This is a genomic window from Acidobacterium sp. S8, assembly GCF_009765985.1.
Classification (GTDB): Bacteria; Acidobacteriota; Terriglobia; order Terriglobales; family Acidobacteriaceae; genus Alloacidobacterium.
Map to the genome: position 1 here is coordinate 81,059 of NZ_LMUM01000027.1, position 115,343 is coordinate 196,401.

At 54.4% G+C, this 115,343-nt stretch carries 93 protein-coding genes, 1 tRNA gene and 2 pseudogenes (1 of these 96 cut by a window edge); 61 read left to right on the forward strand and 35 right to left on the reverse strand.

Annotated features, from left to right (window positions below):
* Positions 1–680: 680 nt before the first annotated feature.
* The 3 genes from GSQ86_RS10720 to GSQ86_RS10730 all read left to right on the forward strand — a co-directional run bounded on the left by GSQ86_RS10720 (position 681) and on the right by GSQ86_RS10730 (position 3,643).
* A complete protein-coding gene (locus tag GSQ86_RS10720) occupies positions 681–2,015 on the forward strand; it encodes an epoxide hydrolase family protein (RefSeq protein WP_158749937.1) in 1,335 nt (444 codons plus the stop codon).
* Positions 2,016–2,099: 84 nt separating this feature from the next.
* Complete coding sequence (locus tag GSQ86_RS10725) at positions 2,100–2,957, forward strand: SDR family oxidoreductase (protein ID WP_216841107.1); 858 nt, start codon at positions 2,100–2,102, stop codon at positions 2,955–2,957.
* Positions 2,958–2,965: 8 nt separating this feature from the next.
* On the forward strand, positions 2,966–3,643 hold the full coding sequence (locus GSQ86_RS10730) for a response regulator (protein ID WP_158749938.1): 678 nt from the start codon (positions 2,966–2,968) through the stop codon (positions 3,641–3,643).
* Between the two features lie 158 nt (positions 3,644–3,801).
* Here the strand turns inward: GSQ86_RS10730 and GSQ86_RS10735 are convergent, their stop codons facing one another.
* From GSQ86_RS10735 to GSQ86_RS10745, 3 genes are all read right to left on the reverse strand, one after another.
* Entirely contained in the window at positions 3,802–4,431 is a 630-nt protein-coding gene (locus GSQ86_RS10735; protein ID WP_158749939.1) for a response regulator transcription factor, read from the reverse strand.
* A 71-nt stretch (positions 4,432–4,502) separates the two neighbouring features.
* A complete protein-coding gene (locus tag GSQ86_RS10740) occupies positions 4,503–4,874 on the reverse strand; it encodes a response regulator (RefSeq protein ID WP_158749940.1) in 372 nt (123 codons plus the stop codon).
* Positions 4,874–7,903 carry a PAS domain-containing protein gene (locus GSQ86_RS10745; protein WP_158749941.1) on the reverse strand — a complete coding sequence of 1,010 codons (3,030 nt, stop codon included), beginning with the start codon at positions 7,901–7,903 and terminating at the stop codon, positions 4,874–4,876. The genes GSQ86_RS10740 and GSQ86_RS10745 overlap by 1 nt, the downstream gene beginning before the upstream one ends.
* A 423-nt stretch (positions 7,904–8,326) precedes the next feature.
* Here GSQ86_RS10745 and GSQ86_RS10750 point away from each other — a divergent pair, with 423 nt between their 5' ends.
* The 4 genes from GSQ86_RS10750 (at position 8,327) to GSQ86_RS10765 (ending at position 11,998) form a co-directional block, all read left to right on the forward strand.
* On the forward strand, positions 8,327–9,277 hold the full coding sequence (locus GSQ86_RS10750) for a redoxin domain-containing protein (protein WP_216841108.1): 951 nt from the start codon (positions 8,327–8,329) through the stop codon (positions 9,275–9,277).
* A gap of 56 nt (positions 9,278–9,333) precedes the next feature.
* Positions 9,334–10,362 carry a D-cysteine desulfhydrase family protein gene (locus tag GSQ86_RS10755; protein WP_158749943.1) on the forward strand — a complete coding sequence of 343 codons (1,029 nt, stop codon included), beginning with the start codon at positions 9,334–9,336 and terminating at the stop codon, positions 10,360–10,362.
* 332 nt (positions 10,363–10,694) lie between these two features.
* Positions 10,695–11,378: a VOC family protein gene (locus tag GSQ86_RS10760; RefSeq protein WP_158749944.1), complete on the forward strand. Its 684-nt coding sequence runs from the start codon at positions 10,695–10,697 to the stop codon at positions 11,376–11,378.
* 98 nt (positions 11,379–11,476) lie between these two features.
* Positions 11,477–11,998 carry a cytochrome P460 family protein gene (locus GSQ86_RS10765; RefSeq protein ID WP_158749945.1) on the forward strand — a complete coding sequence of 174 codons (522 nt, stop codon included), beginning with the start codon at positions 11,477–11,479 and terminating at the stop codon, positions 11,996–11,998.
* Positions 11,999–12,361: 363 nt separating this feature from the next.
* On the opposite strand, the gene GSQ86_RS10770 is transcribed toward GSQ86_RS10765, so the two are convergent.
* Together GSQ86_RS10770 and GSQ86_RS10775 are read right to left on the reverse strand one after the other, a co-directional pair.
* Positions 12,362–13,684 carry a hypothetical protein gene (locus tag GSQ86_RS10770; RefSeq protein WP_158749946.1) on the reverse strand — a complete coding sequence of 441 codons (1,323 nt, stop codon included), beginning with the start codon at positions 13,682–13,684 and terminating at the stop codon, positions 12,362–12,364.
* Positions 13,681–13,941: a helix-turn-helix domain-containing protein gene (locus tag GSQ86_RS10775; RefSeq protein WP_158749947.1), complete on the reverse strand. Its 261-nt coding sequence runs from the start codon at positions 13,939–13,941 to the stop codon at positions 13,681–13,683. Before GSQ86_RS10775 ends, GSQ86_RS10770 begins: the two co-directional genes overlap by 4 nt.
* 267 nt (positions 13,942–14,208) lie before the next feature.
* Here GSQ86_RS10775 and GSQ86_RS10780 point away from each other — a divergent pair, with 267 nt between their 5' ends.
* Positions 14,209–15,144 carry a LysR family transcriptional regulator gene (locus tag GSQ86_RS10780; RefSeq protein ID WP_158749948.1) on the forward strand — a complete coding sequence of 312 codons (936 nt, stop codon included), beginning with the start codon at positions 14,209–14,211 and terminating at the stop codon, positions 15,142–15,144.
* 488 nt (positions 15,145–15,632) lie between these two features.
* Here GSQ86_RS10780 and GSQ86_RS10785 read toward each other — a convergent pair whose 3' ends face one another.
* Positions 15,633–16,127 (reverse strand): NAD(P)-dependent oxidoreductase, encoded by a 495-nt coding sequence (locus GSQ86_RS10785; RefSeq protein WP_158750125.1) that lies wholly within the window; start codon positions 16,125–16,127, stop codon positions 15,633–15,635.
* On the opposite strand from GSQ86_RS10785, the gene GSQ86_RS10790 reads away from it, so the two are divergent.
* Positions 16,090–16,689 (forward strand): sigma factor-like helix-turn-helix DNA-binding protein, encoded by a 600-nt coding sequence (locus GSQ86_RS10790; protein ID WP_158749949.1) that lies wholly within the window; start codon positions 16,090–16,092, stop codon positions 16,687–16,689. The two genes, GSQ86_RS10785 and GSQ86_RS10790, sit on opposite strands and share 38 nt — an antisense overlap.
* A gap of 172 nt (positions 16,690–16,861) precedes the next feature.
* On the opposite strand, the gene hxlB is transcribed toward GSQ86_RS10790, so the two are convergent.
* From hxlB to GSQ86_RS10805, 3 genes are all read right to left on the reverse strand, one after another.
* Positions 16,862–17,452 (reverse strand): 6-phospho-3-hexuloisomerase, encoded by a 591-nt coding sequence (gene hxlB, locus GSQ86_RS10795; protein WP_158749950.1) that lies wholly within the window; start codon positions 17,450–17,452, stop codon positions 16,862–16,864.
* A 1,231-nt stretch (positions 17,453–18,683) separates the two neighbouring features.
* Entirely contained in the window at positions 18,684–19,298 is a 615-nt protein-coding gene (locus GSQ86_RS10800) for a DUF1349 domain-containing protein (RefSeq protein WP_216841110.1), read from the reverse strand.
* Between the two features lie 424 nt (positions 19,299–19,722).
* Entirely contained in the window at positions 19,723–20,493 is a 771-nt protein-coding gene (locus GSQ86_RS10805; RefSeq protein WP_254062302.1) for a helix-turn-helix transcriptional regulator, read from the reverse strand.
* 16 nt (positions 20,494–20,509) lie between these two features.
* Here GSQ86_RS10805 and GSQ86_RS10810 point away from each other — a divergent pair, with 16 nt between their 5' ends.
* The 5 genes from GSQ86_RS10810 to GSQ86_RS10825 all read left to right on the forward strand — a co-directional run bounded on the left by GSQ86_RS10810 (position 20,510) and on the right by GSQ86_RS10825 (position 24,937).
* Positions 20,510–20,953, forward strand: coding sequence for an NIPSNAP family protein (locus tag GSQ86_RS10810; RefSeq protein WP_216841111.1), 444 nt, complete (start codon positions 20,510–20,512; stop codon positions 20,951–20,953).
* Positions 20,954–20,957: 4 nt separating this feature from the next.
* Positions 20,958–21,176, forward strand: coding sequence for an isocitrate lyase/phosphoenolpyruvate mutase family protein (locus tag GSQ86_RS23905; RefSeq protein ID WP_371720644.1), 219 nt, complete (start codon positions 20,958–20,960; stop codon positions 21,174–21,176).
* Positions 21,076–21,312: an isocitrate lyase/phosphoenolpyruvate mutase family protein gene (locus GSQ86_RS23910; RefSeq protein ID WP_371720645.1), complete on the forward strand. Its 237-nt coding sequence runs from the start codon at positions 21,076–21,078 to the stop codon at positions 21,310–21,312. The genes GSQ86_RS23905 and GSQ86_RS23910 overlap by 101 nt, the downstream gene beginning before the upstream one ends.
* A gap of 215 nt (positions 21,313–21,527) precedes the next feature.
* Complete coding sequence (locus GSQ86_RS10820; protein ID WP_158749951.1) at positions 21,528–24,185, forward strand: ABC transporter permease; 2,658 nt, start codon at positions 21,528–21,530, stop codon at positions 24,183–24,185.
* The gene (locus GSQ86_RS10825) at positions 24,125–24,937 is read left to right on the forward strand and encodes a LysE family translocator (RefSeq protein WP_216841112.1); all 813 of its coding nucleotides are present in this window, start codon (positions 24,125–24,127) and stop codon (positions 24,935–24,937) included. The genes GSQ86_RS10820 and GSQ86_RS10825 overlap by 61 nt, the downstream gene beginning before the upstream one ends.
* A gap of 749 nt (positions 24,938–25,686) precedes the next feature.
* On the opposite strand, the gene GSQ86_RS10830 is transcribed toward GSQ86_RS10825, so the two are convergent.
* The 3 genes from GSQ86_RS10830 to GSQ86_RS10840 form a co-directional block, all read right to left on the reverse strand.
* On the reverse strand, positions 25,687–26,310 hold the full coding sequence (locus tag GSQ86_RS10830; RefSeq protein ID WP_158749952.1) for an NAD(P)-dependent oxidoreductase: 624 nt from the start codon (positions 26,308–26,310) through the stop codon (positions 25,687–25,689).
* An 11-nt stretch (positions 26,311–26,321) separates the two neighbouring features.
* Complete coding sequence (locus GSQ86_RS10835; RefSeq protein WP_158749953.1) at positions 26,322–27,038, reverse strand: isoprenylcysteine carboxylmethyltransferase family protein; 717 nt, start codon at positions 27,036–27,038, stop codon at positions 26,322–26,324.
* Positions 27,039–27,113: 75 nt separating this feature from the next.
* Entirely contained in the window at positions 27,114–27,746 is a 633-nt protein-coding gene (locus tag GSQ86_RS10840; RefSeq protein ID WP_158749954.1) for a hypothetical protein, read from the reverse strand.
* Positions 27,747–27,918: 172 nt separating this feature from the next.
* Here GSQ86_RS10840 and GSQ86_RS10845 point away from each other — a divergent pair, with 172 nt between their 5' ends.
* Positions 27,919–28,374, forward strand: coding sequence for a MarR family winged helix-turn-helix transcriptional regulator (locus GSQ86_RS10845; RefSeq protein WP_158749955.1), 456 nt, complete (start codon positions 27,919–27,921; stop codon positions 28,372–28,374).
* A 76-nt stretch (positions 28,375–28,450) separates the two neighbouring features.
* Here GSQ86_RS10845 and GSQ86_RS10850 read toward each other — a convergent pair whose 3' ends face one another.
* Positions 28,451–29,329, reverse strand: coding sequence for an SDR family oxidoreductase (locus GSQ86_RS10850; RefSeq protein WP_158749956.1), 879 nt, complete (start codon positions 29,327–29,329; stop codon positions 28,451–28,453).
* A gap of 95 nt (positions 29,330–29,424) precedes the next feature.
* On the opposite strand from GSQ86_RS10850, the gene GSQ86_RS10855 reads away from it, so the two are divergent.
* Positions 29,425–30,003, forward strand: coding sequence for a TetR/AcrR family transcriptional regulator (locus GSQ86_RS10855; protein ID WP_158749957.1), 579 nt, complete (start codon positions 29,425–29,427; stop codon positions 30,001–30,003).
* A 223-nt stretch (positions 30,004–30,226) separates the two neighbouring features.
* The gene (locus tag GSQ86_RS10860; RefSeq protein WP_158749958.1) at positions 30,227–30,691 is read left to right on the forward strand and encodes a DUF4440 domain-containing protein; all 465 of its coding nucleotides are present in this window, start codon (positions 30,227–30,229) and stop codon (positions 30,689–30,691) included.
* 99 nt (positions 30,692–30,790) lie between these two features.
* Here GSQ86_RS10860 and GSQ86_RS10865 read toward each other — a convergent pair whose 3' ends face one another.
* A complete protein-coding gene (locus tag GSQ86_RS10865) occupies positions 30,791–31,663 on the reverse strand; it encodes an AraC family transcriptional regulator (RefSeq protein ID WP_216841113.1) in 873 nt (290 codons plus the stop codon).
* Positions 31,664–31,752: 89 nt separating this feature from the next.
* Between GSQ86_RS10865 and GSQ86_RS10870 the strand changes: the two genes are divergently transcribed.
* Positions 31,753–32,157, forward strand: a complete 405-nt coding sequence (locus GSQ86_RS10870; RefSeq protein WP_158749960.1) for an SRPBCC family protein — start codon at positions 31,753–31,755, stop codon at positions 32,155–32,157.
* Positions 32,158–32,497: 340 nt separating this feature from the next.
* On the opposite strand, the gene GSQ86_RS10875 is transcribed toward GSQ86_RS10870, so the two are convergent.
* The 4 genes from GSQ86_RS10875 to GSQ86_RS10890 form a co-directional block, all read right to left on the reverse strand.
* Entirely contained in the window at positions 32,498–34,213 is a 1,716-nt protein-coding gene (locus GSQ86_RS10875; RefSeq protein ID WP_158749961.1) for a ParB/RepB/Spo0J family partition protein, read from the reverse strand.
* 86 nt (positions 34,214–34,299) lie between these two features.
* Positions 34,300–34,716 carry a hypothetical protein gene (locus GSQ86_RS10880; protein WP_158749962.1) on the reverse strand — a complete coding sequence of 139 codons (417 nt, stop codon included), beginning with the start codon at positions 34,714–34,716 and terminating at the stop codon, positions 34,300–34,302.
* Entirely contained in the window at positions 34,713–35,669 is a 957-nt protein-coding gene (locus GSQ86_RS10885; RefSeq protein WP_158749963.1) for an ArdC family protein, read from the reverse strand. The genes GSQ86_RS10880 and GSQ86_RS10885 overlap by 4 nt, the downstream gene beginning before the upstream one ends.
* A gap of 503 nt (positions 35,670–36,172) precedes the next feature.
* Complete coding sequence (locus GSQ86_RS10890) at positions 36,173–37,261, reverse strand: IS110 family transposase (RefSeq protein ID WP_158749964.1); 1,089 nt, start codon at positions 37,259–37,261, stop codon at positions 36,173–36,175.
* A 227-nt stretch (positions 37,262–37,488) separates the two neighbouring features.
* Here GSQ86_RS10890 and GSQ86_RS10895 point away from each other — a divergent pair, with 227 nt between their 5' ends.
* From GSQ86_RS10895 to GSQ86_RS10940, 11 genes and pseudogenes are all read left to right on the forward strand, one after another.
* Complete coding sequence (locus tag GSQ86_RS10895) at positions 37,489–37,893, forward strand: avidin/streptavidin family protein (protein ID WP_158749965.1); 405 nt, start codon at positions 37,489–37,491, stop codon at positions 37,891–37,893.
* 345 nt (positions 37,894–38,238) lie between these two features.
* Positions 38,239–39,417, forward strand: a complete 1,179-nt coding sequence (locus tag GSQ86_RS10900) for a peptidoglycan-binding protein (RefSeq protein WP_158749966.1) — start codon at positions 38,239–38,241, stop codon at positions 39,415–39,417.
* A complete protein-coding gene (locus GSQ86_RS10905) occupies positions 39,414–40,028 on the forward strand; it encodes a hypothetical protein (RefSeq protein WP_158749967.1) in 615 nt (204 codons plus the stop codon). Before GSQ86_RS10900 ends, GSQ86_RS10905 begins: the two co-directional genes overlap by 4 nt.
* Positions 40,025–40,495 carry a hypothetical protein gene (locus GSQ86_RS10910; protein WP_158749968.1) on the forward strand — a complete coding sequence of 157 codons (471 nt, stop codon included), beginning with the start codon at positions 40,025–40,027 and terminating at the stop codon, positions 40,493–40,495. The genes GSQ86_RS10905 and GSQ86_RS10910 overlap by 4 nt, the downstream gene beginning before the upstream one ends.
* A 340-nt stretch (positions 40,496–40,835) precedes the next feature.
* Positions 40,836–41,711 carry a DUF5677 domain-containing protein gene (locus GSQ86_RS10915; protein ID WP_158749969.1) on the forward strand — a complete coding sequence of 292 codons (876 nt, stop codon included), beginning with the start codon at positions 40,836–40,838 and terminating at the stop codon, positions 41,709–41,711.
* Positions 41,712–41,785: 74 nt separating this feature from the next.
* A complete protein-coding gene (locus tag GSQ86_RS10920; RefSeq protein ID WP_158749970.1) occupies positions 41,786–42,133 on the forward strand; it encodes a hypothetical protein in 348 nt (115 codons plus the stop codon).
* An 80-nt stretch (positions 42,134–42,213) separates the two neighbouring features.
* Positions 42,214–42,624, forward strand: coding sequence for a very short patch repair endonuclease (locus GSQ86_RS10925; RefSeq protein WP_158749971.1), 411 nt, complete (start codon positions 42,214–42,216; stop codon positions 42,622–42,624).
* Between the two features lie 267 nt (positions 42,625–42,891).
* Positions 42,892–44,061: a DNA cytosine methyltransferase gene (locus tag GSQ86_RS10930; RefSeq protein ID WP_158749972.1), complete on the forward strand. Its 1,170-nt coding sequence runs from the start codon at positions 42,892–42,894 to the stop codon at positions 44,059–44,061.
* Positions 44,058–44,435: pseudogene (locus tag GSQ86_RS23915) on the forward strand (ATP-binding protein); the annotation flags it as partial. The gene GSQ86_RS10930 and the pseudogene GSQ86_RS23915, both read left to right, overlap by 4 nt.
* Positions 44,436–44,492: 57 nt before the next feature.
* Positions 44,493–46,979 carry a HAMP domain-containing sensor histidine kinase gene (locus tag GSQ86_RS10935; RefSeq protein WP_254062304.1) on the forward strand — a complete coding sequence of 829 codons (2,487 nt, stop codon included), beginning with the start codon at positions 44,493–44,495 and terminating at the stop codon, positions 46,977–46,979.
* A complete protein-coding gene (locus GSQ86_RS10940; protein ID WP_158749974.1) occupies positions 46,969–48,762 on the forward strand; it encodes a response regulator receiver domain in 1,794 nt (597 codons plus the stop codon). The genes GSQ86_RS10935 and GSQ86_RS10940 overlap by 11 nt, the downstream gene beginning before the upstream one ends.
* A 72-nt stretch (positions 48,763–48,834) precedes the next feature.
* Here the strand turns inward: GSQ86_RS10940 and GSQ86_RS10945 are convergent, their stop codons facing one another.
* From GSQ86_RS10945 to GSQ86_RS10970, 7 genes are all read right to left on the reverse strand, one after another.
* Positions 48,835–50,550, reverse strand: a complete 1,716-nt coding sequence (locus GSQ86_RS10945) for an ATP-dependent RecD-like DNA helicase (protein WP_254062305.1) — start codon at positions 50,548–50,550, stop codon at positions 48,835–48,837.
* Entirely contained in the window at positions 50,531–51,064 is a 534-nt protein-coding gene (locus GSQ86_RS23470) for a relaxase domain-containing protein (RefSeq protein WP_254062306.1), read from the reverse strand. Before GSQ86_RS23470 ends, GSQ86_RS10945 begins: the two co-directional genes overlap by 20 nt.
* Positions 51,065–51,070: 6 nt before the next feature.
* A complete protein-coding gene (locus tag GSQ86_RS10950; RefSeq protein WP_158749975.1) occupies positions 51,071–52,984 on the reverse strand; it encodes a type IV secretion system DNA-binding domain-containing protein in 1,914 nt (637 codons plus the stop codon).
* Positions 52,985–52,986: 2 nt separating this feature from the next.
* Complete coding sequence (locus GSQ86_RS10955; RefSeq protein WP_216841114.1) at positions 52,987–53,376, reverse strand: hypothetical protein; 390 nt, start codon at positions 53,374–53,376, stop codon at positions 52,987–52,989.
* 192 nt (positions 53,377–53,568) lie between these two features.
* The gene (locus GSQ86_RS10960) at positions 53,569–53,883 is read right to left on the reverse strand and encodes a hypothetical protein (RefSeq protein WP_158749977.1); all 315 of its coding nucleotides are present in this window, start codon (positions 53,881–53,883) and stop codon (positions 53,569–53,571) included.
* Position 53,884: 1 nt separating this feature from the next.
* Positions 53,885–54,160 (reverse strand): hypothetical protein, encoded by a 276-nt coding sequence (locus GSQ86_RS10965; protein WP_158749978.1) that lies wholly within the window; start codon positions 54,158–54,160, stop codon positions 53,885–53,887.
* Entirely contained in the window at positions 54,160–56,403 is a 2,244-nt protein-coding gene (locus GSQ86_RS10970) for a CHAT domain-containing protein (protein WP_158749979.1), read from the reverse strand. Before GSQ86_RS10970 ends, GSQ86_RS10965 begins: the two co-directional genes overlap by 1 nt.
* A gap of 311 nt (positions 56,404–56,714) precedes the next feature.
* On the opposite strand from GSQ86_RS10970, the gene GSQ86_RS10975 reads away from it, so the two are divergent.
* From GSQ86_RS10975 to GSQ86_RS10985, 3 genes are all read left to right on the forward strand, one after another.
* Positions 56,715–57,629: a hypothetical protein gene (locus GSQ86_RS10975; protein WP_216841115.1), complete on the forward strand. Its 915-nt coding sequence runs from the start codon at positions 56,715–56,717 to the stop codon at positions 57,627–57,629.
* A 145-nt stretch (positions 57,630–57,774) separates the two neighbouring features.
* On the forward strand, positions 57,775–58,014 hold the full coding sequence (locus GSQ86_RS10980) for a helix-turn-helix domain-containing protein (protein ID WP_158749981.1): 240 nt from the start codon (positions 57,775–57,777) through the stop codon (positions 58,012–58,014).
* 184 nt (positions 58,015–58,198) lie between these two features.
* Positions 58,199–59,389, forward strand: coding sequence for a site-specific integrase (locus tag GSQ86_RS10985; protein WP_158749982.1), 1,191 nt, complete (start codon positions 58,199–58,201; stop codon positions 59,387–59,389).
* 79 nt (positions 59,390–59,468) lie between these two features.
* On the opposite strand, the gene GSQ86_RS10990 is transcribed toward GSQ86_RS10985, so the two are convergent.
* Positions 59,469–59,545 (reverse strand) — tRNA-Asp (locus GSQ86_RS10990).
* Between the two features lie 486 nt (positions 59,546–60,031).
* Here GSQ86_RS10990 and thrC point away from each other — a divergent pair.
* The 3 genes from thrC (at position 60,032) to trxA (ending at position 62,754) form a co-directional block, all read left to right on the forward strand.
* The gene (gene thrC / locus GSQ86_RS10995; protein WP_254062307.1) at positions 60,032–61,258 is read left to right on the forward strand and encodes a threonine synthase; all 1,227 of its coding nucleotides are present in this window, start codon (positions 60,032–60,034) and stop codon (positions 61,256–61,258) included.
* Positions 61,255–62,181, forward strand: coding sequence for a homoserine kinase (gene thrB, locus GSQ86_RS11000; protein WP_158749984.1), 927 nt, complete (start codon positions 61,255–61,257; stop codon positions 62,179–62,181). The genes thrC and thrB overlap by 4 nt, the downstream gene beginning before the upstream one ends.
* A 240-nt stretch (positions 62,182–62,421) precedes the next feature.
* Entirely contained in the window at positions 62,422–62,754 is a 333-nt protein-coding gene (gene trxA / locus GSQ86_RS11005) for a thioredoxin (RefSeq protein WP_158749985.1), read from the forward strand.
* Positions 62,755–62,799: 45 nt separating this feature from the next.
* Here the strand turns inward: trxA and lexA are convergent, their stop codons facing one another.
* Positions 62,800–63,405 (reverse strand): transcriptional repressor LexA, encoded by a 606-nt coding sequence (gene lexA, locus GSQ86_RS11010; RefSeq protein WP_158749986.1) that lies wholly within the window; start codon positions 63,403–63,405, stop codon positions 62,800–62,802.
* Between the two features lie 272 nt (positions 63,406–63,677).
* Here lexA and GSQ86_RS11015 point away from each other — a divergent pair, with 272 nt between their 5' ends.
* The 10 genes and pseudogenes from GSQ86_RS11015 (at position 63,678) to GSQ86_RS11060 (ending at position 70,887) form a co-directional block, all read left to right on the forward strand.
* Positions 63,678–64,349, forward strand: coding sequence for a response regulator transcription factor (locus GSQ86_RS11015; protein ID WP_158749987.1), 672 nt, complete (start codon positions 63,678–63,680; stop codon positions 64,347–64,349).
* A 19-nt stretch (positions 64,350–64,368) separates the two neighbouring features.
* Positions 64,369–65,637, forward strand: coding sequence for a sigma-54 dependent transcriptional regulator (locus GSQ86_RS11020; protein ID WP_158749988.1), 1,269 nt, complete (start codon positions 64,369–64,371; stop codon positions 65,635–65,637).
* Between the two features lie 108 nt (positions 65,638–65,745).
* Entirely contained in the window at positions 65,746–66,138 is a 393-nt protein-coding gene (flgB, locus tag GSQ86_RS11025) for a flagellar basal body rod protein FlgB (RefSeq protein WP_158749989.1), read from the forward strand.
* A gap of 84 nt (positions 66,139–66,222) precedes the next feature.
* Positions 66,223–66,744 (forward strand): annotated as a pseudogene (locus GSQ86_RS11030) (flagellar M-ring protein FliF C-terminal domain-containing protein); the annotation flags it as partial.
* A gap of 12 nt (positions 66,745–66,756) precedes the next feature.
* Positions 66,757–67,677: a flagellar motor switch protein FliG gene (gene fliG / locus GSQ86_RS11035; RefSeq protein WP_158749991.1), complete on the forward strand. Its 921-nt coding sequence runs from the start codon at positions 66,757–66,759 to the stop codon at positions 67,675–67,677.
* Positions 67,643–67,879 (forward strand): hypothetical protein, encoded by a 237-nt coding sequence (locus tag GSQ86_RS11040; RefSeq protein WP_158749992.1) that lies wholly within the window; start codon positions 67,643–67,645, stop codon positions 67,877–67,879. Before fliG ends, GSQ86_RS11040 begins: the two co-directional genes overlap by 35 nt.
* Positions 67,880–67,961: 82 nt before the next feature.
* On the forward strand, positions 67,962–68,240 hold the full coding sequence (flgM, locus tag GSQ86_RS11045) for a flagellar biosynthesis anti-sigma factor FlgM (RefSeq protein ID WP_158749993.1): 279 nt from the start codon (positions 67,962–67,964) through the stop codon (positions 68,238–68,240).
* A complete protein-coding gene (locus GSQ86_RS11050) occupies positions 68,233–68,499 on the forward strand; it encodes a hypothetical protein (protein WP_158749994.1) in 267 nt (88 codons plus the stop codon). The genes flgM and GSQ86_RS11050 overlap by 8 nt, the downstream gene beginning before the upstream one ends.
* A 41-nt stretch (positions 68,500–68,540) precedes the next feature.
* A complete protein-coding gene (flgK, locus tag GSQ86_RS11055; protein ID WP_158749995.1) occupies positions 68,541–69,947 on the forward strand; it encodes a flagellar hook-associated protein FlgK in 1,407 nt (468 codons plus the stop codon).
* A 10-nt stretch (positions 69,948–69,957) separates the two neighbouring features.
* Positions 69,958–70,887 carry a flagellar hook-associated protein 3 gene (locus GSQ86_RS11060; RefSeq protein WP_158749996.1) on the forward strand — a complete coding sequence of 310 codons (930 nt, stop codon included), beginning with the start codon at positions 69,958–69,960 and terminating at the stop codon, positions 70,885–70,887.
* Positions 70,888–71,281: 394 nt separating this feature from the next.
* On the opposite strand, the gene GSQ86_RS11065 is transcribed toward GSQ86_RS11060, so the two are convergent.
* Complete coding sequence (locus tag GSQ86_RS11065; protein WP_158750130.1) at positions 71,282–71,665, reverse strand: response regulator; 384 nt, start codon at positions 71,663–71,665, stop codon at positions 71,282–71,284.
* 94 nt (positions 71,666–71,759) lie between these two features.
* Positions 71,760–72,713 (reverse strand): UDP-glucuronic acid decarboxylase family protein, encoded by a 954-nt coding sequence (locus GSQ86_RS11070; protein ID WP_158749997.1) that lies wholly within the window; start codon positions 72,711–72,713, stop codon positions 71,760–71,762.
* Positions 72,714–72,970: 257 nt separating this feature from the next.
* Here GSQ86_RS11070 and hrcA point away from each other — a divergent pair, with 257 nt between their 5' ends.
* The 3 genes from hrcA (at position 72,971) to dnaJ (ending at position 75,831) form a co-directional block, all read left to right on the forward strand.
* Complete coding sequence (gene hrcA / locus GSQ86_RS11075; RefSeq protein ID WP_158749998.1) at positions 72,971–74,032, forward strand: heat-inducible transcriptional repressor HrcA; 1,062 nt, start codon at positions 72,971–72,973, stop codon at positions 74,030–74,032.
* Between the two features lie 90 nt (positions 74,033–74,122).
* Positions 74,123–74,692 (forward strand): nucleotide exchange factor GrpE, encoded by a 570-nt coding sequence (locus GSQ86_RS11080; protein WP_254062308.1) that lies wholly within the window; start codon positions 74,123–74,125, stop codon positions 74,690–74,692.
* 14 nt (positions 74,693–74,706) lie between these two features.
* Complete coding sequence (gene dnaJ, locus GSQ86_RS11085) at positions 74,707–75,831, forward strand: molecular chaperone DnaJ (protein ID WP_216841124.1); 1,125 nt, start codon at positions 74,707–74,709, stop codon at positions 75,829–75,831.
* Between the two features lie 129 nt (positions 75,832–75,960).
* Here dnaJ and GSQ86_RS11090 read toward each other — a convergent pair whose 3' ends face one another.
* Positions 75,961–76,692 carry a 16S rRNA (uracil(1498)-N(3))-methyltransferase gene (locus tag GSQ86_RS11090; protein WP_158749999.1) on the reverse strand — a complete coding sequence of 244 codons (732 nt, stop codon included), beginning with the start codon at positions 76,690–76,692 and terminating at the stop codon, positions 75,961–75,963.
* Positions 76,693–76,990: 298 nt separating this feature from the next.
* Positions 76,991–77,719, reverse strand: a complete 729-nt coding sequence (locus GSQ86_RS11095) for a CPBP family intramembrane glutamic endopeptidase (protein ID WP_158750000.1) — start codon at positions 77,717–77,719, stop codon at positions 76,991–76,993.
* 82 nt (positions 77,720–77,801) lie between these two features.
* Between GSQ86_RS11095 and GSQ86_RS11100 the strand changes: the two genes are divergently transcribed.
* Both GSQ86_RS11100 and GSQ86_RS11105 read left to right on the forward strand, forming a co-directional pair.
* Positions 77,802–78,986, forward strand: coding sequence for an acetyl-CoA C-acetyltransferase (locus GSQ86_RS11100; RefSeq protein WP_158750133.1), 1,185 nt, complete (start codon positions 77,802–77,804; stop codon positions 78,984–78,986).
* Positions 78,983–79,750: a class I SAM-dependent methyltransferase gene (locus tag GSQ86_RS11105; RefSeq protein WP_158750001.1), complete on the forward strand. Its 768-nt coding sequence runs from the start codon at positions 78,983–78,985 to the stop codon at positions 79,748–79,750. The genes GSQ86_RS11100 and GSQ86_RS11105 overlap by 4 nt, the downstream gene beginning before the upstream one ends.
* A 6-nt stretch (positions 79,751–79,756) precedes the next feature.
* On the opposite strand, the gene GSQ86_RS11110 is transcribed toward GSQ86_RS11105, so the two are convergent.
* Positions 79,757–81,142: an L-serine ammonia-lyase gene (locus GSQ86_RS11110; RefSeq protein WP_158750002.1), complete on the reverse strand. Its 1,386-nt coding sequence runs from the start codon at positions 81,140–81,142 to the stop codon at positions 79,757–79,759.
* Positions 81,143–81,351: 209 nt separating this feature from the next.
* Here GSQ86_RS11110 and GSQ86_RS11115 point away from each other — a divergent pair, with 209 nt between their 5' ends.
* From GSQ86_RS11115 to pnp, 3 genes are all read left to right on the forward strand, one after another.
* A complete protein-coding gene (locus tag GSQ86_RS11115; protein ID WP_158750003.1) occupies positions 81,352–82,911 on the forward strand; it encodes a YifB family Mg chelatase-like AAA ATPase in 1,560 nt (519 codons plus the stop codon).
* Positions 82,912–83,008: 97 nt separating this feature from the next.
* Positions 83,009–83,275 carry a 30S ribosomal protein S15 gene (gene rpsO, locus GSQ86_RS11120; RefSeq protein WP_158750004.1) on the forward strand — a complete coding sequence of 89 codons (267 nt, stop codon included), beginning with the start codon at positions 83,009–83,011 and terminating at the stop codon, positions 83,273–83,275.
* A gap of 210 nt (positions 83,276–83,485) precedes the next feature.
* Positions 83,486–85,951: a polyribonucleotide nucleotidyltransferase gene (gene pnp, locus GSQ86_RS11125; protein ID WP_158750005.1), complete on the forward strand. Its 2,466-nt coding sequence runs from the start codon at positions 83,486–83,488 to the stop codon at positions 85,949–85,951.
* An 81-nt stretch (positions 85,952–86,032) separates the two neighbouring features.
* On the opposite strand, the gene GSQ86_RS11130 is transcribed toward pnp, so the two are convergent.
* Positions 86,033–89,470, reverse strand: a complete 3,438-nt coding sequence (locus GSQ86_RS11130; protein ID WP_158750006.1) for a TonB-dependent receptor — start codon at positions 89,468–89,470, stop codon at positions 86,033–86,035.
* A 591-nt stretch (positions 89,471–90,061) separates the two neighbouring features.
* Here GSQ86_RS11130 and GSQ86_RS11135 point away from each other — a divergent pair.
* A complete protein-coding gene (locus tag GSQ86_RS11135) occupies positions 90,062–91,882 on the forward strand; it encodes a cytochrome c3 family protein (RefSeq protein WP_158750007.1) in 1,821 nt (606 codons plus the stop codon).
* Between the two features lie 34 nt (positions 91,883–91,916).
* Positions 91,917–94,613, forward strand: a complete 2,697-nt coding sequence (locus GSQ86_RS11140) for a tetratricopeptide repeat protein (protein WP_158750008.1) — start codon at positions 91,917–91,919, stop codon at positions 94,611–94,613.
* Between the two features lie 31 nt (positions 94,614–94,644).
* Here GSQ86_RS11140 and GSQ86_RS11145 read toward each other — a convergent pair whose 3' ends face one another.
* Positions 94,645–95,541, reverse strand: a complete 897-nt coding sequence (locus tag GSQ86_RS11145) for a TIM barrel protein (protein ID WP_158750009.1) — start codon at positions 95,539–95,541, stop codon at positions 94,645–94,647.
* 239 nt (positions 95,542–95,780) lie between these two features.
* Between GSQ86_RS11145 and GSQ86_RS11150 the strand changes: the two genes are divergently transcribed.
* Complete coding sequence (locus GSQ86_RS11150; RefSeq protein ID WP_158750010.1) at positions 95,781–97,040, forward strand: lactonase family protein; 1,260 nt, start codon at positions 95,781–95,783, stop codon at positions 97,038–97,040.
* A gap of 355 nt (positions 97,041–97,395) precedes the next feature.
* Here the strand turns inward: GSQ86_RS11150 and GSQ86_RS11155 are convergent, their stop codons facing one another.
* The gene (locus GSQ86_RS11155; protein ID WP_256366831.1) at positions 97,396–98,157 is read right to left on the reverse strand and encodes a thioesterase II family protein; all 762 of its coding nucleotides are present in this window, start codon (positions 98,155–98,157) and stop codon (positions 97,396–97,398) included.
* A gap of 515 nt (positions 98,158–98,672) precedes the next feature.
* Between GSQ86_RS11155 and GSQ86_RS11160 the strand changes: the two genes are divergently transcribed.
* The 5 genes in view from GSQ86_RS11160 to GSQ86_RS11180 are tightly spaced (at most 11 nt apart) and all read left to right on the forward strand, a layout consistent with a single transcriptional unit that may run on beyond the window.
* Complete coding sequence (locus GSQ86_RS11160) at positions 98,673–101,858, forward strand: type I polyketide synthase (RefSeq protein ID WP_216841116.1); 3,186 nt, start codon at positions 98,673–98,675, stop codon at positions 101,856–101,858.
* An 11-nt stretch (positions 101,859–101,869) separates the two neighbouring features.
* Complete coding sequence (locus GSQ86_RS11165) at positions 101,870–104,236, forward strand: beta-ketoacyl synthase N-terminal-like domain-containing protein (RefSeq protein ID WP_158750013.1); 2,367 nt, start codon at positions 101,870–101,872, stop codon at positions 104,234–104,236.
* 4 nt (positions 104,237–104,240) lie between these two features.
* Positions 104,241–109,994, forward strand: a complete 5,754-nt coding sequence (locus tag GSQ86_RS11170) for an SDR family NAD(P)-dependent oxidoreductase (protein WP_158750014.1) — start codon at positions 104,241–104,243, stop codon at positions 109,992–109,994.
* Positions 109,978–113,574: a beta-ketoacyl synthase N-terminal-like domain-containing protein gene (locus GSQ86_RS11175; RefSeq protein ID WP_158750015.1), complete on the forward strand. Its 3,597-nt coding sequence runs from the start codon at positions 109,978–109,980 to the stop codon at positions 113,572–113,574. Before GSQ86_RS11170 ends, GSQ86_RS11175 begins: the two co-directional genes overlap by 17 nt.
* Positions 113,571–115,343 carry the beginning of an SDR family NAD(P)-dependent oxidoreductase gene (locus GSQ86_RS11180; RefSeq protein ID WP_158750016.1) on the forward strand. Its footprint extends 3,768 nt past the window's final position, so the window shows 1,773 of its 5,541 coding nt (coding positions 1–1,773); the start codon lies at positions 113,571–113,573; its stop codon lies beyond the right edge, outside the window. Before GSQ86_RS11175 ends, GSQ86_RS11180 begins: the two co-directional genes overlap by 4 nt.

Sequence of the window (115,343 nt, forward strand, 5' to 3'; positions counted from 1 at the left end):
TGCATATTCACTTGGAACAGAATTGAATGGATGTGCCTGCTCGAAGGCTCGTTTGGATTGCAATGTGGGACCGAGAAGACCGTTCTGCAGACCGGCGATAGCTTCATGGCCCCCAAAGGAATACCTCACTCCTATGTGGTGCTCGGGATGCGCCTGCTCGACATCTGAATATCTACGATCCGGCGGGTGAAATTGAAGCGTTCTTTCGGGACTATGAGTAGAACCATCCGCTAGGAGCAAAGCCCGATCCTGCAAAGGCTGCGGAGAGCGAGAAGATGTACCGCGTTCGGGTCGTCGGGCCGCCATTGAAACCCTCAGCGTTCTCCAAATCTTGATAAGTCGCCTTTTCGGAAGCTAGCGACCACTGATGGGAATCGCGTCTATCAGGATCGATATTTGGAATCTATTTGGCCCCCAAAGGTTTGAGAGCGTCTGTGGCTGCTGGCAGCGATCAGATAGTCGTTCAATTGGGCGTCAGATGTTACCAGATTGGCGATAGCCGCGCGCGCAATTCTCTTCGAACTTTGCTGATTTGAGCGACTTTGGAGAGCTCATGCCAAGGTATCAGTCAATACCTTTGTCCCATAGATTCGCCCCAACCGGTCTGGTTTGATCACAACTGTTCAACGGATCTAGTTCAACTGATGCGTGGAACGGGCAGTTTCTCAAGGAGAAGGATCATGACAGAATTCGAAACAATCGTATCGACTCGGCGAAGCTTTCTCGCCACTTCAGCAGCCGCAGGTGCAATCAGCCTTCTCGGACTCGCCGAACCTACCGATGCTCGCGCTGCAATCAGCCATCCGGCACACACGGGATCGATTAGGGCGAATGGGGACTTATCCATCCGCCCCTACCGTATCAACGTTCCGCAAGCGGACCTGATGGATTTGCGCAAGCGCATCGCCACGACGCGTTGGCCAGAAAGGGAGACAGTGAGCGACGTAACCCAAGGCGTCCAACTCGCGACCATGCAAAAGCTCGCGAAATATTGGGAAAAGGACTATGACTGGCGGAAAGTTGAGGCGAGGCTTAACGCTCTTCCGCAATTCGTGACGACCATCGACGGGCTGGATATCCATTTCATTCACGTCCGATCAAAATATGCTAACGCGTTGCCGATCATCATCACTCATGGTTGGCCTGGATCTATCATTGAGCAGCTAAAGATTATTGGCCCGCTGACCGATCCAACGGCTTTTGGTGGAACTGCAGAGGACGCTTTCGACGTAGTCATTCCTTCACTGCCGGGTTATGGTTTTTCGGCAAAGCCGACTGCAACTGGCTGGGATCCGAAGCGAATTGCGAGCGCCTGGACTGTGCTGATGAAGCGCCTCGGGTACACACGATTTGTGGCCCAGGGAGGCGACTGGGGTAACTCGGTCACGGAAATGATGGCTCTGCAGACCCCTCCTGAACTGATTGGGATACACACCAACATGGCGGCTACCGTTCCAGCAGATATTGAGCAGGCGCTCCAGCTACGGCAACTTCCGCCATACGCGCTTTCCGCCGACGAGGATCGCGCTTGGGAGCAGCTCGACTTTTTCTATAAGCACGGCCTTGGATACGCGCAAGAAATGTCCGGCCGTCCGCAAACGCTCTACGCGCTTGAGGATTCACCTGTCGGATTGGCTGCTTGGATCCTTGATCACGATGCGAGTAGTCAAGCTCTCATCGCCCGGGTGTTCGACGGTCGGACGGAAGGGCTGACACGGGACGATGTTCTTGAAAACATCACACTCTACTGGTTAACCAAGACAGCAGTCTCGTCGGCCCGCCTCTATTGGGAATATAAGGGAGGCTTTTTTGATCCGAGGGGCGTCTCCATCCCGGTTGCCGTAAGCGCCTTTCCGGACGAGATCTATCAGGCCCCGAAGAGTTGGACGGAGAAAGCGTATCCCAACCTGATCTATTACAACCGACCCGCAAAGGGTGGGCACTTCGCAGCATGGGAGCAGCCAGCGCTCTTCTCTCAAGAAATGCGAGCAGCGTTCCGTTCACTACGCGGTTAGCCGATGGCGGGAGTGAATGTCACGTGCGCAGGCGCTCCCACATCATCACGATGAAAGCGATTTGAACCACATAGGAGAAAGACAATGTCCGCAACAGGCAATCAGGCGCGCCGCCGCTTCTTGAGCAAGGCCCTCATCGATTCGAGTTCAAAAGGCTCAGCGGTGATCACGGGAGCTTCTTCCGGCATAGGTGCCATCTACGCCGATCAGTTGGCGAGCTGGGGATACGATCTGATCCTAGTCGCCCGCAATCGAGAGCGCCTTAGCACGGTAGCAAAGCGAGTCCGCGAAGATACAGGCCGTTCCGTTGAGATCATTGTTGCGGACCTGAGCGACCGAGGTGATCTCGCTCATGTCGAGGAGACTTTGCGGACGAACGCAAGCATCACTCTTCTGGTCAACAATGCAGGCGTAGGTGTACCAACACCATTTCTGGCTGCCGATATCGGCAAGATTGATCAGATGATCGAACTCAACGTGACCGCACTTGTGAGGCTGACCTATGCCGTCATGCCAGCATTTGTGGCGAGGTCTAAAGGAGCCGTTATCAACATCTCTTCGGCGCTCGGTATTGCTCCTGAATTGCTAAACGGCGTCTATGGTGGCACCAAAGCTTTTGTTCTGGCCTTTGGTCTTTCACTCCACAAGGAATTCAGCGGGCGCGGTATCCGTATTCAGACCGTCGTGCCAGGCGCGACTGCTACCGACTTCTGGGACATCTCCGCGACTCCACTCAATGGACTCCCGGCAGAAGTTGTGATGGATGCCGATGAGATGGTCGAAGCAGCAATTGCTGGCTTCGAATTGGGCGAAACAATCACCATCCCCTCACTGCCGGACGTCGCTGATTGGGAGACATACGAGGCAGCTCGACAGAATCTGATACCGAAGTTATCCCTGAGTTGTCCTGCCGGGCGATACATGTCGGCCCATCAACGCTAGGAGAAACGATGCGGAAAGAGATGAATGATATTGTCGTTGTAGATGACAATCCGGCAATCCGTTATGGGCTTTCAGAGATATTCAAAAGACGAGGCTACATCGTTCGTACAGCCTCAGATGGATTCTCGGCCCTAGCGCTGATACGAGAACGAATTCCCGGAATTCTCCTATCCGATCTCGATATGCCCGGCATGTCCGGATTCGAACTCCTGTCGGTCGTGCGACGTCGATTTCCAGCAATCGCAGTCATCGCCATGAGTGGAGCGTACTCGGGAGTGTTCGTCCCTCCAGATGTTGCGGCAGATGCGTTTTATGCCAAAGGTTCAAATGGTGCAGCTCGACTATTTGAGATCTTATGGTCGATCGAAGAAAGAGACTCACGTGAATCGTTGCGCCAGGCGGCGCCGATTTGGATACCTGACCTGCCGGCTCGTGAATGTGTTGACGCGGGCGTGTTCGTATCCTGCCCTGAATGTCTGCGATCCTTTTTCCATCCGGTTGGGCGGGTGAAGGGCTCAACTCACTTAACATCTTGCTCACACTGCTTCCATCCCGTACAACTGGCAATCGTCACGCAACCCGATGAGATGGATACAACGTCTCCCGGATTGGACAGCAGTATGAGCCACGCTGCAGTCTCGATAGATCTCGATACTGAGTCCATATCAGAACTGGTCGGCCAATGATCAGCACGTTTTGCAGCATCCTCGTGATCGCCGTTCTAAAGGGAACCTTCCTAAAACTGTTCGTGTCTGGAGAAGACCGTGGCCTCGAAGCGCCCAGGTCAATGAATGGGCGATTCGAGAAGGTTCAGCAAGCTGAACGGGTTCGGCGCGTCTAAGTTTTAGGCCTTTGGAGCAACAGTGAGGCGAAGCCGCACGGCCATTTTGACTAGGTCTGCGAGGGAGTCTGCTTTCATCTTCCGCATAACATTGCCTCGATGAGTCTTCACGGTGATCACGCTGATACCGAGTTCTCCGCCGATCTGTTTGTTCAAGCGACCAGTCACGACGAACGCCATAACCTGCTGTTCCCGACGCGTGAGCGACGCATAACTATCGCGGATCGCCCGTATTTTTTCTTGGTGGCCCAGGGTGACTTGGCTTCGTTCTATGGCATTCCCGATAACGCCTAATAGAACATCTTCGCTCACTGGCTTTTCTAGAAACTCGACGGCACCCGCTTTCATGGCCTGAACGGACATTGGGATATCGCCTGCTCCAGTGATGAAGATAATGGGTATGTCCATGCGGTCCAGGGCAATACGCTTCTGCAAGTCGAGGCCATTGAGATCAGGAAGACCGACGTCTAATACCAGACAACTTGGAGTTGGGGTCCGAGGATAGGAAAGGAACTCCTCTGCGGACGCGAACACCTCGGGACGCCAACCTGCGCAACGAATCAACAATTCCAACGACTCGCGTACCGAGATGTCATCGTCTACAACAAACACGGTAGGGGTCGTTTGGGGCATAAGGAAGGGTCTCGAAGCACGCTGAACTACTGTTGCTAGGTTCATAAGTCCTCGTCAAGTAAATTCGTGAGTCAGTTTACGCAGAGGGCCCTATCAAGTGCCTTGAGAAGAGTGGCTTCACTGACGGGCTTGAAAAGGCACTCTACCGCGCCCTGTTCGAGCATGCGCGGCCGGATGGTCTCATCTTCATCTGCGGTAATAAAAACGATAGGAATGTTTTGCCGCCGGAGGGTCAACTCCCGTTGAAGGTCAGGTCCAGTCATGCCGGGCAGGGCGATATCGAGGATAAGGCATTTAGTTGCATTGACGCTATCGGACGCGAGGAACTCTTCAGCAGATGAGAATGCTTTGACCGCAAAGCCGAACTCCTTCAGCAAGTCAGGAAGTGACTCAAGTACAGACTCGTCATCATCTACAAGTGATACGAGTGAAGAAATATCCATTACGGGTTCCCCATGACGCGGGCCGCTTCTGTCACAGCGACGGGCGTCTGAATGGTGTCGAGACTGTCGACACCAGTTACAGCCCCAGGTCCTCGAGGAATTGAGAAAGAAAATGTAGCTCCGGGACCACTATTCGGCGCTGCCCATAGACGTCCGCGATGTTTCTCGATGATGGAGCGGCTTATTGAAAGCCCGATTCCCATACCATTGCTCTTCGTTGTGTAAAAAGCTTGAAAAAGCTTGTCGATCGTCTGAGAATCCAGTCCCACGCCTGTATCTTGTACGGCCAAACGCACACGATCTCCTTCCTCTTCCTCGGTCTTAATCACCAGCTGTCTAGGCCGATCCGTGACGGAACTCATCGCGTCGGACGCGTTTCGCAGGAGGTTGAGGATCACCTGCTGAAGTTGGACACGATCGCCGATAACGAGTGGGAGGCTGCTGGCGAGTTCCGACCGCAAGATGATGCGGTTTCGTTGCAGGTCACTCAGCGACAATGCCACTACCTCGCGCGCAGCTTCGTTTAGGTCTACAGATTCGGTAATGGCTTCCGTCTTTCTGAAGAGCGCGCGCAAGCGCTTAATAACGTCGGAGGCACGATTTCCATCACGAAGCGTGCGTCGCGCGGTCTCGAGTGCTCCCTCGATATTGGGAGGATCGGCCGCCAACATGCGCAGACAAGTGCTCGCATTGTTCACGATGCCGAACAACGGCTGGTTCACTTCGTGGGCGATGGATGCTGTCATGGCTCCCAGGCTTGTGACCCGGGCCACATGAGCGAGCTCCGAGCGAACTTTACTCAGCGCCTGGTCCGCGAGCCGGCGTTCTGTTACGTCCTGGACGGCGCCGATGTACTCCATTTGGCCTGCTTCGTCCACAATTCCATGAGCGATCATATGGAGGTGTTTAGTCGAGCCGTCTTGCATCTGGAGCCGATGCTCGTACTCGAAGTCTTGACCGGCTTGCGCGCGAGCTACCATGTCGCGCATTAGTGGGATGTCGTCAGGGTGCACACGTGAGCCGATGAGTTCGAGCGTTACGGTCAACGCCGGATCGAACTCGAAGATGCGGTAGGCCTGCTCCGACCAGGTTATTTCGCCGGTCGCCACACGCCATGAAAAACTTCCTGTCAGGCTAAGTTGCTGAGCTTTCGCAAGAAATGCTTCGCTGCGTGTCAACGCCGCTTCACCTTGCGCACGCTCGATTGCAATGCTTGCAATATGGGTGAACTGGCCAATTAGGGCTTGGTCTCTAGGCGTGGGCGTTTTGGGTTCTTTGTAGTAGATCGCGAAGATCCCGATGACTGTTCCATTGGTGGACGATATGGGGGTCGACCAACAGGCCTTCAGCCCATTCGCCAAAGCCATAGGGCACCATGCGTATTCTGCCCATCGAGTATCGAGCGTAATGTCAGCAGCGATCACCTGTTCATTCAGACATACCGCCGTCGCGCAGGGTCCCGAACTGACGACTAGCGGAAGGCCATCAACCGACGCATTGAAATTGGTCGGGAGGCTCGGCCCAGCTGCGTGCTGAAGGTGAGTGCGCGTTGGGTCGACCAATAGGATGCTGCAATAACTGTTAGTAACAGTGGTTTCAACAAAATGACAGAGGTCCTCGAGAATCGATCCCAACGGAGTACCACTGGCGACCCTCTCTAATAAACGCTTCTCGCCGGCAAGCAGAGAATCGGCCTGTTTGCGATCTTCAATATCCGTGCTCAGGCCGTACCACTTGATGATTCGGCCGGTCTCATCTCGTAACGGAACGGCTCGAATTAAAAACCAGCGGCAGCTGCCATCGAAACGACGAAATCGCGCTTCAAACTCGCCGGGTTCCCCAGACGCCAGCAAAGATGCCCAATAGCCTGTCAAGCCTGCCGCGTCATTCGGGTGAAGAGTCTTTGCCCAGCCGGACCCGCCCGCGTCCTCAAGTCCGACGCCTGTATAGTCGCACCACGCTTGATTTAGAAAGTCCACGTTTCCGTCGGGATCGGCGCTCCAAACAAGCCCGGGAATAGCGTCGATGGTTGTGCGAAGCCGGCCTTCCGATGCCTTAAGTTCATCAAGTGCCCTTGAGAGTGACATCTGTGACTGTTGACGTTCGATGGCGATGCTCGCGATGTGAGTGAACTGGGCGATTAACACTTGGTCTTCGGTGGTGGGTGTTCTCGGTTCTTTGTAATAGATCGCGAAGGCGCCGAGCACCTTTCCGATCGTGGAAGAAATGGGGGTCGACCAGCATGATCGCAGTCCGTGCGCCAAGGCCATCGGACACCACTGATATTCCTCCCAGCGCGTTTCCAAGGCGAGATCGACGGAGATAACTTGTTCGTTGAGGTAAGCGGCCATCGCACACGGGCCAGAGTCAGTGTTTACGGGGCGCCCTTCAATAGCGGCGGTGAAGGTAGAGGGGAGGCTCGGCGCGGCCCCGTGCTCAAGATGAGTCCCGGAACTGTTCACCAGTACAACACTGCAGTATGAAGCGGTAGCCGTGGCTTCGACAAGACGGCAAAGCTCACCGAGTATCTCCGATATCGAGTTGCTGCCCGCAACCATTTCGAGTAACCGGTTTTCGCTTGCCAACAGGGTTTCCGCTCGTCGGCGATCTTCAACGTCATTAAGTAGGAAGTACCAGTTGAGAATGTGGCCCTCCGAGTCTCGGACTGGAAGCGCGCGACCATGAAACCACCGGTAGACGCCGTCGAAACGCCGCAGACGGTACTCGAGATCGTAGGGGCAGCCAGTGGTCATCGAAAGCCTGAAGGCTTCGACCAGACGGGGAAGGTCATCAGGATAAACGATGCCGCCTGCCGTCCAGTTTCTTAGCTCATCGGGCGTCTTGCCGAAAAATTCCAAAACCGGAAGGTTAAAGAGCTCAAGCTCACCTGTAGCGGCGGCTGTAATCACCAGCCCTGGGATTCCATCTAAAATGTCGCAAAATCGAGCCTCACCGACAGACGAGGTGTGAAGGCCAGTGGCACAACCTGGATCGCCTGGTTTTCCGATATTCCGCGGCTCGTACCCCATCTGATAAGGATGCGCCTCTTTTGGGGTGCGCGTCCATCATCCTTTGGTCTCGGTTTTTACCCGGAGTCGTATCGGCCTCGGAGTAAAACCATAAGGTCGATACCTTTGTCCCATAGATTCTCGCCAATGTTTATGGTGTGATCGCAAGTGTCCGAATGACCGAATTCTACTGAATTAACCTGCCATGACAAAGGTATGGTGGTCGTCGTGCATCACCTGCCAGGAAGAGCAATAAAGAGGTTCTGAACAATGAGGTCTAAGCCGCTACCGACGCAGCAGCAAATTCCGGCGGACATCGATCATAACCGTCGTCGCTTTCTAGGAACCTCGACCATGGCGATTGTCGCGGCCCAATTTGGCTTAATCGGTTGCGCAAATGCCCAATCAAACAAGGGGGCAGTTCGACTAGCTTCTGAAGGTTCGATGCCGTCTCTAGCCGGCGCGACCGAGTGGCTAAATTCGCCTCCGTTGACTCCAGCAAACCTGCGCGGGAAGGTCGTTCTCATTAACTTCTGGACCTTCTCTTGCATCAACTCACTTCGTCAACTTCCTTATCTCAGGGCATGGGCGGCAAAGTATAAGAATCAGGGATTGGTAGTCGTTGGTGTACAGGCGCCGGAGTTCGAATTCGAAAGGAGCCTCGATGACGTTCGCTGGGCCAGGAAGACCATGAAGCTCGACTATCCGATCGCGATCGATAACGATCATGCGATATGGCGCGCCTTCAACAACAACGCATGGCCGGCGCTTTACTTCGTCGATGCAACCGGACGCGTTCGCCATCATCAACTCGGTGAAGGCAACTATGATCGAGCCGAACTGATCATTCAACAATTGCTCGCGGAAATCGGGGATTCGAGTGTCGCTAGTGGCTTTGTTTCGGTCGACGCACGTGGTGCGGAAGCTCCTGCGAATTGGAGCAGCTTGCAATCTCCTGAAACCTATCTTGGCTACGAGCGCTCAGAGAACTTTGCATCACCCGGCGGGGTGGCAACAAATAAGAGCCACAACTATGCTGCCCCGGGGCCCTTGAAACTCAATCAATGGGCTCTCTCAGGCGATTGGACAATACATGAACAAGGTGCTGTCCTCAACAAGATGAATGGGGGCATCTCATATCGTTTCCATGCCCGTGATCTTCACCTGGTTATGGGACCGGCGAGCCGAGGAGCATCGATGCGATTCCGCGTGCTCATCGATCAACAGCCGCCGCTCGCTGCTCACGGAGGCGATGTTGATCCTCACGGTAACGGCACAATCGTCGAACAGCGACTCTATCAACTCATTCGACAACAAGAGCCTATTGCTGACCGGCAGTTCGACATCGAATTTCTCGACCCCGGAACTGAAGCTTTTGTGTTCACGTTCGGCTGATCCAAGGTTTGTCACCGATGTCGACGGCTAACTATTTCAAAATGAAGGCGTGAAGCATGAACTCCCGAAACTTACCTCTTTTTGAGCAATTCTCCCGTAAGAAACTTTTCGATAGTCCCACACCGATTCAACGATTGGACCGTCTTGAGCGCGAGTTGGAGACCAAGGTACGGATCTATGTGAAACGGGACGATCTAATGGGTCTCGGTGGGGGCGGCAACAAGCTGCGGAAACTCGAATTCCTGTTGGGTGATGCGATTTCGCAAGGCGCTGATACTTTCATCACGATCGGCGGCTTGCAGTCGAACCACGCACGCCTCAGTGCAGCGGCCGCAGCGCACACTGGGATGTCATGCGAACTCGTTCTGACTCAGGTTGTACCACGGGATGATGAAGCGTATCGGCGCAATGGCAATGTACTCCTTGACGAAATTTTGGGAGCGAAAATTCACCTGCTTGCTGGCACGGAGAACGCCCTGGATTTTGCGGCGGATCGGGCCAAAGTTTTGAAGAGAGAAGGCCGACGATCGTATCTGGTTGGGTCTGGCGGTAGTTCTCCGGCTGGATGTCTTGGCTACGCCAATTGTGCAGTAGAAATTCTGGAGCAGCAGCGGGAAATCGAAGGCGGCTTCACCCAAATCATCGCTCCCAACGGGAGTTCGGGAACACACGCCGGTCTTGCGGCCGGATTTGCTTCGGTTGGGATCAATCCTGAGAAGATCAGTTCGTATGCAGTTCTTAATCCGGGTAAGGAAACACAATTTAGTACTCACGAGCTTGCCAAAGCGACGCTAGCTCTCCTTGCCCCAACGAAATCTATCGATTTAGATGCGATTCGCGTAAGCGACGATCAACTCGGTGATGGTTATGGCATTCCGACCTCAGCGATGTTGGAGGCTGTACGCACAATGGCTCGCACACAAGGACTGCTGCTAGATCCGGTCTATACGGGTAAAGCGTTCGCGGGTGTTCTGGCGGCCGTTCGCAGCGGTGCCTACAAACCAGGTGAGGCCATTCTGTTCCTGATGACTGGCGGTCTACCGGGTCTTTTTGCGTATCAACCAGCCTTTGAAGAGGCTTCTTAAAAAGAAATCTGTGATCTGCAATGGAAGGAGAAGTCGGCATGAAAGAGAGATCGCAAGATCAACCTGCCTCCGACTCGTCAATCGCTTCGTTAGAAGAGTCGCGAGCGAGATTGAGGAGTTTGCAACAACTGGTCTGCTATTTGCTCTCTAGGAACCAACAACTGCGAATGGAATTATCTGATTCGAGTAAAGCAAAAACTTGATCGATGGCCAACACTAAAAATGCAATTACATGTACCGGACGCTGTTTCATCTGCGCCACACACGACCGCGTATTGCTCGCATTTATCAAATCTGACTGTGAACCTATCTAGACCTAAAGGAGAAAGAACATGGCAAGTACGTATGAAGTTCGCGGCAACAGTGCGAACAGCGACAAGAGCTTAGCAAGAATCGATCTGAAACTAGAGGCGATCGTCATTCCTGTCTCGGATGTCGACCGAGCAAAGGAATTCTACGGGAACCTTGGATGGAGGCTCGACGCCGACTTCGCCTTCGATAACGGATTTCGAGTGGTCCAATTTACTCCGCCTGGCTCAGGATGCTCGGTCCAATTCGGCACGAAGATGACGTCGGCCACGTCCGGTTCAGCCCAAGGCCTCTACCTGATCGTCTCCAACATCGAAGCTGCGCGTGACCAACTCATCGCTTACGGCGCCAGGGTCAGCGGCGTCTTTCATGCCGGGACACCGGGTGCTCAATTCGAGCCCGTAGGCGCGAACGGTCGCATCGATGGGGCCGCCCCCGATCGCGCCAGCTATAGCTCCTTCGTCACGTTTAGCGACCCTGACGGCAATGGTTGGCTATTGCAGGAGGTTACCACTCGATTACCCGGTCGCATCGATCAGGTGGGGACGGCATTTGCATCGGTAGCCGATTTGGCGACAGCGCTCCGCCGAGCAGCAGCCGCTGATGGTCAACATGAGGAGCGAATTGGCCATGCAGATATGAATTGGCCCGACTGGTATGCCGAATACATGGTGCGTGAGCAGTCTGGTGCCGAGCCGCCCAAGTGAGTCAAGCGAGGGCTTTAATTGACACTCAGTCTAGCCAAATTTCGGCCTGTTCGGCGGGAGGGCACTAAGAATTTGCCCAATCTCAAGGAGATATTTCTATGAAGTGGACCGCACTCTTATCGGTTGCAGCAGCAGTTGTGGGAAGTTTCCTCGCGTTCACACAGCACGCATCCGGACACACCGACGAAAAAGTTCCCCCGAACTACGAGGTACAGATTCCTGCTGGATACCGGGACTGGAAATTGATCTCCGTAGCCCACGAGGCAGGCAATCTTAACGATATTCGCGCCATCTTGGGGAACGATGAGGCGATCAAGGCTTATCGGGAAGAAAAGTTTCCATTTCCAGATGGCACAATTATTGCCCGTCTGGCCTGGAAATACGTTCCGTCCGAGGAAAACAATAAAGTCTTTGGGAGTGAGCAATCGTTCGTCGCCGGGTCTCCAACTAACGTGCAGTTCATGGTCAAGGATTCCAGACGATATTCCGCAACCGGAGGCTGGGGATTTGCTCAATTCACAAACGGTAAACCTCTAAACGAAGCGGAACCCAAGCCCTGTTTTTCTTGCCATGAGCCTGCGAAAGCTCGGGACTTTATCTTCACCCATTACGCACCCTGAAAAAAAGGAATCAAACCCTATTGTTTTTGGCTGGTAGGGAGGTAACGAGACGTCGGCATCGTCAGCCGAAGATGAGACCAATCCTGTGACCGTTGGGTGAAAAACCCAACATCTGAAACGCGCTCCCAATAGACTCCCAATAAGCTGTCCGATGCGTACTTTTCCATACTTCCGAGTCGCCATTTGTACCAGGAAATTCAACAACATACGCGAGTGCTCGGTCACTCATAACCCAAAGGTCGTAGGTTCAAATCCTACCCCCGCAACCACTTAGCGAAACTTCCAACCCGGAATAACCCGGTGTAAGAGCAGCAACATTTGCTCCGCCGGGTTTTCGCACGTTTGGACGCCTCCCATCATGGGTTATGCGCTCCTCAAAATCCTGCTAACGACTGCTGCGTTTGCCTCGCGCTTTGCTTCCATCAGCGCGTTGCCGTACACGTTCATCGTGGTCGAGATTTGGGCGTGCCGCATCAATTTCTGCTGCACTCCCATGGGTGCTCCGGTGTCGTCCAGCCAGGACCGGTAGGTATGGCGGAAGGTGTGCCACCCGATGCTGCCGTACTTACCGGCAGCATCCCACCGCTCGTCGTGAAGCGGAAGGCGCTTCCCGTTAGGAACGGGAAAGTCGGTCTTGCACCACTCACCTGCGACGGCCCCACAGTTCAGGCAATCCACGAGACAGCAACCCGCAGGGCGGAGGTAATCCTGTCCGATTGGCGACGCGTGGAAATGCCGCCCCGTCATGGGGCTGACGAAAAGCAGATCCGACTCAATGATTCCGGCGTCCTCGTCTCCCAACTTGGCGAGCGCCTCCTTTTCGGCTTCGCGAATGAAGTCGAGCAGGATGGCAGCGAGGTCCGGGTCAAGGGGCAGTTCGTCCTCCGAGTATTCCGTCTTGACCAGCTTCAGCCGACCGTGAACGACTGCTCGAACGATCTGCATACTGAGCTTCCCGAAGTGGATGTCCGGCTTTTCGATAGCCAAGACTTCCTCAACGCGAAGACCCGAGCATTGCGCGAGTAGCGCCATCATGCGGTACGGCTGCGGAATCAGCGGAAGGATCAAAAAGAACTGCTCAACGGTGAGGATCACCGGGCGTTTCCGGCGTTTGCTGATGCCCTTGATTTCGACAAACTCCATCGGATTCCGTTGCCACTCGACCATCTCCCACAGCATGGCTTTCTCATACAGGCGATGTATGACGGCCTTGATGTGACCTTTGGTTTTGGGCGCGGCTTCCAGATTTCGTAACCACTCCTGAACGTTCATCGGCTTCAGACGAGTAATACGAGTGGTTCCCCACTTCGCACGCACTCGCCTGATGACGCTGAGGTAGGAACTGGCTGTCGAAAAGCTCAGCTCGCCTACGTTGTCGCAGGATTCACCGGGTCGAACCTTCTTGATTTCAAGCAGGCGTTCTTCCTCAATGAAGCGATCCAATAACGTATCGAAGGTGGGCTCAAGGACGGCTAACGTCGGGTTGTCAGTGTTGAGTTTGAGCACAAAGGTTTCCAAGTGCCGCTCGACCGCGGTCTGCGTTGGAAACTGTTCTGTGCTGAAGTACATGGACTTTTCCTTGCCGGTCTGAGGGTCCGCGTAACGATACTCCCAGGCCGACTTGTTGTTGGCTCGCGGCACCCGCCGCAAATAGCCACGTTGATAGCGTTGCCGGGTGAATTTCAAGGATGTTGCTCCTGTCTAGTCACGTCGGCCCGATCGGTTGTATTCAATTTTAGGCCAGCTTCAAGCCAGTTATTCAGCGAACTCAGCCGAAATCTCCAGCGTTTCCCAACCTTGAAGGCGGGGACTTCGCGCTGCCGTGCCTTGCCCTCAAGGGTCTTCCAGTGCATCCCCAGCACGTTGGCCGCCTCGTGTAGATCAAGAAGCGGCTCGAAGGCCGGCGTAAGGGTTCGTGAACTTGCTTTTGCGGCTGAGAGCATACAACCTCACTTTTGAAAAACCCCAAAAAGGAGCGGAGATAACGTACGTATTCTGACGATGGCCGAAGATGCCTGTAGAGTCCAATTCAGCAGAAGGGGTTCCTTATCAATGACGCTGATAAGCACATATCGGCCTACCTTTTCCACAGCCCGGTCATCTAAGTGATACAACCCGACGGTAGGACGCATCTGCGCCGACAAATTGAAAGAACCGACTGCCCAGTCCACGTCCTATCCCCATTTCCGCGGAGTTCATGGGGGAGCGGCATGTTAAAGAACGACACGAAACTGATGGAGTCGGTAATTGCCCTAGCTGAGGAATTGCACTTTGGGCGGGCGGCCCGCAGGTTGCGGATCAGTCAGCCCATGCTGACCAAAAACATCCAAGATGTAGAAGCCCTGATTGGCGGTCCTCTGTTTCTCCGTGACCGTAAGCACGTCGTGCTGAGCGATGCGGGTCGATCCTACGTTCAATACGCGCGATTGTCTCTTCAGTACAGCGAGCGCGCCGCTCAGGCAGCCCGCGCAATACTCCAAAACGCCGACGTACCTCTGTATATAGGCAGGTCACCATATACGGACCCGTTTTTGATTTCGACTTTGCTCTCGATTGAACTACCCTTGTATCCGCGGCTAAAAATCGAACTGAGAAGTCAATATTCGTTCGATATGGTGCACGATCTTCTGGCAGGGACACTGGATTTCGCTATCGCGACAGAGCCGCCGGAATCTCCACTGCTGACGATGCTCCGGCTTGCCGAGGCACCCTTTTATATTGCCATGTCGAAAAAAGATGAATTGGCGAACAATCCTTCGGTCACATTGGAGATGATGGCAGAACGCCGCTGGATATTATTTGAGCGTCGTCTACATCCGCCGCTGTACGATTCGATTCTTCATGTTGCGGAACAAAAACACGTTAGCGCGTGCAATATTCAACACGTAACAACTCCTGAAGAGGCGTTTCCATTCGTTGTAGATGGTCTGGCGATAGCTCTGATCACTAAATCGAGTGCGCTGCTCATGGCTCGTAACGGCGTCACAGTTCGGCCACTCCTGGAGACGGGTTTGCTCCTGCGAACCTACTTGATTTCTCGGGTGGACGACGATTCCAAAGTAGCAGGTGAACTCGTGCGAGCCTTCGCCCGCAAACTCTCAGATGTAAACAAGTACAAACAAATCCCATTGCCGCTGTCCGCCTGATTGGCGAATTTGCACCAATGGGATTTCTCTCTAATCTCGTGCCCCCTCTCCATCAACAATCTGAATCTCAATCGGGCCCGCGCGATCGCAATCGGGGCACGAGACTATCCCGGTGGTGATTGCCTTTACATCGATGTCCGAGAGGTTCAGCTTATATCCACACTTCGGGCAGACATGTACTGACTCCCAGTGCTTGTTGCCGTGGGAACCTGGGTGATCTGACTGCGTTGACAGAGGCGGTTTTTTGCGCGTGGACTCAGAGGGAGACATTGTTTTCAGTTGCGCCTTCCCTGTTCCACGCCTGGCGTATCGCAACTTCCTGATTCTTCATGATTGGCGATCCTCCCTTATTGTTCTTGCGATTCCACCTGACGCGAGATCGCCGACGAGTTCGATCCACCCTGACAGTTCGACCCGATGAATCAGGGTTTTAGCTGTCGGAAGGTTGAGTTAGGACGTTGATCTTTATAAGTTCCGGGCTTTTATTACTAGTGAAGAAGGCGGAAGCCACTTCGCCAGGACCGATGCGCCGGTTGCCAGTTCAGGTCACGCTTGGCTTTCTGATTGCTCGCTCCGCGAGCTTCCGTCATTAGGCAAACGCCACTTTCGCCTGCGGCGAGTCTTCCGAGCCACCTCGGGATACGGATTGGGGGTTTAGCGGAAAGAATCGCAGCGAATTCCGGCAGCCATACAGATACTTCCGCCGGTTCATCGTCGACGATATTGTAGAGACCGCTATATCCATGGTCGAGCGAGAGACAGGTGGCCTCCGCAGCGTCATCGACGTGAACGAATGACCAGATACCCGATCCGTTACCGATGATTGGGAAACTGCGCTTTTGCACAAGTTTCGTGACGTGGCCGTCCTTATCAAACGTAGTCCCTGGTCCGTAAAAGCTTCCGTATCGCAATACAAGCCCCTCTAGACCCGCGCAGTCGGTCTCTATGGCATTTTTGGTGCTCTTGGAGTCTCTCTCGGCGATCGAGCGAGCCGTGTTCTTATTGAGACAAGTATTTGATTATGACTATGCTGAGATAGCGCCGATCGTGGGTAAAAGGGAAGAAAACTGCCGACAAATCTTCGTTAGGGCAAAACGTCACATTTCTGCCGGAAAACCCCGGTTCAATCCGTCTTCTCGGGATAAAGCAGTACTTGCGGAACGCTTTTTCGCAGCTTGCAACGCGGGCAGCGAAGCGGAACTCATGAGCATACTTGCGCAAGATGCGGTCTTCTTTGGAGATGGCGGAGGCAAAGTTTCGGCCGTAACTCGGCCAGTGCTCGGTGCTGGTCGTGTGAGCCGACTGCTTCTTGGGTTGTTTGCTCAGGCTCGTAAGGCTGAAGCTAAGTTTGAAAGAGCTGAAGTCAATGGTCAACCCGGCGCGATGTTTTTCGACGCCACTCACCGACTCATCAGTGTTCTGGGCCTGGAGATCCAAGACAGAAAAATTGTTGCCGTTCAAGTCGTTATAAATCCGGAGAAATTATCGCACCTAGGTCCTCTCTCGCACCTGCCGCAGTCGAAAAGCCCGCCGCCCATCGCATGAAGATCCATCTTCTTGCCCTGCTGCGTGTATAACGTTTGCCGGTGGCGAGTTTCCAATTCCGCGTCCCCTAAAAGGGGCGCTCTCAAAGAAATAATGAAAATGACATTCACGAGTGTGTCAGGCACCTCAAGCAGAACTTTTTGAATTCCGCAATTCAGGACGCTGGTTGGTCTCATTCAAGGTTTGCATGTCGTTTCCACAGCTTTTCTGCGGATTCGCCTAGCTGGTGCCACATCTTGTGAAAGAGTATGTCCATGAGTATAAGAACCGTTTGCTCAAAGAGTGTTCCACCATACTGAATGGAAATTGTGGCTTGGTTTCCCTGCTTCACGGCCGCTGGAATAATGACCACGAAACTTGATAAAGTCGCGAGTTCTGAGGCTGACGCCGTTGTGATCGCTAAGATTTTCGCGCCTACCTTCTTAGCCACTTGTGCGGCGTGCACGGGGCCCGCTGTGGTCCCTGATCCCGAAGCCACGACGAGAAGGTCCCCTCGCTCAATCGCCGGCGTAATCACTTCACCAGCGACGAAAACCGTCAATCCGAGGTGCATCATCCGCATCGCTGCCATTTCAAGCGCAAGACGACTCCGGCCTGCTCCAACGAAGAAGACGCGGCGGGCAATTTGCAGACTCTGCACTGCTGAATCGATCTGAGCGGTGGGTAAAGCGAGTAACGTACGTTTCAATTCGTCGAGGATCTCGGAGGCATCGGTGGAGAAGGGTGCCTCCTGCTGAGTCCTCGCATTGCTCCGATTCGACATAGATATTCCTCCGTAAACGGTTGCTGCTCAGCGGGCGCAAACGAAGTGAATGTTTCCCTGGTCAATTTGAGACCAGGCAACTCGTTTCCAACCTCTTTGCCGCGACTTACCGTTTGGAATTGTCCCTTCTGCATCAGGCACGTGAATGCCTCAAGTTTTCTGACAATTTGCCTCTTTTATCCAAGAGCATCTCCCGGCAGCTGTCCTTTGTTTAAGCTCTTCCATGTATATTTCCGGAAAGTCCAAGAAATTGGGAGGCCAGCCGACACGATGTGTCCTACGAACTCAATCCACCAGCTTTTTCCGAATACAGGAAGATGGTGAACAAGTGGTGTGATCACTAAAAGCGACATTGCGGTCCAAATGAGAGGGCCATATACGATGCCGAGAAGAACGGTACCAGAGCTCGATTTTAGTAATTGGCGCACCCAACGCGAATATCCCATCAGAATGGAGAAGAGAGCAGCCCAACATAAGGCTACGACTACATGCGAAGCAAGACCCAACAAAACTGCCTGAACGCCACCGTGGTCCGGACGCTTCCCCATGATCACGAAAGCAATGCCCTGGAAGAAGCGGGCGACAGGCCGCGGTACTCCAGCGATCCAACCTTGGACAATTCCGAAAGCTCCGTCCGCTAATGCCGTCAGTGATCCCGCGATGAAGATGCGATATATCATTGGGCTTTTGACCTCTCGTGCCCTGCTAAATCTGACTGACATAATGAACTTTCCTTTCCGCCCAAGAAGATGGGATTCGTGTGGAATCTGTTGAGCCCAAATTTCAGCATGCTATTTGTGTTGGACCGAAGGTTGTACAAGACAAAATAACGGCTAATGCGTTGAATCAATTCATGGTTTCTCGCCTTCGTTTATTGGTCAGTACATCAAACCTCGGTTACACTCGCTTCGTTCGTGGCCGAATGGTCACCGCTCGACGAACAAACCTCTATATCAGGAGTCAATCTCCGCGACCGAAACTCTCTGAACTTCGCATTTCTCTGACTCTTCTTGATTCAGCGAGATTGTTGGCTTCTCCGAACGATCCGATCAACATACTGGGCCTATGGCCGTGTTTATCCCGAGAAGCTGTCCTCCTGGGACAGTTAAAAGGCCGCAGATGTAAGGCCCAACAAATCACATTTGACGGACAAGCGATGAGACATAGAACGTTGGCTTTGTAACCCACGAAGACCCGCGTAATAAAAAACTGCTCACGGTCTTTCACGCGTTCATTCCTTCAATGTCTTAATTGAAAAATGATCGAAGCTCACCGAAAAATTTTGTTTTCCCGGAGCTGCCGCCACCATGCCGATTTGGACTTTTACTTTGGGAGGAAAGTACGCCAACCGCAGCATTTCGAAGGTAGTGCCATTGAAGGAATATTCGATCTGAACGAAATCGTCCTTCCGCGTCAGACGTAGCCAGACCGCTTCGGGACTGTCTGTACGAGGAACCACAGACCAGTCCGAAACATCGCGGGTCACGACAGCACTCACATTCTGGACACCGTCGACATACTCGATTCCCGTCTTGATCCAGTTTTTCTCATCGATCCGGATCATTAAGCCAGCCTGGTGAAATAACTCACGGTAGTGGCCTCTGATGTGAACTGTGGCGATGAAGTCGCCTGTTTGCTCCTGAGAGTAGAACGGTCCGTTGTCACGGATAAATCCGTAGTGCGTAACGCGCCAGAAATCCGTACCTGGTTCAACCGTCGCAGTCATGACGTCGCCATGCTCCGACCACTGTTTCGGCTCATTCATCCAGGACATATGGGGCGTTTGTGCGACAAGAGCGCTGGCTAGTAAAAAGTGAACAACTCCGGTGAATGACTTCGACGACATAGAATCTCCTCCATAAACGTTCGCCTATGCTTGGTGCCTTAGAAAGACTGGTAGTAATGACCGTTGCTGACTTTCAAGAAAACTGTACCGGCGTTTCTCGCTGTTCAGGCTTTCAACGCCAGCTCCGATGACAGCGTGGCGCGACCTGCGTGAGCATTGCTTACCGGCTGTCGAGTTCGGCAAGTTTTGTGGCTATGATGTGCTGGGCTACGGGGAGGTGCCCCAGAAGCCCCATGGCCGCGTTACGGAGCATTGCCGTGAGCGTACGATCTCCTGTAAACGAGTGTTTGCAAACATTCGTTTTCATAGTCTAACCTATTATTGGAGGAACGCTACGGACAGAGAATGAGCGAGGATTCGCAGGAGCGGCGCTTTTTCTCGTACGGACGCTTTGAAGGCGGTCCCGTTCGGATATTCAGGTTCGTTAGACTTGCAGATCGAAACGAGAGCGAAACTCCCGCTGTCCGAGGCGAGTTATGCTCAACACGCGACTGTCTAAATCTCGAGTGGCCCATTCTCGTCTGAGCAGCATTTTCAGGATCGCCCCGCCAAGTGCGCCGCCAATGTGGGGCTTGCGCTCACTCCAGTCAAGACAGCCAAAAGCGAATCGTCTTCGTAGCTTTCGTGTTTCTTCGACGTCAACTCCGAGTGATTCCAAACCCTTGGCGCCGACGGCCGTTAGATTGTAATCGTTATTCACAACCCGATCGTCGGCATAAATCCAGTCGATCTTCTTGAGGTGGTCATGGAGCAGGACGCTAACTGTTCCTGCCATGTGATCGTAGCAAGTCCGAGCACTGCGAAAACGGAGGGGCGTACTCGGTCGAAACGTCGGCCGTGGAGTTCCTGCTACTACCGCTAAAGCTTCAAGGGCGCTCGCGACATTTAGATCGTAGAGGCTGTAATAGCGGTGTTTCCCCTGCACCAGAACGCTGACTAAGCTTTCTTTCTTCAATCTGGCGAGGTGGACGCTAGCCGTTGAAGGATTCACTCCTGCGATGATGGCCAGTTCGGTTCCGGTGCGCGCGTGACCGTCCATTAAGCTGAAAAGCATCCGAGAGCGAGCTTGTTCACCGATGGCGGATGCGACCTTGGCCACTGCCAGGTCGGTGGAATCACCTACATTCATAGTTTGAGTATAAGCGAAGTGTTGATGTGATCTTTGCGAAATACTCAGCCTTATGCGAACTTCCAATCTTTCGGAATTCTTGATGAACCGACGGGAGCTGCTCAAGGGTATGACTGCCGCATACGCGGCGGTCGCCCTGGAAACCGAGGACCGAAGCACCAATAAAGAAAGAGGAACATTCGTGACAATCACCTGCGTGATCCGATATCAGATAGATCCCTACCAACGGGATGCATTCAAAACATACGCACAAGCGTGGGGGCGAATCATTCCTCGCTGTGGCGGACATCTCGTGGGTTACTTCATGCCCTACGAGGGTACGAACGATGTCGCCTGGGGATTGATTGCCTTCGATAGTCTTACTTCATACGAAAAATATCGAGAGCGGCTGAAAGCAGACCCTGAGGCACGTGCTAACTTTGCGATGGCACAATCGAATAAGGTCATAATTCGCGAAGAAAGAAACTTCGTCGAAGTGGTCGAGGACACCTTCGAACTTGAAGCGAAGCCTTCGGGAAGGACATAAGAAGGTGAGTACTCAGGCCGCTAAAGGACAAGCCTTTCACGCTCTCCATGAGCGTGACCATCCGTTCATCATCCCGAATCCGTGGGATACGGGCACCGCTCGGTTGCTAGCTTACTTGGGTTATGAGGCACTGGCCACCACGAGTGCCGGATACCCTCAAGCGACTTCAAGCGTATCAACGTGCCGGCGCCGATGTCCTCTATGCTCCGGGCCTCACTTCTGAGGCGGAGATTACTACTGTCGTCAATTCGATCGATCGACCATTGAATGTCCTTATGGGTTTACAAGGTGCGCAGCTCGACTTGGCGTCATTGTCGGCAATTGGAGTGAAACGAATGCTTTCGAGAACTGGCAGGTAGTACGTGTCTGTTTGCATACGGACGTACGGAACGAGCGTTCGAGGGAAGCAATCGAACGGATCGGCGGGAGATACGAAGGCACATTGCGAGCGCATCGCCTCGCCGCAGACTTCACACCCAGAAACTCCATGCGTTACTCCATCATCGCTTCAGAATGGCTGGCACCGCTTGGCTGTAGCCATGTCTACTGCGCTCGCCGCGACACCAGAAGAGCTATGAAACTCATCGCATATTTCCGCTCACTCGCATCGACGTTTTTTCAACCTACCCGGATCAGCACCGAGATGGAAGAGGAACTCCGTTCCCACATTCAACATCGGGCTGACGATCTCGAACGTTCCGGCATTTCCCGCGCGGAAGCCGAACGCCGAGCGCGTGTCGAGTTCGGCAGTTACCAGCGTTTTAAAGAGGAGAGCCACGAAGCGATGGCGGGACAATTTATCGAAAACCTTCTGCAGGACATTCGCTTCGGTCTCCGCATGTTTTATCGGTCGCGGAATTTTACCGCCGTTGCTGTCCTAACCCTGGCGCTGGGAATCGGGACGAACGCTGTTGTCTTCAGCGTATTGAATGGACTCATTCTGCGTCCTCTGAATGTCCCGCAGGCGCACAACCTCTATACCGTGGAGCATGGAAAGGACAATTCGCCCATGCAGTCTTATCCCGATTACCTCGACCTGCGTGATCGAAACCGGAGCTTGAGCGGGATCGCGGCGTATAGCGTAACGAGGGCCGGATTGAACGTTGGCGACGGCCACGCCGCAACTGCATGGCTTTATGAAGCAAGTGGTAACTATTTCGATGTGCTGGGCATCCGGCCCTACATTGGCCAGTTCTTTCACAGTTCCGATGAGCATGGCCTCGATAGCGCGCCCTACGTCGTACTTAACTACGCTTTCTGGCGTAGCCGCTTTCTAAGTGATACCGGTGTAGTCGGGAGAACGATTCAGGTAAATAAGCATCCATTCACAATTCTGGGAGTAGCCCCTCCAGATTTCGGCGGCACTGAGCTATATTTTGTTCCCGATTTCTGGGTGCCGATGGTAAACGATAGGCAGGTTGGGGGCGGAAACGATCTGACTGCGCACGGCGCGCGAGGCATTCAATTAGTAGCTCGATTAAAAACCGGAGTCACTCCTGCGCAGTCAATGGCCGATCTAAATTTCGTCGCAGCCTATTTAGCGAAAACCTATCCAAAAGATGACGACCAAATGAGCTTCTCGTTGGTACGTCCCGGGTTGATGGGAGATATGCTGGGCCGTCCGACACGGGCTTTCCTTACAATGTTGATGCTGCTAGCGAGCCTCATCCTCTTGGCTGCTTGCGCGAACCTGGGAAGTTTATTCGCGGCCCGAGCCGCGGATCGGACGAAAGAGATAGCAATGCGACTGTCGCTTGGATCGAGCCGCAAACGGATTCTGCGGCAGTTTCTGACTGAGGCAGTCATCATCTCATTGGTCGGTGGCGGTGCGGGACTGGCGGGCGGCATTGTACTTTTGCGCTGGTTGAGTGCATGGCAATCTTTGCCAACGTTCCCCATTCACATCCCCGTTAATCCCGATGCAAAGGTATATGGCGTAACCTTGCTGCTCTCTTTAGCAAGCGGACTTATCTTCGGAATGGTTCCGGTTCGACAGGTGCTTCGGGTGAATCCCTATGAAGCCATCAAGGCGGGATCGACCGGCACAATCGGACGAAGAGTCACGACTCGAGATATAGCGCTCATCGTTCAGATCGCGGTTTGTGCCGTCCTGGTCTCAGCTTCGCTACTTGCCGTTCGAGGCTTAGCCCGCTCCCTTCATAGCAGCTTCGGCTTTCTACCGCAGAACGCGATGGTAGTTGACACAGATCTGGACATGGCGGGATACGCGGGAGACGCTGCTTCTGTAATGCAAAAGCGCATGCTGAATGCGGTGATGGATATTCCGGGAGTCACGGTTGCGGGATTTTCAGACATGCTGCCATTGAGTAGGGAAAATCCGGACAACGTTCCGGTATTTCGAGACGGGGAGCCGGACCGGCGCCTATCAAACGAGGCTGCCGAGGCGGTAGCCCAGAATGTATCTCCTGGATATTTCGAAGCGGCTGGGACAACACTAATGGCAGGAAGAAGCTTTACTTGGCATGATGACAAGAATGCACCCCGCGTAGCGGTCATCAATGAAGAGTTTGCCCACAAAGTCTTCGGCGCTAAGGCAAATCCCGTTGGTCTCTATTACAAATTGACAGACGGCACCCGCATTCAAGTCGTGGGTATGGTCGAAGATGGAAAATATAGAAGCCTTACAGAGGAGAAACAGTCAGCCGTTTTTCTCCCTATCATGCAGTCGCCTTCCAGCTCGACTTGGCTCGTGGCACGCACAAGTCGCGATCCGCAGGAAATGGCAGAGGCCTTGGAAAGCAGACTTCGAGAATTGGATGCCGGCTTGCCTTTCACTGTCAAGAATTGGAATGGCGAGTTGAACGGAGCCCTTTTTGCTTCCCGCGTGGCGACCGTTACACTTGGCGTGTTAGGGGCGTTAGGCGTGATGCTCGCGATTACGGGAATCTTTGGCATGACCTCATATTCGGTAAGTAGACGGCTACGTGAGTTCGGAATCCGTATTGCTTTGGGTGCCAATTCTAGGAGTGTTCTGAACGCAGCCGTTGGCAAAGCGTTTCGATTACTCGTGATTGGTTCGATTGCAGGACTCTTTTTGGGAATGACTGCGCCGCAACTGCTCTCGTCAATCGTGTATGAGGCGAGTGCTCGTGATCCGTTCGTATTAGGTGGGGTAATTCTGGCGATGTTCTTTGTTGGGCTGGTGGCGACATGGATTCCAGCAATTCGCGCATTGCGAGCCGATCCTTCCTCGCTTTTGCGCGAACAATAAATGGTGATTTTGCTACTAGCAAAGGCGTCTTCGCGTTATGTACCGTCGATCTCAAATCACCAAGGAGCTTCCCTAGTATGAATATTTTGCCTCCTTCACGCGAGCTGTTTTTGTTTATAGCCGCGGCGCTCGTGTTGCTGATCACTCCAGGGCCATCTGTTCTTTACATCGTTGCTCGCAGTATCGACCGGGGTCGCAAGGCGGGCTTGGCGTCTTGTATTGGAATTTATACAGGCGGATTGGTACACGTCATGGCAGCGACCTGTGGATTGTCGGCGCTTCTGGTCTCTTCAGCAGTGGCATATTCATTCGTCAAATATGCTGGCGCCATCTATCTTATCTACCTGGGAATCAACAAACTACGCGAAGATTCCATCCCCGATGACGAAATAGAGCAGGTCCCGCCGAGATCGTTGCGCCATGTATACACACAGGGGGTCCTGGTCCAAGTCTTTAATCCCAAAACAGCGATCTTCTTTCTTGCTTTCCTTCCGCAGTTCGTCAATCCGGCACGAGGAAACGTGAGCCTTCAATTCCTCACCCTGGGCCTGATCGTGACGCTCTTAGCTCTCATCACTGACAGTCTATGGGCAATGACTGCGGGATCGGCAGCTGGCTGGTTGCAGCGCAACAAAACGTTCCTGCGCAACGAGAAATATGTTTCTGGCACGGTATACATTGGCCTCGGATTAATTACGGCCGCAAGTGGATCAAAACATCATGTGCTAGGCACGAGCCGCAGCGCGCACTGATACGTTGTTGAACGCCATTGACTCATCGGCCCATTTACGGGTCTACGAATTGATTCTAAGCTGTAAGGGAGCGAATCATCGGTCGGTGTCCCTTGAAGGGAGTTCTCCTTTAGATGGAAAAGTAAGGAGCCACGAACTTAGGACGCTGATTGGGACCGCGACGAGCGTTGCCATTAGACAAACTTGTGTGGATGGTTTCAGAGACACGATGGCCAAAACGGTGCAGATGAGCCATGTACGAGCAATCATAGACGCCACCAACAGGCGGCAGAACGTAAGAACAGTCGCACGCGTTATGCTACCGTCAGGTTTCCGCATCGTTTGAACGATCCAAGCGCTTACAACTGACAGCAGGACGATTGCTAAAACTCCAGCACTCGCTACCTTCGGCCATGCAGATGACCATCCGCTCTCGCGCGACGTCAGGATACTGCCCGAAAGCTGAATAAGGACGAGCAAACCCACCTGCGCCACCGCAAACGCACTTAGCTTTCGAGGAGACAGCATTGCATCATTCGGACGTACACACTTGATCCATTGCCAGAGTGTAAGCATTTCTGCGCCGAGGGTAAACGAAAGACCGACGATCAGCAGGCTATGAAAAGTTAGAAGGACGCCGAACGTCATGGATATTGCTCCTCTCTCTGGTTCTGGAAACCGAGGTCAGCGGCGGGTTGTCTACGGCCGCTAAGGAAGCATCCAGCATGCGTCCGTACGACGGCCCGACATTGTGGCCGTTCGAAGATGTCTTAGCTGGTAACCCCGATAGCTACCCGTAGAGCCGACGGGTCAGACAATGCGGTCAACATAGCATCGGCCACGTCGGCTCTGGAAATGCGAAAAGCAAAGTGCGGAAGTCTGCCAACGGCCTTTCTATACTTAGCGGTCTTTGGCCCGTCCGTCAGGCGTGTCGGGCGAATGAATGTCCAGTCGGTGGAGCTGCTACGGAAGCTGTCCTCCATGGCAATGCTGTCGCGGACCCGATTTGCGAAGAACATTCGCCCGAACAGATGGGCTGGCGGCAAAACGGCGTCTTTAAAGAGAAATGACGTCGATTCCAATACCGCTCGCTTGACTTGCGTCTTTCCCATCGCCGATATCAAAGCGACTGAAAATCTCGAAAGGAGATCTTCTTCATGATGGGGCACAGGATTTCTAGGGCCAAATGCCGAAACGACCGCATCAATACCTTGAAGTGCAGTAGCTAAATCGGTTTGGCTTGTTAGATCTCCCTGTTGAATCTCGATGTCCCGTTCGAAGGATGCCAGACGATCTGGGGAACGTACCAAAGCCCTCACCTTCCACTGTCGGGAGATGGCTTGTTTTACTACCTCAAGGCCGGTGCCTCCAGTTGCTCCTAAAACCAAAATCATTAGATTTTCCCCTATTTCGGTTTGTACTGCGTGGGCGGAAAGAGGTTAGTAAGCCTCGATACAACACCTATGGCAATGGCAATCGCGGTGAAAGCATAACCCACTGAGTCGCTTAGGGTAGCCGCGAAAGCGAGCAATGTGATTACGCACGCCCATTGGAATGCGTTTTTCCAAAACGCGAGACGCCATAGAGGCACTTCGCGACTCGCCTTAATTCTTGCCCGAAGCGAAGGGATAATGCGAGGCACGGCTTGCCGATAGTGCACGAAGAATTCACGATACTTTCGTTCCAGCAACATTTCTTCGTGTCCCATGAGCCGAACAAGAAAAACGGTTTCCACCATCAGCATTACAGGCAAACCGAGGCGGCTCTGGAATGTTCCCAACGCTGTGAGCAGGAGAAAGTAGCCCAAGTAGTGTGGATTTCTAACATATCGAAATGGACCGTCGATTTGGAGATGGTTGCGCTTCGAAGACGTGCCGTCCGGTCGGTATGCCGTCGCTGCTGTAAGAAGTATGGCACTCGCCGCTGCAGTCACAGTGGCCGCACTATAGAGCAAACGAACAATCAGGTCCTTTTGCTGCACTCCCAGATGCGAGGGCATGACTGCATAGAGGGCGTTGAGATGATCCAGGTTGTAGCACGCGTATGCCAACGCGTAGCCCAGAATGATGATGATATGGCGATGACGATACTCAAAGTTCGATGCGATGGTTATGGTGTTCAAGAGACTCTCGCGGTGTTGGAGTTACCACGTCTTATCGAAGGAAAAAGCAATCCAAACATTCGGATTGCAACTAGGTCAAGAGTTCGCATGCAGTGAGGCCCGCATCATAGCCGCATAATCCCGGTCGAGGAAGGTCACCCGGAACAAATAGCGGCCGAAAGCTCCAAGGTATCCGGGGAATGCGTTCTCTTTTAGATGGAAGGAATACGTCCAAACGATGTGGGTGTGACCTGAATCGATCTGAGTGTCACGAAACTCGCCGACTGCATATTCGATGGGCTTGGCTTTTGGGCTTGTATAGTTCCAGACGGTGTAGCGAAAACGATAAAAGGTACTTGAATGCTCTTCTTCAAGTGACTGCTCTAAGAGAGTCGACCCATCGCTGAGGCAAACGATGTGTCGAGATCCAGGACGCGGAAATGGAATCGTACCTAACGGGAATATCCCAACAACGCCTGGCAGCGAACCGGCTTTGTGAATCGCATCTTTGAGTTCAACCTTAGCGTTCCTGTCCATCACTTCCGCAAGTGAGTGTGCCACGGTGATCTCTTCGGTATGTGCAACGAGCTGGCCGGGACCCGCGATTATCGGGTGTGGCCCATTGGTAAAGCCTGACGGTGGCGGACAAACCTGTGCGTTGACGGAGATCGAAAAGATAGCGGGGGATGCCATCAACATCCACAAGGCAAACTTTTGAGGGCTTCGCATGTTACGAGTCTCCGATATTACGATCTTCGTAGCATATCCAAGCTGTTCGCCCTTGTCAATCGGAGTTGCAGACCGTGTTTTCCGGCAAACCGTGCATGCGTTTCGGTGGATGAGTCTGACCCAGAGCAAGTAGACGGTCTTGCGTCTAAGGTGAATGCACTATCATGACAAAATGAAAAAGTCCCCTTCCCCGCGCGGCCCAGTGAGCGATCAGCAGGCTACATCTCTCGATGTGGGCATCGCCGCATTGCTGCTGCGCTTCAAACTAGAGCCGAGTATCGTGGCTGGAAGCCCTTATGCCGATCTTCACGTCAACGACGTGGGCTTGTTGGTGATGATTTCAGGCCCGGAGACATGGAGCGTGCGCAAGATTGCGCAGTCGTTGGGGACTCCCATATCTACGATTTCTTCTGCATTGGACCGTCTGGAACAGCGTGGTCTGATCAGGCGCGAACGGTTGCCTGGAGATCGACGCATGGTCCACATCGGGCTGACGCAGGTCGGTAATCGTCTTGTAGCGAAGATACGCGCAAATCAGGTTGAAACCTGTCGGTTGATGCTGACGCGTTTGAATGGGCCTGATCGTGAAGCGTTGATCCGTTTGGTGACGTTACTCGCTGAAAGATGATTTTGGTTCATCTCGCGACTGGATGATCAGGATGCTGCGCACATACGCCCCCCTTTGCAGTGGATTGGTTCCGGCTTTACTCAACGGCTTGGCCGAACTTTACCGGCAGGCAAAATTTCTTCAGGATGGCGAGGTCGAGGAGCTTTTCGGGGAGGATTTTTGCGAGGGTAATCAGCAGGACAGAATCCTTACCTGCCGGGTAACGTGTCCTCGGCGACCGCGCATTCAGTGCTCGTTCCACAACTTTTGCGACAACATCCGGGGAGCTTCCGGCCTTTTCGTTTTTGGTAAAGGCAGTCACCATTCGCCGAAACGCCACGGCATACAAGGCGGCTCCCTCGGGAGGAAGCGCGTTGATCTGATTCGCGACACCACCCAAAGTCTTATCGACTGCCGGCGAATTAATCGAACCCGGCTCGACCACGATGACGTGTATGCCTTGGGGACGCAACTCCAGCCGGAGTGCCGAGCTGACGGAAGCAAACGCCGCCTTTGAACTCGATAAGACCCCTGCGAACGGCGGCGCAAGGTGGTCACCTACCGATCCCGTGTTCACGATACGTCCTCTCCCTTTTCGAAGAAGCGGCAGGAAAGACTGAATCACGCTGATTTGGCCGAAGAGATTTACTTGATAAACCTTTCGGATCGAGTCGATCGTTGTGAACTCAATCGGGGAGACGTCGCCCATACCGGCATTGTTGAAGAGCGCGTCCAAGCCAACATTACCTAATCTAGATCCCACATCTTTCGCTGCGGCCTGTATCGACTCTTCGTCGCTAACATCGAGCAACACGGTTTCAACCCGATTGCGGGATTGCTCGCGCAGCAAATCGGCGTCCTGCTCCTTTCGCACTGCGGCGAATACCCGCCACCCATTCGCGGAGAGTCGTAGAACAGTCGCTTTACCGATACCGCTAGAAGATCCAGTTACGAATATCGAACGCGCTGTAGTCATGTATGTTTGGTCCTCCGTATGCAAACACGTGTTTGCATACGTTTGATTACATTTATACTGGATTCGGCGCATATCGTCAAAAGGGTCGGTGACTTGTGAAGCGTAAAAATCCAAGGAACTCGGGGGCAACGAAGGCGAGGATACTCGAAGCGGCGCGTGAGGCGTTCGCTACCCTGGGCTACGAGCGAGCCACCGTTCGCACGATCGCGGAGATGGCCGACATTCATCCGTCGATGATAATGCGCTATTACACGAGTAAAGAGACTCTGTTTGCAGCCTCTTCTCAATTCAGCCTCCAGTTGCCGGACTTTGCCAAGGCCGACCGTCCGAACGCTGGCGAGTTGATCGTTCACACCTTTCTTGACCGCTGGGAGAACCGGGGTGCGGCGGGCGATCTTCCGGCCTTGTTACGGTTATCTGTGACTCATCCAGACGGCAGAGAAAAGTTGATTACCGTGTACACCCAACAGGTGAAACCGGCGCTCGATCGGCTAATTCCGCCGAAGCAGCGCGCACGGGTCGCGATTTTGATAGCTACCCAACTTGTGGGCCTTGCCTTCCTGCGGTACGTGCTTCAGCTTCCCGCCGCGGTGGAATTGACTGAGGAGGAAATCGTCAAGTCCATCGGGAACGCAATTCAGAGCTACATCGACGCAGCCTCCGGTCCCCGCTAATCCCTGAAGGGCAAGGCATGGCGGGAACTGATCTTAATGACGTTTTTTTGGTCTCTCTACGCGCGGCTTCGCTCTATTTACGACGTGTCTGGTCTGAAGTAGATGAAGATAAGCAACTGTGTCCTCTCACGATTTCGCTAGGCCGTGTTTTGCGCGGTGCTACTCCGCCAAATTTCGTCCGATAGCGAAATGAATCAGTGCGCTCGTTGATAATGTGGATTCTATGCGCGTTCTAAGTCTGGTCCTACTTGTCGCAATTCCTATTGCCGCTGCTCAGCAACCACAACCTGTTCCTGCCGACGCGCAACGCGCCATTGATGAGGGCAATGCAGCTTGGGTGCCAGGACTCGAATCGCAAGACCTCGACCGCGCTTGTGGTGCATTCACGGAGCAGACGCTCTTCATTGATGCGAACGGCAACATTACGCAGGGGCTGCCGGCATTTGAAAACGCTCTGCGTGCGCGTTTCGCAAAAGGAACAAAGATCACCGGCGGCAAGGTGACCCAACTCGGGGCGCAGTTCCTCAACGGAAAGGTCATCGAATGGGGATCAAGTCTCCTGGAAACGGTCGACAGCCGCGGACTGCATCATCCCGGTGGCGGATACTATCTGACAGTGTGGGAACGGCGCCCAGACGGTGCCTGGAAGATCACACGCAACATCGGTCTGGGCCTGCTTCCGCAGTAGCCGGCTTCGTTTGCCTAGCAACCGGGCCTACGACGACGTAAGCAAGCACGTTCCAGAGATTTTCAAAAAGACTAGAGAACGGTACGATGGATCGTCCATTCAAGTAGATCGATACGAATGCGGATTTATACCGAATTCCCGACGAAACGCGTGATTGAAGTTCGATACGTCACCGAAACCGCAATCGAAGCCGATATCCAGAATCTTCGTGGAGTCCTGTTTGAGTGCCAGGGCCGCCTTGCGCAGACGCGTCCGTAAAAGAAACTGCTTTGGTGTGGTTCCCGTCATCTCTTCAAAACACCGCAGGAAGTGCCAAGGGCTAAGACGTGTTTCTGCTGCCAACTCAGCGAGCGTATGCGGCGCTTCGGGGGATGCTTCCATCGCGCGCAGTACGCGCGTGACCCTGCCTAAAGAGGCAGTGTCTGTGGAGCGCCTTCTTACGAGGCTTCCATGTTGAAGCTTCATCGCCTTATCGAAGATTTCGAACGCGACCTCCTGGAATGTGGCTTGATCGGGCTCGCGGGTCAGAGTGCCGGCGATTCGGGCCACTTGGGGAGACATGGCGCGGAGGGCGGGAATTCGCGGAATGCGAAATAGCTGCCGTCTCGGATCGAATCCTGCCTGCTCAGTAAATCCATCCGAGTAATGGAATGAGACGCATCGATCACCGACGCCATGTTCATGCCCACAAGAGAAACATTCGCCGGTATTCCCAAGCAGTATGGAGCCAGGAGTCATCAACTCGCAACCCGTGGATGTCCGGTATTGAAAGGTACCGTTCATGACGACCGCGAGCGAAAGCTGAGAGTGTTGCTCCTCAAACGCGGGATCGCTGGGGCCAGCGGCGCAAATGACGTCGCAGACCTTCCAACCCTGACCAGACGCGAGTACCCGAGCATCGGGTGGTTTGGATTGGACAGCAATTTTCCCCAAGACCTTTGCCTCCTCGTTCATCCAGTATAGGTTCGGCACGTCAACGCAATTCAATGGTACGTGCCGATCTTAAAAAAGAGGAGTTACTGCATGTGGCTCGAACTTTCGGGCTCATGCGAATTGTGAATATGGCATCCATCAGAAAAGAAATCTCGGTCCGAGCTAGTGTTGAACAGGCTTGGGACGCAATGCGAGACATCGGAGCGCTCCACACACGTCTAGTTCCTGGTTTTATCACCGATACGCAGTTGGACGGCGACGCCCGGATTGTGACCTTCGCGAACGGCAGCAAGGTTCGTGAGCGCATTGTTACCAACGACGACCAAGTACGGCGACTCGTGTGGACTGCGACTGGTGGCCTCCTTTCCCACCACAACGGGGCGGCTCAGATCGAAGGAGGGGCAGATGGTGGCGCGCGTGTTATATGGACAGCCGATTTCTTGCCCGATGCGGCGACACCTGCCGTCGACGAACTGATGGAGCATGGGATGTCGGTTATGCAGACAACTCTGAATCAACTCGCCATCGAGTAATTAGGCCACCGCAGAAGCAGGTTAGCTCCTAGGGACCTATCTGATTTCACGGGTAGACGGTTGTGCGTAGCGCGGGTGTGTTTTTGAGCTCAAAGGATTAGAGGAGCCAAGTAGACCCTCGTAAGATTGCGCGCACATAGCAGTCGTCGCTAGGAAGGCGCGTTTTTTTGCGCAGCAAAGGGGATGGTGCAGGAAGGGGGAACGTCGTCCTGCCGCGTCGCCGTCGAGCGAAGGCCGGAAGCAAGGGGAATGAGGGTTCCGGGAGAAACCGAGGGGGGTTCTCCCGGCGCGCCCGCAAGAAAGCCCCGGACGAATCCAGGGCCTTGATGCGAGAGTGGTTCTAAGCTGCCTTCTTTCGGGTTGCGTTCTTCTTTGCGGACGTTGAGCCTGCTACAGCCTTCTTTGCTTCTTTGATGGGCGTAGGAGCTTTGGCCTTCTTAGCCTTACCGCCCTTCGTCGGCGGAGCCGGAACGAACATGGCTTCGGCGTCGGCGAGGCAGTCGAACTCGCCTTGACGCGGGATAGCTGCGTGCGACGTGAGGACTAAGCGGAGGGCAAACCCCGTCAGCTTGTCATCGGAAGTGCTGGCAAGCAAGACACCCAGTATTTCCTCTGCACTCTGCTGGTTGTTCTCGTCATCGGCGACTTGTTGTTCGGCGATGTCCTCAAACATATAGGGGTCAAGGTGGATGAGGGCGGTAAGAAACGTCCTCAGTTGAAGCGCACTGAACATCGACGGAGCATCGGCGACGATGCGCTCTACGGTGGTGAGCCGTGTCTTGTGCAATTCCACAAGGCGGGCGCGCTCGGCCTCGTGCGCCTCATGCTCACGCTGGTTTTGCAGTTTGCGCTCTTCTTCCTTACGCTGCTGCTCTTCCTCATATTCCTGTCTGCGTTGCGCATACTCGCGTTCGCGCTCGGCGGCTTCTTCCTCGGTTTCTTCATCCGGAATAAGAGCCATGACAAGGGCGGGGTTTTCGGCCTGTTCTTCCGCCAGCCGTGAGGCAGTTTCGGGGTCATGCACCGGGCAGCTATGGTCGGTGCAAACAGTGAGCGTAGTGCCTACGTTCTTTCCGTAAACGATGATGGCGGGTTTCGCGGCGTCGCAGGGCATGACGGGTTCGGCATCGGGGTTGTCGATGACCGTTTCGATTTGGCGGACGTGGCCGAGTTGGACGGCCCCCGGTCGCTGTTCCTTGGGGCTGCGCCACCCATTCTCGATAAGGACAAGGCCGGGATGGGCGGCAATCTCGCGGTCAAGGTGCGCGGCCACTTTCCCGTGATAGCACGGCGCATCAAGGCACTGGTCACCCTGCACGTCGCAAAACAGTGAGGTGTTGTATCCGCTGCGCCGTGGGCAGGTGACGCAAGCTCCGGCCGTTGGGTTCAGGCTTGGGTCTTCGCGGTCGAAGGGAGCGTCGGCAAGATTCAAATAGAGGTTGGACTGAATCCATGCGCTAAGGTGCTTGGCTGGAAGCAGGTGGGCTTCCTTGTCCTGCCAGTCCTTGCGCCAGCAATTGTCGAACGCGTCGGCCTGATGCTCCTGCGGTAGACGCGCAATCAACGCTGCATGGCTGGCGGTGATGCGCTCTTGCTGGAATGCCTCTGCTACTGCGGGGATAAGCTGCAACAGACTCAGCCTCGCATAGATGTGGCTGGCACTCTTGCCGGACTTCTCGACCAACGCTGCAACGTCGTAGCCCGGAAGATCAAGCAAGTTCTGAAAGCCTTGGGCCTCTTCGTAGGGGTGTACGTCTTCGCGCTGCGAGTTCTCGACAAGCTGCCACTCAAGCGCCTGGGCATCCGTGAGTTCTTTGATGCGGGCGGGGAGTGAGAACTCTTCGGCAAGCTGTCCCGCACGGAAGCGCCTCGCACCTGCAACGATCTCGAACGCGTTGTCTTTGGGACGGACGACGATGGGCTGGATGAGTCCGCCTGACCGGATGGACTCGGCCAGTTCTTCCAGCTTCTTCTGGTCGAACGTCTTGCGTGGATTGGTCTTGGATTCAAAAAGCTGGTCGATGGCGATGTATTGGAATTCGCTGCTGTTCTGCATGATGCGCTCCTTGGGCTGTGGTTGGTGGTTGGGGTTGTGAAGCGGACACGCTGCCCTGTCACCGCTTCGTAGGCGGGAAACTTGGTTTAGGCGTGTTGCTTTCGCTGCGGCTCGAAGGCATCGGCGAAGCCCTGCTGTCGCAGGTTCTTGTCCCACAGCTTGGCGAAGCGTTCATGCTCGGCGTGTAGCTGCGGGTGATAGCAGTAATGGGCATCGCGGATGAAGCGGCTCCACTGCTCAATGCCCGCGTAATCGTTGCGCCAACAGAAGGGGTTGAGGTGTGCGCCCCCGGCAAAGCCAAGCTCGAAGCACATTTCGGGGTCGCGCATGGCATCGCCGTTCTGTTCTCCGTAGTGACAGACAGAGAGAGCGGGAAGCCCACATGGGCCGGACTCGTCAGTGGCCTCGATGACCAACGCCATATAAGGCGGGTTTTCGATGTGAAGATGTAGGCCGTGGTGCCACCCCCCGGCCTTTTGCAGAATGTCGAGAATGGTTTTCATGCCGCAACCTCCGCCAGTTCTTCGTCGTTGGCGCGGTCGGTGGTATCGGTCTTTTCCTCGAAGGTTTCCCCGAGGATGCAGTCGGCGGCTCGTTGTGCGTTCGCAGCAGCATGGACGATGAGGCGGTTATCCTCTTCCAGCTTGGAAATCCAGTTCTGGATGTAGGCGTTGGTGTTGCGGTCGGTGTGTTCATTGGCAATGCCAGCGATAGCGCAAAGGAAGGCCGCGCCCATCTCGGCGACTAACTCTTCTTTGCTGTAAAGCTCATCCCCGAAGTGGTCGCCAAAGGTGCGGTTCAAGCGGCTTTCGTGGCCTGTGCTGTGGACTAACTCATGAAAGAGGGTGCTGTAGTAGTGGGCTGCATCCACAAAGCGGGAACGTGCGGGCATGTGTACGGAGTCGGTGCGCGGTCGATAGTAGGCGCGGTATTCGGTGGGGCTCGTCAGATGGAGTGCGGGTCGGCTCTCCCATCCGGTCACGATGGCTTCGCAGGTTTCGTCCTCGTCGATCTCTGGCGCGTTGGTGGGCTGCACGATCTCCGGCAGGGTGAGGCCGTCGCACTGCTCGACGTTGAAGACGGTGTAATGGCAGAGAACGAAGGGGGTGCGCTCGTCTTCGTCCGTCTTTGTGTCGTCCTTCGCGGCGTGGGGAAGCTGTTTGAAAAAGACGATGGGCGTTCCGCGTTCGCCTTTGCGGACGTTGCCTTTTAGCTCCTGCGCCTGTTTGAAGGTGAGCCAGAATGGAGAGCTGAAGTCGCTCGACCAAAGCAAGAGGATGTTGATTCCCCGGTAAGGTTTGCCCGTATAGAAGTTGCGCGGGAAGGGGCCGCCCGTGAATCGCGGTGTGTTCCACGGCTTCTCCCACGGAATCACCCCGGCTTTGAGGCTGGAAATGATGCGGTCGGTAACGGTCTGATAGATACTCGGCCTGTTGCTAGTGTTTGCTTTCCTCATGGTTATTACTCCCCTCGCGGTTGCTGTTGCTTTTGCTTGTCCGCTCGCAAAGCGGCGGCATGGGACATGCCGGACGCCCAAGTGGCGAACGCGGGGGTAGCAAACGGAAAGGCCTTCGAGCGGAGCTTTTTGGGGGGACCGCGCGCAGCGTGGGGGAGCCAAAACCCGGAGGGCGAATGGCCTTGCAGAGCGGGGGGGGCAGCGCCCCCTAGAGAGGCCTGTTTTCCTTATTCAGCGTGCGTAGCACGGAGATCTATTGGGAGGGCGTTGCGGGAGGGAACGTCCCGCTTCCATGAGAGGGCTGCCTGTTGTCAAGACTTAAGAGTTGCTGACCCGCTTCCATGCGCACTCTGATCAGTCAAATCGACTGGGTGCAAGATGGGGTGCGTCTCCCAAATCTTTTATCTGGTGCTGCTGGCTGAGGTGCGGTCTAGAAGACCAAGCGGGCCGACGCAGTCACCACACATCGTCATACTGGTGAAACTGTCACGTTGGGGTAGAACTCACGCAGCAACGGAAATGGGTTGGTTTGGGAACGGGCAGTACAGTTCTCCATTGCTCCACAAGGAATGAAGAAGGACGGCAAGTTTTCGGGCAACCGCAACGAGAGCTCGACGCTTCGCAGGTGGACCTGCTTGTGCCAATCCTAGACCCCAACGCTTCATAGCCGAATCCGGACCGCGACTCAGCACGTAGTGAGCGCACTCGACAAGAAGGCTCCGAAGGTAGTGGTCGCCGTTCTTTGCGATGCCAAGCTCTGGGTTGCGCGATCCGCTCTGTCGCTGCCGAGGTCGTAGGCCGAGAAAGGCACCGACCTCACGACTGGAATCGAAGCGCGCGGTATCGGCGACGGTTAGAACATATGTCAGAGCCGTAAGGGGTCCAACACCAGGCACGCTGCGGAGCAGAGTTGTCGCTTGATACTTCTCTTTCGAGAGCTTCTCAATCTGGCGGTCGAGAGCGCGAACTTGCTCGGTGATCGTGGCGAGCGACTGATAGAGCGGACGCAACGCTTCCTGCAAGGACTCCGGCACAAACTTCCAACTCGTGTTGTGGAAGGCATCTGCATCGGTCGCCGGCAAGCGTGCGCCGATACTCTTTACCGCGCCTCGCGCAGTGTTCACCAGAAGAGTCCTGGCCTTCACCAGCTGGGCGCGAACTCGGATCACGGAAAGGTCTTCCTGCTGTTGTTGAGTCCGATGAGTGATCGGATACAACAGCTTCGGATCTAGCCGAACCACGCGAGCGAGCGCTTCGGCGTCGTTGGCGTCGTTCTTCGAGGAATGCGCGGTGCCGCGCCAGCGCGAAGGGTTCGCAACCCAGACCGTGCAGCCCACCATCTTTAGCGTTCGGCTGATCCAACCGGAGTGTGTTCCGTTCTCAATCGCCACCGGAATCCCCGCCCAGCCCGCAGCAACCTCAGATAGCGCCTCGGCCAAAGTCTTCACGCGTCCTCGACCGATCACTTCCCCTGTGCAGGACAAGGCGCACCAGTGGCTCCACCGGTCGCCCAGGTCGATGCCTACGGCTGCAACTGTTTCAGCCTGTACCGCTATCTTCGAGATCGTCTTTACCTTCTTAGTCGCCTTCATGTGGTGCCCTCCCTGTGAAATGACTGCCATTTCAGTCTGCCACTGGACTTGGCAGTCCTCTCATCCCATCTGAGGTGGGTCATGGAAGCCGCCGGCATAGTTGGTGGCTGGAATGAAGGGAGGATACATCCTCCCCTAAAAAACGAGGAAAAGTTTATCCAGTAACTAAACTTATCGAAGTATTATTAAGTCGCCCCTCGAATGCTTATCAACCGGAGACGAAAAAGATGCTCAAACATGCAGAGCTTGTGCATTTCAAAACGCCTACAGTGGCCCCTTCACCGTTCGACTTCAGTGGTCATTGGATCAATGAACTCGGTTCTTACATGGACCTCGATGTGAATGGGAATGCCCTTACTGGCAAGTACGTCAGCATGGTCACGGAGAACGGTCCCGGACCGACGCCGCCGTTCGATATTTACGGCAGCGTTGCTGGCGACCTCATCAACTTCAACGTGAATTGGGGATCGGAAATCACTGCTTGGATCGGTCATGGTGTGATCTATGCTGGTGGAAAAGCGAGCATCCTCACGTTGTGGCAGATCGTACACACGATCACCGATGAGCAAAATCCTGAAAATCAGTGGCAGACAGTCTCTGCGGGCGCCGACGAATTTCGACAGCAAAACTGAACGCGAAGCAAGCGAAACGTGAGATCACCGATGAATTCAGTGCTTCGAATCTAAACGGATCTTCTGGGACCCTGGGACATTTCTGGCACGACATTCCACGGAGGTTCTATGAACAAATGGTCCAGTTTACTTGCGGCTTTGATTTTGATTCTCTCATCTGCCGCTTTCTGCCAAATCCAGCGGATTGTGATCCCAGAAGCCAATGTGTCCCTAGCTCCGGGTTCAAAGACCACGTTAAAGACATACTGTACGGATTACGGTGTCGCAGCACCGAAGGGCGGGCAAAGATACGAGCATCTTTTGACCGACGATAGCTCAGTGAGAGTCGTCGTTGGCGGAAAAGAGATGTCATTTAGCGACGCCATCAGCAAGAGCAAAATCAAGTTGGTCACGCCTACGGCAACGATTTCTTCCGTTCTCGAACACGAAGAGATATTCCGAGCTTTGGATCCTACCAGTTCAACGACCAGCGATGTTGCTCTCTTGAAATCGTTGCCGCCTGAAATAAGGCGGCATTTTTTGGCAGATTACGGGAATCCGAGGCGCCTCGATATCGTTAACATCTCGGGTGAGCCCTTGGAATTCCACGCTACGAATGCGGCGCTGGGAGTCGCGGATGCACCAGTTCCCTTGCTCCCGGCTGGTACAGGGTCTCAGACCTCATTGTGGATTGCTCAGATCCAAAATGGCTTGGCAGCGCAGGGGTATCAAGTTCCAACCGATGGCAAGATGTCGGCAACTACAGAGGTGGCCCTACGAGAATTTCAACGCAAATATAACTTGCCTGAAACGGGCACGCCTACAGATGTAGTAGCTGTCAAACTCCGCAGACTAACTGCCGACCAATGGCTTACGTCAGTCTCGAACGAAGAGTTGCTGGTCGTAAATCTCGAGCAACATCCCAAGTCTCAATATCGTCTGCGGGCGATGACGACCGACGGCAAGGTTATCTATAACGGAAACGCGATTCATGCTCTCGTGAACAGCATCGCAAAGATGCCAGAGGCTGACGGCAAGGTTGTCTACGTCAATCCCATCGATTTTTCATCCATCCAGGCGGACAACCTTCGCGGATCATTTCGGATGGCTGATTCCGACGTGCCGATCGAAGTCTTGCCTCGTTCGGATGAATCGAGTTTGCTTCGCGATATCTTCCTCACGAAGGGAGTCAAAGTCGACGAAGTTGAGATTGATTCGGAAGAAGTCACAGTTGGGCCGAAAAAAGGCTGGTTTCATAGTGTCATTAGGTTTGCGGTTAATCTCAAAGGCAAAATTCGTACGCTCACTGCAGACATCTGGACTCGTACTAAACTTCAGATGTCTCAGTTCATGCAGGCCAATGGCTTGCGTGAGGGCCAGGAGTTCGATAACTCTGTATCTCTAGCCTTGATAGTATCCCGCGGAAGAAAGCAGCTGATAAAGAACGGGGGTAAGTCCAACGACCTCGACGCTCAAATCCGTATGGCTACGATGCGCTTTTGGGCGGAGTTGGCATCGAGAAGGACATCGGATAACGGCGTATGACGATGCCTGTGGACTGTACAGTAGCATATGCAATTCCCACTTCGCGGGTACGTTTCGAATGGTCGCTTCACCAGACGCATTCTGACTACGCGAAAGGGTTCGCTGGCGGATGGTATCAATATCGAGAGATCTGCGTTGAGATCTACGAGGCCATGCAGACCTATAGAAAATTCGGGGTCCGTCGTATCGCGCAGGAGGTTTGCTCAAGTCAGTGGCCCCAACTGCTTTTTGAATCCGATGTGATCCTGCTGTTCGCCCATTGGTTTGGGCCCGAAGATAAGGGTGCAGTTGAATTCTGGGACGGCCCCTTAGCTGTAGATCGTATGGTTAGCGAGATTCCTTTTGATTTCAAGGGTGTCATAGATCTTTCGGTGTGCCATCCATTTGGACTCGCCGATAAGATCGGGCGTGAACGGCCCAACTGTAGCGCGTTCTACGCTGAGTGTGAGGTAAATCCAAACATATGGGCACAAATGTATTCCAGCACCTTTGAACTGCTATCGCTTACCGATATGCCCTACAAGGAAGCTGTAATGAGGGTTGCTCTTGAGTATCGAAAACAGTCGAGCAAAGGCCGCTCTTCTGGGAAATCAATAAGGAAATGCCAATGAGCTCACAAGATGTAATGCGTGTCTACCTTGAAAGGGTAGGTCAATTGACGAGGAGCGGTTCGGGGCCCGAAATGATGGGAACCAAGCGCCAAACGCCTACTAAAGAAGATTCACAGAATCTGCGTAGTCTCATTGGCTCCCAAGCCCGTACAAATCGATTGGTCCTGTTTTTTGCATTGTTCTTAATTCTGGTAGTGTTCGTTTGTGCCCTGATTTCCGCAGTTCATTCGGGCGGCTCGTCAAACTCCATATTGGCGGTGGCTGGAATAGGGACTGGAGCGGAAGCGGGCCTGCTCGCCTGGGTTTTGCATCTGTGGAGCGAATACAACAAATTCGGATTTTTATTGATCCTGAGTGAGCGGCTTAGCCCCGAAGACTTAATGAAGGCAGTTTTAGCTTTATTCGAACATAAAAGGAGCCGCCAATCGAAAGACCGTTTCGCGGCGATAGAGAGTGACCAATCCTAGGCGCATTACTCGGTTCACGACACGCTGGGCCACTTGTCAGTCAAAGAGTCCGGGCGGCATTCCCCTCTTGGGCTTTGTGTGTTTGGCTTTTTTCTCCGGCTTTGGCGTGTCTTCAGGAATCGGTTCTATCAGTTCTGCCCAGTTGTTCTTCGTCTCCCATAGGTAGCTACTATGGGAGCGTAGTATGCCAAGCTTGATTTTCAGGGTTAGGAATTACTATGCGGCATTTCAGGACGGCTTGCGGCGGGCAACCCGAGCCCCGCGCGTGAGCTTGCTGCCGAGCATCACGCGATCCTCATTCTCAGAGGATCCCGGTTGGCGAGGGGTTACACTTTTAGGAATGAACGAGACTATCGAGCGTGAGTTGAGAAGTACCGACGCTGCGATTCTGGAAACATTACCTCTATATAAACCGCTAGCGAGCAGCGAACTCCTAACACGCGACCAAAATGCGCTCCTGTCTCATTTATCTACAGCATGTCTCGGCGCAACTTCGGCGACGCTAGTCCTAATTGAGAATGACCGCACCTGGGAAGCCGAGACCGTTCTCAGATCGGTAGCAGAAGGCTCCTTAAAATTTGCCTACCTGGTAGCCTCGCCCCAAGACTTTGCTAGCCGTTATCGGGAATATACGGAAGCATTACCGGACATCGCTGTCTTGCGAAGCCATGAAAGAGCGAGAGAAGTGATTGAACTGTCGGGTGAGCCAAATGCCCCGCAGCTTCAGCCATACCGTGAACTCCTGGTGGCGCAGGATCGGTTAGACCTGCTCAGGCAGCAATATCCACGCGATGTTCGCGGCAAGCTCGATCAAGCTTGGAGCTTTTCCGGCTTAGTCGGTGCTCTATCTCAGAGCCAATTGAAAGGGGCAGATGTTTTTGGCGCGTTGCTTTATGGCTATTGGAGCGCGAATCAGATAGCTCATATGACGTGGGAAGGAATTTCAATGCCAATCGAACGGAGAATGCGGGATGAATCGCGAAGACAGGCGGTCGAAAATGCCCACGCTGCAAGGATTCTCTCTGACTGCTATTCCTACAACATATTGCGACTTCATACGGGCCTAGAATTCGTTGGAGCTGATCTAACCGCGCTGAAGACGCTGCTTGCAGACCATAAACTCAAGCTGAATCAATCCATAAATCTCTGGAAAGAGTGGCACGATCTTGAATACCCCCAGCAACCATGGCAAACTGCCAATTCTCGACACACTTGAAGGGGGGCTGTCGCGACGCAGAATTGGGGAGAAATTCTCCCAGAGTCGGCATAAAATAGTGATGAGAGGTGCAAATGCCAGCCCAAGAAGTGTTCTTTGCTGAGAAGGCCGGGGAGCGGGAGATCGTGGTTATAAAGACCTACGATTCCCACTTTGCGCGTGAGGCGTTCGACCAGATGAGCGAGGATGCAAAGGCAGTTCTCGCTGAAACTCTCTCGGAAGAAGGGGCCACACTGGAAGCCGACAGTGGAGACGAAGACCTTTGGCAGGCTATTGAAGAAGGTGCGAGAGAAGACTGGAACTCTTTTTCCTACTTCGTTGTCCAAGAAAAAGGAAACGATTCCCCGCAAAATGTCTTCGTTTCTTCGGGCTGGCCAACTGCGGAACGCTTTGCGAAACGTCAACTAGCTTTAGCATCGTAGGCTTTGTTGGGCCATCTTCCAGCCGGCCGCCGTTCTTGTGAGTTATTAGGAACGGGGTAGTCGTCGAGAAGGCGAAGGACATGACTGACAACTTCGATAGTGCGAAGCGGTCGTCAGTGATGGCAGCCATTCATTCCAAGGACACAAAGCCAGAACTCATCGTGCGAAGGGCTGTCTATGCTCTCGGGTTTCGCTATCGATTGCATGCTAAAGATGTCCCCGGCAAGCCCGATCTGGTATTTCGAAAAATGCGAAAGGCGATATTTGTTCACGGATGTTTTTGGCATCGCCACCCCGGATGTTCGAGGGCGTCAATGCCAAAGACACGAGCAGAATTCTGGCAAGAGAAATTCGAAAAGAACGTGAATCGCGACAAGCAAGTAAAAAGAGAACTAAGAAAGAACAGATGGCGGACATTGACGATTTGGCAGTGTGAGTTGCGGGATCCTGACGGTGTGGTGAAGAGGTTGAGCGAATTTCTTGGCTCTTAGAGTGGTTTATTGCTCGGTTTTTCAGGTCTCGGACACCAATTTGCACATGAGGGCTTCGTGGACGATCAAAAGACATCGCGAACCGTAGTGGCGGATCAAGAACCCCCTGGAGGCGCGCTTTTGCCGTCAGCCTATTAACCAGGTTGGTTCGCCTGTGGATCGGAGGACGGTTTGGCTCTTAAATGGCTTCGAATCTGCAATATAGTGGGCATGAACTATACTGAGTACGGTTCGACCCAAAAGTAAACGAGGCGCGCCCGCAGAAGCATGCAAATTTCTGGGATTGACTTCTTCGCAGGGGCGGGTGGATTCTCGCTTGCGGCGCGGCGCGCAGGTGTGCACATCCGTGCGGCTGTGGAACTTGACAAGCATGCCTGCGAGAGCTACAAGGCGAATCTGATTAAGCGGAAGCATAATCCCGCTTACCTATTCGAAGGAGACATTCGGAAGATTGAATGGTCTGAATTCCTGAAGAAGGCGAACCTCATTGAAGGCCACTGTGACGTCGTAGTCGGTGGTCCGCCATGTCAGGGCTTTTCTGCGCATAGAATAAAAGGGGCAGGAATCAACGATCCGCGGAATTCCCTTCTATTCAGTTATTTCGACTGCATCGGGGTTGTGCGGCCCCGTACTTTCATTGTTGAGAATGTGACTGGCCTCCTCTGGCCACGGCATAAGGATTATTTAGAGAAGTTCACAAAGTTAGCCGACGAAGCTGGCTATCGCCTCCTAGGGCCAACCGTGCTCAACGCCCGTGACTTTGGTGCGCCTCAGAATCGAAAGAGAGTTTTCATTGTTGGCGTTCGCAAGGACCAATCTCTCTCAATTGAGTGGCCCCCACAAGCAACACACTTTCACCCCGAGTCTGATCAGATAACGGGTCGACGAAAGAAAGCCTGGAAAACTGCAAGTTCAGTATTCGGCCTTCCTATCAAGCCTTCCGATCCAAATAATTGCCACATGCAATCCGGCGAGAAGATGATCGAAGTCTTTGCAAGTACCCCCGTGAACGGCGGCAGCCGGAAGGACTCGTCCCGAGTGCTCCCCTGTCACGGCGAGCATAACGGGCATAAAGATGTGTATGGGCGCATCGATCCGAGTCGACCGGGCCCAACGATGACGACTGCCTGCATCAATCCATCCAAAGGCCGCTTCCTCCATCCAACCGAAAATCATGGAATCAGTGTGCGTCATGCTGCTAGGTTTCAATGCTTTCCAGAAGAGTTTCTGTTTTCCGGTGGCCTAATCGCTTCCGGAATCCAAATTGGCAACGCTGTCCCGATTCCTTTGGGAGAGGCTGTCCTTCGCCCAGTGATTCGCGCTCTCAAAGCAGCTGAAAAGCAAAAAGCCGAACGGGCGGCTAAGTCGAAGGCTCAGAAGCGACCACCACTCCATCCGATTGGCACCCACGCAAACGGGCATGCGTACGCAGGATGAACACATCACTCCCTTTTAGAACACAAGCGAGAACGATCGACCATCTAGGTCGAGAGCAGATTGCCGATAGCCCAACTGCGATTAGCGAGCTCTGGAAGAACGCGTATGACGCATATGCGAATTCTGTAAGCCTTCACATCTTCGACTCGCCGCTCACATGCGCTGGAATATTCGACGATGGCACTGGCATGGATCGCACAGATTTCACGGACCGCTGGTTGGTACTTGGCACAGCTTCGAAAGTGGATGGGTCTTCTATTGAAGACCTGGACACTAAGGGTTTGCCATTCAGAGAATCGCAAGGTCAAAAAGGGATTGGTCGGTTATCTGTCGCTTTCCTGGGCCCGCTTCTCTTCCTGGTTTCGCGGAAACGAGACAATGGCTTTATCGCGTCTTTGATTGACTGGAGACTGTTTGAAAACCCTTTCTTGATGCTCGAAGACGTTCACATTCCATTTGCCGAGTTCGATGACAAGAATGAGATTCAAACCGCATTTGCCCAACTATCCGATGATCTGGTGGACAATGTCTGGGGCCACAATGGCGAAAGGGAAAGAAACCAGCGCGTTGTAGACGCTTGGGCGAAATACGATCAGTTTGAAAAGGATGCGAACGTCGAAACGTTGACTAGCCTGCAGATAGCGACTGCAGCAACAGATGTAGAGCTTTCCGAAAACTACATGAGCCACTGGAAGCCTTGGCACAATCCCAGCGATACTGGAACTGCTCTCATAGTCTTCCATCTGAAGGATGAACTGAAAGTGTGGCTGTCTCCTTCGGCAGATGACGATGAGTCCGTGAGCCTGAAGAACGCGCTTCGGAGCACCTTAATCGACTTTGTCGACCCATATTCGGAGCAAGCTTCGACATTCGAGTACAGCGTGGCAGCTCATCGAGGCGAAGAACTGGTCTCGGTCGTCTCATCCAGGGAATTGTTTGGCAGGCGGCAACTCCACGAACTCGAACACTATATCGATGGCGGCTTTGACGAGTTCGGAACTTTTTCGGGCCGCGTTAAGGCATTCGGCCGCGACCTCGGAATGATGACTCTTCCTCCAACTCGTCTTGCAAGCACATCACGTGGTACCCGAGTTGGCCCCTTCGACTTTTGCATCGGAACGTTCGAGCAAGATCCGGTCAAATCGACTCACGAAGCCGCTGTTCACGTGGCCCTTCGTGAAATAGCTGAACGCTCGGCAGGCCTCCGGGTCTATCGCGATCAACTGAGAGTGATGCCATACGGTCGACCTGAGGTGGATTTTTTCGGAATAGAAGAACGTCGAACGCTTAACGCCGGGCGCGAGTTTTGGCAACATCGCCGAGTCTTCGGACGGATTGCTCTGTCAAGGAAGCTCAATCCTAATCTTCGTGATAAGGCTGGTCGGGAAGGATTTATCGACAACAGCGCCAGAAGAAGGCTGCGCCTGATGATAATCGACCTATTGATGCGCACTGCGCGTCAGTACTTTGGCTCTTCATCAGAGTATCGAGAGCAATGGTTGCCGGAAATTCAGGCAGCAAACAAAGCGGCTCAGGCCTCGGAGTCGAAAGTCCGTAGCGCCAGTCTCCGGGAGTTGATGGAGCACATCAAGCTGCATAAGGAGCCGCTCATCGATGCGCTCCACAAGGCTGAATCTCTGCAGATTGAAATAGGGCGAATCCGCGAAAAGCGAGATGTCAACGGCTTCAGCCGGCTGGCTTCGGATGTTGACGAAATGATTCGCGCAAAGACGCTTTTCAGACCTCCGCCGAAGCCAACTCGCCTAAAGAAATTTGAACCGATATATCGTGAATTCCGAGACGACTACAACGGGTTTATTGCTTCGGTCGAAGCTGTTTCCAACGCCTGGGCAGAAGCGTGCAGCGAATTCGGGTCGCTTGATCCGTTGGCTACGGTCCAGAAAGCGATGGGGCGTGATCAAAAGTTGCTTGGCGATGACATCGGGCGCTGGACGAGCGATATCAAGTCTGGCTTGAACCGGGAAATCCTCGCCTTGGAAGCGCGCGCTGAGGCTGATCGCGCGATGTTTTATAAGCGGGCCCTTCCTCTGCTCAAGCGAGTCGAGGATGCACCTGACACCCTGCCGAAAGCTCTCTTCGAAATGGAGGCGATTCGTGAAGACTTATATCGCGAATTTGCAGAATTCTATCTTGCCTATTCGAGAGGCCTCGCCCGCCTTGCGGCCGGTATAGACGTCGATCTTGCGATCTCATGGAGTGCTGACGCTCGATCAGACCTGGAGACTAGGGTGGAGCAGTTAACCGCGCTGGCACAACTCGGTATCACTGTTGAGATCATAGGGCACGAGTTTGAAACGTTGGATGCTCAAGTCGGACGGAATTTGCGGCGACTCCCTTCCGAGGTGCGGCAGAGTGATGCTTTCAGGCTGGCAATGGAGGCGCATCAGGCACTGATTACCCGATTGCATTTTCTCGCTCCCTTGCGGATCGCTGGCAACCAACTACGAGAGTCAATAACCGGGGCAGATATCGCGGAATATGTCTCAGCCTTTTTTTCGCAGCAATTTAAGGACTCAGGAACCGAATTGGTTGTGACGCCAGCGTTCGCTGAGACAACCATAGTCGATTTTCGATACCGCATTATTCCAGTGTTTGTGAATCTGATTAACAACGCTCTGTACTGGGTGAAGTTTGCAACATCGAGAATTATCATGCTCGATTTTGTCGATAACGAGATTGTTGTAGCGGACTCTGGCAAGGGAGTCGACCCTGATGACGTAAGCCGCCTCTTTGAGATATTTTTCACTCGACGTGTTTCCGGAAGAGGCGTTGGCCTCTACCTATGCAGGGCGAATCTTGCTGCTTCTGGGCATACGATTCGGTATCAAAGCGGCGGCCCGTCCCTTCCGGGCGCTAACTTCTTGATTTCAACAAAGAGTCCGGTCAATGGCAACTAACCCGTACGCGTACTCTCATGAACAAGTACGAGCGGCTTTTATAGATCCGCTTCGCTCTGCAATGTTAATCGATGATCGTTTCCCTCCTTATGCGGAACTTCTGATCGAAGCGACACTTCCGGGGAATGAGGCTAAGCAGAGAGATGTTGGAGAGGTTCAAGCGCTCCTGAACCAATGCCGGCAGCGTGGCTTGATGTGTGACATCGAGAATCGTTATCAAGATGCCGGCAAGCCACTTTCTCATATCGAGACATCGGATTTGCTTGTGCTGGATTACCATCTGGTTTCCGGAGACGATACCGACAGCGGTCCCGCATTAACGATACTTGGCAACTTGGCGAAGACTCCTTATGCAAACCTGGTGGTCGTTTATACCGCTGCTCCCGAACTCGAGGTCATCAAGCGCGGGATCGCAGCCTACTTCCATGGCGTGCCTCCCCAGACTTCGGTGAGCGATGAGTATCTTCAGCTGTCTCCTATCCTTGCATCGACTTTTACTGTGGAAGATTTGGAAGGGTATCTGCTGAAAGGCTATGCGGGAATAAGCGGGGCAACAAAAGGAGCGTTCGCACAAGAGATTCGAGCAAGCGGGCTAACAGCCAACGTTACTGAGATCGTTACTCAATCTATCCATGATCTTCTCCGCGACGATTTTCGAGCTCCTGATTTTGAAGCTGATCGAAATGGGGTTCGAAATCTCCTATTCAGCAGAAATGGCTCGGAGAATATTTGGATTGCCTACGACAATGTCTTTGTTGTCCTTGTGAAGAAGAGCCAGCAGAAGGACATCTTCTCGGAACTGGAGGCTGCTTTATTAGCTTGGAATCCGAGCCCACTTCAGCTCCTCTTGGTTCATGCCAGGAATTACCTTCACAGAAACGGGTTCTTAGCAGATTGGAGAGTAATTGCCAACGAGATCAGGCACAATGCGTTCTTTTATCATTTTTTGGCGGGCGAAGAGCCGTCCAGCAAGGCACGAATTTCGCAATTGTTTCGAAATGTGTTTAGTGATGCCCTTGAAGGCGTTTCTGAGTACGTCTCATCTTGCGGTGCAGAGCTGCTTGGAAACTACACAAGAGCCGGTGAATGCCTGCCGGGAGAGAGCGCAGTGCAGATGGAAACAAGACGGCTTGATCTGGCCCGCATTGCCGCCCGCTCTCAGTCGAAAGTTCCGAGGTCCGCAGTTCTTCACGAATTGAACCTCTATTTATCTTCGAGTCCATTTGTTGGAAGCCATTTGAAAACGGGAAGCATATTCAAGTCTTCAGAGGCTCAAGACGAAAGATATTGGGTGTGCGTCACTGCAGATTGCAGTCTGGTTCCCAGAGCACCAGCGGATAAGAAATCATGGGAGGCAGACCTCTATCCAAACGTTCCAGTGATTGCACTCCGGCTTGACGTAGAGCGTGGAAGAACTTTTGACGAAAGTTTGACAAATGCGACACGTGGAAGGCACCTCTTCATCACATTGGATGGGGAGCGACTCTCGCTTCGGATCTCGACAGAGGACGCACGACAGCCCAGACCCGAGATATTCATCCTCGAAAATAACTGCATAGAGCAGCCAGGGGGGACGTTTCGTGCTTGCAGCATTCATTCATCAAAACAAGCTGACGAACATCAGCCTGAATTGAGACGACGTGTTTTCCAGGTTGTCGGCCAACTCCGTCCTTCATATGCGGACCGAGTGCTGACTCAAACCGGGCATCATACCACTAGGATAGGCGTCGACTTTGTCAGCTTGGCATTTGAGGGAGAAGATGCTGCTGAAGGGGATACCTAGGGCGAACTGCGCTGCGACTTATTCACAGTGGCCGAGAACGAAGGTCCCAGCTGTTCGCGAAACAGTTTGCCCTTAGTAAATGGCAATAGCCTGGCCCATTGATGGCGTCTGGCTGATATCCAGCGCTGAACTTTTGGAGACGTCGGAACTCATTTGCGGGTTGAGCTTGTTGATGTCGTCGGTAAATATCGTGACCTCGTGGCTTGCGCGCGAAATGGAGACATAACCGAAGCGGGAATTGAGAAGGTCTGGGTGAACACCGGTGGCAGCATTCACCAAGACGCGTTCTGCGGTGAGTCCCTGAGAACTATGGCTAGTGACCGCATATCCGTGATCGAAATGGCGGTGCACGCTGACGTTGAATTCTATGCGCCGGTTGTCGTCGAGCCGGGCGGCAATTTGCCCACCGGGTCCGATGGACTCTATGACGGCAAGGTCGCGATTGGCGACGTCGAGCACTCTGTCGGGAGCTGTGAACTGAATACGATCGCCTATAGAGAAGTCATGTACGACTTCTCGGTAGACGTTGACGCCGCTGAGACGGCGTGGGTCGTAATTGGCTAGCTCACCGGAGGATCTCTCGACCGTAAGCACGTTGCCGGACGAGTTTATAGCGACTACTGTTCCGTACTCTCCAGCTTCGATCCCTAACCTCTTGCTACCGCGCGCATAACGGATGACATCGTTGACCTCATAGCGGCTGGCCCAGGAACGCTCAGCCCCGGTCATTTCCTGGCGCTGGACCAGCACTGGCAAGCTGTGATCTTCAGACCCAACGGTACCGATGGCTTTCAACTGCTGCCGAACGGCGGCATTCAAATCGCGCCGTGAGGCGTTATCCGGTGAAACAATCAACGTCTTTTCCGGCGCCTCAATGTAGCTTCTGGCGATGGTTCGGATGCGCTCATCTGCGTCGGAGATTTCCCTAACGCGTCCCTGCTTCTGAAGGCAATCGAGCGCGGTGGAAACGTGGCCCGTTGCAAGCATCTCGACGGCGGCCTTCAGTTCCGGATTCCTCTGACGAACGATCTCATCGAGCTTTGCCGTCCGCATTCCGGCTTCCTGCAGCTGCTCGAAAGGTCTGCCTGCCTCGACGCCCTGATGTTGCCGTGTATCACCGATCAGCAAGACGTGGTCCTGTGGAGCAATACGAGAGAGAAAGTCACGCATCTGGTTGGTTGATGCTAGGCTCGACTCGTCCACGAAATAGAAATGCTTGTGGTCTGACGGCATCGGCGGAATCGACCGGGCGAGAAATCCTTGCAGCGTTCCTGCCTGGACACTAGCCTCGCCAAGCTGCCGCGCAGCTCGGGAAGTCGGGGCAAATCCCTCGACCTGATACCCCTGAGACTCCGCAGCAACGCGGATGACGGAGAGCGTCGTGGTCTTGCCCGATCCGGCGAAGCCTTGGATGCCCTGGATACGGTCTGGCGAACTCAGCACATCCTCAACGACGTTCCGCTGCGTGCGGTTGAGGCGCTGGTGCTGATCGGCAACGGAGATTGCCTGAGGTCTTGAGAGAACCGGCTCGATTTGGTTTCGACCGTACCGCACACGGCTAACGATTTCATGCTCTGCGGCAATGGTCTTAGCTGTCGTAAATTGACGACCTGGCATGTGTGCCCGCTCCACCGTCTGAAATTCCCCGGATGCGATTCGAGCATTAAGATTGTTGCGGACTTGTGCATAGGTGACATCGCCCATCCCGCGTCGGAGCCCGTCGCGGATCAAGACCCGCTCGTCTACGACAGCCTCGCGCTCGAAATTCTTATCGCGGGAAAAGGTCAAAGATTCCCGGACCCGATCGACTGAATTTGTTGGCTTCTCCTGATGTTTTTGGCGCTCCCGTGCGGCACGGACAACCGCATCCGCCTGATGCCCGAAGTCGGCAGCGAGCTTGCGATGCGCGGCCATCACCTGGCCGGGTGTGTGGATCCCGCACGCGATCATCCCCGCCGACCAGTGCTGTCAATGAAACGGATTTTGGAGCGGAAAAGGTAGCGTCCCATCCGGCTCGATGCTCCATTGTCTTGACGGTCTTTCCATCCGGATCCTGGTACTCGTAGGACGCTCGCTGTCGAACAAGTTGTTCGCCTGTCTCCGGGTGCTGGCCTTGGCTGAGCTTTCCAAAATCCTCTGCAGAAACCGCACCGGCAAGCCCGAATTGTGCAGCGAGACGGCCCTGCCACTCGCCCGCGATCACACCCCGTTGTGACCAGTAGTTCTGCTCCTTCGCCGTGAACTCCTTCTGGTGATATGTTTGCGCCTGGCCGGCGGACAATGGCTTTGAAATGGTAAGCATCGGCGATTACCCCACTTGGTGCTCGGGCGGTTGGACGGCTTGTTCCGGCGCAAGCAGATTCCCTTGCAGCTCCTCCGGCTCTGGAGGAAGAGGAGCGCTCGGAATGATCAAGTCGTCCATCTTTCGTTCATCGAACCCTGGGTTCTTCTCCCGAAGAGCGATGAACGGAAACGAGAATCGCGCGACATGATTGCCGTACTTCAAGAAGCCACGCAGGTCATCCAAACCTGAGACTTCGGAAGGCAGAACGAGCGGCTCGGTCTGCCGGTCAAGTGCGAAGTTCTTGCCTGCGCGTGAGCCGTCGTAATGCGTCTCCCGCAGTCGCTCAATTTCCACTTCCCCGATAGCTTCACTTACCCACTTGGCGGCACGTGGCTCAGTTGTCCGGAGAAATATCTTGGTGGCTGGCTGCGAGAGCATCGCCTCAGCATCCTGCCCGTAGCGTGCTTCCATCTGGCTGCGACCTTGGAATCCGAGAATAACGGGGTTCTGTGATTTCCGGTTCTCAGTGATGGCCGTATGAAGCTGCGGAAGGCGCTGCAAACTGGCGAGTTCGTCGATCACAAACCAGACAGGTTTCTGGTCGGGCATCGGCTCATTGAGAAGACGCAACACAAGAGTATCGATCCATAGACTTATTAGAGGCCGGAGTGCCTCGCGCATGGTCGGACGGGACGTAATGAAGATCCACCCTCGACGGGATTCGGCCCACTGTGTTGCCGTCCAGGCCGAACTCGTCTCGTTCTCCCTGGGAAGAAGGCGGAAACTGTCGGCACTCATATTCAGCGAGCCGAGAACGCCGGTCCTCTGTTGCGGAGCCTTCGGATCGATCAGCATCCAGTACTCGGTTCCCTTGACGCGGCGATCGATCTCAGCCGGGTCGGACATCCATTTGACCAGGTCCTCCGGCGTCGGCAGATACGTCAACAGATGAGCGAATATCTTCTGCGGAGCCTCAACGAAGAAGCGATTGGACACCCCTTCTGGTTGATAAAGCGAGACCGCCAGTGCCTTTGCCTCAGCCTTGCGGCGTAGCTCTTTGGATGGGTTCCAGTACGGCATTCGAGCGTCAAGAGGATTAAGAACGATGTCGCCGCGATGTGGGTTGTAGAACTGCTTCACAAACTCGCAGGCCGGGTCGTAAACGATGGCGCTGTCGCCTCGCGATTCGACCTGGTAAAGCATCTGGCGAATGACGCTCGACTTGCCGCTGCCAGTATCGCCTACGATCAGGAAATGCTTGTTCTCGGCATCCCGCGGAATACGTAACGGCAACTTTGAATCGTTGGTCGTGATTCCGATCCCGTTCCCGGCCACGGCTTTTGTGAACTGCTTCCCATTCACGAGGACCGGGCCTTTGAGGCGTCTCCCATAGCGAAGATCCTTGATTCTCCGAATGTCCTTCGGAATCGAAAATGGCAGCTGTAGCGCAAAGGCAACGAGGCCAAAAATGAGCTGCATAGTGAAGAGCCTATAAATCGGCACATCCTGATAAACCCAGCGAGCAATCCAAGCCTGCAGCGCCTTGTTTTGATAGTTGTGGAGACTCTCGCGCAACAGATAAAACGTGCCATGCTTGGCCGCCTCTGGAGTAAGCATCAGAGGCAACGGCTTGCCTCCGAATTGGGCAGTTGAGCCCGCCTGTACATCACTGTCCAGGGCCGCTCTAACTGCCCTTTCACCATCCGAAATATAGAGCAATTGGTACTGGCTGACGGGATGAGTCAGACCGGCAGTCTCGGTCCGCAAGTAGTAAGGAAGGTAGTAACGCTGCAGAGGCGAGAGGCCGTATTGAAAGCGAATATAGGTGAATATGCCCGTCAATATGCACGCGAAGATGAACGCTCCCAAGGTGTAAACGTAGCCGCGCGGCGGCCAGATTATGGACTCTTTACGTCCCCATTGTTGAACGGTCGCCATCGTCATTTCTCCTTGTTTAGATTGCGCTTGGACAGGAGTTCTTGGGCCTGTCCGGCCTTGGTTGTCTGGACTCGGCGGTAGAGCGCAGCGAGTTGTTCTTGGGTCATCTTCTCGCCGCGCAGAAGCGGGTCGAGCGCATTCATTAGGAGCATTTGGACACCGACCAATTCGGTGAAGATGTGGATCTCCATCTCGGCGCGGCTTTCGTTTCCAGCGACACGCAGCAGAACATCGCGGGCCCATTCACGCAGATTCTGGCCATTTGTCTCGGCCCTCGTCAGCAATGCCTGTTCCTCGGATCGAGTGAACCGCGTTGCAATGCTCTGAGTACGGGGTTCGCGTCCTTTGATTCGCCGAAAACCTACACCCATTTCTACTGTGTTGCTTGTCATCCTTTTTTCTCCGATTTCACGCAATAAACTCCGGTTCCGGGTGGAACCGGGAAAGTGCGCATCTCATTGATGCGTCGCAGTGGTTCCGAATGGAACCGAAAGGTTCCAAACGCAACCCTTTCAGGGGTGGAGTGTCACAGTTCATCCGGTGCGAAGCACCGTCGTTGCTCCACCCCGGAATTGAACGCCGAATCACGCCTTCACCGTCCGCACTGATTCCACGGGAACCGTCGCGCTGGCTGCCTTCTTCGCAGGCTGCTCGATAGCTTCGGAACTCGGGGCTTTCCGGACCCGCAACGTTGAACTGATCTGCTTCGCCTCAGGAGTCTTCAAGAAGTCCTGAAAGTCCCGATCCTTTGCGAAGACGTAGTTGAGCGCTTTATCCACCACGTCGTCAGCAGAGGCCTTAATGAAAGCGGCGTATTGATCGACCTGGGTTGCAGTGGCCTCATCAAGCCGAACCGAGGCGCTGATTTGGCGGCTTTGAGTGATTTCGAGCAGTGGCATGTTAGTTCTCCTTGGAGTGCAGACTTCGAACTCGTTGAACAAAACCGAAAGCGGTCGTGGCGATCTCGGCGGCGCGGTCAGTCGAAAGAGCAGAATTGCGCGATTTCAGGCTCTCGATAAGAGATTCATAATCGACGCCTTTACGAAGCCATTGAACAGCGGCTGCTATGTCCACGGTCCGATGCGCGTAATAGTGAGGGTTCGGTTTGTCGCTCCGTATATTTGCAAGCGTTTGAACGATTTCTTGCGCGGGAATGCCGGCGTTCAACTGAGCCATTACCCATCTCCAATCGTTCTCTGATCTGGTATGGGATCCGAATACTCCATATCGGCATAGCCGTGAAGTGCTAGATGCAAAACGTTGTACTGGTTGAGGGGTAGACGCTTGAATTGCGTTTCCGTTGCAGCGCTTCCCAAGAGCACCGTATCCGGCTTTGGAAGATCAGACGCGATCGATTCGACTTCATGTCGGCTTTCAGGCAACGCGATTAGTTCACTTCTCTCTGGACCCGATGCGGCACGCAGAATGCCGAAGAACAGCGTTTTCTTCGGCCTGTTAATTGTCCAGGCGGCCACTCCTAGATACGGCATTGGTTCGATAGCCAAATGCTGTTCGCGATGCCGGAGGATGTGGAACACTGTCCCAGATGGAACAACCGTTACCAAATGAGAAGTCAGTACGTACTGGCCACCATCCGACAAGGCCGCGAACGGCAGCAGATGAAGCTTTCCATCAGGCACCACGATGATCGATTGCGCTCGACCATAACTCGAAACCGGTTTGATCAAGTCATCAAACAGCTGCCTCGCCAACCCATCGTCCGCCTTCTGTTTCACCACCTCCGATCGATAATCTGCCGCCTCTCTCTCCAACTCCGACTTCGCCTTCAACGTGTAACGCTTCACATCGGTCTTGCTAATCGCGAGCACGTACGAGTTCGGCTCGTCCAAGACGTATTCCAACATGAGTTCCGACGGGCGGAGATCCCGCTGCAACTCGATCAAGTTCACCGGCTCCGTCGAGAAATGGTCGGGTTTGAAATTCGGATTGATCTGTTGCTCGGTGTCGTAAATCGTTTGCAGAATGTCCTGCCTTGACCCAAGGTCATCGGTGTCCAGCAATCGCAAATTAAGATTCGTGAGAAGCTTCTCCGCAGTCGACGGCTCGTGTGGTGCGACTGGTTCGTGATCCTCAAGCGCTTGCGCTTCAACTCGGCCTCGTGCACGCTCGATTGCTCGGAATGCCTCCCTATTCTTGCCTCGATTGCTAAGCGAGGCAAAATATCGGGCATACACTTCGCTCAGCTGCCCCAGGAGCTGACGTTCAACAGTAGGTGTCGGCACTTTCGATAAGAGTGCGTCGATGAGATCTGTGCTCTTCCGGTAGAGCTCATCCGAACTCTTGGCATCCCCAAGTTTCGCTAGAATCTCTGCCTTTATCGCTAGGTCCCGCGGCACAAAATAGAGTTCATCGGGAATCTGTTTATTCGCTTGAATTGCTTCGTCAACGGCTGTGAGAGCCGGTTGCAGCTCACCTTGTTGCAGGTGCGCCTTGGCCAGTAACCCATCCGCCTGGGTTATGCCCCGCCAATATGACAACTGCTTCGCATATTGGATGGCGCGCGAGTAGTCATCCGCCGCTCGATCCCATTGGCCCATCCGTCCGTAGACACTAGCTCGGGCTTGATAGAGCTCGTAGAGATGTCCGGCCAGGTGGTAATTGGACGCTCGTTGCATCGCCTCCGAAGCCAGTGCCAGCGCTTCTTGATTGCGCCCCATCCCGCTCAAAGCTTCGACCTTCGCATTGACCGCGATGGTCGGATACGCAACATCCGGCTTGTCCTTCGACACCTTTATTGCCTCGTCGAGCGGTCCAAGAGCTTCGCCGTACTTTTGCAGTTCGACCAAACCAGTCCCGTAGACACTCGCGTATCGAATGTGAGCAGCTGGATCAGCAACCTTGGCCACGGTCCAGGCCTTGACCACGTTCTTCTTCGCGGTAGCAATGTCTCCCAGAAGGAATGCCGCGATCCCTTGCTCGCCAATTGCCCTGGAAGCGAGCAAGTAGTGATGTCGTTGCCTGGCGAGAGCTTCGACCTGTACCCAAGTAGCTCGTGCCATCGCCGAGTCGTAATTTACTTCCAGCATCCCAAGGATCGTTAGAATGCGAAGTCTTGTCTCAGGGTCTTGCGCCTGCGGTAGCGACAGGTCGTCCGTCAGTTCCGCAAGCTGGGCCGGAACACTAATCGAGGATTCACTTTGGGCGGGAATTTCGCTGACGTGCGCGTACAGAGCCTTCGATGGCTCATGATTCCGAATGAATCCATTTTCCGCTTGTCGGTAGAGGGGTTCTGCCGCGATCCAGTTGTTGACCCACGACTTCTCGTCGGCTTGTTCCAGCAACGCCTCTGAGGAGCCCGGAATCCTCCAATGGAGGACGTGATATCCAACAACACCCAACAGGACAGCCAGGAGCAACCCGGTAGCGATGCGAAGAGTGGGGGAGACTCTGAATCGCAATGCGCACCATTACCCTTTGGTCAATTGTGCCAAAAGACATTCCCTCGAATCAATATTGCCTGATCTTAAGAGATGCAAAGATTTACACCGGCAGCTAGCAATACTTCAGTTCCTCTGAGGAGGAAACCGCTCCACGGAACATGTACGTTGGGTAAAGACGAAGATCAATAGAGCGGGCGCAAATGGTTGCGGTCTGCAGAATCGGGATGTGGCTGTACTAGGATCGGATGATGGTGCCATCTACGACGCGAATTCAGCTCGACGAAGCTTTGCAGAGATACCCTGCGATCGACCGCTTGTTGGGAGCGCTGATGCGGGTTCGCTCTGAAGCGACAAATCCAGAATGCTTCCTTCTCTCGATGCTGCTGAGTGATGTGGCAAACGTCCTCGACTTCTGGGAAGACCGATCAGACAAGTTCCTCAAAGCCGTCGTAGATATTGACGATGCCGTGCAAAAGATACTCATTGAAGGCAGTGGCCACGCAAGACACGACCCGCCCCGTGGGTTTAATGCCCGCCTCAAGGATCTCTTCCTTGAAGTCTGCGTGGTCGCCGATTTGGCAGATAGGGGCCTAACCCACTTTTTCCCGGCACCTGCCGGGAAGATCAAGAACCACGATTTCAATTGCACCGTTCACTGCGATGACGGACAACCGCAAGATGGGTGTCTTGAAGTCAATAACTTGCGGTCGCCGGTCGGTATTGTCGACGCATTCGTGGAGTCTCGGAGAGCACTCGTCTCGTCCCACCCCGGGCTGTCCAAGATCGATATCGTTCTCACGCATCACTGGGACAACACGGTCGATGAAGCGCAGATCGACGCGATCAACTCATTCGTTGAGCACCTGAGGGACAGAGATGTGCCGTCACAAAGCACCCTGAACCTGCCCACAACAAACGGACAAGAAGTGGAGGTCCGCGTCAATCTCAATTGGGGAGAAGGGCGGGTCGCCATGGTGCGGCCTATCGGGGGAGACTTCCCAACTGGACCCTTCATAGCCGAGGACCGGTTATTCGAGAAGGCCGTATCAACCATCGAGAAGGCAGCCGCCCAGTTGGAATCCTGCTTTGGCTTGCGGCTTTTGGCACTAAACTTCGACACGCCTGACGCTATGCTTTCCTCTGATTTCGCCATCCGGCTGCAGGGCTACGTGAATGCGAAATGGAGTGGCGCGATCACACTTTTCGTTTTCCTCCAATACCGCTTTCTCGAATGTAATAGGTGATCTCCTCCTGAATCCACTTCTTCCCCAAATCGCCTTCCGGAGCCTAAAAGGCTCCTCTTGATGCCAAATGGGTATCGATCTTGAAGAAAAAGGTCTTGGACACCTGCGGAATTTTGGGGCACTCTCGTGGAAAAGGAGGTCGCTAATGGCACAGGTGGTCGCAAAATTTCCCCCTCGCTCAGTCGACAATCACTCATTCGGCATTCCTGATTTTGAGCCTCTCCTCAACAGTCACCAGGCCGCACAGCTCTTAGACATTCATCACAAGACCCTACAGAAGTTGGCTCGACGCGGGGAGATTCACGGCTCTCATGTAGGAAAGATGTGGCGTTTCCGCGCATCTGACCTGAATGAATGGCTGGACCGGCAGCAACGGGCCAGTTGAACATCGATCTCTCAAGATTCTCCACCGGTACTGCTCACGACCAAATTCTCGGGCCGCTGCAGGATTCAGACTCACAATTCGTCTCGCAGGCTTCCGAAAGGAAAGCAACGGGAGCGCTCGACCTCTGCCCGTCGTCGCGGTAGGCTGAAAGCAGCCATCCGTGGCGCCTTCACAAGGAGTAATCATGTCAAGGCGGACACGGTATCAACAAGGAAGCGTGCAGCGCGAGAAGCGGCTTAGCGGATCGGATGTTTGGATTTATCGATGGTATGAGACCGGGACTGACGGAACGAGCAAATACCGCAAGGCTATTGTCGGTACGGTCGCAACTCTTGCCAACGAAACCTCGGCCCTCAAAGCAGCTCAGGCGTTGCGCATTGACGCAAACCAACAAGCCCCGCACGCGGAAGGCGGGCCGAGAACCGTTGCCGAATTGATCGCTCACTACCGGCTCAAGGAACTGGTTGGTGAGAACAAGGGACGCAAGGCATTTTCGACACGAGCCGCGTACGAATGCTACCTGAAGATCTGGATTCTCCCCCGCTGGGGAGATCTCAGAATCGACCAGGTCAAATCAGTCGCTGTTGAAGAATGGCTGGACAGCATCAAGCGGGCGAAGGCGACAAGAGCAAAGATTCGAAATATCATGAGCGCAATTTTCCATCACGCGATGCGGTACGAGTGGGTTGACCGCAACCCAATCAAACTCGTCCGTCAAAGTGCGAAGCGGGAGAAGGTGCCTGAGGTTCTCGAACTTTTCGAACTTCAACTCCTCCTCAGCAAGTTGTTCGTCCGAGAGCGCACGTTGGCTCTTCTCGACGCGGCAACCGGACTTCGGGTCAGTGAACTGCTTGCACTTCGCTGGAGCGACGTTGATTTCGAGAATCTGGAGCTCAATGTCACTCGATCAATCTGGCATCAGGTAGTCGGCAATTGCAAGACAGAAGCTTCGGCCAAGCCCGTCCCAATGGACAGCTATATGGCGGAGGATCTGCTTCGGTGGCGGCGCCAGAGTGACTACGCAGCAGATGACGACTACGTCTTCGCTAGCGAGACCATGAAGGGCAAGCAGCCCTATTGGCCGGACAACTTGATGAAGCGTCATATACGGCCAGTTGCCAAGGCAAATGGCATCAACAAGAACATCGGCTGGCATACATTCCGGCATTCCTTCGGCACTTTGCTGAAGGCGAACGGAGAGGATGTCAAAACCGTCCAGGAGCTCTTACGGCACGCCAATAGCAGAATCACGCTCGATGTGTACACACAAGCAGTGAGTTCAAACAAGCGGGCAGCACAGAGCAAGGTTGTTAAGATGATGGTTCCAAATCTGGGTGAAATGGAGGATAAAAAACTCTCTCAAAATGGGCGGTAGAACTCTTATTGCACCCATATCGAACCCAGATTTCGATGTCACATTAGGTCCATACGTCCCGTAAGTGCTTTGGAATGTATGGCGGGGACGACGGGGCTCGAACCCGCGACCTCTGCCGTGACAGGGCAGCATTCTAACCAACTGAACTACGTCCCCACATGTATTTGGCGACGAAAGATCGACGCCGCTACTGTAATTAAATTGTAGCAAACAATTCCATGTTGCAGATGAGAGCCTTCAGAAATTTTGAGCGGATACTCAGTGAGTTCGTCGGAAGAATCTACAGAAGCGTGCGCGTAGCCGTTTCATCTGAGTTTTGCTCAAGTCTTCAAGCGAGTACCCCTCTTTCGCTTGATCATTCCAGCAGCAAATAAGATAGGGGCTGGACCGTTTGAAGATTGCTTATAAGGCAACATTCGATAACAAAATCTCCATTCTCGATGCTGCGCGCTCACCTCACCTGTTAGATGAATGTTGATGCAGACAAATGCTACGCTAGCAGTATTCATGGAAAATTCAGGCCATCAACTACGTTGCACCGGCTGTGCGCGTGTCATACAACAGCATGAGTTAAAAGAAGACTTTCGCTGCGAAGCTTGCGGTGACCTTTATGAAGTCGTCTATCCTTCCTGGAGCGCGGGCATGGCCGAGATTCGAAAGCCCAATGCGGGTGCCATGCGCTGGTTATGGAAGGAGCGTTGCTGCTCAAATGTCGAAGTGGATCAAAGTGGTGTCTGGCGCTTTCGCGAGTTGCTGCACATCCTTCGTGACGAAGCAAACATTGTTTCGCTGCGCGAGGGAAATACTCCGCTCTACCATTTAAAAAAGATCTCTCAATCGACGGGCATCGAGCAGCTTTTTGCCAAGCATCAGGGCATGAATCCAACGGGTTCTTTCAAAGACGCTGGAATGACAACTGCCCTCTCCGTCGCACGCGAACTCGGTTTTGAATGGGTCGCTTGCGCATCAACAGGCAACACTTCGGCTGCTATGGCAGCTTACGCGGCACGTGCTGGAATGCGGAGTTTGGTGCTCATTCCAGAGGGAAAGATTGCATGGGGCAAGCTGTCGCAAGCAATGGACTATGGCGCAGTCACGCTTCAGCTGCGTACGGATTTCGATGGCTGTGTTCGGATATTGTCAGACGTGGTAAAGTGCGCACCTGTATATCTGCTGAATTCCGTCAATCCATATCGGTTGGAAGGGCAGAAGACGCCTGCTCTTGAAATCGCAGAGGCGTTCGATTGGGAGGTTCCCGATCATCTCATTGTTCCTGGTGGCAATCTGGCTAACAGTTCTGCATTAGGAAAGGCTTTCCTGGAGATGCAGCATCTGGGCCTGACTACAAAGACGCCGAAGATCTCCGTGATACAGGCCGAAGGCGCTAGCCCGCTCTATCGTAGTCTGCAGGACAATGCTGGAGAAACCTTACATCCTGTCGAGGCTCAGACTCGCGCCACCGCTATTCGTATCGGAAATCCAGCCTCATGGAAAAAAGCCGTGCGCGTCATTCAACAGACAGGCGGCTGGTGTGAGCAAGTGGGCGAAGCGGAGATCGCTCTGGCGAAAGCCGAACTGGGCGCGGAAGGCATCGGCTGCGAACCGGCCTCCGCAGTTACGCTTGCCGGATTGAAAAAGCTGGTGAAGCACGAGAGGGTGTTACCGCACGAACGTGTTGTATTGCTGTTGACAGGCCACACCTTGAAAGATTCTGACTATACCATCGCCTATCATCGCGGGGAACTATTACGTCCGGATGAGATGCAAGGTCTCGCTCCCGAAATCGAAGCGACGCGCAAGAATGCTGCGGAGCTAGACGCGTCCGCTGATCTGGTGCTGCGTGAACTAGAGAGAGCAACAATTCGATGACTCAGCAGCGGCTTTATCTGCGATTGCCTGCGACGTCAGCAAACCTCGGCCCCGGCTTCGATGCGCTTGCTCTGGCCTTATCACTGCATCTCGAGATCAAAGCAACGGCTGCAAAGACTTACTCCATCTACGCCACAGGTCGCAATGCGGGTATATGCGGCGCTCTGGAACAAAACCTTCTGCTGCATACATATAAATCCGTTCTTGAGGCGAACGGGGTTATTCCACCTCCCCTCGCACTCGAAGTAAATAATGGTATTCCGCTTGGAATGGGCTGCGGCTCCTCGGCCGCCACTCGGCTGGCTGGTGTTGCGTTGGCTGCGCATTTCGGCGGACTTGACTGGAACCGAAACCAGGTTTTGACAGAAGCTTCCCGTCTTGAGGGGCATCCTGACAATACATCAGCGTGCTGGCTCGGTGGGTTTACGGTTGCATGTGAACGTGATAACGAAGTCGAGGCTATCTCTCTAACGCCGCGGAGCTTATGGCAGGCGCTCGTGGTTATGCCTACGAATCCCTTGCCGACGCCGCTTTCGCGAAAAGTGATCCCCACGTCGTTCACGCGCTCTGATGTCGTTTTCAATCTGCAGCGGGTCGCTCTATTGACGGCCGCATTTGCTACGGGACACGGAGAACTTTTGCGGACAGCAGTCGAAGATCGGATTCATCAGCCTTATCGCGTGGATGTATGTCCGCTACTGAAAAAACTTCTTCCAATTTCAGGAATGGAAGACATTTTGAGCGTGACATTGAGCGGAGCGGGACCATCCGTTCTGGTATTGGTGCAGGCTGGCGTCAATACTGCCGCTGCCAAGGAATTGGTACGAGCACACGCGGGGGACGAAAAAATCGAGATACTCGAATGCCATCTGGAAATGAATCCGGCGCTCTGCCGGGCCGAGTCAATTTCCGCAACCCTCTGATTCGAGGTTACTTTGGATTACCTAAGTTTTCTTTACAGCGGCTACGTAAATGTTTAAGTTCGCATCCGTGAGCAGTTCTGGGGGAGGGCTGCTCTAAGCGCCCGCGACTCGCAAGATGAGTCCGGGCGCTTTTTAGCACTTGGAACGGGTTATTGCCGAGTGCGACTTTTTTAGACCATTTATCATCCAATAGAGTGGCTTATAGACTCGAGACGAGTCGGAATGGAATAAAGGAGGAGCATGGCAGGTCTGGCAGTATTAGAGGTAAATGACGCGAGCTTTGAGCAGGAGGTGCTGCAGTCGGATCAGCCAGTCCTGGTTGATTTCTGGGCAGGATGGTGTGGTCCCTGTAAAGCACTGGCTCCTATCGTTGACGAGGTTGCTTCTGAGTTCAGTGGCAAACTGAAGGTCATGAAGATGGACGTGGACCGGAATCAGGCCACACCGATGCGTTATGGCATTCGCGGAATTCCTGCCTTACTGATTTTCAAGGGCGGCAAAGTGGCAGACCAGATCGTTGGCTATGTGCCGAAAGATACGATCGCGCGCAGCATCGCGCGAGTGATTGAGTAAGCTGCAATTGAGACTTGAAAAAGCCCGGCAAATTGCCGGGCTTTTTCATGCATATTTGCGCAGAATACCCAGTGCACGGCCTTGGATGGCGACATTCGTAGCCGGAACAAAGATCGGGTCCATCTCGATATTTGAGGGCTGTAGCCTGATCATCGAACCTTCCATGTAATAGCGCTTCAGCGTGGTTTCGGCTCCGTTTACCAGCGCGACGACGATTTCACCTTCACGCGCCGTTCGTGCGCGCTCAATCAGCACATAATCCCCATCGAGAATATGTTCATCACGCATGGAATCTCCACGCACTTGAAGCACAAACACATCCTTGCTTCCGATGATATCTGTGAGCGAAATGCTCTCAGCATTCTCCGTGGCCTCAACAGGAGATCCTGCGGCAATCCGGCCCAGCAGCGGCAGACGATCTGTCATGCGTGTCTTGCTGCGTGCCGGCATCACGTCAATCGACCGGCTGCGGTTATGCGCCCGCTGCAGCAAACCCTTATTTTGCAGATTGGTGATGTGCTTATGCACAGTCGCCAGGGACTTGAGGTCGAGGCCGCGCGCGATCTCTTCAAACGAAGGTGAATAGCCATTACGCTGCACAAACCCAGAGATAAAATCCAGCACTTCCTTTTGTCGACGTGTCACTGCCATAACCGCATTGTAGCGAATAAAAAGCGAATCGACGCGGAAGTTTCGCAGTTTTTTTGTTTTTTGGCTGGTGTTAGTTGCTCAGTAATCGCGGAAGACCTACGGAAAGCTGTGAGCTGTCAATTGTCTTCTACAAGTACTTCTTGCATTTTCCCATTTTAGACCTACTGACTCCATCAAATTTCGTTTCAGGAAGGCAGCGCATTTCAGGCTCATGTCTCGCTTGTGTCGCACCCATGCGACAGGAGAAGGTGAAGGCACGGCAAGGAGCCACAATGCGTTTGTTAATTGCAGAGGACAATAGCGCGCTGGGTGCGTTTCTAGAAAGGGGCCTTGAGGCAGACGGGCACGAAGTGACGCTGGTCTTCGATGGGGACTCCGCCGCAGACGCTTTTGTATCCCAAACGCCCGATCTGATGATTCTCGATTTGAGTCTTCCGCGAAAGGATGGTATCGAGGTGCTCAGATTCATTCGCTCGGTGAATAGCGAAACATTTGTTCTGGTGCTGACCGCCAGAACTGAGATCGAAACCAGAATCCATTGCCTGGATCTTGGCGCAGATGATTGCATGTCCAAGCCGTTTTCACTGCAGGAATTACGCGCACGCTGCAGAGCGTTGATGCGACGTCGAGGCGGAAGCGGAATCGTCCTCCGCTATGCCGATCTGGAAGTAAACAGGGTGGAACGATCAGTAGCGCGAGCTGGGCAGCCCGTGCTACTGACGAACAAAGAATTCGCCTTGCTTGAATGTCTCCTGCTGGCGCGAGGACGGTCCGTCTCTCGCACCGATCTGCTTGAGCGCGTCTGGGAAATGAATCCGACTGCGGGGACCAATGTTGTGGATGTGTATGTGAATTACCTGCGTCGCAAGCTCAACGATACGACTTCGAATCCGTTGATCCGCACCATACGCGGGCAGGGATATTCGATTGGGTTGAATGCATAGCCATCGAAAGGGATATCAAATGACGACTTTCACCTCTCCCACGCGGGCTTCTTCCGCTCCGCCAAGAACCGCGGTGCTTGCCAGTGCCGATCTTTCCTTCCGCCAGCGCGTAAAGGATACGCTTACCGGGCTCCACTGGAAGGTGCAGGAAGCAGCGGGAGGGGCGGAAGTGCTCGCTCATCTGGATGCGGCGCTCGCCGAAGCGGTCATTCTCGATTCCTGGCTGCCTGATCTTGAGGTGCAGGAATTCATTGCCGAGTTCGAGCGGATATATCCTTCCGTGGATCTGATATCCATCGATGGAACCGGAGTAGCTAAGACATCGCGTAGCCCTCGCAGGAACGAGATTCTTTATGCCCTGCGAAAGGGGCAGGATGATGATGGGGCAATCTGGAACAGTGCGCCTGTCATAGATTGGCCGAAGGATGAAGCAAAAGAGCCTGTCGGACGAGCCACTTCATTCGTGTCCAATACATCTATCAGTCAGAATGGAGCACGCTTTACAGCCGTAGATGCAAGCTGCCGGCTGCCGGAATTTGTCGGGCAGCATCCGTTGATGCTTGAGGTCAGTCGTCGCATCCGCCTGACTGCGTGTCATAAAACTGCGGTCCTAGTGCAAGGTCCAACGGGAACAGGTAAGGAGCTGGTAGCGCGGGCGCTGCATCGGCTGAGTCCACGCGCTTCACGGCCCTTCGTGGCCTTGAATTGTGCAGCCATCCCGGAAGCTCTGCTCGAAGCTGAACTTTTTGGGCATACACGTGGCGCCTTTACCGGAGCGGTGCAGGGCAGAATAGGCAGGATCGAAACAGCGCACGGGGGCACCCTCTTTCTCGATGAAATTGGCGAGATGCCGTTGCAGTTGCAGGCAAAACTCTTACGCTTCGTGGAATGCGGCGAACTGCAGCGTGTGGGTGAAAATGAGCCGGTGCGAGTGGATGTGAGAATCGTGGCCGCTACACATCGTTCGCTCGCGAAGCTGGCAGCGGAGGGAACCTTCCGGGCAGATCTTTATTACCGCTTGGCCGTGTTCTTGATTCGCACACCCGATCTCAATGCCCACAAAGAAGACCTCCCATTGCTGGTCGGGCACTTTCTTGCTGTCATGGCGGAAAACAGCCCGGCAAAGAGTTTGGACGCGGCGGCGATGGAGCAGCTGCGCGCCCACCATTGGCCGGGAAATGTGCGGGAGCTTGAGCACACGCTCGAACGCGTCTGGATACTGGCCGAAAGTCGGCCGCTGATCGGAGCAAATGAGATCGAGTTTGGGGAAACAGCCGGCGATTTCTGAGAGTTTTCTAATCTGAAAACGCGCAGATTGGTCCATCTTCTGCATGTGTGAAGTTGAAACCTCACCTCTGCCTCGAGACATCGGCAGAATACGTGAAAGGGTGAACTGATGCTGATTAGCACACCAATGAGCGACGCACTGGAGCGATATCTGGACCTCTCCAGTCAGGAACTGAAGCTGACCGCGGAAAATATGGCAAACATCGATACGCCGGGGTACCGCGCGGAAGGCTTTGACTTCGCCGGAGAGATGGGACGTTCGCTGGCTGAACTGACGGCTGGTCAAACCAGGAATGGTGTGGCGCGCAAACCTTTCTCGCAGAGCGCCGCGCATGTCGGACTGGTCGACGGTCTGATCGAACGCCCTGACGGCAACAATGTTTCGATGGATCGGGAGAGCCTGAACATGGCCGAGGCGCAGCTTCGCTTCCGCACGGGAGTGGAGTTGTTAAAGCGCGAATCAGCGCGTGTGATGGATGCGATTCATGTCGACAGCAAGTAACTGACAGGAGCGGATAGCAGACAATGAATCTCTTTGGAGTGATGGAAGTAAGCGGGTCTGCCTTGAAGGCGGAGCGTAACAGCGGCGATCCTCATCAACCATCGCATGGTGGTAAATGGCAATCAGGTGCAATGGCAGTCTCGGACACCGGAAGAGATGCAGCGCATGACCCAGTTAGCTGAGGCAGCGGTAGGCTTTGACAGCGGCCGCGGAGACCAGGTGAGCGTGGAAGACATGGCCTTTGAAGGCAACACCGCACATTCTCCCGCAACACCGATGCAGCAGTTCCTCTCCGGAGCCGCACAGTCAGAGGCGCTCTGGAAATATGCTGCATTGCTTCTGGCCCTCGGTTGTCTTGTATTCTTCGTCATTCGCCCAGCGATGCGAAAGCCCGCTCTTCTGGGGGCCGCCGCCGAAGCTACGCTGCAGACAGAACCGCAACTGACTCTCGGCGAAGACGCATCAGAGCAGCGCGCAGTGGAAGAGGACGAAAGGGAACATAAAAAGATGCGAGCGCAGCTCGTCTTCGACACTGTAGCCGAGCACTTACGACGCGACCCCGCACAGGCGACACGTCTGTTGCAAATCTGGATACACACCGAATAGGAGAAGATGGCGATGGCTACTGCCGCAAGTTTGCCTGTAACTGGAACCAGCCTTGTGCCGCCGCCGGCAGCCGAGCGCCGCGTTCTGGAGCGTGCGCTGCCGGGAATTAAGAAAGCTGCAATTCTGGTGGTGGCCGTGGGTGATGAGTTAGGAAAGAAGATTCTCCAGAACCTGCCGGACGCCGATGTGCAGCGCCTGACCGAGGAGATCGCCGATTTGCGCAATGTTCCGCCTGAAATGTCTCTGCAGGTCATGGAAGAGTTCTTCGACATGCTCGAGACGCAACGCTACATGATGCACGGCGGCCTTGATTATGCGACCAAATTGCTGGTGGAATCTTTTGGTAAGCAACGAGCCGAAGACCTCTTGGCGCTGGTCAAGCGCGCCCAGGAAGCGAGCCAGGGTGACTTGGCCATGCTGCAAAAAGTGGATCCACAGCAACTGGGAAAATTTCTCGATGGTGAGCATCCGCAGACCGTCGCGCTGGTGCTCGCGCATCTCGATCCCAAGCGGGCCTCCTTGGTGCTTAACAGTTTAAGTGAGGAACAAAAGGTGGCTGTCGTCAGACGCCTCGCAGAGATGCGTCAGTTCTCACCCGAGATGGCGCAGAAAGTAGCGGTAATTCTGCATAAGCGATTGGAGACGGTTGGTGATACCGGGCGCAAAGCCTATGCCGGCTTCAAGGCGGTGGCTGATCTGCTGAATCGCCTGGATGCAGAGCAGGCCAAGAAGATACTGGAAGAAATTGAAGAGGAAGAGCCTGAAGTAGCTATCAATATTCGGAACCTGATGTTTACCTTTGAAGATCTGGTGACTGTACCCTCGGCCAGTATGCGTGATCTGGTCGCGGCGATTGATAAAGCGATCCTCGCCATGGCGCTCAAGGGTGCGCGTGAAGATGTCCGGGCACATATCTTCCGCGCCATACGATAGCCTTTTCGCCGATGGAGATGGCAAGGACGAGGACAATACTAGTGGAAGCGCCGACACACTGATGAGCTACCGCGCGGAAGCGATGGCGAAAGCCGTCTCCGAACACGGCGGGTTCGGCATCGCGCGGCAGATCCTTGATCATTTTCAAACAAAGCAAAAAGCTGAGCTTACGGAAGCTTCGGGGAAGCCGACCGGCTCCTGAAAAAGTTCTCAGAAATTGAGTAAGAGAAGTTACTAAAGTGTGGCCTTCGGCCGCCGATAATGAGAGCGAGGAGAAAATCGCCATGAATGTAAATGATGGTCTGCGCAATCTGCCGGAGCCGCTGGAGGTATCGCAAGCATCCCCGGTTTCGCCAGTGCAATCGCAGCCTGTGGCAGTTCCCCCGGTCTCGTCCGGTGCCATTGAAGATCGGGCGGAAGTGAGCACGGCGGCGAGTCTGGCTCATCAGGATGTGCGCATGGAAAAAGTGGCTGCCGTTCAGCAGGCGATTGCCAGCGGTACATACCACGTTAGCGCGGAAGATGTGGCCGACAAACTGGTCCGCCAGATGGTGGGTGAGTAAAAACCTCATGGCCGGAATTGGTTCTTCGCTGCCTCTCGCTAGTTTCTTTGATCGTGCCATCGATGCGCTGGCAAGGGCAGACGCGGCATCGCTGACGCAACTGGTTTCTGATTGTGCTGGCGCTGAGCCGCCCTGTTCCCCTGAAGAGTTTAGCCGTGCACTGACGCAGCAAGTGGCCTTTGAAAAGGTTCTGGAGCAGACCGGACGTAACCTCCGCATCCTGCGCGGCGAAGAGCGTTTTCGCTACGGCCGTCGCTAAAGTTTGGCTTTGTACGCAGCAATCCAGGGAAAGGCAGTGACATGGCGACTCTGAATACAGCTTTCAGCATTGCGACGGGTGCTCTTGACGCAGACCAGGCGGCACTCAACATTATCGCGAACAATACGGCAAATGCCAGTACGCCGGGCTATACGAATGAGCTGCCGGAGTGGCAGACAAATGATCCAGTCACCATCAATGGCACCAGCTATGGGCAGGGCGTCACTATGACAGGCCCGTCCTCGCAGCGCGATCTGGTTCTCGAGCAGCGCATTCAGCAGCAGACCCAACTGCAGCAGGACAGCAGCACACGTGCCACGGCACTCGATTCAATTCAGAACATCTTTGGGGGAGCCGCTTCAACCTCGTCCTCGGGACTGGACATTGGATCCAGCATCGCCGGCTTCTTCACTGCGCTCTCCGGGCTCCAGTCGAATCCGGCAGATACCTCGCAGCGCCAATCTGTGTTAATTGCCGCCGCGACGCTGGCAAGTTCCTTTCAATCCGCTTCGTCCCAGCTGACGCAGCAGGAGGGGGTGCTCGATCAGCAGAGCACCGCAATTGTGCAGCAGGTAAACTCGCTGACACAGGCCATCGCGCAATTGAATACCAGCATCTCACAGACCTCTCCGAACGGAGACGCCGGACAACTCGAGGATCAGCGCCAGAATGATATTCAGCAGCTCTCACAGCTGATTGGCATCCATCAAACCACAACCGAGGACAACGGCCTAACCATCACAACCGCGAGTGGCGCGCTGTTGGTTTCAAAAGGCAAATCGTTTTTGCTAAGCACCTCAGTCTCCGGAGGGGTGACGCAGATATCCGACTATGAGGGCAACAATATCACTGCCAGCCTTGCTGGAGCAGGCGGCCAGATCGGCGGCATTCTCACGGTCCGCGATCAGGATATTCCGCAGATGCAAAGCGCGCTTGACACGCTGGCCTTTAGTCTCGGCACAGCTATCAATCATCAGAATGCTCAGGGCTCCGACATAAACGGAAACGCAGGCGGCAATATATTTAACTTACCATCTACCGCTTCCGGAGCCTCAGCAACGATCTCCGTCGTCATGACGGACCCATCGGGAATCGGCGCAGCAACCAGCGGAAGTGGCCCAGCGAATGACGGTAATCTGGAAGCCATGCTGCAGCTGCAGAATCAGGCCATCGTGGGAAACAGCACGGCATCGACCTATTATTCCGGCTTCGTCTCCGCTCTGGGCAGCTTGGCCTCGGATGTTTCCACTGACAACACCGCGCAGCAGTCATCTCTGACGCAACTGCAGACGCAGCGTGATTCATTCTCCGCCGTAAATCAGAATGACGAAGCAGCTGCTCTTGAAAACTTGCAACAGGCTTACCAGGCGGCGTCGAAAGTCTTCACCATCCTCGATACAATCATGGCCTCCGCTCTAAATTTGGGTGTCGAAACTACCGTGTCATAAGGACGACAGTATGCGATTTGATCCCTATTATCTGAATTCGGCCGTTGCGGCGCTTGACCAGACATCTGCGGTTGAACAGCAGCTTACTACCGAAATCTCCAGTGGCAACCGGGTAAGCTCATTAAGCGATGATCCCGTCGCTTCCGGGCAAAATGTGCTCCTCAGCGCGCAGCTGAAATTGGACGACAGTTTTTCTCAAACTGGGAGTTCAGCCGCGGGAAGGCTGCAAGTGGCCGATTCTACCTTGGCCAGCGTCGTATCGCAGGTCACACAGGCAATTTCGCTGGCCACGCAGGCGAATAACGGAACCATGAACGCCAGCGACCTGCAATCGGTTGCCACGCAACTTTCAGGTATACGAGACGAAGTGCTTTCGCTCGCGAATGCGACCTACATGGGGCAATACATCTTTTCCGGTAGCCAGAGCAGCACTCTACCCTACTCCATGGATACGACCTCGACGTCCGGCACAGTCGTCTATAACGGAGATTCGGGCGCGAACGCCATCTCCTACATCACGACTCCGAGCGGTCAGAAAATACAGACGAACCTGCCGGGCGATCAGATATTTTCTGATGCGAGCAACCCGTCGAATCCGGCGACTAATCTTCTGCAAACACTTACAAACCTGGTTGCCGATTTCTCCTCGGGTACAGCTTCAGGAACGGCAGTCTCGGATACAACCGCTCTCAGCGCTGCCCTAGGCTTCGTCAGTCAGCAACGGGTCGTCCTCGACAATTCCATCACCCAATTGCAGACCGCGCAGACTTATATACAGACTCAGAGCACTCAGATCGTCGCAGCGCAGACAAATCTCCTGCAGACTGACGTAGCCCAGGTCTCGACACAATTGAGCACAGCGGAGATCCAGCAGGCCGCCCTTACCCAAGTGGTCAACATCCTGGAACACGATAACGGAGATTTGTTCAGCCTGTTATAGAACGCTTTTATGGTGCTACTTTTCGCTGCTTCCCTCAGGTCCCGAGCGGCGGTATGTTCGGCCGCGGCTTTTTAGCAGGAACACTTCGCGGCAAAAGGGACATTCCCAAGGATAGAGGCCCATGCGGGAATAAACCCGCTCCTGGAGAAAACCCCGGCGAGCAATCCGCGTCATCTCAGTATTCTGGCAGTTCGGACAGGAGCGTTTGCTTTTGCTCATTCGTACTCTTCTTTGGCAAGATAGCAAAAACAAAACTTACTCTTAAAAGGTGCAAGCGCGCAACTAAGCGCTTCGCTGGAATCGCTGGTATGAATTTGAAGATATGCTGAGGAGCGAGGCTACAAAGAGAAATTCACCGCCTGTGAACTTCTTGTTTCCGCGGAAAATAACAAAATTATGCTGTACGTCCCAGCGTATCGCTGCAAAGGCTCTGCGCCAGTTGAATCAATTGTTCGGGCGCAATCGGTTTGACACGGTGGATCACGTTCATGCCGGTGTATTCGTTTTCAGCATCTGGCAGACCGCTCAGCACCATGATGGGCAGAAGTGGAAAGCGTTGCCGTAACTCAGCAACGAACTGCGGCCCCTTGATCCCGGGCATTAGGTGATCAGTGATCACCAGACGCAGTCCGCGAGCCAGTTCCGCGTCTTCCAGCAATTCGAGCGCTCTTCCAGCATCTGATGCTAGTACAACATGCTGTCCGGAATACGTAAGAATGGCTTTTCGGGTGGCTGCTTGTACTGCGTTGTCGTCAACGAGAAGAATCGTAAATGGCATAAAATTCGGGTATACCCGCTGAGTATTCAACAAATAAATAAAGAGATGCGGCCTGAGGTCGAATGGTTGTTTCGCCGATTTCAATCGTTTCGAGTCATTGTTTGTCGGATACCTCCGAGCTTGAAAAACTCGACCTGAAATACTCCAGACTGAGCTTCAGCCCGGTCTCGAGATCGATCGCTGGCTCCCAGCCCAGCAAACGACGAGCGCGAGTAATATCTGGCCGGCGTTGCATTGGGTCATCCTGCGGCAAGGGACGGTAGACAATCTTGCTGTTGGAGCCAGTCACCCTCAGTACCGCCCGGGCACATTCCAGGATGGTCCACTCTGTGGGATTTCCAATGTTGACTGGCGAATGTTCTGTAGAGCGTGCCAGGCGAAGAAAGCCGTCAATTTCGTCCGATACATAACAAAAGCTTCGCGTCTGATCGCCCTTTCCGTAGACGGTCAAATCATTTCCCTGTAATGCCTGCATTATGAAATTAGAAATGACGCGGCCATCATTTGCCTGAAGACGTGGTCCGTAAGTATTGAAGATACGAACCAGGCGAGTATCCACTTTGCGGTAACGGTGGTAGGCCATGACCAGCGCCTCGGAAAAGCGTTTGGATTCGTCATAGACGGATCGAGGTCCAACGGGATTCACGTTCCCCCAATAGTCCTCTGTTTGCGGATGGACGGTTGGGTCGCCATAGCATTCAGAAGTAGAGGCGTGTAGAAACCCGGCCTGATACTTCTCGGCCACATCGAGAGCATTCCTGGTACCAGCCGAACCCACCTGCAGAGTTTCGATTCCGAGGCGGGCGTAGTCCTCCGGGCTGGCCGGAGAGGCAAAGTTAAAAACGAAGTCGACCTTACCGTAATCGAAAGGCGTGCAGATATCGTGCTGGTGAAGCTCGAAATGTGGGTCAGATTGAAGATGTTTCAGGTTTTCAAGCGAACCCGTGCATAAGTTATCGACGCCAACCACGGAATGACCATCTGCAAGCAGAGCATCCGTTAAATGAGAACCAAGAAATCCTGCTGCCCCGGTAATGAGTGCTCGCATATTTAGAAGAGGTCTCTCGCGTGATCAGGAATCGATTTGCCTGCCAGCAGGCTTCGGTAAAGGCCATAGTAAATCATGGGGTGCCGCAAAGTATAAATAACCACGGCATCGGGCAAATATCGATAGTTAGGCGGAAATCCTACCATCCCGTCACACCCAACCGGCGTTGGCAGGAAACAAATTAAGCCAAAATACACTAAAATTAAGAAGGAGAGGACTACGCCACAACATGCCGATGGTCTGGCGTCGAGGGGATCATGGTTGCCGAAGTGCGGATCAGCCCGCGTGAACGGCTGGTGCTTACAGCCGTCATCGAAAACTACATAGCCACTGGCGAACCTGTGTCTTCGCAGGCGGTTGCGCGTCAATTCGCCGATAAAGACGGTATGAGTTCCGCGACGATCCGCAACGTCATGGTTTCGCTCGGCGATTCGGGGCTGCTTGATCAGCCTCATACCTCGGCTGGACGTATTCCTACCGCGAAGGCGTTTCGATTTTATGTGGAGCAGTTGAGCGGAAGTTCGCGGCAGTTTGCTCTCGCCCAGGCGTGGCGTGAGCAGATCGATGACACTTTCGCCGGGATCAGCAGCAGCCAGCAGTTTCTTGAGCGAACTTCTCATGTGCTTGCTTTGATCTCCAGCGGGGTAGGCGTGGCACTGGCATCTGTTGCCGAGGTGCATGCGCTTGAGCATATTCATTTCACGCGGCTTACGGTAGGACGCGTTCTTGCCGTCGTAGTGACGAAGGCCGGCATCGTTATGGATCGCATGTTGATACTGGACCGCGATCTCACGCATCCCGAGTTGGAGGCGTCGGCGCGCTTCCTGAATGAGAACTTTCATGGATGGTCCATCGACCACATTCGCGGGGAGCTCTCGCGCCGCATGGAACAGGAGCGCAGTGAGTACGACCGGCTGATGCACTCGGTGAACGAGCTATGCCTCAAGGGTGCGCTGAATGCTGATAAGGGGGTACAGACGATCTTCGTGGAAGGCGTGGCGAACCTGCTTGCCAGCGAACTAGACCGCGAACGCCTGCGCCAGATGTTTGCCGCTCTTGAGGCGAAACAGCGCATGGTGGATCTGCTGAATGCCTATGTCGATGCGCGCCAGCAGACAGTGCGCGTAGTGGTTGGACTGGAAGAGACCATTCCCGGCATGCAAAATCTTGTGCTGATTGGCTCTCCCACTCGGCTTGGAAACGAAAATTTTGGCACCGTCGCAGTCATTGGGCCAACCCGCATGCAATATCAGGAGACGATGAATGCCGTCTCTTACATCGCGCAACTCTCTGAAAAGATCTTCCAGCCACCACAGTAGCGTTGGACGATTCAAGTTGGATGATTCAATCTGGAAACAGGACAACGAGTGCCCGGCGCGCTCAAGAAGATACTTGATATGAGCAGAAAAATGGAAAACGAACAAAAGATGAACGATACGCAGAATCAGGAAACCGCAGCAGCCGTGGCAGATGAGCCGCAGGCTGAAGCGATTTCGCAGGTTGAAGCATCGAATACAAACGACGAGTTGGAACGTGTAAAGGCCGAGCGTGACGCGCTGACCGATCGAATGGCACGGCTGCAGGCGGAGTTTGATAACGCCCGCAAACGCGAAGCGCGCGAGCGGCAGGAATTTCGTGATTTTGCCGTCTCCGGTGCCGTCGAACAATTTCTTCCCGCGCTGGATAATTTCCAGCTGGCGTTGAAATCAACCGGCTCAGCGGAGCAGCTTCGTACGGGTGTGGAGCTGATTGTGAAGCAGATGGAAGAGGCCCTGCGTTCACTCAACGTTCAGCCGGTAGAAGCGGTCGGGGCGGCCTTCGATCCACGCGTCCATGAGGCGCTTGAAATGGTGGAACGGCCCGATCTGCCCGACCATCAGGTATTTGACGAAGTAAGACGCGGATACCGCATTAAAGACCGGTTGCTTCGCCCAGCGCTGGTCCGCATTGTTAACAATCCGCAGCAGAAAGAAGCATGAGCCAAACAGCTAACGTGATTAAAGCCGATTACTACGAAGTGTTAAGTGTGACGCGAACAGCCTCCGACCAGGAGCTGAAGACCGCGTACCGCAAGCTTGCGATGCAGTACCATCCGGATCGCAACCCCGGTAACGACGAAGCCGAAGAGAAATTCAAAGAGTGCAGCGAGGCCTACCAGGTACTCAGTGATCCGCAGAAGCGTGCGGCTTACGACCGCTATGGGCATGCCGGTGTAAGCGGCGCTGGCGCGTCGAATGGCGGCGATCCCTTTGCCGGAATGGGCGATATCGGGGATATCTTCGGCGATTTCTTTGGCGAGATGTTCAATATGGGGGGCAACTCCGGCCGTCGTCAATCGCGCGCCCAGCGCGGACGCGATCTCCGCATCGACCATGTAATCGAGTTTGAGGATGCGGTCTTCGGCAAAGAAGTGCAGGTCACCATTCGCCGTATGGAAGCATGCGACACTTGTCACGGTTCCGGCACCGGCAGTGGACGCGGACCCTCTACCTGCGCCCAGTGCCAGGGACGTGGGCAAGTCCGCTTCCAGCAGGGATTCTTTTCGATCGCACGCACATGCGTAGCCTGCAGTGGAACGGGCAGCGTCATCTCCGATCCGTGCTCAACCTGCCGTGGCGAAGGTCGCATTGAAAAACAACATACCCTGCAGGTAAAGATTCCTGCGGGCGTAGAAGACGGTACGCGCATTCGCTACCAGGGTGAGGGCGATGCCGGACGCAACAGCGGGCCATCCGGCGATCTCTATATTGTCCTTTCGGTCAAGCCGCACGCGTTTTTCGAACGTGATGGCAACGATCTGCATTGCGTAATCCCGATCTCTTTCTCGCAGGCGGCACTGGGTGATGAAATTACCATTCCGACGCTTGAAGATGACACGAAGCTGAAGATTGCCGAGGGCACGCAGAGCGGCAAGGAGTTTCGCCTGCGTGGCAAAGGCGTTCCGTATCTGAATGAGCATGGACGCGGCGACCTGATAGTGCATGTTGCTGTGCAGACGCCGAAGAAGCTGAGCAAGGTTCAGAAAGAGTTGCTGCGGCAGCTGGGTGAATCGCTCACCGTCGAGAACACTCCAACTTCGCGCAGCCTGTTTTCCAAAGTAAAGGAAATATTTAATTAGCAGGCCACGATTCACAGAAGTCCGGGCACAGGCGTAAAGCTTGTGCCCTTTTATTTCGTCTGGATACCGTCGGTTATCGCGGGAACAGCAAACGACAAAATGCAACTGATGCAGATGAATCGGGATTTGCTATTCCATCAACGCGGCAACTACGGCGGCGGCTGTAATTGCCGCCGTCTCCGCCCGCAGAATACGCGGACCAAGGCTCACGGACCGCCAGCCCTCCACACCGAAGAGAGCTTCTTCTTCGGCAGTCCATCCCCCTTCAGGACCAATGGCGAGGCGAATCGCCGGCATATTTTCGCCAGCATCCCTTATTGCTTCTTCGACTGCATGCCGCAGCGTAGTCGATCTTTCCTGTTCCGCCAAAAGAAGACGCTTAGCATCGCTGTTTTGACGCGCTGCCGTTTTTAACGGAAGCACATCTTCGATCGTTGGAATATCAGAGCGGCGCGACTGCTTCGCCGCTTCGCGGGCGATACGCCGCCATCGCTCCACGCGATTTGCCGCCGATTGCGCAAGATGCTTTTCGCTGCGCCGCGCGATAACCGGAACAATACGCTCCACGCCAAGCTCGGTGGCCTTTTCAATTGCCCACTCCAGGCGATCGAATTTGAAAATCGAAAGCAGCAGGGTAATCGGCAGCGCCGGATCGGCCTCAACTTCTGCCATGAGGTTGAAACGAACTGCATCGCCGGAGATGCCCGCGATCACCCCATGCCAAACCCGATCGCCGGCGACGATGTCATACTCCATTCCGGCCTGCGCGCGCAGCACGCGAATGAGGTGCGAAGCCTGCTCGCCAGTAAGCGATGCAGTGCTCTGGTCCCAGCTATCGGCGATCCAGCGACGGCGTGTCATTGATTTTTATTCTCGCAGAAACACGAAGGGGAACGCTTGTCGCGTCCCCCTTCTGTGTTGCCTTGTTGCGAGGTTACTTCTTCTTTGCTGCCTTCTTGGTCGCCTTCTTCGTTGCCTTCTTGGCTGCCTTTTTGGTTGCCATGGTTTCTATTCTCCCTATTCGTGTACTGCAACAACAAATGCTGCAGTTAGCAAAGGTATAGATTTCCCTAAATAGAGTGTCAAGAAAAAAATGACAAACTTTGTAACTTCGTGTCCCGTTCAGAATCGGGGGCGTGACCGAAGTGTTCGGCGGAACTCAGAGAACCTTCGCGTGTTTGAGAATCATAAGCGCGATACCGGAAAAAACATCATGCCACGCGTGCGCCATCATTCCTGTTCGCAGACTGCCGCGTCGCATTGCGAGCAGACAGAAGAGCGCTCCGTAAATTGTGATGGCAATCATTCCGCTTGCGCCTTCATAGCCATGCGCGATGCCAAAAATCAGCGAAGAAAAAAATACTCCAAGATAAATTTGCTGCCCTGCGCTCGCGAACTGTTGCAGCAAATAGCCACGAAATACAAGCTCTTCGCAGATACCGGCAGAAATGCTGAGCACGCACCACAACATAAGCTGCAGCATATTTTGTGGCGCGAGTTGTACGATCGTTTTCTCTGGCGTAGAGAGATGCGCGATCCGAAAAAGAATTCCGAGCGCAGCCAGCATGATGGAAGCCGCCAGCCAGAACGCAGTAGCGAGGACGAAATCCTCTCGCCACTCCCGCAGCGATGGACGGCGCACACCAAGAAGCTGGTGTAGGGGAACCCGGCGCACGCGGATGCCCCACAGCACCAGAAGTGCAAGCAGCCACTCCCACCCGAGCGTGGCCAGGTATTGCCCAACGTGATGCTGGCTGAGCGCTCGATGAGTCGGGCGAAGACTTCCGAGCAGCGAAAATCCGAGAAGTAGCGCCACCAGCAGCAAGGTATGCCACCACGGTGCAATCGTTTGATACTCCTTGCGTTCTGTCTCGTTTGTTTGCTGCATCGGATCTCCCCGCATTGATTCTTGCATCGTCGGCCTGCTATCTTCATCCGTTTACGTCTAACCTGAAAGTGGAGTTTCTGTGATGGAAGAAATTGTGATCGTCTCCGGAGTGCGCACGCCCGTTGGTAAATTTCAAGGCTCGCTGTCCGATCTTTCCGCAACGCAGCTGGGCGCGATTGCAGTACGCGAAGCAGTGCGCCGCGCAAACCTCGACCCCTCACTAGTGGATGAATGCATCATGGGCAATGTCGTCTCCGCGGGTCTCGGCCAGAACCCGGCACGCCAGGCCGCACTGCATGGAGGTCTTTCATCCTCTGTCGGCGCAATGACGATCAACAAGGTCTGCGGCTCTGGCCTGAAAGCTGTCGCGCTTGCAGCGCAGGCGATCCAGACATGGAATTCGGAAATCGTCGTTGCCGGCGGCATGGAGTCCATGACGAACGCGCCATATCTTCTTCCAAGTGCACGCAGCGGCTTCCGCATGGGAAATGCCACGGCTGTCGATTCCATGGTGAACGATGGTTTGTGGGATTCGTTTAACAACTATCACATGGGTCAGACGGCAGAGAACGTAGCCGAGAAATATAAAATCACGCGCGAAGAGCAGGATGAATACGCGCTTGACTCGCATCGCAAGGCAGCTGAAGCGTGGCGCGAGTGCCGCTTCAAATCGCAAGTGGTGCCGGTGGAGATTCCGGCAAAGAAAAAAGGACAGGCGCTGACAATCTTCGAACGCGATGAGTCGATCCGCGAGGACGCGAGCATCGAATCATTACGTGGGCTGAAGCCGGCCTTCAAAAAAGATGGTTCCGTAACCGCGGGAAATGCCCCTGGGGTGAACGACGCGGCAGCGGCGCTGGTGGTGATGTCCGCGGCCAAAGCAGAATCGCTGAGACTGGATCCGATGGTGCGCATCTGCGCGCAGGCGACCAGCGGCGTCGATCCCGCGTGGGTGATGATGGCTCCCGTAACCGGCGTACAGAAGGTGCTTGCCAAAGCCGGATGGACCGCCGATAGCGTCGACCTCTTTGAGCTGAACGAAGCGTTTGCTGTGCAGGCGATCGCTGTAACCCGCGAGCTCGGAATTCCTTTTGAGAAAGTGAACGTGAATGGCGGTGCGGTTGCTATCGGCCATCCCATCGGCGCCAGCGGCGCGCGCGTGCTGGTCACATTGATTTACGAAATGATCCGCCGCGACGTCCATCGTGGAGTTGCAGCCCTTTGCCTCGGCGGCGGCAACTCCGTAGCTATGGCGGTCGAGCGTTGAAATCATTGGAAACCGCAGAGCGCTTCACCGGACGCGTAGAAAGCTACCGGCAATATCGTCCGCGCTATCCCGCTGCGGTCGTGGATTTGCTGCAGGCTGAGTGTGGCCTTAACTCTGATTCGCAAATCGCGGATGTCGCTGCAGGCACCGGGCTGCTCACCGGAAAGTTTCTCGAGCGTGGCTTTTCCACCACAGCTATAGAACCGAATGCCGAAATGCGCCAAGTATGCGGTCAGCTGGCGACACAATTTTCGCAATTGCGCTGTCTGCCCGGCTCGGCGGAAGAAACAGGGTTGCCGCAACATTCAATTGATCTGATCACCGTTGCACAGGCGATGCACTGGTTCGATTTTTCACGCGCGCGGAGTGAGTTCGTCAGAATCCTCCGGCCACGCGGTTGGTGCGCCGTGGTCTACAACGAGCGCCAGATGAGTGGCGACGCCTTTCACGATAGATATGAAAAACTGCTGCGTGATTTCGGCGTTGACTACGCAAAGGTGCAGCGGCAACATCTGACTTGGGAGAGAATTGCAGCATTCTTCGCCCCATCTCCAATGAAGCGCGCTGTCTTCTCAAATGCTCAATCACTCACGCTAGAGGCGCTCCAAGGCCGCATTCTTTCTTCGTCCTACATGCCGAAAGCAGATCATCCGCGTCACCGAGAGATGCTTGCTGCCATCGCCGATCTTTTCGATGAGCATCAACAAGATAGCCGCGTGCAGCTCAAGTACGACTGCACGGTTTCGTATGCCCGGCTTTCGTAAGACGTCTCAACACTCAATAACATTCAGCGCCAGGCCCGCCAGCGAAGTCTCTTTGTAGCGGGACTGCATGTCCAGCCCGGTCTGGTACATCGTCTCAATCACCTGATCGAGCGAAACCTTGTGGCTCTCTAATTCATTCTGCGCAATGCGGCAGGCGTGCACGGCTTTCACTGCGCCCATGGCGTTGCGCTCAATGCAGGGAATCTGCACAAGGCCACCAATCGGATCGCACGTCATACCCAGATTGTGTTCCATGCCGATCTCAGCGGCATGCTCAATCTGCCCGTTGGTTCCTTTCATCGCAGCCATCAGTCCACCGGCAGCCATCGAGCAGGCAACACCGACTTCGCCCTGGCATCCAACTTCCGCTCCACTAATCGAAGCATTCTCTTTGTAGAGGCCGCCAATTGCCGCCGACGTTAGGAAGTAACGCAGAATTCCGTCTTCATCAGCCCCCGGCACGAAGTCGAGATAGTAACGCGCCACGGCCGGCACGACACCCGCAGCCCCATTGGTAGGAGCTGTAACCACGCGCCCTCCCGCTGCATTTTCCTCGTTCACCGCCATCGCATATACGGTTACCCAGTCCAATGGAGCAAGCGGATCGGCGGAGCCTTTCTCGCGCAGCTGCGCAGTGAGGCGTGGTGCGCGCCGACGCACATTCAACCCGCCGGGAAGAATGCCTTCCGTCCTCATGCCGCGATCGATGCAGCCTTGCATCACGTTCCAGATAGAGAGGATGCCGGAACGCACTTCGTCGCGTGAACGTAGAGCCGATTCGTTCTCCAGCATCAGATCCCAAATCGACAAATGATTTTCTGAAGCCATTTGCAACAAATCAGCCGCGTTTTGAAAGGGATAAGGAAGCGGCGCTGTCGTCATCACAGAAGCACCCGACGATCCCTCAGTATCCGAAACGATGAAGCCGCCGCCGATAGAGAAAAAGACATCGCTCGATAGCAGCGCGCCAGTCGCATCGAATGCGGAGAAACGCATCCCATTCGGATGCCTCGTCACTGCGCCTTCGGGATACATCCTGTCCCGATAAAAAAGCAGATCAGCTTCTTCGTGGAAGGGGATCGTCTTTTGGCCGGCAAGCGAAATGCTCTGGCTGCTCCGTATCTGTTGCAGCTTCCACTCAATGCTTTCAGGATCGATCGTCGACGGCTCTTCGCCGGCAAGACCGAGAAGCACTGCTCGGTCTGTTCCGTGACCGAGGCCGGTCAATGCAAGCGAGCCATACAACTCTGCCTGCAAGCGTTTTGTGCGATCCAGCAAATGCTTTTCTATAAGAGAAAGAACAAAGCGGCGCGCGGCGCGCATTGGTCCCATCGTGTGCGAGCTGGATGGGCCAATGCCAATCTTGAACAGATCAAAAAGACTTGTCTTCACCGATTAGTATTCTAATGCCGCAAGAGTGGCTTCGTTTTTTGGCCACGGCAACAGATGAAGCAGCAGGCACGGATGGGACGCTTAACGATCTTGAGAATTCTGTTCCTGTCAGGTTCCCAAAGTTTCTTCGGCAGGGGAGTATTCATTCGCTTCTTCACTTTCACACGAAATCGCGATGCTATACTCCAGCTACTTATCCGATAATTCTTATGCTTTTTAAGGCTCTTAGTGCTGCTGTATACGGCATCGATGCCAACATCATCGACGTCGAGGTGGATTTCTCCGGAATCAAAACAACCGAAGATCACTTCCACACCGTGGGTCTTCCCGACGCCGCCGTGCGCGAAAGCCGCGATCGGGTACGCGCGGCCATCAAAAACTCCGGCTTCGATGTGCCGCCTACGCACATCACCATCAATCTCGCCCCGGCTGACATTAAGAAAGAAGGCTCAGGCTTCGATTTGCCCATGGCCATCGGTATTCTCGGAGCCTACGGCGCTTTGCAACTGCGCGATCTAAGCCAGTTCCTGCTCGTCGGCGAGCTCGGGCTCGACGGCGGCCTGCGCGCCGTCTCGGGAATGCTGCCCGTTGCCGTTGCCGCGCGCGAGCAAGGAATTCGCAATCTCATCATCCCTAAAGCCAATGCGCGTGAAGCGGCTGTCGTGGAAGGTGTCAACGTTTATCCCGTCGAGTCATTGAATCAGGTGCGCGAGCTTCTGAATGCAGCGGGCAATGGTGGCATTCTTACCGAACCCTTTCGGATGCAGACAGCCGAGATGCTCGGCTGTCTGCAGCACTTCCATGTGGACTTCGCGGATGTGCGCGGCCAGCAGACAGCCAAGCGGGCACTCGAAGTCGCCGCAGCCGGCGGTCACAACATTCTAATGATCGGGCCTCCTGGCTCAGGTAAGACGATGCTCGCCAAGCGGCTGCCGTCCATCCTTGCGCCGCTGAGCTTTGAAGAAGCGCTGGAGACGACCAAGATTCATTCAGTCGCCGGAGTGCTCGATGCCGATGCGGGTCTGGTAACTCAGCGTCCCTTCCGTTCTCCTCACCACACCATTTCGGATGCAGGCTTGATCGGCGGGGGAGCCATCCCGCGCCCTGGAGAGGTTTCGCTCGCACACAACGGCGTATTGTTTCTCGATGAGCTGCCGGAATTTCCGCGCAATGTATTGGAAGTGATGCGTCAGCCACTCGAAGATCGCAATGTGGTTATCGCAAGGGCTTCTATGTCGCTGACTTTTCCTTCGGCTTTCATGCTGGCTGCCGCCATGAATCCCTGCCCCTGTGGATACTTCAACGACAAATCCCGCGAATGTTCCTGTACCCCGCCCATGATCCAGCGCTACGTTTCCAAAGTCTCCGGCCCATTGCTCGACCGCATCGACATCCATATAGAAGTTCCTGCCGTTCAATACCGCGAACTTCGCGCCGGAGCAGCCAGCGAAAGCTCGGCGGCCATTCGCAGCCGAGTCCTGGCAGCCCGCGAAAGGCAGCGCGAACGCTTTACCCAGGCTGCGGAAAAGATTTACTCCAACGCGCAAATGAGTACCCGTCAGATTCGCGCCTTCTGTGAGCTCGGTCCAGACGCAGAGCGTCTCCTCGAACGCGCGATGCAACAGCAGGGACTTACCGCCCGTGCCCACGACCGAATATTAAAGGTAGCGCGGACGATCGCCGACCTCGAAGGCGCTCCGTCCATTACCGTCCCGCACATCGCCGAAGCGATCCAATATCGGACCTTGGACCGCAGCTACTGGAGCTGACGGGTGCTGGCCTCAAAAAGCAATCTATGTTACTCTTGTTCCAGACACTTAGGAAGTGTAACGAATAGAAATTAGCAATAGGAGTAACGCACAAACCGTGCTGGCACCCGCAAAAAAAATCGACATTATCTCGCGCTTTCGCACTCATGACTCCGACACTGGCAGCCCTGAAGTGCAGATCGCGATCCTGAGCGAGCGCATCGGCGAGCTGACCGAGCACTTCAAGACCCATGCGAAGGACCATGCTTCGCGCCGTGGCCTCTTGATGCTGGTAAGCAAGCGCCGCCGCCTCCTTGACTACCTCAAGACGAACGATTCTGACCGCTACCGCGACGTCATCGGGAAACTGGGCATCCGCAAGTAGCAGCAAGCTCAAGCGACCTTTGTCTCCTACGCGCACGCGACGAGAACTTCGTAAAGGATTGGAAAGCGTCAGCCGGGTCTACGGCTGGCGTGTATCCATGTTCCCGGCTATTTCTGCCCCTTGCGAAGCCTATATACCAGTCGTGTATCTTCCCGCCGCCCGCGCGCACTCCCGTCGTAGCTCCTACGCACATCAAGAAACGAGGAATATATGAAGCATGAAGTTGCAGTCGAGCTTGCCGGTGGCAAGCGGCTCACTTTTGAAACTGGCCGCATGGCCAAGCAGGCTTCTGGTGCAGCCCTGGTCACGCAAGGTGACAGTGTGGTGCTCGCAACTGCAGTAGCCTCCCCCGATCCAAAAGAGGGAATCGATTTCTTCCCCCTCACCGTCGATTACCGCGAGTACGCCTACGCAGGCGGCCGCATCCCCGGCGGATTCATCAAGCGCGAAGGCCGTCCCAGCGAACGTGAAGTCCTCACCAGCCGCCAGATCGACCGCCCCATCCGTCCGCTCTTCCCCGAAGGCTTCCGCAACGAGACCCAGGTCATCGCCCTGGTCTTTTCTGCCGACAAGGAAAACGATCCCGACATCATCGGCATCAACGCCGCTGCCGCAGCGCTGGCGCTCTCCGATATTCCCTTCAACGCCACCGTCGGCGCCGTCCGCGTCGGTCAGGTCAACGGCGAGTTCATCATTAACCCGTCCTACACCGAACGCCGCGAGAGCAAGATCAACATCACCGTCGTCGGCACCAAAGACGGCATTGTGATGGTCGAAAGCGGAGCCGCCGGAGTCACGGAAGACGTCGTCGTCGATGCCATTGAGTTCGGCCACACCGAGATCAAGAAGATCATTATCGCGATTGAAGAGCTTGTCTCCAAGGCCGGTAAACCCAAGCGCTCCGTCACACCTCCCGAGTTCGATCAGGCATATTACGACGCGCTGGTTTCCAAAGTCGGTGATCGCCTCAAGGACGCGCTCGACACCAAGACCCATGCCAAGACCGAGAGCTACGCGCTCGTCAAGCAGATCAAGGACGAGCTGGCCGCCGAGCTGAAGACACTGCCTGAGGCAGAGCAGCCCGCAGCCAAGAAGAAGCTGGCCGGCTACTACGAAACTCTGCGTGAGCGCATCTTCCGCGAGCAGGTCACCAAGGAACGCATCCGTCCCGATCGCCGCGCCTTCGACCAGATTCGCCCCATCACCATTGAAACCGGCGTACTGCCCCGCACCCACGGCTCATCGCTCTTTACTCGCGGTGAGACGCAGGCCCTTGTGACCGCGACCCTTGGCACCAACGACGATTCGCAGCGCCTTGAAACCTTCGAAGGCGAGCAGCGCAAGCGCTTCATGCTGCACTACAACTTCCCGCCGTTTTCGGTGGGAGAAACAGGCCGCATGACCGGCGTCGGTCGCCGCGAAATCGGACACGGCGCACTGGCCGAGCGCGCCATCAGCGCGGTTCTGCCCAGCGAGGAAGAATCGCCGTACGCGATCCGCATTGTCTCCGACATTCTTGAGTCGAACGGCTCATCCTCGATGGCCACAGTCTGCGGCGCCAGCCTCGCGCTGATGGATGCAGGCATTCCGCTCAAGGCATCCGTGGCCGGTATCGCCATGGGTCTCGTGAAGGAAGGCGACGACTACGCCATCCTCACCGACATCGCCGGAGCCGAAGACCACTACGGCGACATGGACTTCAAGGTAGCCGGAACCCGCGCAGGCATCACCGCCCTGCAGATGGACATCAAGATCGGCGGCATCACCGGCCAGATCATGCGCGAAGCCATGGAGCAGGCCCGTCGCGGCCGTCTCTTCCTGCTCGACACGATGGACGCAGCCCTCGCCGGCCCGCGCACTGAGAAGTCGAAGTTCGCGCCGCAGATTCACACCCTGCAAATTCCTACCGACAAGATCCGCGACCTCATCGGACCCGGTGGCAAGACCATCCGCGGTATCATCGAAGCCACGCAGGTCAAGATCGATGTGGACGACACAGGCCGCGTGAACGTGGCTTCATCGGACGAAGAGGGCTTGAAGAAGGCCCTGGCGATGATCAGCGATCTGACTGCTGTGCCCGAAGTTGGGAAGACTTACCTCGGCAAAGTTGTTCGTCTCGCCGAGTTCGGCGCATTCGTTGAAATCTTCCCCGGTACCGACGGTCTGCTGCATATCAGCGAGATTGCCGAGCACCGCGTGAAGGACGTCAAGGACGAGCTGCGCGAAGGCGATCAGGTTCTGGTCAAGGTCCTCGGCATTGAAGGCAACCGCGTCAAGCTTTCGCGCAAGGCCCTCTTAAAAGAGCAGCGCGCGAAGCTTGGCCTCACTGAGCAGCCCGGTCAGGTCAGCGATGTCGCCGCTGCAACCGAGCCGCAAGGCGATCATCAGTCTCAGCAGAACGAGCGTCAGCCAGCCTCTAACGCCAGCACCATCACCATCGAAGGCGGAGAGGACTTCGATGATGAGGAAGGCGATGGAGACGGTGAAGAGGTAAACTTCAACCGCGCCGATGGCGCGCCAGCCAACGCAGGCGGCGGCGAGCGTCGTCCGGGCGGTGGATCTGGCGGATCAGGTGGTCCTGGCGGAGCCCGTCGTCGTCGTGGTCGCGGCCGTGGTCGCGGACCAGGAACGGGTGGCGGCCGTGGTCCCGGCAGTGGAAGCCGCGGACCACAGTAACTTTAACAGTAAGTCAATAAGATAAGGGGCTGTGCTTTTGGCACAGCCCCTTTGTTTTTCCAACAATCTTTACGCCGTCTGTCAGAAGACGATCTTGCCGCTCAACTGCAACTCACGCGCATAGTTTGCCGTGCTACTGACTATCCCGAAGGTCTGAGGGTTATTAAGATCGCCTCCGGGCGCACTGAAAACCGTATGGTTGAGTGCATTAAAGGCTTCTGCACGGAATTCAAATTGCACCTGCTCCCAAATGGGGAACTTACGAATGACGGATGGGGTAAGGTCCCAATAGGGCTGTGACCGAAGGGAATTGCGGCCCGCATTTCCAAAAGTAAACGGGGCTGGGGATTGATACGCGGCCGTATTAAACCACTGCGCTGCAGAGCGATTGGATAAATGCGGGTCGCCTACGCGGTTCAGGTAAACAAAATCGTTTCCGATGTTCGCAATGTCTGAACTGATAGTTGGCGAGAACGTCTGTCCTGAACGTCCTGTAAGCAACGCGTTGATCTGCCAATTACCGAGAATGTAATCGACGATACCACTCCCTGTTGAGAATCTTTTGCCCTTTCCAATCGGTACTTCATACAGAGAATTGATGGAAAGTACATGCGTTAAATCAAATCCTGATGCAGAGCGCGACCCGGCAGGATTATAAGGATTCTGCGGTAAGGAGCCCTCTACGCCAAACCAGCCATCGTCTTCCGTCATTGCTTTGGAGTAGGTGTATGACACTCCGTAAGAGAAGCCATTGGTATATCGTCTATCAAATTCAACCTGCAGGGCATTGTAATCAGCGAAGCCGACGCTCCGGTCGTAGAAGGTTGGAATGATGTACGGGTAAGGGGCACGCGCCTGGTAATCACCGGGGCCCGGTGTAAGGGCTGTATTGTAATACCCGCCTACGTTCGTCCTATGGGACCCTGAGCCGACGTAATTGATAGTCAAAGCCGTTGAAGAGTTCAGTTGACGCTGCACCCCGAGGTTCCACTGCTCAGAGTATGGATTCTTGATATGAGGATCATAGAACCACGTGTTGTTGGTAAACGGTGTTGCAGGCGGAAAGAGACCACTGCCGCTTGCAACTAGAGGGTCTTGTGCCTGTACGGTAGGTGTTGGTGTTGCCGAAGTTGGCTCGTTCAGGTGAGTCTGAATTTGTTGTCCAATATCGGGCCATGCGCCTTCAATATTTTGTGCCATCTGAGTGACGGCAGCCCAGTTATCAAACACGATGCCATAGGCGCCACGAACGACGGTTTTATCATCAACAGCATAAGCGAAACCGAAGCGTGGGCCAATGTTAGTGCCGACATTGTGAGCGATTTTGCCCCGTGGATCCACAACTACGTGATCCGGTAAAGTGCCGTCACCAGGGATACACGGCGCGTGCCCGCGAACACTGCATGGCGGTGGAAGCTTTTGCACGACATAGGTTCCATTCGAGAAATCCATGTCGCCTGTTTCAATACCGCCCTGTTCACCGATCGTCGCATCGGTTCCATAAGGCGGAATGAAGGTGTAGTCATAGCGCAATCCGAAATTAAGAGACAATTTCGGCGTCGCTTTCCAAGAGTCCTGAGCGAAGACGCTCAGCAATCCACCTGGGCGGGTAGTCTCGTCTACATTTCGGCGGTTGGCTCCATGAGGGACATTCAGGAGAAAAGAAGACACTGCATCACCGGTTCCTCCTACTTCAGGGTTGGCAGTGCTTGTGGCGTCGAAAGTCAATCCTATTTGAGAAAGCGGGCTGACAAAATTGTTTGTCGTATATCCTCCGCCGAATTTCAGCTCATGGGTTCCGACAATTTTTGTGATGGTTCCACGAAACTCGTGTGAATCCGTCGCTTTAGGCGTATCTGAGATACTTTCGCCACCGTTCGACAGGCCGCTGATACCGGTGCTGGGGATCAAAGAGCCGCCATTAGCACCTGCAAATCCACTGGCAAAGTCATTACTGAAACCGACTTGGCTGTAGATATCCGATGTCGATGATGTAAAACGTGTCGCGCTGTTGTCCAAAACTGTGATGCGCGCATATTGGGCCTGCAAAATCAGGCTTGGACTAAAAACATGGACATAGCTGCCGCCCCAGTTGCGGGCTTGGATCGGATGTATGTTGTGTAAAGATGGAAGGCCGCCTGAAGTCGTAACTTCGCTATTGATGAAGCTATAGCGAAACCATGCGGAGTCTTTCGCGCCAAAATTCTGATCGACGCGAACGTCAAATTCGTTTTGATCCTGAATCAACGGCGTGGTGTCCAGTGCATTCGCCGTGCCATTGTTGAAGAATGGGCCGGCCTGAGGATAGACATACTGCGCGTAGGCAACCATGCGCGGATCGATCATGCCGGAGGGAATCTGATTGCCTGGGAAGGGATCGCGAATGTAGCTGCCTGGGTTGGCTGGATCTGGCCTTGTGCTGAAGGGATTATAGATCTGGGGAGCGCCGCTTTCGTCGCCTGCAAGTTGTGCAGCTGTCGGCACTAACAGATTCGAATCCTGTACCTTCGAATACCGGAAGCCCTGATACGCGCCAAAAAAGAATGTCTTATTCTTGCCGTTGTAGAGCTTGGGGATCAAAACGGGACCACCAAAAGAGGCGCCGAATTGATTCTCGTGATACGCGGGCTTTGGCTGATCAGAAGGAAGAAAGTAATTGCGAGCATCGAAGACGGTATTGCGCACATATTCCCATGCCCCGCCGTGAAAGTCGTTTGTGCCACTCTTGGTAACTACATTAACCACACCGCCTAGAACAGACCCAAACTCGGGGCTGTCAGTATGGGAGACGACCTTAAATTCCTGAACAGCATCGACGATAGGTGGAACGGCGTAGGTGCTTTCGATAGTGCCGTAGTTATTGAGTCCATCTGTCAGGTACATGTTGCTGCGATTGGTCTGCCCATTGACGGCGGGAAAACTGTAATCCGCGCCGATTGTCACAGGGGCGCCAAAGCCTCCGCTATTCTGCATGCCGGCGGCCTGCCCGGTCATGATAGGCGCGACGCCAGGAGTGAGCTGGAGAAGTTGAGTAAAGTTGCGGCCATTCAGCGGAATTTCATTCACTTGTTTAGTAGAGATTACGGCGCCCAAATCCGCTCCGCGTAAGTCAAGCTGCTGCGTGCCAGCTTCGACCGTAACCACCTGAGTCTGCGTTCCGACGCTGAGAGTGAAATTCATCGTGGCTGTCTGGCCTACCGTCAGGATGAATTCAGGAATTTGCTGCGAGCCAAATCCAGAAGAACTGGCTTTCAGAGTGTATTGACCGGGAGGAATATTTAGAAAAACATATTCACCAGAACCGTTCGAGACAGAAGTACGTTCCACCGAAGTGTCCACGCTATGAAGCGTTATAGTTGAGTTCCCGATCACGGCGCCGCTCGAATCGCGCACATTTCCGCTCAAAGATGCGGTAGAAAGCTGCGCAAAAACGGTGGTGCTTAAGCAAAATAAACCGGTCAAAAATCCTGCATTTACCAGGATTTTGAGAAAACGCTGTACGTCCGCAGAACCTCGCATAAATTTCTCCGCAAAAGTCAAGCAAGCTGGTGATTTTCAACTTCCTTACGTCCGTTCCCATTTGCCGGATCAATTTGATCCTTGTACTCAACCAAAAGAATGACTGTCAAGCGTTTATTTTTATAAGTAGAATCAAGATTTCATAACCTAAATCTGATTTTCTCGCCTAAGTGAAGATTTATCGTATGGATCGATTTGAGTAGAAGACCAGATATAAGCGCTTAAACCGACGAGTGGACGATAGTCATCAAGGAGTGCCTTTGTCAAGTTGAAAGCTATGATCCCCAATGAATTTCTGCTCGTGAGGCTGAAATGCGCTAATATTTTGGGCTGTCGAAAATAAAAGTATGAGCGTCTAAATTTTCAAAGGACGATTGCAGCCGTAGTATCTAAGCCGTTCGCAACGAGGTTGCGCTCGGGGTAGACGCCAGCAAGATGCCGATTTTCTGATTCAAGGCCGGTTGGAGATTTTTCTTGGCGCCGAAACGAGGACGAGATACTGTGTGAAGCCGGAAAGTCACATGTGGCAACGTGACCGATTGTCAAAGTTTGTCTGCTGGCGCGGCTGGTTAACGAGGTAAGAATTTAAAGATGCAGAGTCGTAGCTCTCGTCACATTGATAATGCGGCGCATATCCGCCGCATTATCGCCACCAGCGTGGTGCTACTGGCTGGTCTGTTGCTTCAATCATCACCGACGGCGCAGGCATGGCGGGCCGAAAGATCCCGGGAGATGACATATGACCCGCAAAGCGGCGACGGCTATGTAGGCTCCGCGAGGTGTTCCTCTTGCCACAGCGAAATCTATCGTCGCTATCTGCAAAGCAGCATGGGAAAATCGATGTTGGATGTCTCATCCTCAGGTATTTCGCCGGGGTTTTTGCGAGATATTTCGCTACCATCGCACTCCTTTAATGCGCAGATGGACCGACATTTTGCCACCTTTACTCAGGATGGAAAGCTTTTTCAGAGCGAGTACCAGCTGGCGCCTGATGGTACAGATATCTTTCGTGATACTCACCAAATTGAATGGGTGATCGGAGCGGGAACCAATGGATTTGGAACCGTCATACGGCGCGGCGACTATCTTTTTCAGGGACCCCAGTCCTTTTACTCGAAGCCGAAGATCTGGGGACCTTCGCCCGGTTATGAGTCGATCGATTTAGGCTTCAATCGTCCCATCCAGGCAGGCTGTATCTTCTGCCACAGCGGAAGGCCAAGACCGATAGCGAACACGAATGGAGAATTTGATAACAAGCCATTTTCTGAGCTCGCAATAGGTTGTGAAAACTGCCACGGTCCGGGCGCCTCTCATGTTGCGGCGATGAAGAACGGAAGTAGCCAGGGGCACAAGTCATTACATATCGTAAATCCAGCCCACCTCACACCGAATCTCGCGGATAATATCTGCATGGCGTGTCACCAGACGGGTGACACGCGTGTCTTGAAGCCGGGTAAGACTTATCAGGACTTTCGCCCAGGACAGCCGCTGGACGATACACTGTCGATCCTGATGGTTCCCCCTACGCCTATCACTCCGCCGAACGCGGATCACGTTGAGCACTATTATTCGATGACGTTGAGTAAGTGCTATCGGGAAAGCAAGGGGCGCCTCAGTTGCATTACCTGTCACGACCCGCATACCGAACCGTCACGTGAAGAAGCCCCAGCATATTTCAATAAAAAATGCCTGACTTGCCATACCGACCACAGTTGCAAATTACCGTTGAATGTCCGCCAGCAGAGCGAGCCCGCAGATAATTGCGTGGGCTGCCATATGGCGAAACGCGATATTGGAGTGATCTCGCACTCCTCTGCTACCAATCACCGTATCCTTGCGCGGCCCGACGAGCCATTCCCTGCGATTACCTTCCAACAGGCTCTTCCATCGCTGCCCGATTTGATCCATCTCGATCCTGTCCCTGGGCGGGAAGGTAATTCTCCACCTATGCTTACCCTACTTGAGGCATATGGTGAATTGGCAGCGAATCGTCCTGAGTACGTTGCACCTTACCTCAAAGTGCTTGATGAGCTAAACAGGACTCAACCTGAAAACGCTTTAGTGCAAGCTTCCTTAGGGAGAAAAGAATTGAAGGAAGGGAACTACCAGGTTGCTGCTGACCACCTAAAGCATGCCCTGCAGATTGGACCACCTCAGGCATCGACATACGCCGATCTTTCTGAAGCCCTGGCAAAGCTTAACCAGCCTGATGAGTCACTTCCGCTGCTTGAAAAGGCGATTGCGCTTGACCCGTATGATCCAGTCATTCAGAAAACTCTGGTAGTGCGGCTGATCCAATCAAAGCAATATGCCCGCGCACTGACCGCGCTCGAACAGTATCTTGAAGTTTTCCCACAGGACTCGTTTATGAGAGAGATGCGGGATCGTGCTAAGGCAAGTCAGTCACGTTGATATGACGGAAGAACAATGACAGCTTGCTTCGTCTTTGCTTCCGGTAGTTCGAGAGCTATATAGTGAAGGCGAATCAAGAAAAACCAGCTCCGTCATTACGCGAAAAGGTGGAGCTAGCAGAATATCCAATGCCTCTCATCATCAGGTTGAATCTGTAGTGCATAAGATTTCCCCAAAAAGGGTTTTGCCCTATCTAAGTGCCTTGATAGGAATATCGGGCATGTTTCCATTCGCGGTCATGGCCCAGCAAAGTCCCGGCTGCAAAGGACCTGCTGATCTGGAAGAGGCTATCGCGACGCGTCCTTCCGCAGCAGCTTACGATGCGTTGGGCGCTTACTTTGCCGGTCACCATCAACTCTCTTGTGCCATCCGTTCCTTCGAATCCGCACTACGTCTCGCACCTGATTCATGGGAAGGACACTATGACCTCGGAATTGCCCTTCTTACGAATCGCAATCTCCAGCAAGCCAGCCATGAATTGCGGACAGCTTCCTCTCTTAAACCTGATACGCCGAAGATTCTTCTTCCATTGGGTGTGTCTTTGAGCGAAGCGGGGCAGCAGGATGAAGCGATCGAGGTATTTCGCCAGGTACTAAAGCAGGATCCGCAATCAGTTCAGGCGCTTGATGGTCTAACCAAAGCGCTGATCGCCCAGAAGCGATATACAGCAGCCATTGCTGAGTTGAAGAATGCCCCTCCGGATGAGGTGTTGCAGTTGAACCTGGCGATTGCTTATTCAAAAAACGGCAATACTGAGGATGCCCTGCAAATACTTTCGGCTATGGTCAAGGAACATCCAACCTATGCTGAGGCTCACACTAATCTTGGAATTGTATATACGCAGCAAAAGCGATTCAGTGAAGCAGCGCGGGAGTTCGAGAGGGCTTTGCAACTGGACCCTACAGACGACGCCGTGCAAATATCGTACGTTAAGTCGCTGACAGCTCTCCTGCAATATGATCGTGCAGAGCCTATCATCCGCGAGTATCTTAGGAAGCATCCAAACGATTTCGATGCCCAGTATTTCGCTGGTGTCGTAGCGCGTGGAACCGGGAATTACGCGGATGCCGAAAAAGCCTTTCGCCAGGCGGTGGAACTCAATCCCAACTATGCTGAAGCTCATTACAATCTCGGTTTTGTTCTAGTACGTTTGGGAAGACCGGCTGAAGCGCGGCCAGAGTTAGAAAAAGCATTACAACTGAATCCAGATTCGAGCGAAGCGCGCTTTCAATTAGCATCCGTGCTGCGCGCATTGGGACAACAAGATCGTGCGCATGAGGAACTCAAGACTCTTCAGCAGAAAAAAGCAGCTGATGTAAAACAGGATGTGGCTTCCGTTAGTGCCAGCCAGGCTAATCAGGATCTGCAGTCGGGTGATGCGCAGAAGGCAGTCGCACTCTATCAAGCTTCGCTAGTCAACGATCCAAAAAACGCACGCACGTACTACGACCTTGCTCTCGCGCTTGATCGTCTGTCGGATTATCCGGCGGAGCGAGAGGCTCTTGAGAAGGCGCAGACATTGGATGCAACGCTCGCACCGGTACATAATCAACTTGGCTTTCTCGATCTGCAAGCCGGTCATACGCAGGACGCAGAGCGTCAGTTCAAGACGGCGATTTCGCTCGATCCGCAATACGCTGAAGCGCAAAATAATCTCGGTGTTCTTTTCGGGCAGCTCGGAAAAGAAGCGGATGCAGAAAAAATGTTCCGCCTGGCAACAGAAAACAATCCTCAATATGGACAGGCATTTGCCAATCTTGGACTGATCCAGGCTGGCGATGGCCGTTACGCGGATGCAGAGGCGACGTTGAGCAAAGCAATTCAACTTGAGCCGAAGAACACCGCGGCATTGAGCGTATATGGAATGGTCCTTGTCCGCCTGAACCGTGGAACGGAAGCCTTGCCTGTCTTTCGTAAAGTCGTTGATCTTGATCCTGATTCTGCTGGGGCGCATCTGAATCTTGGAATCGCCTTGGCTGATAGGTTTGATTCGAAAGGTGCGCTCGCCGAGTTCTCCGAGGCAGTGCGCCTCGATCCAAATAGTGCAGCTGCGCACTACAACAAGGGCAGGATTCTGCTGGATATGCAGCGCAACATCGACGCAAAACCTGAATTAGAGGCGGCGGTGCGACTTGATCCATCTACTGCTGAGGCCTGGTATTTGCTCGGGTTGATTTCCCGGCAGGCAGACCAGACCGATGAGGCTATTGGCCAGTTTGAGAAGGCAATTGTAGCAAAACCCGATTATGTCGAAGCCTTATTCATGCTCGGACAGCAACTGGCGCGCAAAGGTGACACCGCTGGCGCAGTCAAACAATGGCGGAAAGCCATTGAAATTCGTCCGCAATACAGCGAAGCCCTTTTCAACCTCGCGCGCATTCTGAGAAAGTCGAATCCCGAAGAGGCGAAGACAATCGAAGCTCGATTTGAAAATCTGCAAACGCAGGAGCATATTACAGATCGGGCTTCAACCCTCGGTAATTTCGCTTTGGCTTCTGCCGATGCGCATGACTGGCCACAAGCTATCTCACAGCTTAAAGAGGCTCTTCAAGTATGCGAAGATTGCAGCGCATTGCCCGTCTTGCATAAAGATCTCGGTTTGATTTACTGCCGGGCTGGGGATTTCAACAATGGCAAAGCGGAATTGCTTGAAGCACAGAAACTGGCACCGAAAGATGGCGATATTGTGCAGGCGCTAAATGTATTGAAGTCTATGGAAAAATCTCAATAGTATTCTGGCCGTTGAGGTCCAATTTACCCGATCATGGCGCGGTCAACATTGCTGTCGCGGCTTGCTGGGCATCGAGCCGTGCTTTCCGTAACGTCGCGACAGGATCTAAGGTGGGGTAGAACTCCATGGCGATGAATTTGTCGTACTTCAACTGCGCGAGCTTTCGATAAATGTTAAGGTAGTCGATCTCTCCGGTGCCAGGCTCATGACGGCCAGGCACATCGGCGATATGAACAAGACCGACGAGTTCGATATTCCGTTCCAGTTTCTCAATGAGGTTTCCGGCGACACGCTGCTCATGGTAGAAGTCATATAAGACGCGTACGTTCGGGCTGCCTACTTCGCGGGCGATACCGAATCCTTCGCTGACACTGGTCATGTACATAGCCGGACTTTCGATGGGATCGATAGGTTCAATAACGATCTGAATATGATTGGCTGCGGCAATCTCAGCGGCGCGCTTCAGGTCTTCGACACATGCCGCGTGCTGTTCCGCGTGGGATAGAGTGTCTATTTTGCTGGTCGATTTGAGATTGATCTGCGGGCTCTCAAACTCTTTGGCAGTGTTGATGTGCGCGGTGATCTGGGCAAGAAACTCGCTCGTTGCCTTTGGGTCGCCAAAGCCGGCTTTGACGCCGCTCAGAAGGTCGCACCTAAGTCGAAGTGATCGCATTTTTGCCAGGATCCGGCGTCTCTCCTCGCCCGACCAGTTATGGAATTCGCCCGTAAACTCCACCCCCTCATAGCCGGCGTCTGCAACGATTTCCATGCAGCGATCGAGGGGGGCCTGTTTCTCGAGCGTCCAAAGCATGACAGAGAAATGAAAGCCTTTAGGAGGCGATGAAGGTAGTGACTGGCCATGACCTCTGGGAAAGAACTGCCCCAGGCAAGCTGTTGCTGCGAGCTGGTTGAACTTACGGCGATTCATTATTTGCTTATGTTACGTCCTGTCGCGACGGCAGAGGAAAAAATGGCGTGATCTCCATTCCTCGATGTTCATATATTCTGCTCGAAACATGCATGGACGATTTTTCGCTCATCGATCTCGTGGCATCATTGATCTCGAGCTGTCTCGACCCGCCTCGCACAGGAGTAAGTCTTTGCGCAGAGTGCGCTGACAAAAGCACGCAGGGTTGTCAGACAATTGAACAGAAGAGAACCCAAACGATGATTAAACAAGATCTGCAACACAAAAATGCCTTCGGTAATAAACTCTCTCGTCGCGAGTTGCTGAAGTTCTCGGCTGCTTTTGCTGCGAGCCGCGCCACACTGCAGGCGACGCGTGCGCTCGGCCTCAGTAAAGATGATCGAGTAAGGCTGGCCTATGCGGGAACATATAACAAGCCTATTGACGGCGGTGGAGGAAACGGACGGGGTATTTATCTTTTCAAGATGGATTCAATAAGCGGAGAGTTGACATTGGTCAAACTCGCCGCGGAGGCTCGTAATCCTTCCTGGCTCTCAATTGATCCGTCGGGACGATACCTCTACGCTGTCAACGAAATTTCAGACTACGAGGGTGGAAGCGGCTCAGTGAGTGCATACGCTCTTGATGCAATAAGTGGAGAGCTCCGCCTTCTGAACGTGGTGCGTTCTGAAGGAGCAGGTCCCGCCCATCTGAGCGTCGACGCGTCCGGGAAGTACGTCTTCGTTGCAAACTATGCTGGCGGCAGTGTAGCTGTTTTGCCGATACAAAACTCGGGAGCACTTGGCCCGGCCGCATATAGCCATCAGGATAAAGATTCTGTTGGAAGCACGATCCCTTCCGATGCTCCCGCCGGTAGCTTTGCTTTCAGCGGTCACGATAAGCCTCACGCGCATACGATCCAGGCAGCTCCGGGGAACCGTTTTGTGTTGCACACGGATCTAGGACAGGACAGAATCTATGTTCATCGCTTCGATGCTTCCACGGGCGAACTGACCCCAGCGAATACTCCCTTCGTTTCACTTGCCAATGGAGACGGACCTCGTCACTTCGTCTTTCATCAGAATGGCAAATGGCTGTACTCGCTTCAGGAAGAGGCTTCTACGGTAGTGTTCTTTCTCTTTGACCCTGTCACAGGAAGTCTTCGTTCAGAACAAACAATATCGACCCTCCCTGCCGGTTTTCGGGGCACAAGTTTTACTTCGGAGATTGTGCTTTCGATCGATGGACGCTTTTTGTATGTAGGGAACCGGTTGCATGACACCATCGCCATATTTTCTATTCACCAGGATGGGCGGTTGAACTATATCGGAGAAACTTCAACGTTGGGTGATTATCCGCGGCATTTGAGCGTCGAGCCAGGAGGAAATTTTCTCTACGCGTGTAATCAGCGTAGTGATGACATCACGTCATTTCGGATCAACAAGGAAACTGGACAGCTGACGTTTACCGGGCAGTACACGGCCCTTGGCAGCCCAGCCTGTCTGATCTTCCTTCCATAGCACGCAGAAAATGATCAGGTAAATCCGCCGGCACAAAAGTAGAGATTGCTTGCTCCACATGTCCGATATGGACCGCTTCAATTCCAAGTTCCCCACTTCCCGAATCTCTTCCTCTGTGTTTCGCAGAAAGGAAGAGAGCACTTAAGTCCATTGGGCGGATGGCGGAAGCTCCTACAACTTTATGAGGTGGCAATCTTCGACTTGAGCTCGAAGTATATATTTCAGTTCGGAATAGGGTTTGGCTTTAAAAAGCCGTTGCCGTACACCTTGTGCCAGCTGCCGAAAGATCAACGGATGATAAATTGCGTGATTACAATACACGATCAAGAGCAAAGGGTATTCGGATCCGGACTTCTTATGGCTGAAGGTTGAGATCGGCCGCGATCAGGTCGAGGATCGAAGTCCGCAACTGGACAGGGAAAAAATGGTCGCCGGGGAGCATATGCAGGCGAAATTCTGCGGAGGTTTGTCGTCCCCACTCCGAAGCCTCCGATTCAGGCGTCATGGAATCGTAAATTCCACAAAGACAAGTGATAGGGCTGGCGAACGGTGGCTCTTCGGCATATTGATAGGTTTCGACTACAGACATATCAGCACGCAGCGCCGGAACCAGGATGGCACAAAGTTCCTCATGCTCAAGGATTTCCGGCGGAACTCCTCCATACCTCTGCTGAATCTCCTGAAGAAGGTCACGGTTTCCCAAAGTGCGTACGGGTGAATGTGCCCAAGGCACAGCAGGTCCGGGAGATGCGGCTGCAAATATATGTAGCGGCCCGGGCAAGTCTCGCCGACGAAGCTCCCGAGCCGTTTCGAATGCCACTTTGCCTCCTAAACTGTGCCCAAAGAGTGCGTAGTCCTTATCCAGGAATTCGATCATCGAATCGGCAATCGATTCCGCCATATTCTTCATGGATTGCAGCGGTTCTTCGCGCAGCCTGTTTTCTCTGCCCGGAGGCTGGATGAGGGCGATTTCGATCTCGGGATGGCAATCCTCAGCCCAGCGCCGAAAAGAACTCACTCCTCCGCCCGCGCGAGGAAAGCAGAATAATCGAATACGTGCCGAGGGCCGAATAGAAGGCCGTACAATCCAAGGCGTTACGACGTGAGAGGTATGCATCTGTCAATAGCGGTTAAGTGAGTGCTGCTATATTGAGGGGGAAGCTTTTTATATTTTATTTATGCTCTCACGTCGATGGAAAATTTTCACAGGGTTAAGCTGTGTTCATTTTGCAGCAAAGTGTGGAAGATAAAAAAATGTTTTTAAAGCTATCTTCCAGGCCAAATATGGGCTAGTCTGGTTTCGCGGGTTGCAAGTGGTACTGGTTATGTTGAAATTTGCCTGAGCGACTGAAACACTAAAAAAATCGCCAGAAGTTTATCCGCAAGCATTAATTTTTCCGAGAATTTGCTGGCTGCTTTATTGTTCAAAGTTTCATCCAGGCATCTGTGAGACCGCTTTTTCTCCGCGGGTTAGTTTGCCTGGAAATATACGAAACATCCCCCCTTAAAATCTGACTTTATTCAACCTTCCGGTAGTTGCCCCCATTGCCATGAAGGGAACAGCGCACTGACGAACCTCGCCAGAGAGCCTTGCTGCCGGTTCAGCAGACGCGCACGGGGAAGTAATTAGTCATGTATTCGAACCGGGGAAACTTGATAAAGAACGCAAGCGAGTCCGCCTCTGAGCCGATCGCGATCATCGGCATAGGCAGCCGCTTTCCCGATTCCTCTGACGCGGAAGCATTGTGGAAGGCAATCGTAGAGAAACGGGACTGCGTCGGCGATTTCCCGGGAGGGCGTTCTGCTGAACTTAACGCCTTTTACCTACAGGCGGGAACCGACACACGGCCGCCCACACGTCGCGGAGGATTTCTCAGAGACGTCGATAAATTCGACGCGGCTTTCTTTGAGATTTCGCGTCGTGAGGCGGAATGGATGGATCCGCAGCAGCGCCTGCTCCTTGAGGTCGCCTGGGAAGCTTTAGAAGACGCAGGGCAATCGTTCGAAGCTCTACGCGGCAGCAGGACCGGCGTATTTGTGGGCATCTGGACCAATGGCTACGAAATTCATGCCAACGCAAACTCGCCAGCCGCAGATTTCTTCAATTTAACTGGCGGCCCAACCTACGCCGCCTCCGGACGCATCGCCTACCAATTAGATCTGCGCGGTCCAGACTTGTCAGTCGGAGGAGCCTGTGCGGCCTCACTGGTTGCGGTGCACCTCGCGGTCGGATCGCTGCGCTCGGGCGAGTCTTCCATGGCGCTGGCTGGTGGGGCCAACCTCATATTCCGGCATGAGGAGACACAGGCTTTCAGCCGCGCGGGCATGCTCGCTCCAGATGGCCGCTGCAAGTTTGGGGACGCGGCGGCAAATGGAATCGTCCGCAGTGAGGGAGCGGGAATCCTAGTCCTCAAAAGGCTTTCGGATGCCGAGAATGATGGCGATACGATTCTCGGATTGATTCGTGGAACAGCGATGGTCAGCGGCGGACGAGCAGGCAGTTCGCTCACAACGCCAAGTATGTCGGGAGAACGGCAGGCAATGCTGGGGGCTCTTGCGGATGCGGGAGTTTCGCCGTCCAGTATTCAGTATGTAGAAGCTCATGGAACCGGATCGCGCGCCGGCGATCCCGTCGAGCTACAGTCGATCGCGTCTGTTTTCGGCGGTGAAGGCAGGCTCAATTCGCCATGTAGAGTCGGCTCCATTAAGTCAAATATCGGTCATGCGGAATCTGCAGCTGGCGTGGCTGGAATCATCAAGACAGTTCAGGCTCTAAGGCATAAGGTCTTTCCCGCCACCCTGCACGTAGAGCAGGCCAACCCAGCAATCGACTGGAAGACAACGGGTATCATGTTGGAACGACAGGGTTCTCCCTGGGAAAAGCTGGACCAGTCTCCGCGACGGGCGGCCGTGAATGGTCTCGCTCTCACAGGGACCAACGCGCACGTCGTTCTCGAAGAAGCACCCGAAAGCGCTCGAACCCATACTCCAGAGCGATCTTTATATATTTTGCCAATTTCTGCGGCGTCGGGCGAAGCGCTTCGCCAGCGAATTCAAGAAATGGCCATCCAGCTTAAGAGACTGGAAGGGAATGCCGATACTACGCCTATAGCGGACATCTGCTACACCGCCGCGGTCCGCCGCGGCCATCTTACTGAGCGCGTCGCCGTAGTCGGGGGAGACACCGCACGAATTGTAGAGCAGATGGAACGCTATCTGGCGGGTTCGGATACACCGTGCGTAGCAACCGGTACCGTCGAGTCAGGTGGCGGCAAAATAGCGTTTATCTTTCCCGGGCAAGGCTCGCAATGGATTGGCATGGGGCGAGAGCTACTAAAAGCGGAGCCAGTGTTTCGCGCCACCCTCGAAGCATGTGACCAAGAGATACGGCGTCAGGCAGGATGGTCCGTTCTTGATCAGTTGGAAGATGCATCGTCGGAGGGCCCTTGGGCCCGGATCGACGTCATTCAGCCGACGCTCTTCGCGATCGAGCTGGCACTTGCGGCATTGTGGCAATCGTGGGGCCTTGCGCCTTCGGCGGTGGTTGGTCACAGCATGGGAGAGGTGGCCGCGGCTCACGTCGCCGGCATTCTCTCACTCGAAGATGCAGTAACCATCATTTGCCGGAGAAGCTCTTTAATGATGCGGGTGGCCGGAGCTGGAGCAATGGTGGTGGTCGATCTACCACAGGCAGAAGCCGAGAAGGCAATCGAAGGCGTAAGAGATCGCGTATCCGTCGCCGCCTCGAATAGCCCGCGCTCGACCGTCCTCTCCGGTGATCCCCGAACCCTCGATGAGGTTATCGAGAGCCTGGAATCGCAGGATATTTTTTGCAGGCACGTTCGTGTCGATGTCGCCTCGCATAGCCCGCAAATGAATCCCCTTAACGACGCACTTCTTGCTGCTTTGGAAGGCGTAAGGCCGCAGGCTGGAACCATCCCGCTCTGTTCAACGGTTCGCGCAGCGATCGTCAATGGCGAAGAGATGGATCGCGTGTATTGGGCGAGTAATCTACGCGAGACGGTGCAGTTTGCGCGCTCTATAGAACTGTTGGTGCGGCAGGGCTTCAACACCTTCATCGAGATGAGTCCGCATCCGATTTTGCTGCAATTTATAGAACAGACGGCGGCTTTGAATGGTGAATCTGCTCTGACTGTAGCGTCCACGCGTCGTGATGAATCGGAAACCGAGGCGATGTTGTTGTCCCTTGGGCAACTTTATACGAATGGAATCTCAGTCGATTGGAAGCAACTTTACCCGGCTGGCAATCTGGTCAAGTTACCAGCGTATCCCTGGCAGCGACAGCGCTTCTGGATTGAGTCTTCGGTCGCGAAGGCAGATTTATATGAAACGCCGCGCACCATTACACAGGATCCGAGCGCTGTCGGCCCCGACCCAGAAAGTAAGTCTGAGTCATTTCTCAAGAAGTGGAACAGACTTGAACCGGAAGAACGTGACAGCGCACTCATCCAATGGCTACGCGAAGAGGTGGCGGAGGTGCTTTTCTCTGAGGCCGATCAGGTTACAGAGAACGAAACGCTTAAATCTCTCGGAGTTAATTCTCTGATGACGCTTGAGTTGCGAGACCGAATCGAACTGGAAATAGGAATTACGCTTTCGGCCGGCACCGCATGGAACTATCCGACGGTGGCAGCACTCGCCGAGTATCTCAACTCGCAACTGGCACCTCATGAAAGGGCCAGCAAATCAGCAGCAGGTGCGCTAGGGGATGCAGAGCCTGCGCAAACACATGGCCTCTCAGCAGCAGAGCTGCTCGAGGCTGAATTAGCGGGAGCAGAGATGCTTCTCAACGGGTAGAGCGCATGACGATGCGAAATCAAAACGACGAGTTACTGGACCGTGCGAGGCATGTCATCCGCGAACTGGGAGAGAAGCTCGCAGCGGCAAAAGCCCAAGGTTCGCCTGAGCCAATTGCAATCATCGGAATGGCCGGCAGGTTTCCCGGTGCGGGTGAGGACCTGGAGGCTTTCTGGCAAATGATTGCCGAGGGCAAAGATGCAGTGACCGACGTGCCACCTGAACGATGGGATAGAGATGCGTTCTTCAGTGCGCAGGCTCCGACACCGGGAAAAACGAATGTGCGTCGCGCCGCCTTCCTGGAAGACGTAACCCACTTCGATGCTGCATTTTTTGAAATCGCTCCACTAGAGGCGATCCGAATGGATCCCCAGCAGCGGATATTTCTGGAAACGGCATGGCATGCTCTGGAAGATGCCGGGCTCACACGCGCTCAACTGCGCGGAAGTGAAACAAGTGTCTTTGTCGGTGTTCATGGGCACAGCGCGGACTATGGCGCGATGCAGTTCGAGAATCTGGGAGAGCTGGATGGGTATGCCGCAACTGGGACAGCGCATGATGTGATCGCCGGCCGCTTGGCCTACTGGCTCGATCTGCGTGGTCCGAGCATGGTCGTTGATACTGCATGCTCTTCGTCCCTTGTTGCCGTCCATCTGGCCTGCCGCAGTCTTCGTTCGCGCGATTGCAACTGCGCGATTGTCGGGGGCAGCAATCTGCTGTTGTCTCCACGCACGAGCGTGGCGATGTCGCAACTGCAGATGCTGGCAGACGATGGCAGATCCAAGACCTTCGATAGTCGGGCGGATGGCTTCGGGCGTGGCGAAGGATGTGGCGTTGTGGTGTTGAAGCGTCTGAGCGATGCTCAGCACGATCGGGACCGCATTCTCGCAGTAATTCGAGGCTCTGCGACTAATCAAGACGGGCACACGAATGGGCTTACAGCTCCGAACGGCCTTGCCCAGCGGCGCCTTTTGCGTCGCGCGCTGAAAGATGCCGGAGTCGCGCCATCGGAGATCGGATATTTCGAAGCACATGGAACAGGAACCGCGCTTGGGGATCCCATTGAAGTGGAAGCAATCGCGGAGGTGCTTCGAACCGAAGCGACGACAGCCCCGTGTGTTCTTGGATCTGTAAAAGCAAATATTGGACATCTCGAGGGGGGTGCCGGTATTGCGGGACTCATCAAAGCCGTCATGGTACTTTCGCGTGGCTATCTGCCGCCGGTTGCCCATCTGGAGGAGCTCAATCCGCATCTGGCACTTGAAGGATCGGGACTTTCCATTCCAAGGCGAGGACGTGAGTGGACGAGAGCTGGACGCAGGATCGCCGGAGTGAGTTCTTTTGGCTGGTCAGGTACAAATGCGCACGTCGTTGTCGAAGAGGCTCCACAAAGCGCGGAACGCATGGAGAAGTACTCAGGAGAGCCGGTTCTGATAGCTGTCTCGGCACATACGCCCGAAGCGTTAAAGATGATGGCAGAGGCATACGCCGCTAAAGTTGAGTTGGCGTCCGGGCAGGAGCTCGTCGATATCGCTTACAGCTCAACGGTACGGCGAACGCACCATGCGCTCCGTATTGCTGTCGTGGGTTATACCGGCTTCGAGATCGCGTCCGAACTTCTTAGAAAAGCTTTGGGGAAAGAAGACCCACCACTTGCCGGCGATGTTCAGCCAGTCGATCGTTCTTTGCGCCTGAAACAACTCGCGGGTGCTTATGAGCGGGGCGCTGAAATCAATTGGCGTGAGATTTATTTTGCGAATGGCAGATTGGTAAGCCTGCCGCGATATGCTTTTCAAGGAAAACCATACTGGTTCGTCACACGGGATAGTACCGACAACTCAGCAACAGAGCCACAGGCACAACATGTTTCTGAAATTGCACCGACAGGCAATCGGCGCGAAACGCCGGTCCTGGCAATTGCGTCCGAGAAAAGCGCTGCAACGGATTGGCTCGAGGGTTTCTCCGGACTCTCCTCCAAGGACCGTATCGAGAAGCTGCTTGTGTTCGTGAGCGGTGAAGCCAAGATGGTCTGTGGACTACCGCACGACGAACCGCTTGATGAGAACCGAGGCCTGTTTCAGATGGGCATGGATTCTCTGATGAGTGTCAAGTTGAAACGCCGATTGGAAGCAGGCCTGGGATTGAAACTGCCGGGCACTTTAACGCTTACGTATCCGACCGTTGCCGCAATAGCCAGATTCTTAGACGGCAAAATGTCCGGGAAGTCTCCTGAGAAAACCGCGCCAATTCTCTCTGCGAGGGATACGAAACAGTCAGTGCAGGAGACTACCACGGTCTCAGGCATGAGCGCTACGGAGACGGATACGGCTCTCGCCGCCGAGCTTGCGGCGATCCAAGAGAAGTTAGGAGTGTACTGACGGGATGATGGAAAAGACGCCGATATCGTTGACCCCGGAACAGCAGACACTTGTCGCGCTTCGCGCTTTGCGCCGTCGCGTTGAAGAGCTTGAGCAACGTGAGCCGATTGCCATTGTCGGAATGGCATGCCGCATTCCCGGCGGCGCAAACGATCCCGAGGCATTCTGGAATCTTCTTCTTCAAAAACGAAATGTTGTGACAGAGATTCCTCGTGAACGGATGGATCTCGACACGATCTTTGACGCTCATCCGCAGACACCGGGCAAAACATATAGCCGTTGGGCCGCCATGCTCGACGCACCGGGCGATTTCGATGCGGAGTTTTTCGGGATATCGCCGCGCGAAGCGGTGACTGCCGATCCGCAACAGCGGCTGTTACTTGAGACAAGCTGGGAAGCTCTGGAGAACGCAGGCATCGATCCCAAATCTCTTGCTGGACAGGACGCGGGTGTTTTTGTTGGCATCTGTGGAGCCGAATACGCCCGCCATTATCAAAAGTGCGTACAGAGTGAAGCACTGGTGGCGCATTTCATGCAAGGCTCAGCGTTGAATGCCGCTGCTGGACGGATCTCCTATTTCTACGGCCTGCAGGGGCCGTGCATGGCCATAGACACAGCATGTTCTTCTTCTCTGGTGGCGGTCGACCGCGCCTGCCGCAGCCTGATGCAGCGCGAGACAGGTCTCGCGATCGTAGGAGGCGCGAACATTCTTGCCACCAGCGACATGTTAATCATGGGCTCACAGTGGGGCATGCTGTCTCCACGCGGCGCGTGCCGCACCTTCGATGCCGGAGCGGACGGCTTTGTCCGCGGTGAAGGATGCGGAGTGATTGTCTTGAAGCGACTGCGCGATGCGGAGGCCAACGGAGATCCGGTTCTGGCCGTGATTCTGGGCTCAGCAGTGAATCAGGATGGTGCCTCGAGCGGTTTGACGGTGCCGAATGGGCAAGCGCAACAGGAGCTCCTGAGGCGAGCCCACAGTAACGCCAGCATAGAGCCGTGGCAAGTGGGATACGTGGAAGCGCATGGCACAGGTACTACGCTTGGCGATCCTATCGAGGCCGAGGCTTTGGGAGCCGTTTTCAGTGAAGGCAGAAAGCGGGATCGGCCACTACCGTTGGGTTCGGTCAAGACGAATATTGGACATCTCGAAGCGGCTGCGGGTATTGCTGGCCTGATGAAGGTAGTGCTGGCTCTGAATCATGGCGTTGTTCCGGCGCAGCTCTATTGGGAACAGCCAAGCGAGCACGTTTCGTGGGACGAGTTATCGTTGGAAGTTGTTACGGAAGCAAGGACCTGGGAGCCAATCGAAGGCCGCCGTATCGCCGGAGTCAGTTCGTTCGGCTTCAGCGGCACAAACGCGCATGTAGTCGTCGAGGCCTTCGAAGACACACGAGTTTCTGAGAGAAGCACACGGGCCGCCGAGATTCTAGCAATCAGTGCGCGAACTTCTTCAGCTTTGAATGGACTTGTTGCACGATATGCGGAGTTTCTCCAACGAACTGAGGCGAGTTGGGGAGAGATCTGCCATTCTGCGGCAAATGGTCGCTCGGCGTTTGTAGAACGCCTTGCTGTTATCGCTAAAGATAAGGCTGAAGCGGTGGCGCGACTGAATCGCTGGCTGCAGAACGAATCTACTGCCCCTGAAATTCACCACGGAAGGCTCCGCTTAGGTGAACGCGTGCGCATTGGTCTTGTCTTTGGCGACGATCTGCATCTTCTTGACAGATTGCTGGGTAGGCCTGCGGATTCAGAAGCAATGCGCAAACAAGCCTGGATGTCGAAATGGGCGGACTTGGGCGCAGATCCTGTCGTCGTCGCATCCTCTGGTTCGAGTCTTCACACACAACTAGCTACCGCAGCTGTGAATCTTGTTATTGTCGTCGGATCACTTTCAGAAAAGTTCTCGATTCCAACGGTACGGCTCACTGTCACGGCGGATTGGCGAGCGCTTGCAAATGTAGTTGCTGAGTTGTTCGTTCATGGTCTGCCGGTGGATTGGAGCAAGTGGGAAAATGGCTTGAAGCATCGGCGTGTATGGCTTCCGAACTATGCATTCCAGAGAGAGCGGTTTTGGATTGAGCCGCAGAGTTCAAGGCAGGAAATCGCAGGGATGACAACAGGTCATGCATTGTTAGGCAATCGCCTGCGCGCGGCCGGAGTAAAAGGACAGTTTGAATCAGTACTCATGCTTACCGGCGCGACTAGCTGGATCGGTGAGCATATCGTCGAAGGTCAGCCCGTTCTTCCTGCGACCGCACACCTGGAGCTGATGATGGAGGCTACGGCTGAGATCGTTGGTCCGCAAGATATCTCCCTGGAAGATTTGATTCTGCAGGCGCCCCTCACTGTCTCTGCCACGCGTACGGTACAGACCGTCGTCGAGACTGCTGTTGCGGGACGATCTCGAGTGCGTATCTATGCCGAAAACGACAGACAAGAATGGGAGACGATGTCGGAGTGCTGGATGCGATCTTCCGGCGCCGCTGAAACTAAGATAGAGCAAATTGACCTTGATGCCATCCGGTTGCGGCTAAAGCAAACTGGTCCCGCAGCGTTCTATTCACAGATGACAGACAGGGGCGTTAGTTTCGGTCCGGCGTTCCAAGGAATAGAAACGCTCTGGACTGGTCAGGATGAGGCGCTGGGGGAGATTCGGAGCACCTATAAGGAAGACGGATATGTAATTTCTCCTTGGCGCTTGGACGCATGCCTGCAGGTGGCGGCGTCGCTGGTCGACGATGATGGCTTGTACCTGCCTCTGAGTGCGGAGGTCTTCAGGAAATACGGTCCTTTTGGCGAGCGATGCTGGAGCCATGTCCGAATTGAACGGATCGATGGCGACATGTTCACAGCCGATCTAACTATCGCGCATCCAGACGGCAGGGTGGTGGCGAAGATTGAAGGGCTTCGCTTCCGCAGGCGTGCAACGGGAACGTCGAGAACTGGCATTTACGGAGTTGATTGGATTCCGGCAAAATTAGCGGAGCATCCGGCGAATGTTAGCGGGCATTGGCTTATTACCGGAGACGATCAGCGTTTCGCCGATGAGCTTGCACAGCAGATGCGAGAGCAGGGTGCGACTTGCACCGTCGTATCGGATCAGGAAGTTGTCCCAAGGATTCTACGAGAAGCTTCAACTGAAGCGCGACGTATCGAGGGTGTTGTAGCCATAAGTCAGCCTCGCTTCCTGCATGAGGACACCGCCCTTCGGCTGGAAAAGCCGCACGCTTACACCTACACTCTTTTGCTTTTGCAGACATTGGTGCGGGAACAGATTCATCCGGCGTCCGGTGTTTGGTTGGTGACGCGAGGCGCACAGCAGGTAAGCGATTTGGAGATGGACGTTTCTGTGGGGGGTCGCGCGGTCTGGGGATTACGCCGCACGGCAGAGATGGAGTTTCCCGAACTGCGAACGCACGCTATCGACTTGGATGTCGATGGTAGTGCGGCGGAAATACTCCGTACTTTCGGTAGTAGTGAGGCGGAGATCGCGTGGCGAAACGGCTTTGCGAGTACGCCGCGCCTGACAAAGCGAGCTATTTCCGAGGAAGATCCGGCCGAACCGCCCAATATCGAGGTTCAGACGTCAAAGAGCGGAATCATCGAAGATCTGGTCTCGATGATTGTTCCTCGTAAGGCGCCATCAGCCGACGAAATCGAGATCGAGGTCCGCGCGCATGGAATCAATTTCCGTGACGTGATGAACACGCTGGGGATGTTGCCCGGCTTCTCGCAGCAACTGGGAGCGGAATGCGCCGGCATCGTGATCCGGGCCGGAGAGAGCAGCGGCTTTAAGGCGGGTGACCGGGTCTTTGCTTTTGCCATCGGCAGCTTTCGAACTTTCGCCACTGTAAAAGGGCGCAATGCGGCAAAAATTCCCGATAAGTTTAGTTTCGCTCAAGCAGCGGTTTTACCTGTAGCGTATCTGACCGCGATGTTTGGTCTCGATAAGTTGGCCAAACTGCGGAAAGGCGAACGGATTCTGATTCATTCCGCGGCTGGTGGTCTTGGATTGGCCGCCGTCCAGCTAGCGCGCGCCAGAGGGGCAGAGATTTTTGCCACCGCAGGAAATGAAGAGAAGCAACAGTATCTGCGTATGCTCGGCATCAAGCACGTTCTATCTTCAAGGACGACTGACTTCGCCTCCGACGTCATGCGGATTAGCGGCGGCCACGGCGTAGACGTTGTGCTCAACTCCCTGACCGGCGCGCTGGCAGAAAGTTCGCTACATGTGCTCGCGCACTCGGCACGCTTCCTTGAGGTGGGCAAGCGGGACGTTCTAACCAGAGAACAAGTTGCCAAGGCGCGGCCGGACATCAAGCATTTCAAATACGACCTCTCAGAGGAAGGAGAACGTGATCCGCTCCTCATTCCATCTCTAATGCAGGAAATGTTGCAGATGCTTCAAAGCGGTGAGCTTCCTCCGTTGCCGGTGACGGAATTCGATAGTGCAGTCGATGCACTTCGTTTTATGTCGCAGGCTCGCCACATAGGTAAGCTCGCGGTTACACGGAAGCATCCCTCAACCCGGACCGTAGCCATTGATCCGAAAGCGACCTATCTGATCACCGGAGGCACAGGCGGAGTAGGGATGCACTTCGCTGAGTGGCTGGTCAGGCGCGGCGCACGGCATCTTATTCTTCTTTCGCGCCGTGGTGGGGATCAAGCAAGTCAAGCAGCTTTAGCAAAGTTGCGTGATGTTGGTGTCGATGTACGCGTCGAGCGTATAGACATCACGGATTTCACAGCGCTCCATCAATGCATCGGATCCATTTCAAAAGACGCGCCGATCAAAGGTATTCTGCACGCAGCTGGAGTGATCGACGATCGCAGCCTGCTGCGGCAAACCTCGGAATCCTTCATAAATGTTGCGCAGCCAAAATGGGAAGGCGCCTGGAACCTGCATCAGCTTACGCACAATCTACCGCTGGACTTTTTCGTACTATTTTCCGCTGCTGCCACGCTATTCGGGATGCCGGGCCAGGCGAACTACAGTGCAGCGAATGCCATGCTTGACGGGCTGGCGGTCTATCGCCGCGGACAAGGCTTGCCTGCGTTGAGCGTCTGGTGGGGGCCGTGGGCTGGAGCCGGGATGGCGGAGGCGCTGCATCCAGCAGACTTTGGTTTTGCATGGGTCACCGCGGAAGATGGAACATCCGCGCTTGAAAGATTGCTTGCAAGCTCCGAGATAACATCCGCGGTTTTGCCGGTTGTCTCATGGAACCGGTTCGTGAGCCAGCGTCCAGCCCATGCGTCGTCACTATTTGCTGCACTGGCAGATCCGCTAGACAGTGTACCGAGGTCTGAAGAAAATGCGCGGATGTCATCATCGCCGCCACCAGCACACAAAAAGAGCTTCAGCGATCTTCTAGCACAAGCGGAAGCCTCAGACCGTCGCCAGCTACTTATGGAAATGCTGCGGCAACAGATCGTACAAATCCTTTCTCTGGGAGCGCAAAGCGTAATCGATGAGGATGCTGCACTCCATGATCTTGGCCTCGACTCCCTGATGGCTGTTGAACTGCGCAACACATTGCAGGTTTCGCTGGACCGGCAACTCTCGCCAACCCTCGTGCTGGATTATCCGACACTACGGGCTCTTCGGGAGACTTTACTGGCCGAGATATTCGGCGTTGAACGCGCGTCCGAGGACATCAACGGATGGCCGCAAGAGATAACGGAATTAAGTGACAGCGAGGCCGAGGCCCTGTTGCTCGCAGAACTGGAGACGTTGAGCCATGTCTCAAAACATTAAGCCGTCGCAAAGCGCTCCATCTGCGATGGGCGAATTATCTCCGGTGAAACGCGCGCTGATAGAGATCCGGCAGTTGCGCGCCGAACTTGAGGCAAGCAAAAAGGGAGAGAATGAGCCGGTAGCGATCGTCGGCATGGCTATGCGTTTTCCCGGAGGCGTTACCTCGCCGGAGCGCTTTTGGCAAGCGCTTGCCGAGGGCGAGGATCTGATAGGAGTCATTCCACCGGAGCGCTGGGATTTGCGCGAGTATCTGGATGCGGATGCCGATCACGCAGGTACGATGTACGACGGCCACGGCGGCTTTCTCCATGACATCGATGCCTTCGACGCTGAGTTCTTCGGCATCAATCCTCGCGAAGCTGCGAGCATGGATCCACAACAGAGAATGCTGCTTGAGCTTACCTGGGAGGCATTGGAACGCGCAGCAATTGATCCTAAGAGCTTGTTTAACACCTCTGCGGGCGTTTTTTTGGGTTTGTCGAACTGCGATTATGCACGCATCACGATGGGTGATACGAGAGAGATTGATGCGTACGCAGGGGTCGGCGCTGCGTTGAGCATTGCTGCCGGCCGCATCTCATATTTTCTCGGCTCTCACGGCCCGGCGCTCGTTGTGGATACAGCGTGCTCTTCATCGCTTGCAGCTCTGCATCTGGCAGTGCAAAGCCTGAGAAGTGGGGAGATTGATCTGGCAATCGTAGGGGCCGCAAACCTGATTCTCTCGCCGGAGTATAACGTCGGCTTCACCCGTACGCGAATGCTTTCGCGGGACGGCCATTGCAAGACATTCGATGCATCTGCAGATGGCTACGTCAGGAGCGAAGGTTGCGGAGTTCTGGTCTTACGACGCCTGGCGGACGCAAGACAGAATAGCGATCTGATTTTGGCGAACATCGTCGGTTCGGCTATCAATCAAGACGGCCGCAGTGCCGGAATGACAGCACCGAACGGACCAGCTCAGGAGGCCGTCATACGAGCTGCGCTGGATGATGCAAGGGTTGGCCCATTATCAATTGACTTCGTTGAAACTCATGGCACCGGCACACCGCTCGGCGATCCGATGGAAGTAAAAGCACTCTCTGCTGTCTATGGTGTGGGACGCGAGGAGAGCGATCGGTTGCACATTGGTTCGGTGAAAACCAATCTGGGGCACGCTGAAGCGGCAGCTGGTATGGCGGGGCTGATGAAGGTGGTCCTTATGATGCAGCCGGGGCATGGCATAGTACCGAACCTGCATTTTAACGATCCGAATCCAAAGATTGACTGGGCGCATTTACCAATCGAAGTTTCCGCGAGTCTGACGGCGTGGCCGAAAGATGATGGGCAACAGCTCTACGCCGGCGTGAGCTCATTTGGCTTTAGCGGCACGAATGCACATGTCATCGTGTCGTCATCAGAAAATCGGAGCATTCCAAACAAAACTGTAGTTACGGAGCAGGGGAAGGATTTGCTGCTCGTCCTGTCGGCCGCTCACGAGACACCTCTGCGCGAATTGGCTGAGCACTACGTTCCTTTTCTAAGAGAGACGAAGGAACACTTTACCGACATTTGTTTTACTGCGTTAACAGGACGTGCCAGTTTCGAACATCGACTGGCGTTGCGTGCAAACGATGCAAGGTCCGCAGCGGAGATGCTCGAGCAATGGCTCGCCGGAAAGATGGTTTCAGGGATAGCAAAGAGTCATCCTGCTCAAAGTATTTCTGGTACCACAGTCGATACTCTTGGACGACTTCAGGCACTCTATGTAAGCGGCGGAGCGCTGCACTGGCATGAAGTGAGTGATGCCGAGGATGCGCATCGCGTCTCGTTACCGGTGTATCCATTCCGCCGTACTCGTTATTGGTTCGGACACACGCCACAGGAGAAGCGAAAAAGAGAACGTGACAGGATTTGGCGCGCTGTGGTTGACGCTGCCGAGGCGCAGAGCAGACAGGGTCCGTTGGGTTGGGAGATAGGGAATTACCCAGAGAGATGGAATGTGTTGCACCGCCTTACGTTGGCTCACGCACGCAGCGTTTTATCAGAAACAAAAGCCTTCCGTTCTGGGCAGGTATCAAGCGTGGACGACGTAATCGCCAGTTGCAATTTCGATCCGTTGTACAGAAATCTGACTTTGCGCTGGCTCGAAGGACTCGCAGCTGGCGGAATACTAGTAAAAGAGAACGATGGATATAAGGCTGTTGAGGAGCTTTCGCCCGTGTCGCTCGATTCGTATTGGCGCGAAGCAGAGCGGTGTCTGGCCGGCAGTCCCGGCGTCCTCGCGTATCTACGTCATTGTGGTTCGTTGCTGAGTGCTGTCATGACGGGTAAGACAAACCCATTGGAGACACTGTTCCCGCAAGGCTCATTCGAATTAGCGGAAGGACTCTACGAAGGAAACGCCGAAGCTCACTATCTAAATCCAATCGTTGCAGCCGCTGTGAATGAAGTTGTTCGCGGGACTAGTGTGCGGCGCGATGCGCGAGTCTTAGAGATTGGCGGAGGCACAGGAGGGACAACGTCGGCAATTTTGTCGGCTCTACCCGCTAATTGCTCAGAATATTGGTTCACCGATTTGTCTATGTTGTTTCTGAACCGTGCCCAACGCAAATTCGCTGGGTATCCTTTTGTCCGCTATGCCATCTTCGATCTGGATGGACTATCGAATTCAGACGGCATAGGGGAAAGACAGTTCGATGTGATTGTCGCGGCCAACGTCGTTCATGCTTCGCGCAACCTGAAGGCTGCTCTAGGAAAAATCCGGAATTTGCTTGCCCCGGGCGGTCTGATGGTGCTCCTCGAATCAACGCAGCACCATACCTGGTTTGATATGTCGACCGGCTTGATCGAGGGCTGGCAGCACTTTGAAGATGATCTTCGTGGAACGCATCCGTTGCTGAATCCAGAGCAGTGGAAACACGTCCTGGAACAGCACGGATTTTCACCTGTCACAACATTGCCTGCCGCTGATGCAGCGGTGGCTGCGATCGGGCAGCACGTTGTGATTGCGCGCAGCAACCGAGAAGAATACGACGGCGATGTCACCGCCCTTGGTAAGGATGATGCAGTCAAGAACTGGGAATCCTTACTGCCGACAGTCTCAAACGATGCTGAAGAAATGGCTGAGCGCCTTCGCATACTTCCGCCTCCGGAACGCGAAGAAGCAATGTTCAACTTGGTGCGAACAACGATACGACGGGTCTTCAATTTATCGCAGAGCGCTGAGAGTCTGACGGCACGTGACCGGTTGAGCGATCTGGGTATGGACTCGCTGATTGCCTTGGAGCTAAAGGCGGAGTTGGGTAAAGCTTCGGGGCTGGGAGCGCAAATCTCTTCCACGATTGCCTTTGATACGGGGACCGTGGGTGAGCTGACGAATACGTTGCTGCTTGCCTTGGCCGAAGAGATGGACGGGCGGACGAAAGACGTCTCAGACACCACGTCGTCACTGTCTGATGGAGGTGTATGCAGCGGGAGTGTTTTGTCATCAGACGGCAATCCCTCGATTTCCAGTACATCTCTGCTAACGATCGACGAGCTGAGCGAAATGCCTGATGAGGAAGTGGAGCAGATGTTGAAGGAGCGGCTAGCCAGGCGATGACTCAGACGGATAAGCCAGATCAGGGAAATGCGCCGCTCACGGCGATCAAGCGAGCCTTCCTTGCGGTGCAGGCTGCGCAAGCGCGGGTCGACGAATTAGAGCGCGAACGCTCGGAACCGATCGCGATTATTGGAATCGGCTGCCGGGTGCCGGGTGCCGGAGAGGGGCCGGATAATTACTGGAGACTGTTGTCAGAACGTCGTATTGCGGTGAGGCAGGAAGCGAACAAACGATTTGTTGATGTCGGGCATCAGACAACACTGCCGGAAGCCGCACGATGGGCGGCATTACTAGATCAGGTGGATGCTTTCGATCCACAACATTTTGGAATATCGCCACGCGAGGCGGCGGGTATCGATCCGCAGCATCGTCTTCTACTCGAAACCAGTTGGCAGGCTCTTGAGGATGCGGGGGTCGATCCTCACTCACTTTACAAATCTCGCACCGGCGTCTTTGTTGGCATCTGCTCCCACGACTATGCGCAAATGCAGTTGCAGGATGCAGGGGTTGACGCACTGAATCCTCACTTCGCTTCGGGGATTGCCACAAGTGTGGCGTCAGGCCGAATCGCTTATTTGTTTGGCTTAAATGGTCCCGCCATTTCGGTCGACACCGCTTGCTCCTCATCCTTAGTAGCGGTGCATCTCGCGTGTGCTGCCATCCGCCGTGGAGAGTGCTCGATGGCGCTTGCGGGTGGCGTCAATCTTATCCTCGCGCCTGAGTATTCCATTGCTTTTGCCGAAGCAAATATGTTGTCGCCGCTGGGAGTATGCCGCACATTTGATGAAGCGGCTGACGGCTTCGTTCGCGGAGAGGGCTGCGGGGTGATCCTTCTCAAGCGTTTGCGCGATGCGGAAGCCGATGGCGATCGGATTCTTGCTGTCATTCGAGGATCGGCAATCAATCAGGATGGAGCTACAAGTGGTCTAACGGTGCCCAATGGGCATGCCCAGCAGGAACTGTTGCGCGCGGCATATGCCAATGCGGGCGTAGAAGCCTGGCAGGTTGGATACGTCGAATCGCACGGCACAGGAACATCTCTGGGTGATCCAATCGAGGCCGAGGCTCTGGGCGCGGTATTCAAGGCTGGCCGGAAACGGCAACAGCCGTTACTGCTGGGCGCGGTAAAGGCAAATATAGGACACCTTGAGGCAGCGGCTGGCATCATCGGTCTCATTAAGGTCGTTCTTACTCTGCAAAAAGATATCATTCCCGGACATCCAAATCTCGAGCGACTCAATCCGCATGTAAGGTGGGATGAACTGCCACTCGAAGTCGTGAGGGATGCCCAACCGTGGCCCGCGATTGAAGGCCGAAAGATTGCAGGCGTGAGCTCGTTTGGCTTTAGCGGAACAAATGCCCATGTGGTGCTTGAGGGAATGACAACAAGCACCTCTCCCATCAAAAGTGATTCCAGAATGGACGTGCTTGTTCTCAGCGCCCGAACCGTCTCTGCCTTGCGCGAGATGGCCGAACGTTATGTCAAGGTACTGGAGAATGGTGACGCAAACTGGGCCGATATCTGTTACACAACGGCGACTGGGAGGTCGCTATTCAGCGAACGACTGGCAACTGTCGCGAACGACAAGAATGGGGCCATCCATCACCTGAACATGTGGTTAAAAGAGGGCGATGGTGCGAAGGAAATTTTCCGGGGGAAATGGCGTGCCGGAGAATACTCCCGTTCTACGCTTGCGGTTGGGCCCGAAGTAGATCCGACGACGGTAGCGGAGGCTTTTGTAAAGGGAACACCGATTGATTGGACGCTC

Bases quoted from the DNA above. Each gene is read 5' to 3' on its own strand.
- GSQ86_RS10810 (WP_216841111.1), top strand. From the start codon at position 20,510: ATGAACCGACGGGAGCTGCTCAAGGGTATGACTGCCGCATACGCGGCG.
- GSQ86_RS10780 (WP_158749948.1), top strand. From the start codon at position 14,209: ATGTTAAAGAACGACACGAAACTGATGGAGTCGGTAATTGCCCTAGCT.
- GSQ86_RS10965 (WP_158749978.1), bottom strand. From the start codon at position 54,160: ATGGCTCAGTTGAACGCCGGCATTCCCGCGCAAGAAATCGTTCAAACG.
- pnp (WP_158750005.1), top strand. From the start codon at position 83,486: ATGAAGCATGAAGTTGCAGTCGAGCTTGCCGGTGGCAAGCGGCTCACT.
- thrC (WP_254062307.1), top strand. From the start codon at position 60,032: ATGGCCGAGATTCGAAAGCCCAATGCGGGTGCCATGCGCTGGTTATGG.
- hxlB (WP_158749950.1), bottom strand. From the start codon at position 17,452: ATGTCGAATCGGAGCAATGCGAGGACTCAGCAGGAGGCACCCTTCTCC.
- GSQ86_RS11165 (WP_158750013.1), top strand. From the start codon at position 101,870: ATGCGAAATCAAAACGACGAGTTACTGGACCGTGCGAGGCATGTCATC.
- GSQ86_RS11060 (WP_158749996.1), top strand. From the start codon at position 69,958: ATGCGATTTGATCCCTATTATCTGAATTCGGCCGTTGCGGCGCTTGAC.
- GSQ86_RS10750 (WP_216841108.1), top strand. From the start codon at position 8,327: ATGCCGTCTCTAGCCGGCGCGACCGAGTGGCTAAATTCGCCTCCGTTG.
- lexA (WP_158749986.1), bottom strand. From the start codon at position 63,405: ATGGCAGTGACACGTCGACAAAAGGAAGTGCTGGATTTTATCTCTGGG.
- GSQ86_RS23910 (WP_371720645.1), top strand. From the start codon at position 21,076: ATGAGGCACTGGCCACCACGAGTGCCGGATACCCTCAAGCGACTTCAA.
- GSQ86_RS11040 (WP_158749992.1), top strand. From the start codon at position 67,643: ATGTCCGGGCACATATCTTCCGCGCCATACGATAGCCTTTTCGCCGAT.
- GSQ86_RS10890 (WP_158749964.1), bottom strand. From the start codon at position 37,261: ATGAAGGCGACTAAGAAGGTAAAGACGATCTCGAAGATAGCGGTACAG.
- GSQ86_RS23470 (WP_254062306.1), bottom strand. From the start codon at position 51,064: ATGCTTACCATTTCAAAGCCATTGTCCGCCGGCCAGGCGCAAACATAT.
- GSQ86_RS10985 (WP_158749982.1), top strand. From the start codon at position 58,199: ATGTCAAGGCGGACACGGTATCAACAAGGAAGCGTGCAGCGCGAGAAG.
- GSQ86_RS10935 (WP_254062304.1), top strand. From the start codon at position 44,493: ATGCTCGAAGACGTTCACATTCCATTTGCCGAGTTCGATGACAAGAAT.
- GSQ86_RS10930 (WP_158749972.1), top strand. From the start codon at position 42,892: ATGCAAATTTCTGGGATTGACTTCTTCGCAGGGGCGGGTGGATTCTCG.
- GSQ86_RS10920 (WP_158749970.1), top strand. From the start codon at position 41,786: ATGCCAGCCCAAGAAGTGTTCTTTGCTGAGAAGGCCGGGGAGCGGGAG.
- GSQ86_RS10905 (WP_158749967.1), top strand. From the start codon at position 39,414: ATGACGATGCCTGTGGACTGTACAGTAGCATATGCAATTCCCACTTCG.
- GSQ86_RS10840 (WP_158749954.1), bottom strand. From the start codon at position 27,746: ATGCGAAGCCCTCAAAAGTTTGCCTTGTGGATGTTGATGGCATCCCCC.
- GSQ86_RS11175 (WP_158750015.1), top strand. From the start codon at position 109,978: ATGTCTCAAAACATTAAGCCGTCGCAAAGCGCTCCATCTGCGATGGGC.
- thrB (WP_158749984.1), top strand. From the start codon at position 61,255: ATGACTCAGCAGCGGCTTTATCTGCGATTGCCTGCGACGTCAGCAAAC.
- fliG (WP_158749991.1), top strand. From the start codon at position 66,757: ATGGCTACTGCCGCAAGTTTGCCTGTAACTGGAACCAGCCTTGTGCCG.
- GSQ86_RS10765 (WP_158749945.1), top strand. From the start codon at position 11,477: ATGAAGTGGACCGCACTCTTATCGGTTGCAGCAGCAGTTGTGGGAAGT.
- GSQ86_RS10850 (WP_158749956.1), bottom strand. From the start codon at position 29,329: ATGACTACAGCGCGTTCGATATTCGTAACTGGATCTTCTAGCGGTATC.
- GSQ86_RS10940 (WP_158749974.1), top strand. From the start codon at position 46,969: ATGGCAACTAACCCGTACGCGTACTCTCATGAACAAGTACGAGCGGCT.
- trxA (WP_158749985.1), top strand. From the start codon at position 62,422: ATGGCAGGTCTGGCAGTATTAGAGGTAAATGACGCGAGCTTTGAGCAG.
- GSQ86_RS10735 (WP_158749939.1), bottom strand. From the start codon at position 4,431: ATGCCCCAAACGACCCCTACCGTGTTTGTTGTAGACGATGACATCTCG.
- GSQ86_RS10955 (WP_216841114.1), bottom strand. From the start codon at position 53,376: ATGACAAGCAACACAGTAGAAATGGGTGTAGGTTTTCGGCGAATCAAA.
- GSQ86_RS10900 (WP_158749966.1), top strand. From the start codon at position 38,239: ATGTCATTTAGCGACGCCATCAGCAAGAGCAAAATCAAGTTGGTCACG.
- GSQ86_RS11130 (WP_158750006.1), bottom strand. From the start codon at position 89,470: ATGCGAGGTTCTGCGGACGTACAGCGTTTTCTCAAAATCCTGGTAAAT.
- GSQ86_RS10980 (WP_158749981.1), top strand. From the start codon at position 57,775: ATGGCACAGGTGGTCGCAAAATTTCCCCCTCGCTCAGTCGACAATCAC.
- GSQ86_RS11135 (WP_158750007.1), top strand. From the start codon at position 90,062: ATGCAGAGTCGTAGCTCTCGTCACATTGATAATGCGGCGCATATCCGC.
- GSQ86_RS10880 (WP_158749962.1), bottom strand. From the start codon at position 34,716: ATGAAAACCATTCTCGACATTCTGCAAAAGGCCGGGGGGTGGCACCAC.
- flgB (WP_158749989.1), top strand. From the start codon at position 65,746: ATGCTGATTAGCACACCAATGAGCGACGCACTGGAGCGATATCTGGAC.
- GSQ86_RS11145 (WP_158750009.1), bottom strand. From the start codon at position 95,541: ATGAATCGCCGTAAGTTCAACCAGCTCGCAGCAACAGCTTGCCTGGGG.
- GSQ86_RS10755 (WP_158749943.1), top strand. From the start codon at position 9,334: ATGAACTCCCGAAACTTACCTCTTTTTGAGCAATTCTCCCGTAAGAAA.
- GSQ86_RS10845 (WP_158749955.1), top strand. From the start codon at position 27,919: ATGAAAAAGTCCCCTTCCCCGCGCGGCCCAGTGAGCGATCAGCAGGCT.
- GSQ86_RS10830 (WP_158749952.1), bottom strand. From the start codon at position 26,310: ATGATTTTGGTTTTAGGAGCAACTGGAGGCACCGGCCTTGAGGTAGTA.
- GSQ86_RS11020 (WP_158749988.1), top strand. From the start codon at position 64,369: ATGACGACTTTCACCTCTCCCACGCGGGCTTCTTCCGCTCCGCCAAGA.
- GSQ86_RS11150 (WP_158750010.1), top strand. From the start codon at position 95,781: ATGATTAAACAAGATCTGCAACACAAAAATGCCTTCGGTAATAAACTC.
- GSQ86_RS10950 (WP_158749975.1), bottom strand. From the start codon at position 52,984: ATGGCGACCGTTCAACAATGGGGACGTAAAGAGTCCATAATCTGGCCG.
- GSQ86_RS10915 (WP_158749969.1), top strand. From the start codon at position 40,836: ATGAACGAGACTATCGAGCGTGAGTTGAGAAGTACCGACGCTGCGATT.
- GSQ86_RS10725 (WP_216841107.1), top strand. From the start codon at position 2,100: ATGTCCGCAACAGGCAATCAGGCGCGCCGCCGCTTCTTGAGCAAGGCC.
- flgM (WP_158749993.1), top strand. From the start codon at position 67,962: ATGAATGTAAATGATGGTCTGCGCAATCTGCCGGAGCCGCTGGAGGTA.
- GSQ86_RS11170 (WP_158750014.1), top strand. From the start codon at position 104,241: ATGATGGAAAAGACGCCGATATCGTTGACCCCGGAACAGCAGACACTT.
- GSQ86_RS10875 (WP_158749961.1), bottom strand. From the start codon at position 34,213: ATGCAGAACAGCAGCGAATTCCAATACATCGCCATCGACCAGCTTTTT.
- GSQ86_RS11080 (WP_254062308.1), top strand. From the start codon at position 74,123: ATGGAAAACGAACAAAAGATGAACGATACGCAGAATCAGGAAACCGCA.
- GSQ86_RS10800 (WP_216841110.1), bottom strand. From the start codon at position 19,298: ATGTCGTCGAAGTCATTCACCGGAGTTGTTCACTTTTTACTAGCCAGC.
- GSQ86_RS10925 (WP_158749971.1), top strand. From the start codon at position 42,214: ATGACTGACAACTTCGATAGTGCGAAGCGGTCGTCAGTGATGGCAGCC.
- hrcA (WP_158749998.1), top strand. From the start codon at position 72,971: ATGGTTGCCGAAGTGCGGATCAGCCCGCGTGAACGGCTGGTGCTTACA.
- GSQ86_RS10740 (WP_158749940.1), bottom strand. From the start codon at position 4,874: ATGGATATTTCTTCACTCGTATCACTTGTAGATGATGACGAGTCTGTA.
- GSQ86_RS10820 (WP_158749951.1), top strand. From the start codon at position 21,528: ATGAAACTCATCGCATATTTCCGCTCACTCGCATCGACGTTTTTTCAA.
- GSQ86_RS10720 (WP_158749937.1), top strand. From the start codon at position 681: ATGACAGAATTCGAAACAATCGTATCGACTCGGCGAAGCTTTCTCGCC.
- GSQ86_RS10960 (WP_158749977.1), bottom strand. From the start codon at position 53,883: ATGCCACTGCTCGAAATCACTCAAAGCCGCCAAATCAGCGCCTCGGTT.
- GSQ86_RS11070 (WP_158749997.1), bottom strand. From the start codon at position 72,713: ATGCGAGCACTCATTACCGGGGCAGCAGGATTTCTTGGTTCTCATTTA.
- GSQ86_RS10895 (WP_158749965.1), top strand. From the start codon at position 37,489: ATGCTCAAACATGCAGAGCTTGTGCATTTCAAAACGCCTACAGTGGCC.
- GSQ86_RS10775 (WP_158749947.1), bottom strand. From the start codon at position 13,941: ATGCTCTCAGCCGCAAAAGCAAGTTCACGAACCCTTACGCCGGCCTTC.
- GSQ86_RS11015 (WP_158749987.1), top strand. From the start codon at position 63,678: ATGCGTTTGTTAATTGCAGAGGACAATAGCGCGCTGGGTGCGTTTCTA.
- GSQ86_RS11160 (WP_216841116.1), top strand. From the start codon at position 98,673: ATGTATTCGAACCGGGGAAACTTGATAAAGAACGCAAGCGAGTCCGCC.
- flgK (WP_158749995.1), top strand. From the start codon at position 68,541: ATGGCGACTCTGAATACAGCTTTCAGCATTGCGACGGGTGCTCTTGAC.
- GSQ86_RS10885 (WP_158749963.1), bottom strand. From the start codon at position 35,669: ATGAGGAAAGCAAACACTAGCAACAGGCCGAGTATCTATCAGACCGTT.
- GSQ86_RS11065 (WP_158750130.1), bottom strand. From the start codon at position 71,665: ATGCCATTTACGATTCTTCTCGTTGACGACAACGCAGTACAAGCAGCC.
- GSQ86_RS10825 (WP_216841112.1), top strand. From the start codon at position 24,125: ATGGATTCCAGCAATTCGCGCATTGCGAGCCGATCCTTCCTCGCTTTT.
- GSQ86_RS10730 (WP_158749938.1), top strand. From the start codon at position 2,966: ATGCGGAAAGAGATGAATGATATTGTCGTTGTAGATGACAATCCGGCA.
- GSQ86_RS10745 (WP_158749941.1), bottom strand. From the start codon at position 7,903: ATGGGGTACGAGCCGCGGAATATCGGAAAACCAGGCGATCCAGGTTGT.
- GSQ86_RS10860 (WP_158749958.1), top strand. From the start codon at position 30,227: ATGCGCGTTCTAAGTCTGGTCCTACTTGTCGCAATTCCTATTGCCGCT.
- GSQ86_RS10910 (WP_158749968.1), top strand. From the start codon at position 40,025: ATGAGCTCACAAGATGTAATGCGTGTCTACCTTGAAAGGGTAGGTCAA.
- GSQ86_RS10790 (WP_158749949.1), top strand. From the start codon at position 16,090: ATGGCATTTTTGGTGCTCTTGGAGTCTCTCTCGGCGATCGAGCGAGCC.
- GSQ86_RS11095 (WP_158750000.1), bottom strand. From the start codon at position 77,719: ATGCAGCAAACAAACGAGACAGAACGCAAGGAGTATCAAACGATTGCA.
- GSQ86_RS11155 (WP_256366831.1), bottom strand. From the start codon at position 98,157: ATGCATACCTCTCACGTCGTAACGCCTTGGATTGTACGGCCTTCTATT.
- GSQ86_RS11090 (WP_158749999.1), bottom strand. From the start codon at position 76,692: ATGACACGCCGTCGCTGGATCGCCGATAGCTGGGACCAGAGCACTGCA.
- GSQ86_RS10760 (WP_158749944.1), top strand. From the start codon at position 10,695: ATGGCAAGTACGTATGAAGTTCGCGGCAACAGTGCGAACAGCGACAAG.
- GSQ86_RS11100 (WP_158750133.1), top strand. From the start codon at position 77,802: ATGGAAGAAATTGTGATCGTCTCCGGAGTGCGCACGCCCGTTGGTAAA.
- GSQ86_RS10870 (WP_158749960.1), top strand. From the start codon at position 31,753: ATGGCATCCATCAGAAAAGAAATCTCGGTCCGAGCTAGTGTTGAACAG.
- GSQ86_RS10975 (WP_216841115.1), top strand. From the start codon at position 56,715: ATGCGGGTTCGCTCTGAAGCGACAAATCCAGAATGCTTCCTTCTCTCG.
- GSQ86_RS11115 (WP_158750003.1), top strand. From the start codon at position 81,352: ATGCTTTTTAAGGCTCTTAGTGCTGCTGTATACGGCATCGATGCCAAC.